Raw genomic sequence first — 115,343 nt, 5'->3', positions numbered from 1 at the left:
GCCTTGTAAGTTTTCAAAGTGCCCTCCGTTCGTCGTGTTTTATGTGCTATTTTGTAATCGATCTAGGGTAGACGCCCTAATATATCTTATAATATATTATCTTAGAAGTATGTAAAAACAAAAAAGTTGCATAAATTTTTGTGCAGTATGCGCCTATTTTGTCGAAGTGCCTCTTATAATGCATGTAAAACAAATTTTATGTATATTTTAAGGAGAGGCTTATGTTGCGAGTTATGACTCTATTTTTTTGTGTACTTACATGGATTTTTAGCGACGAACAAATAAAGCTAAACCCCAGTGAATTTTTGGATACCGTAGTTAAACTACCACACTTTTTAGAGAAAGAGCGTGCGGAAAGTCAAAAAACTTTTGCGGAGTTACGTCGTAACACAAATGTACGCCGTAATACAAACGTACGCCCTCAAAGACGTTTTCGATCACAACGCTTGGTTCGTAAGTCAATAGCGAATCGCAATGTAGAGAATCGTTCATCTGCCAGCGAGGTATTTGTTATTGGTACTCACTTAGGAAAAGAAATCACGAAATCTTTGCACAAGAGTTTAGGCGATGCATTTTCAGGTCGTCAGATAAATCAATTGCAACAGAAAATTTCTCGTGCAGTAAAAACAACGACGCGTAGTTTTGATAACAGTGCCTTTTTTATTGATGTCAAAAGCGGAGAATTAAAAGCTTTTGTTCGTGCGGACGATTTTGCTGGACGTGCAGGGAAAAGTTTTCAAAGATCTGATTTATTGGGGAAAACTGTGGCGGTGGGCAATGAAAACTTTACGGTGGTAAAAGCAAAGAATTTTTCTCCTATCATCATTGATATGGATGGGAATAATAAACCAGATGTGGCACATGGTGAATGGCGCCCACATGCTCCGAAATTTTTTGCGCAACGTACGGTGTTATTTGATATTTCTGGTGACGGAAATTTAGAACTTATGGAGTGGTTGGGAGAAAAAGATGCTTTGTTAGTTTGGCCAGAAATTGACGGCCAGGTTGTAAATGGGCATAACTTGTTTGGAACAGCAGGAGGTTTTAAAGACGGGTATGCAAAAATGTCGATACTTTTGGATGAAGACAAGAATGGCTGGTTAGATAAAAAAGAGCTACAAGGCTTGTGCTTGTGGCAAGATCGCAACGGAGATGCTTGTGCACAACCAAGTGAGATTTTGGATGTGTTGGAGTATGGACTAGAAAAAATTAAAGTGACCCATAAAAACTTTGTTTCGCATTGTTATGTGAAGGGAAAAAAAGTAAGAACATGGGACTGGTGGCCTGCCGGGTTCGAGTTAAAAAGAAAGTAGAGATGAAGTATAATGCATGTTTTGCAGCAGTGAGTGTCATGATTTTCATATGGTGTAGTAGTGGTATTGCCTTAAAAAATTCGCGTAGAAATAGTATATTTTTACGCGATGTAGACGAGAAAGCCGTTGTATATACATTTCGTTACGAAGACCGGGAGGTACGTAATGCCATTGTTGAAAACATTTGTAAAGAATTATTTACTGCACAGCCTAGTCAACAACTGTTTAATAAATTACTAAAGCAAATATATACCTCTTCTGCAAATGTATCCCCTGACGTTCTTAATCTGCAAGGACGTCTTTTTTTGTACAAAGTCATGTTAGATTGTCAGGAAAAAGTTTACAGCCGTGCGTGGATTGAACTTTGGAAAACTTGTGCCATGGAATCGTGGAGAGCCGCAGCAAAAGGTTATGGAAAAAGTTCAGCGCATTTTTGTTTGTATATCCAAGATTGGATGCCCGAAAAACACTTGTTTGTGGAAGAAAGCAAAAGGGGTTTTATTTGTGGAGATAATAAAAAAAGTATGTTGTATCTTTTGCGGAATGCCTTTGTAAAAAGCCCTTAGAAATAATAATATGGTTTTTTGTTTTTGAACTTGTAATCTAATGTAAATTACCTGACAATAGGCACTACTATTTCTTTACCGCTGTTATTTCTTCACAACTTTGTGTTCTATCTGGTTTTAAAGAGTCACGAAAGGAAAATCATGCTGACAGGTAAAATTCTCGTAGTTGAGGATGAGAAAGACATTCTGGAATTGATTACCTATAACTTGACAAAAAACGGATTTGAAGTAAATGGTGTGACTTCGGGGGAACAGGCTCTTAAAATAGCCCGAAGCAATTGGCCTGACTTGGTAGTTCTCGATTTAATGCTACCTGGGGTGGAAGGTTTAGATGTTTGTCGCCTGATGAAGGGGGATGCAAAAACGAAAAACATTCCTATTGTGATTGTAACCGCTAAAGCAGAAGAGGCCGATATCGTAACGGGGCTGGAGCTGGGGGCAGATGATTATATAACGAAACCCTTTAGCCCACGGGTTTTAGTGGCAAGAGTCAAGGCCGTTTTACGCCGCAACGAAGCACAAGACGAAGAGTCAGGTGACAAGGCCATTGCCGTGCATGGTATTACGATTCATCCTGGTCGATACGAAGTGTTGGTGAACAATTCCCCTGTAGAGCTGACCTTGACAGAGTTTCGAATTTTGCATTTTCTTGCGTGTCATCCTGGTTGGGTATATACGCGAAATCAAATACTTGATGCGGCAAAAGGAGAAGATTATATTGTAACAGATCGTTCCGTTGATGTACAAATTGCCAGTTTACGTAAGAAGCTAGGATCAGCAAGCAAATATATTGAAACTGTGCGTGGTATAGGGTATCGTTTAAAGGAATGTTAACGGTTAACAAAACAATACCAATTTTGATAAAGCATCCCTTCGATGGGTGCAATGTTGTCTCTTTATAGATTTTTATAGTTTTATTCAACGGAGTTGTAGTGAGAAAGTTAATTTGGCAACTATACCCCTCATATCTACTTATTATTTGCTTGTCAATTGTAGCGGTGATGCTATATATCTCATTCTCATTTAAAAGTTTTTACCTCAATAAATATGAAGAAGAGCTTAAAATCAAAGCTTTGCTGGTAAAGCCTCTGATCACTGCAAATTTTGACAATCGCGAAGCTATGGCAAAAATTTGTCGTAGGTGGCGAGAAGATGTCCCTCTTCGTATTACCGTAATTTCCCACGATGGTAATGTCATCGTTGATACAGATCATGACGTTTCCTTTATGGAGAATCATGAAAGTCGCACTGAAATCACCACAGCAAAAAAAAATAAACGTTATGGATCTGCCATACGCTATAGCACAACCCTCCAACAAAACATGATGTATGTTGTTGTCCCCATTATGAGAAATACGCAAATTATCGCTTTTATTCGCGTAGCTATTCCCACAACGGATATTGATAATGTGATTAGTACTCTAATTGCCAAAATCATTATAGTTCTCATCTTATGCGCAATTTGTGCCATCATCATTAGTTTGATTGTTGCAAATAAGATCAGCGGACCGATAGAGGAGTTAGAGCAAGGTGCCGAAAAATTAGCTCAAGGCGATTTGTCAACGCGATTATCCGTTTCTAAATTTAAAGAAATAAGTTCTCTTGCCGAAACAATGAATAAAATGGCGGCACAACTAGAACACAAAATTCAGCAAGTGGTGCAACAACGCAATGAACACGAAGCTGTTCTTGCCAGTATGGTTGAGGGGGTTTTTGCTGTTGATCAACACGCACGAATTCTGAATATGAACCAAACAGCTCAAACGTTTTTACAAGTGGAGTCGACAGATATAAAAGGAAAAAGTGTCGAAGAAGTGATTCGCAACGAAGAATTGAAGCAACTTGTAAAAAAAGCGATTCTCAGTAGTGACACCATAGAAGAAGATATTTTGCTGGGGGATAAAGAAAAAATTGTGCAAACACGCGGTATTATTTTACATGACCAGGGAAACAACGTGATTGGAACTTTAGTGGTGATGAATGATGTTACGCGTTTGCGAAAATTAGAAAAAATGCGTCGTGAATTTGTCGCCAATGTTTCCCACGAACTACGCACACCTATTACATCTATCAAGGGTTTTGTCGAGACGTTAATGGATAGTGATTTAGACGATAAGCCTCAAGTCCAACGTTTTCTGAAAATTATTGCGCGTCAAGCAGATCGTTTGCATTTTATCATCGAAGACATCCTCACTCTTTCACGTATTGAACAAGGGGTGGAGATCGAAGAAATTTCGTTATTTCCATCATCTATTCGCGAGGTACTGGAAAATGCAATTCAAATGTGTGAAGTACGTGCCAAAGAAAAACACATAGATATTTTTCTAAAATGTCCGCAAGAAAAAATGGAAGGGAATATCAATCCTGAACTTTTGGAACAAGCCATCATTAATTTAATTGACAATGCTGTAAAATATAGCCCTGCAGATCGGAAGATTGATGTCGAGGTTAGCAAGAGGGAGAGTAGTTTAAAAATTGATGTGAAAGACGAAGGGCGCGGGATACCTCCTGAACACATCCCCAGACTCTTCGAGCGTTTTTACCGCGTAGACAAAGCCCGTAGTCGTGAGCTGGGGGGAACGGGTTTGGGACTAGCAATCGTAAAGCACATTATCATTGCTCATAAAGGTGAAATAAAGGTACAAAGTGAAATAGACAAAGGAAGTATATTTTCGATCATACTACCTAAATAATAAACAACGCAAATCGTGCACATAATATACCAAGCGTTATACCCGCAAAAATGTCGCTGGGATAATGGACGCACAGATAGACACGAGAAAAACCAATAAGGCTCGCCCATATGAGTCCTGGGATGAGCCAAAACGGATAAAAATGAGAAAGTATTACCCACATCAAAAAAGCCGATGCTGTGTGTCCAGATGGAAAACTAAAACGATCTGGAGGCGGAAGTAAAAATTGAATTCCCTGCATCTTCTCAAATGGACGTTTACGTTTTATCAGAAGTTTTGCTATTTTGTATGTGGGTAGTTCTAGAGAAAAAGCAATCAAACCCGCCATAACAATTTCTCTCCCTACTTGTGGATCAAGTATCCACAGTAATAAACCTATAAATAGATATAATGGTCCATCACCACTTTTGCTGATATTGCAAAAAAACGAATCAAAAAAGTCTTTTCCACGCCAAGTATACACTTCACTAATTACAATTCTATCTACTTTGTTGACATTGAAAAGAAGAGTTTTCATTAAACTTCTCCTGAGTATTTTATTAAAGTTTGCTTTGCATTAAAATGTTTGTACTTTTACTATACTCTTTGTATATGTAGTATTATTTAAGTTTATATTAAAATTATGTGAAAATGGCGACGTTTAATCCTAGCCGTGACCGTGACCCTGACCGAAAAAGGTTTACAACACCTGTCATCCCGCACCCAAAAATCTATGATTTTTAGATAGATGCGGGACCCAGCAATATAAAGTAAACTTCAAAGCGTCTGGATCCCTGATCAAGTCAGGGATGACACTCCCATGGTAGTTTTGTAGTTCCAGAGAACACCCGGATAGATTTATAGTTTCATACAACACTGTAAGGTAAGTTGATTATTAAAAGTTTCGGTTTCGGTGACGATTACGGCTAGGGCTACGGTGACGATTACGATTACGGTCACGGTGACGGTCAAGGTCACGGTGACGGTCAAGGTCACGGTGACGGTCAAGGTCACGATAATTTTTATTGATGAGACCCTTTATAATTTTTATTAGAAAGAGCCAACTGTGATGATACAGCGAAAAAATATTTTCTTGATTGACGGATTAGGGGCGCTTTTAAGTGCTGCGTTACTAGGGATTGTGCTACCTCTTTTTCATGTGGGGATTCCAACAACTACATTGTATCTTTTAGCGCTAATCGCTTTTGTATTTTCCCTATATTCCTTGCGTTGTCATTTTGTTAAGTCCCAACGTAATCTTTGGCTAAAACTTATTATGACAGCGAATCTTCTTTATTGTGCTTTAACACTTTTTCTGGTGGTATATCATTGGTCTACGATGACATACATTGGCGCGATATATTTTTTGGGAGAAATTAGCATTATTGTTATTCTAGTATGGATAGAAAGTCGCGTATTGTAAGTTTCTTTTATTATGGTGGGAGTTTTTTATGTCGATACAAGATACGGTACCACAAGAGCAACAACTTCTTCATTTGCAAATACCACAACAAATTTACCCGGTCATCACTGCTTCATTTCGCTGGAGTATTACGTGTTACTTTCTCATCGCAATTGGTATTTTATGTTCCGGGTTTTGGTTGATGATTACCTTAATTGTGTCACCTCAAATGATACCCGGTGTTACGGAAGATACAGCAGTCGGAGTCATTATCCTTGGTATTGCTGCTTGTATAGGTGTGCAATTTATTCGCGAGAAGACCAAGCAAGATGTTCAGGAAGTTCTCTTTTGTGAAGATGGCATTAGGTATCGTAAAAAAGACGCCAATAAACTACTTTGTACATACGACCAAATTAGCTCTTATAGTTTTGATAGTATATTTCATAAAAGCGAAAGCTATGATGTTTTGTTGTTGGAATTGAACAACAAAGTAGGCCACGATAAATTCAAGTTTATACCTCTTGAGCGTGCACAAGTGGTGAAAGTGGATCATATTTTGTGTTCCAAAAAAGTTCCACAAGAGGATTGGGTTGCGGCGGAGGTTACCGCCCTAAAAAATATTTCGCAAAAAAAGAGGACGCAGTCAAATGGCCAGGTATTGTATGCATGGGAACAACCGCCGTTATTTGCGACGCATAAACTTTTGCTAGGAGGTAAAATTGTATTGGGCGGAATCGGAGTTACTTTTCTCGTTAGTTTTGTTGTTACCATGTGGGGAATACACTTAACTTTAGGTGTTGCCGCGGCAATATTTTCTTTGTATGTTTTCGTACATTTGACGACACTGCCTACGACAATCGAAAATGTCACCATGTATAAAAATGAGTTTAAGACACTAGCCCCATACATCGATACGGTTACTTATCGCGAAATAGACTATTATGGCTATGAGTCTTTCACCAAAGAAAATACCAATTTGAAGACACTTGTGCTTTTTCTCAAAGAGGGGGGGCATATCGTTGTTGGTATTAACGAAAGAGATGAAGAGCGCATTGACAATGTTCTACAGGAAAAAAATATTGAGAAACGTGCCATTGACTTTGATGTATCGGAGTATCTAAAAAAACGACATGATGAGTTCATTGCGGAAGTAAAAGCACAGGCTTAAGAAGATAGGACCAATTTTGCGCATAACATCTTCTAATTAACGTTTCAACGACCAAATGCGAATGGTCTTGTCTTCGCTAGCAGAAATGAGCTGACTGTAATCTTTATTGAATACAATACCTGTTACCGGAGCGGTATGTTCCTCTATAGACAAAAGACATTCATTCTCCACAGGGTATTTTTTTATATTTTCCAAGTCCCAAATTTTTATGGTATGGTCATTGCCTGCGGACACCATTCGCGAATTATCGTGCATAAATTGTATGTTGTTGATATTGCCACTATGCCCTACAAAAACAGCACTCAATGTTTGTTCTTTTCGTGTGGGATCGCAAGTGAACATGTAAATAACAGATCTACCTGGAGAAATGAAAAATAAATACCTCTTGTTGTTAAGAGATAATATTTTATGCTGTTTGATAGGATAATTAAATGTTACGGCTTGTTCTTCGGTATACATCATCAGCGGGGTTTTATGAACTTGGTCATTATGTCTATTGATAAACTCAAGTTGTAGAGAAAGATTTGTATGTGAACCCAGTATTAACGTATCTTTATCATAAAAATCTGCAAAAGATATCTCGCCAAAAGTGCTTTTCCATTCTCTTTCCAGTTGTTTTGATTGCTTATTCCACAGACATAATTTTCTGACATCGGCCGTCAAGATACCGTCTTTTCCACAAGTCATTGTTTGTACTCTTTGTATGTGTGTATAGTTTTGGTTTGGGTACTGTAAAATTTGGCCCATTTCATTGGCCTTATCTATGTTCCAGTACCTTACAACCTTATGTCCACGTGTAAGTAATTGTGTGTCATTCAAAAATACGCTATTCATTTGACGAAAGTTTATATTAAATAAGTTTTCGGGAAAAATTTTTACGGGTTTATGTGTTTGCAAATCCCATATCTGTACAAGAGAGACTGCGGTTTTCATTGTCAAAGCTAAGTAATTGGACTGCGGACTTATTGCTAAATTTGCCCATTGTTTCCCAGTGGGTAAAACGATAGGAGACTTTCTTTGTAAAGACCATAGTTGAATATGTTGGGAAAAATTTATGGTAATCAATTGATTGTTCTTGGGGATAAAGTGTGCTCTTTTAAAATGGCTATCTGGAAAAGTATGATGCAATTTACCATTGTAGTCCCATATTTTGATCGTCTTGTCTTTACTACAAGAAATAATATAGTCTTTTGTTGCCGATACCGAATATATAGAGTCTTGATGTGCTTGCCATTTTGTAATTTGTCGATAGACTATTTTTTGTCTACGATCGTTTATTTTACCAATGATCAATTGGCCATCAGTATGGCTAGTGATAATGTAGTTGTTATAAGCGGCGAAATCGGTGATGATTGTCGGCGTTTCAAGTAATTTTACGGCCATGTTTTTTGCAAGATAAAATATACCTAATCCCTCATCGCGTCTACCTGTAAGTAAAAGAACTCTCTTATTTGGCGTATAGGCAATATTGAGAACTTGCTCCATATTCATTGTGGAGCCTTCGTTTGTTCTAACGGTCAATTGTGGGTGTACCACGGTGTATTTGTGCGTCTGCCAATCGATAAAAACAAAAGTACTTTCACCTTGACGATTCACAATACAATACACGACTTGACTTCCATCATTCGAGAAATGACAGAAGGTTACCCAGGCATTTGGTTGGGGATCAATCGCAAAGCGTGTTATTTTTTCTGTAGTTAAATCTACTTTAAAAACGGCCCCGTGCTCACCAGCAACAAATAGTTGATGCTCATAAGGGTGAAAAACACTACAAGAGATACGCTCTTCTAGCGAGTATTTTTTCTGACTACCGCTTTCGATATGGACAATCTGTAAGTCCTTGCCATAGTTTGTTGCTAAAAATGTGTTGCTATTATTTACAGAGAAATTAGAAAAGTGAAAACTATACGGCACTAGATTTTTTGGTTTAGAGTAAAGATTACTTAGTAAGCGAGTTTCTAGTTTTTGAGCGGGGTTAATTTTCTTGGAAAGTAGTAAATAATTTTGCGATGTATTCAGCAAAAAGTTTTTTTGTGAATATTGGTTCAACGTCTTTCGAAAATGCACAAAGCTGTTTTGTTGAATAAATTGCTCCATTTTTTCCAAAGAGGCATGGTAGAGTTGCAATTGCATTTTGTATTTTTGTTCCTCGGTTTGCGTCTGTTGTTGTTGTAATTCTTCGTATGCTTTCGAAAGGTTGTTGTTTGCCGAAATGAAAATGGCAAGTGCTATGTGAATACTCGCTAAAAATAAAAAAATAAAACACGATAATAGCATATTGCGTGCAATCCACTTCTTTGCTATATCAAAGTAAGAAGGGGATTTGGCCATGACGGGTCGATTGTGTATGAAGTTGTTTAGGTCGGTAGCAAGATCTGCTGCTGTTTTATAACGATGTAATGGTTTCTTGGCCACACATTTTAGACAAATAGCTTGTAAATCAAGAGGGATAGAAGGGTTTAACACCTTTGGCCGGATGGGGTCGGATTTTACAATTTGGTAGACGAGGTGGACCATTTCTCCTTGAAAAATTTGTGCCTTCGTAAGGGCTTCGTACAGAGTGGCTCCCAAAGAATAAATATCGCTGTGATAGGTGACCGAATTAGATTCTATTTGTTCTGGAGAAGCGTAAGAAGGAGTACCAACAAAACCGCATGGCAAAGATTTGTCTTCATAGGTTTTTGCTAGACCAAAATCCATGAGCCGTGGTTCGCCGTGTTGATCTATCATGATATTGGCAGGTTTGATATCGCGATGTATGATTTCATTTTGGTGAATGAAATCGACGGCTTGGGTGACCTTATGGAAAAAAACAGCCCACTTATCGAAGGACATTTTTTGGGAATGTATGTACTCTTCTAATGTTTGTCCGTCGATATATTCCATGGCAAAATAGCTGACACGCGTTTCCCCAACATCATAAATTTTGATGACGTAGGGATGATTAAGTCGTGCAATAGTACGCGCTTCTTGGATCAGACGCTTGACACTATCGCGATTGGTATTCGAAAGTACTTTGATCGCAACATCGCGTTGTAGTTTTAAATCTCTCGCTTTGTAAACAATTCCCATTCCACCGTGGCCTATTTCTTTTTCCACATGGTATTGTAAAAAACGTTGATTTTCTCGTACCGTAAAGTTAGTTCGTTGTGTTTGATGTAGTGAGGCGGTAATTATTTTTACAATACTCGCTTTTTGCGCGGGAAGAATAAGTTGTTTTTCCTCGAGGAAATCCAAAAATGAGATAGATAGATTTGCGGTACAAAAATTTGCGTATGCACTACGAATTTGCGCTTCACTCATCCATTTTTGTTGGAAGATGATGCGGGAAATCAATTGTTGTTTACTGTTCATAAAGCCTCGGGGAATTTGTGGTTGTCTTTGCTTTCGTTTTGACAAAGACAACCATGCGAAAGTTTTAGTTAGAAATATCTAAACATATTAGACGTTCGTTGTCGCGAACATATAACATACCATTGGCGAGGGTTGGAATTACTAAGCAGTTGGTATTCTTACCAAAAGGCTTGTAGGTCCCTAATTCGATATATCTTTGGGGATTTAACTTTACAAGTGCCAAGTTACCAGCTTGACCAAGTACAACCGCATGTCCATCATTTGTCGCAATAAGAAGTCCCTTTTTAAAACCTCTTTGTACCCAGGTATTTCCACCGTTGTTGAAGTTGACACATGTAAAAATGTTGTTGTGGAAACCATATAAGTGGTCTTGCCACAAAATAGATGTGGTGTAGTGGTTTTTAAAACGGCGATTTTTCCATATTTGTCTTACGTTGTATTTGTTGCCATTTTTTTTGATGTGTAGTAGTGCACCGGCCCCTTGGCCATAACTCGAAGATAGGAACACGTAGTCGCCACGACAGATGGGGGTTGCGGCATTTTTGTACACCGGCCACGAAAAACTCCATAGGTATTTGCCGTTGTTTGGGTCAACAGTGTATAGTCCATTACCCGTGAAAAAAATGGCCTGATCTTCTCCACAAATTTTGGCGATAGTTGGCGTAGCGTAGGAGGCAGAATCACTTCCACTTTGCCATAGTGTGTTGCCTGTTTTTTGATCAAGTGCGACAATGGAGTTGCCATTGTTTCCACCCACGTTGTATAGAAGCATGTGCTTGTAGATGACAGGTGAACTACACATTCCCCACTTCAAATTTTTTGTTTTAAATTTACGTAAAATGTTGAAGTTCCACAACGTTTTGCCTGTTTTCGCGTCGAGACAATGAAAATCACCATATGCGCCGACTATGTAAAGGCGTCCTTCATGAATCGTTGGTGTGGTACGTGGACCAGAGCCTATTCGCGAATAGAAGTAAGGACCAATGACTTTTTTCCACACCACTTCACCATTTTTTACCGCGATACAGTACTCTTCTCTGTTTTTACCATATGCGGTGTATACCAAATCACCCACAACAGTAATACCCGAGTAACCATCACCGATTTTGACTTCCCATAACTTTTGTGGCTGTTTTACTTTCCAATTTTTGCTGATTTGGGTTTCTTTCGATATGCCATTGAGATCTTGCCCTAAGAAATATGGCCAATCATCTGCAAAGCAAACGCTTAAAAACACAAGAATAAGTAGTAGTTGCTTCATAAAAATTCCTTAAATTGTATTAGGGGATGTCATCAGTTAATCTTTAATATTAAATAAACTTTAATTGATGACACGCCCTACCACTCTATAATATTTAGTTGTGGCCATTTTTCTAGCCAACGTTGTACTTTTGCGATGTAAACATCCTCTGTTATCAGTAGTTTATTAGGTCGCACTATAAGAGAAAATAGGTCATGGAGTCCAAAGGGAGCGCATACCGAGAACTGTTGTTTCTCTTTGTGCACTCCAATCGCACTTGCCGTTGTTGGCCAAGATTTAATGGCATCTTCGACAGATGTATACGGCTGTATTGTTTTGTTAAAAATATTATGATACCAAAGGTGCACGCGTGCTTGATTTGTTACATCGATAGTGATCTCAGGTAAAGCGCTTTGAATTTTTTGCGTGTATTGCCGTTCTTTGTGCTGCGAAATGTCGCAATCGAAATACACAATGTCATAGTCCTTAACCCCATAGTCTATTTCGCAGTTACAGATATTATTCCAAATACTCTGAGTAATACAGCCTGCTCCCAAATACCAATTAGGTGGGTTTATCGATTCTAGTACTTGCAGTATATGGCAAATTTTTGGGTTATTTTGCAGTATGGTAACGAGTTTTTTTTCTAAAGTTGTCATTTTGTTTATGATGTGAAGGGACTATTTCCTTGAGAACAAATATTTAAGGTGTCATTAGTGAATGTTTTATGGCGAATGACACTCCTAACCATTTTACTGAATTTTTCGCAATAGTTGCACAAAAAATTATGTAGATGTTTTATTCGAAGTTTAATGATGACGGATCGAGGACAGCATAATTGATTTTTTGGCACTTCCACGAGTAAACAATATGAATTTTTTTGTCAGCGCTTTGGATGATGGAAGGATAGGAGTAACCGACTTTATGGGGTTCATGTTCTAGTTGTAATATGGTTTTCCAAGAAATACCTTCGTCATCACTAACGGCGATATTCAGAGGGAAACGGTGTTGTTGCGAATGATTGTACACAATGACAATTTTTCCATTGTCCAGGCATACGGCGTCTATGCCACTATTGGGATTAGGCAAAGGTGTTGGTGTGGGAGAACTCCACGACTCTCCGCGATCGTTTGAATGACTTGCGTAAATAAAACCGTGGCCACTACGAAACAACGCGAGAATTTTTCCTGAAGAGCATTGAACAATCGTTGGTTGGATTAAAAAGAGAGAAGTCTCATTGATGGGGGGTGTTTTACGCCATGAGTTTTTGGCGAAAAATTCCATATGGACTTGCCATGCGGGACTTTCAATACTAGAACCACACATGATTATGTCTTTTTCGAGCAAAAGAGGTTTGTTTTTTACAGGTCCGATATAACCAATAGGTAGATTTTGTGGGCAGGACCAATTTTGGCCTTCATCACTTGAAGTGGTCAGTGCACCGCGCCACCTTGAAGGCATAATGCCTAATTTGTAGAACAGCAAAATATTTTCGTTGTAAGAAAATAATACGGGATTCCAGCACGGAGTTTTCTGTGTTTGCTGTGCGGAAATCACTGCTGTTCTACATGACCAGTTTTGATGGCGCGCGAAATAAATAACACTTTCACGATGACCTTCGTATTTTCCTGCAAACCATGCACACGCCAACTGATTGGGTTTATATTCGACGATAGTGGGAGCATGGCAAAAGTCTGTGGTTTCGTAAATACAGGTTTTAGCGATCATTTTGCGCGTGTTGTTTTATTTTTTTCAAGATTTTTTCCGGTACTCGTGACCAATTTGGCGGTGGGCCACCGAGATCTATGCGATTTTTTCTAATGAGATCATGACATTCACGACAGTAACGAAAGTGTTCACCTATCATTCTGTCTTCCGGCGTTGGCCTATTATCTTGTGAAAAACGACTGCGCGGAGGATGCCGATCGGTACGATCGTCTTCGTTTGAGAAACGATCGCGAATGGGACGTCGTCTGTCGTTTTCGTTAGAAGAAAAACGATCGCGGATAGGGCGTCGCCTGTCATCACGGTTGTCTTCGTTTGAGAAACGATCGCGAATGGGGTGTCGTCTGTCGTTTTCGTTAGAAGAAAAACGATCGCGAATAGGGCGTCGTCGGTCATCGCGGTTGTTTTCGTTATTGGAAGAAAAACGATCACGGATAGGGCGTCGTTTGTCATCGCGGTTGTCTTCGTTATTGGAAGAAAAACGATCGTGACGCGGCGGGTGTCTATCATCGCGGTTATCTTCGTTATTGGAAGAAAAACGATCGCGACGTGGGTGTCGATCGTCGCGTTTGTCTTCTTTATTGGAAGAAAAACGATCGTGCCGTGGAGGGTGTCGATCGTCGCGTTTGTCTTTAGAAGAAAAACGATCGTGACGCGGGGGACGTAAATCATCGCGTTTGTCTTTAGAAGAGAAACGATCGTGACGCGGGTGTCGATCATCGCGGTTATCTTCATTTTTCATTTTATTGGTGTTGTCATTTTGCTGTGTGTCGTTGTTTTGTTGTTCACGGTCCGATGGATTGTTGTCGGCAACGTTTTGGGTCTCATCGTTTCGCTGTACTGTTTCGTTATTGTGATCATCTTGATGAGTGTTGTTGAGAGCGAAAAATAAACCGGCACATACTAAAATAATTGGTATGACAACTTTGCGATAATTTTGCGCTAACCACTTTTTGGGATCGAAAGGATGCTTTACCGAAATTTTTTGTCCTTTTAGATAACGCTTAATATCATTTGCCATCGCACGAGCTGTTGGATAACGCTCTTCTTGTTCTTTCACCATGGCTTTTAAACAGATCGCGGATAAGTTTTTAGGTATTTTATCTGATATTTCACGTGGATGTACCGGGTCACTGTGTGCTATTTGCCACATAATTTTACTCAAATTTCCTTCAAACGGTACTTTACCAGTGATTACCTCATACATAATAACCCCCATAGTATAAATATCACTTTGGGAAGTTACCTTTTCGCCGTTGATTTGTTCCGGAGACATGTATAGTGGGGTTCCTACAAGCATGCCTGTTTTTGTTAATTTTGTCGATTGATTGTCACCTTGGTCACGCGCAATACCAAAATCCATAACTAGGGCCTTTCCATTGCCCGTTACCATGATATTGTCAGGCTTTAAATCGCGGTGAATAATACCTTCTAAATGAGCGCTGTGTACCGCTTCGAGAACTTGCGTGAGAAGGACTAATTTACGACGAAATGGGTAATTGGATTGCTTGATAATTTTTGTAAACGTCGAACCTTTTACTAAATCCATCACAAAGTAAGGTTGCCCTTGAAATTCGCCATGCTCATGTATTTTTATGATATTAGGATGATTGAGCTTTGCCAAAAGCTTGGATTCGCGATAAAAGCGTTTGACCATTTCTTGTGAACCTTCTTTATTTTTATGAATTACTTTTATGGCGAAGCGTTTATTTTTTCCTATTTGCACGGCCTCAAAAACTTTTCCCATCGCTCCTGCACCAAGAACACCGACGATCTGGTATTTATTGGCAAACATTTTTGGTACGGAAGTTTGTTGTTGACTATTTGCTTGTACTTGTGCCGAAGTTGTTTTTGAAAAGTTTTGTGTCGGTTGTTGTTCTAACATTGTGCGTTGCTGAAGATTATCTACTCCAGTATTTGCCGCAAGGGTTTCGTTTGGGGTAGCCATTATTTGCCCCTCAAATATTGTTTGGTTAGAGTCTTGCGGATGGATCATTGTTTGATGCGAATCCTGCGGATTGATGATCGTTTGATTCGCATTTTGACTACCGGTTGGTTGATTTATAATGGTTTGCGAATCTTCGGGACTAATAATAAAGCCTTTTTGATTGATCATCGTTTGGGTTTTTTCCGTAATATCTTTGTCGTTGGGCTGATTGTTATATTGCATAGAAAACTCCTTTGTGTGTTTGTACATGGTCGATTTTACAATCAGCAAATAATGTGCCACATTTTACAAATAGATTTATGTTCATTGTACGTAAAGTGAATCCATAGGAGGCAGAACAGAGTTGCATTATATTGGGACAATGCCTGCCATTTCTTTTGATAAAAATTATCAAACTTGATAGTTGTTATCCTTGGGAACAAGATGAATAGTTGTGGATTTGATGATGATATAACTACTATATTTTATCAACTTGTGGTCGTTTTTGCTAGGTAGATTTTGCTGATCTTCCATTGGCACGAAATATGCATTACATAAAAATATATTAGTGACAAATGTACTTTTGCGGGAACGGGAACGGGGACGGGAACGGGATCGTATTTCTTTATATTCGAGGAATAAACATGTCTTATAAAATTACACTATGCATATTTGTGAGCTTGATCTTGCAATCTATTCCAGGGGAAGAACTAAAAAGTTTTGTGAATATAGAAACACGAAGAGGCTATCGCTACATTTTTTCAAACGGTATTCCTTCTCACAACTACGGCTCTTTTCCCAATAGAAATAACCCAAATAGAATATCACAACAGCGACATGTATATCGCGTTTCGGCTGTACCACAGAGAGCAGATCAAATAACACCTGTTCAACATCAAATTTTTGGTGTGGCGATCAATGGTGTTCCTTTCGATCCGGGAACGGCGGAGTTTTGGCAAAGAAACCGCCAGTCTGGTTGGCGTTACGAAGCACTTTCCGGAAAAATAAATCTTGGGTTGGATATGAATAACGCTCATGTGCAGCCAAACGGTGCGTACCACTACCATGGAATTCCGTGGCAATGGTTAACCTCGCTGACAAAAACACCGGCAATGACATTGGTGGGGTATGCGGCAGACGGCTTCCCCATTTACGCTTTATATGGTGAGCGAAATGGCAACATTGACGAAATGCGCTCTAGTTATAAAATTCGCAAAGGGATGCGTCGCGATGGACCTGGTGGATATTATGATGGTACTTTTGTTGCCGATTACGAGTATATAGCTGGCTCCGGGGATTTGGATGAATGCAACGGAAAGTTTGGCGCAACACCTGAGTACCCGAATGGTACATATCATTACTACTTGACAAAGAAATTTCCATTTATTCCACGTTATTTTCGCGGTACACCAGACTTTACCTTTAACCATCGTCAAGGTCCTGGGCAAGGACGTGAACATGGTCGTCGCCGCCAAGGTCATCGCCGCCAAGGTCATCATGGTCATTCACCGCATGGAGGAAAACATTATTTGTTGTCGCATCATTTTCGCTATTGTGAAGAGTGTCATGAAATCATCCGCGAAAACAATATTTATATAGGTAGACCACCACAATGGGAAAATGTACCACAGAATATTCTGCAACAAATGGAAAAACACGCACAGCAAAATTCTACCACCGGAAGTAATAGGTTTGTTCGAGATAAACGATTTCAACACAAAAGAGATTTTCACGGACCGTGGCGAAGTCGTCATGGACAAGGACCGGGGCATGGCGGGTTTCATGAAAAATATCGTAGTATTGCAGATCATTTTCGTTATTGTGAGGAGTGCCATGAACTCATTCGCGACAATAACATCGATTTAGGTGGGCCTCCACCAAATTGGGAAAATGTACCACAAAATGTTTTGCAACAAATCGCAGAACACGCAAAAGAATAGGGCTACTGTTCTTGTTCTGCGTGTAAAATAATTTGATTTAATAGGTTAGTGGGAACACCTGGCCAGTTTGGCGGTCTACCTAAATCAACGTTATTGTCTTTGAGCAAATCATAACATTGTTGGCAAAAGTCATAGTGCTCTTTTACAAAGATCTCTTTGTGCATACTCCCAAAACGTGGGTCTATTGGTGTTGGGGGGGGAGGCCAGTGTTCAAAACCTTCTGGGTATTTAATTTTTTTTGGACGTTTGGGATTTTCCGTATTTGGCGTATTTACGGTTATATCGTTGGTGGTTGTTTTGCCAGATGTTTGCTTTTCGTTAGAGAGTAAGAAAAAAATACCTACGCTTAAAATAGCAAAGGGTAAAATAACAGTATAGGTGTTTTGTCGCAACCAGTGATGAAAATTGGCGTAAGGAGATATCGATATTTTTTCGCCACATAAATAGCAATCGATGTCTTGCGCCATTTCTAGAGCGCTGAGGTAACGTCTACTTATATTTTTGTCCATGGCTTTTAGACAAATGCGCGCAAGATCTTTTGCTATGTTTGGTGAAATTTTACGTGGATGCTGTGGGGGAGCGTTTGCTATTTGCCACATGATCTTGCTTAGGTTGCCAGAAAACGGCGTTTGCCCGGTGATAATTTCATACATAATGGCTCCCAATGTGAAAACATCACTAGCGCAGGTTATTTTCTCGCCGTTCACTTGTTCTGGAGACATATACACCGGAGTTCCTATCAGCATACCTGTTTTTGTTAATTTTATGGTATTGTTTGTCGCTTGGTTGTGGGCAACCCCAAAGTCCATTACCAGTGCATGGTCATCTGCTGTTACCATAATATTCTCTGGTTTTAAATCGCGATGAATAATTCCGTAGTTATGAGCGTAATGCACGGCTTCAATGACTTGTTTTAGGACGATGAGCTTGCGACGTAATGTGAAGTTGCGGTTTTGTAAAATCGTCTTAAATGTCGTACCTTCTACTAGGTCCATTGTAAAATAAGGTTGATTTTGAAATATACCTTTTTCATACACACGGACAATGTTCGGATGATTGAGTTGCTCTAATAAATTTGATTCACGGTCAAAGCGTTTTAATATTTGTTGCGAAATTTCTTTGTCATCGCGAATTACTTTAATGGCAACGCGTTTATTATTTCGGGTGTCAATGGCCGCAAATACTTCTCCCATTGCCCCTGAACCTAGTGAATGTAAGATTTGGAAATTTTCGGCAAACATAAATCGTCCGTTTTATAAAACAAAATCTTTTAAACGCACAGGTAAGCGTTTGCTTCCCCAATCGCCGGGCTTGTCTTCGAAAACACCAGCGCATTTTGTGCCACACTTGTTGCAATTACCTTGTTGTAGGTTCCACTCGTGTAGCACATACCAATCGCGAACTATTAACGATTCACCACAGTTATGGCATAGGGTGCTACCGCCTTTTTTGTCATGGACGTTACCAGTATAAGCATAGCGCACACCGTTTTTTATCGCTATTTTACGAGCCATAGATAATGTTTGTGGAGGAGTACTCGGTTTGTCTAACATTTTCCAGTCTGGATGAAAAGCGGTAAAGTGCATGGGAACATCACAACCGAGATTTTCCACAACCCACGATGTCATTTCGTCAATTTCTTGGGCCGAGTCATTTTCTCCTGGAATGAGAAGAGTGGTTGTTTCAATCCATACGTTGGTATGGTGTTTTAGATACACTAGCGTATCGAGGACCGTTTGCAAATCCCCCGTACAAATTTCTTTGTAGAATCTTTGCGTAAATGCTTTTAAATCGACATTGGCGGCATCCATATGGGCAAAAAATTCGCGCCGTGGTTCTTCGCATATTTCTCCTGCGGTTACGGCTACCGTTTTGATCCCTAGCTCATGACATGCCTTGGCGACATCGACGGCATACTCTAGGAAAATGACCGGGTCATTGTAGGTGAACGCAACACTTGAACACCCCAACTCATGAGCTACCTTGGCAATAAGCTCTGGAGAAGCTTGGTCTGCTAAGGTATCTATTTCACGAGATTTGCTGATGTCCCAGTTTTGACAAAATTTACATGTTAGATTACAGCCCGCCGTTCCAAAGGATAAAATAGGGGTACCTGGGAGAAAGTGATTTAGCGGTTTTTTCTCAATAGGATCCACGCAAAATCCACTCGAACGCCCATATGTTGTCAGTACCATTTCATCGTTTTTCCGCGCGCGGACAAAACATAGTCCGCGCTGGTTTTCCTGGAGTTTACAATAGCGAGGGCATAAATCACAACGGATTTTACCATTATCTAACATCGTCCAATATTTTCCTGGTACTGTGTAGGAATCTTGTGCAATGTAGTTACTCATTTTTTACTCCTGTTACTTTTTTTTGTTTGTTTGTTTTTGCTTTGGCTTTAACTTTTCTTTGAGGGTTCCAATGACGATATCGTTGGTTAGTATTTGTGGTAATATTGTGTATTCTCCACTTTCTCCATGATATAGCAAATACAAAGGAACACTATTGCGCCCGAATTTTTTTAGGTAATCACCAATCACTTTGTTGCGTTTTGTCCAGTCAGCACTCATGGTTACCACACCATACTCTTTAAATGTTTTCGTGGCTTCTTCTGTGCGCAGGGCCACTTTTTTATTTAGCTGACAAGTAATGCACCATGCCGCGGTAAAATCGATAAATACAGGTTTGTCCTGTGCGGTGAGTTGTTCTACTTTCTGTGGGGAAAATTTTATCCATGTTTCCGGTTGGGGGTTTAGAGCGGAATGACAAAAGTAAATACCTACAGCAAAAAAAATAAAAGAATATACGAAAGCTTGCATACGTTTTTTGCTCATTCCCCAACGACCATATACCCATAGTGCCAGACTAATAAATAGCGCAGCAAATAGACCGTCAAATACTACTTGCTCGGCCTCGTACATGTCATTTGCCACAAGTTTTAGAAGAACAGAAAATTGCCATGCCGCTGTGCCAAGCATCGGGAACGCCAGTGCTTTTTTAAATGACTCCATCCACCGTCCTGGTTTTGGCAATAATTTCAACCAGCCGGGGAATAACGACAGTACCAAATAAGGAAATGCTAACCCAAGGGCCATCGATGTAAAAATAGAAAAACCAATGACGGTTGTTTGTGCAAGAGCAAAGCCAATGGCGGTCGCCATGAACGGTGCGCTACATGGGGTGGCTATAATCGTTGTCAATACCCCTGTGGCGAAAGAGGAAAACAAGCCGGAAGTTTTTTTTGTTTGGCTACCAATACTTGAGAGAGAGGTTCCTATTTCAAAAATACCGAACAGGTTGAGAGAAAAAACGATCAAACCCATAACGATAACCATCACAAAAGTGGAGGATTGTAATTGATATCCCCAAACAGCCCCTTCAATACCAAATAGACCAAAATCGCGAATGGCAAAAAGCAGCCCCACTAAGACCCAAAAAGATACTAAAACACCTGCGGTAAAAGCCAAACCACTTTTCCATATTTTACTTTTGTCTCCTCCGGCATCTTCAATAAAACTAAAGATCTTTAGGGAGATGACCGGAAGAACACATGGCATGGCATTTAAAATTATTCCTCCTAAGAATGCAAAAAGTGCATTTAGTAGCAAAAGGAAAATGTCAACAGATTCAGAACTACTGGTTTCAATGACGCCATTTTTGATTAAATCTTTGACCTTGGCGGCATCGACTTTTTGGTTGACAACACCAACATTTACCGCAATGCTTTTTTCCGGTAATTGTATATCTCCAGAAATTTCTGCAAGTTTTTTCGAAGCGGTATCAGCAAGTGTTGTCTCTAGTATATAAACACCATCTTGAAAAGATAATTTCTGCTTTGCTTCTAACTTAAAAATTTCTTGGTGAGGAAAAAAAGTTATTTTGTCATACTGTTTTTTTGCTGTGGCGTTGACGAGAAAAATTTTCAATGTGTTATCATTACGGCTGGCAAGCACTTGCCAATCTTCATCCGCTTTGGGCAGTTGCGTACGTGCTTTTTGAAAAAAAGCTTTGTGGCTTTGTGAAATTTGTGACTTTGATACGGGAAGAGATAGGCTAACTTTGGCGCTCCCAGGATAGCATCCTGCGAGTTCACCAACATCGGTGCACACTAACCAATCTACGTTCGCATTTAACTCTAAAGTTTTTGCCGAAAAGCTTTTATCGACACTAATTTTTACAAGGTGTGCCACTTCGTGTTCATAAGCAAGAGAGACGAGTCCGCTGGCGTTGATCCACATGGGGGTTGCCCAGTAAATGTCACTTGCGGTAACACCTTTAGGTAGTTTCCAATCAATGGTTGTTGGTAGTCCCGAAGAACCTGGATTTTTCCAGTACGTATGCCAATGATCATCTATTTTGAAAGTGACAGAAACCCAGAATGATTTACCCGGCTCTATCGTTTGCTGTTCCGATACAAGTTCTGCGTCAACGGGGTCAGGCATGTCCATTTGCGCATATAAAAAAGGCAAAAGCAATGCTACAATACACAACCACAGTTTTTTCATGGGAGATCCTTTCTTGTTACGAATGCGAATAGGTGTGTCACTTTGATTGATGACACCCTGATAAAAACTATCGTATTAGTCGGTAAATATTGACAGAACTTACATCGTTCGAAATTTTGCTTTACTGAGTTCTGTGGAAAAGTGGATTTTGCGAAATGTTACTGTATATCTTCTAATAAAGAAATTATACCACATAGAGGAATGTGAAGCCAATCCGGACGGTTGTTGAGTTCGTATTTTAATTCATAAAGGGCTTTGTCAAATAAAAATAATTGCAGCAGCACTTGTTGTTGCTGTTTGTTTTGCGACAAAAATTGCCCACCATTGGCAACGTTGAGATACTCATTTAAGAAAGTGATTGCCATGGTGTTTCCCCAAAAGTTTATTTTGGGAAAATTCTCATTATTCAAATCAATGGCTGCTTTAAAACCTGCATAGTTAAATGAACGTATCATACCGGCAATGTCTTTAAACGGAGATTGCTTTTGACGTCTTTCCTCTATTGTTCGCAGTGGTTCACCTTCAAAATCAAGAATGACAACATCTGAGTTTATTTTGAGTACTTGCCCTAGATGATAGTCGCCATGACAGCGGATACAGTATCCTTCTATAGGGGAAGTGATTAGGGACTCAAAATGTTTTTTCAAGAGAGGTGTTGCCTCTAGAAAACGAGCGATGTTTGCTGTAGGCTCTGTTTTTTGTAGTAAATCAGCAACTTCAGACAAAATTTCACAAAAGCCATCGTATAAATTTGTTAGATATGTACTATCAATGCGCTGTGGAGAAAAGTTTGCATTGTCCGAATTTGCCAAAGCTAAGTGAAGTTGTGCTGTGCGTTGCCCAAGTAACTTCGCAAATTGTACAGAGGCCTCCATTGTATTTGGCGTTTTTTTAAAGCCGCTAAAAATAGAGTGTCGTGTGAAATTTTCCTGTGTGGATTGTGATAAGTAATCACTGGCCAATTGAACGACGTATTCCCAGCAATCGCTGGCACCATCTACTAGCTGTTGCACGATGGCGATGTCCATGCTTTTTCCTTCTGCAGAAATATAGCGAAGGCCTGCTATGGTCTTTGGCACGTGAGGGAAACGATTTTCGCTCAAGAATACATTGATCTCTAAATCAGGATTTGCACCAAATTGTGGTTGGCGGAAGATTTTGACTAGCCACTTATCGTCATAGATGATATTGGTATTACTTTGTTCTGAATTTGGCGTATGAGCTTTTTGTACCGCTAGGTCTACACTATTGTCGATAACAAAACTTTGTAGTTCATCATTTTGTGAAGACGAAATGATTTGCCATAAATTTTTACAATACTCTTCATCTTCACAGCCATCATAAACAAACAGCATTTGGTCATTTTCACAAAAATCAAATAGTGGTTTGTTTTTGTGTGTGACGGAAACAATAAGAGTAACAACATATTTGTTGTGTGCTGAATTGCTGTGAGTGGTTACGATGAGTAGGTATTGTTCTTTGCCAATTTCAATGACATCATCAATAGAGATGTTGTGAAGAGTTTCTGCTTTTCCTCTGTACCAGCGTTGTGTGGTTATGTATGAGGAAAGTTTTTGTATAAAAGATGTGTTTTTATAGAAATGTTTCATTGTAGTATCGGGGTGACTGGATTCGAACCAGCGACCCCTTGGTCCCAAACCAAGTACTCTAGCCAAGCTGAGCTACACCCCGGCTCGTAATTATAGATAAAGTAATTTAAAAATCAATACAAAAAATAAAAAAAAAAGATCTTTTTTTATAAAGCTTTTTTGTTCAGTGATTTAACAATAATTTTTTTTTACAGAACTTTAAGAATTTTCCTGCGATTGTTGTGTCTCTACAACAAATAATTCTTTGTTGGCAGGGAAAAGTATGATAAAAGCGAATAAAGTTGCCCCACCAAATTCTAGTAGTTCTCCACGGTGTTTGGAGGAAATGGTCAACAAAATTAAAAATAATGCGATATAGCTTAAAATGTAAATAAGTTTTGGTAAAGGAATCGCAAAGGTGCGTACCAGTTTTTGTACCCATTCTTGGCGTCTATACAAAACAGGTAGTACCACTAAGTATAAGATAACAACTACAGAGAGTATTTTACCAAAAACGAGTTTGTTGATCTTTACACCAAATACTTTTAAATTGTGAAAATTTGTCTCTTGCTGTGCGTTGTGCTGTTGAAAAAATTCAGGAGTTTCGATGTCAAAAATTCTTTGTCCCCAAGAAATTTCTTCTCCCGCACCAAAGATAAAAACTAAGCTTAATAAGCATAGGCTCGTTAAAAAAGTCACTCCGCGTGTTTTGCCAATTTTGAATGCGCGAACGACACAAATGGAGCTAGCAAATAAAAGAGATACTACCGTCAATGATTCGATAAAGCCATCTTCTTCGGCATAGGTGTTCTTGTAGTAATCTTGATGAAAAATGGCGAGATAAATACCTAAGATTACCAAGGAAAATACTACAAAAATAGCAAGGTATTCAACCCACGAGTTCTTTTCGCGAAACATTGTTAGACTTTCTAATTAAAATAATATTGTTTTTTACTAAGATAAATACACAACTGAAGAATAGCAAGGGATCTATAAGGTAATCAAAGTAGTTACGTGAGTAACCGCATTGCGCTATAAAACACAAGACACATCCTAAGAGAACGTAAAATAGGGTGTGGAGGTTGGCAATAGCACAAAGTATATTTACGATACAAAAAAATACAAACCAAGAGGAAAAGAAAAATCCATAAAAATACATGTCGAATGGGAGAAGTGCAAAAGAACTTAGGTAGAGAACTATTCCTAATACCACGTTCCACCGCACAAAATACTTCATTTCCCGCGAAGAGATGAAATACTTACCTGTGAATTGACGCAGCAATAACATAAAAATCATTGCACAACTCGTAAACGAGAAAGTGGGGTGAATGGAGAGAATGTATTGTGCGGTACTAAGTTGTCCTAAAGGTATAAATGTGACGCATGAACTGCAAATACATGCGATGAACTTTCCATGTTTTACGTTTATGAGTAACTTGGCAAAGATCAACGTAATGAATAAGAAAATCGTTGTGTATTCTAGAATCCCGCTCATTGTTTTGTGACCTCTTGTAGTTTTTTGTTTAACCAAGCACTATTAAACGTGGTGTATTTAATTTTGTTAAAACATGTATATGTAAGATGATAGTTACCCTCTTGTTCGATGATCGCCGGATATTGGTAGTAATGACCCATTTTACCTATTGCTTTAAAACGTTCATCTTGCTCTTTGGGAATGGGGTTTTCTAAGTAGTGCAGAACGTTCCACTTTTTCCCTGCGTTTTGCGTATGTACGACGACAAGGTTGTCGCGCTCTTTGGGAGAATAGTTGATAATGCCAACATATTCTTGTGCGGCAATATGCAGCATGTCAAATCCTGAGTTTGGATTTGGCAAATTCCCTTCATTTACCGCAGACCAGCTTATTCCTAAGTCGCTACTTTCCATATGTAGCATTTGACCTTTATCGCGATTGCGACAATAAGCATCTATTGTTCTGTTTTGACGGTGGACAAGAGTTGGTTGTAGACATTTGTACTTATGACTAATACGACGTACCATGTATTTAAATTCGCCCTCATGTAATTTTCCCCAAAGTACAAGCCCGTATTTGTTGATAAATTCTTGATATAAAGGTAGCAAGAAGCTGCCATCTGCAAACAAAAGTGGTTTGTTTTTTACGTTATTGCTCAGACTCAAAAAAGGATTTAAGAGAAGTTCCTTGCTCTTACTCCAAGTTTTACCATTGTCATGAGAGTAACGATAGTTGGTACGTGCCATAGACCACCCACCAATGGGGACTGTGCAATAAAACAACCATAGTACATTGTTGGCGTCTTTGAAAACGACTGCATTTCCCACTTTGCGTATATAGCGTTGTAATTCTGTAGAAGACGTAGACAAATCTAAAATGCTCTGCGGAGAAGACCATACGCCATCTTCTTTAATTGCCGCGTAAATTTCTACATCTGCTGCTCCTTCTTCAGAACCAGCATACCAAACACACATTTGCCGTTTTTCGTCTAATGCGGTGATAGAAGACACGTGATTTTTCTTTTGTGAGAATTCAGGAGCAATGAGTTTTGCTGAAAATACCGGATCTTTTTTGGTGTGACTCTTTGGTTTTGTAATTTCTCGGTCTTGCCATGTGGTTGGAGATGTAAAAAATGCCATTGCATAACAGAAAATTACGCATATAATTTTATATATAAGTTCGTATTTTATTTTTGTTTTCATAATGAGTGAACATAACATAATAGATACATGGTTGCAATAAAAAAGGTTCTTACAAACTGTAAGAAATCACCAAAGTACTAAATCTGAATGTAAAGGTTTATAATGAACGCTCGTAGGCGAAGAAGGCGTGAGGCAAACATCGACCAAATCGCACAAAATGAAGAGGTCGCATATCCACAATCTGACTGTCTAGATCCTTTTGATTATGACGAAGAGAATGAGTGTGATGAGGATGACTCTGATCACTACGATGATGACTCTGATGATTACCAGGACGAATGCAATGAAGAGGACGAATGCAATAGCCTTTTTGGTGACGAAGATGATATTTTTGCAAATGTATGCAACGACAACATAGCGCTACCCCCTCAAAGCATGAATGTGGACGAAATTTCAATTCCATACGCCGAACAAAGCAATGCGGCAAGTAATTTTGCCGAAGTAAAATTTACCAATTTTATAGATGACTTTTCGCTAAATCAGGAAGAAAAAATGGACGCTAAAAGTAATATGTATATGCAGCAAGCAATTGCTGAAGTAGATAATCTGGAAAAACAATTGCGGGTGAATCGCAATAAAAAAGCGCGTAAGCAAGTTGTACCAAAGCCAGGAAATGGTGGCGGTGGCGGTGCTATAGTTGTTGAAGAGGAAAAAGATAGTGCCAGTTCTCTTGGAGTGAAAGTAACTGGTTGGATGTTTAAATCTGTCGTTGTTCCACCGAATATGTATGTTGTTCACACACGACGTGGCTACAAAAAGCCTCTAAATATTGGTTTAGGTGTCTCCTTTCGCTACGATCCGCGCCGCGATTCTTTTTTAGTGGTGCCAAGTTCGATGCAAACAATCATCATCAGTGCCAATACGATTTGCAAAGAACTGCAAGGTATTTTGATACAGGCTTACGTACAGTGGATTATCAATGATATTGAAACAGCATACCAACGTCTGGATTTTTCTGATGCTGAGGATCCGATGCGCGTTGTGACTCTACAACTACGCGAACAGGCAGAGGCCGCTATTAAAGACAAAGTCGCTACGATGTCTATTAACGAAGTACTTTCTGACAAACAACCGATCATAAAAGAGTTGACCAAACGCTTGAAAGAAGTTGCCGAAGGTTTTGGAGATGACCGTGGCTTGGGAATTAAAATCATCACCGTACAGATAAAAGAAGCCATCGTATCTTCGGCAAATTTGTGGCAGAATTTACAAAAGCCGTTCCGTTCGAGTCAGATGGCCACGGCTCGTTTAGCAGAAATTGAGCACCAGTCGACTGTAAACAAGAGAGAATTAGAGGAACAACAATCGCAACAAGACGCTCAACAAATCATCAAAGAAAAGCAGCTAGAACTAAATCACAAAATTAGGACGATTGAGCAAGAGAAAGAATTTGCGCAACGCCAGCAAAATATGGAGTTGGAAATTAACTCCTACAAATTACAAGAGGAAAAAATCAAAGCGAAACGCCAAATTCAAGAGTTAGAAATAGAAAATGAGGCGAAGTTAAAAGAACGCAAAGAACAGCTGCACAACAAACTGCAAGGTTTATCTCTTGACGCAGAACTACAACGTCAACAAAAAAGACATGATGTGAAAAATAAACAGACAGAGGCCGAAATTGGTTTTGAAGAAAAACGCCAGCAAATTGCCAACACTCTTTCACAGCAACAAATTCAATCGAAAGCAATTGCCATGATGCCAGAGTTGGCGAAATCTTTACCTCAACCTCAACACAGCGTGAGTATTACCGGTGATGGCAGCGGCTCTTCACTGGCAGGGGTTATTGCCAGTATTATTTCTGTGTTGCAAAGTTATGGTGTTCGTATTGGTTCATCGGAGTCGGAAGAGTAGCACTATTTTCCATCATCCTATGTGTCGGAAACGGAATTTGTCATATAGGATGATCGCCTAAGCATAGTATTTTAGTAACCTATTGAACCTAAGGTTTTTTTTTTATATACTTGACGCGAAGACATCTAGAAATTGTCTAGATAATGACATACCTTATCATTGCCCTAAGTTTCTTAGAGCCAATATGGGAGTATTTTTTTTCGTATGAAAATTTTAGGTATAGATGAAGCAGGTCGCGGATGTGTAATAGGTCCTATGGTGCTCGCAGCGGTAATGGTTACACAAAAAAGTTGGGACAGGCTTTTAAAATGTGGTGTAAAGGACTCTAAGAAATTATCGCAAAAAAAACGCGAAGCGTTGGTCGATGAAATTCGCGATATAGCACTAGGCACTGAAATCACAGTTGTTCCGCCATCTAAAATTGACGAATACTGTGCAAAAAAACGCCTGAATGTTTTAGAGGCAGAAGTGGCTGTTGAACTTATTAAAAAAAGACAACCCGACGTTGTGTACATAGATGCTCCCGGAAGAGGTGGACATAAGTTCAAAGAACAACTCGAAAACTTGCTCGATGAACGTCAAATATGTATCGTTGCCGAAAACCACGCAGATGATAATTACCCTGTTGTGGCTGCGGCAAGTATTCTTGCAAAAGTGACACGAGATAACGCCATTGAAGATTTGCGTAAAAAGTTTGGGGACTTTGGTTCTGGATATCCTTCCGATGCCAAAACCCAGCATTTTATTGATCGTTTATGCGAAGAGCAACAACCTCTTCCCGATTATATTCGCCACAGTTGGTCAACGGTGAAACGAAAACTAACGGGAGAACAAGATCAATTATTTATGAATGATTAGAAGAACACTCATATAAAGGTGATAGTGATGTCCATTCCTTTTGACTGTCCATTTTGTTCCTACAAAAAAAATGTTCCCGATAATTTCTACGGGAAAAAAATTAAATGCCCAAGATGTTTGGCTACCCTAACACTGGGAGTTCCCCAACCCACGAAGTTGACGGCCTTACCTTTGCCGGAAACAGATCCATCGTTGGGAGCGATTGAGCTAGAGAAACAAGAGGTAAGAGAAAAAGAATGTCCTATTTGTTTACAGCTCGTATATGAAGGTAAAGAATGCTCTGTGTACAAGAGATATACAGAACTTCTAAAAGAAAGTCAGGATAAACAAGTAAAAGATGAAGATTTGCTCAAAGATTACGAGTCGATCAAATCTGTTGCCGAAAAGAATTATAAACTGGGTTTTGCCTCTTTGATTTATGGACTTTCTTTTGTAATTTCTCCGATGATTTTATATCAAAACTATAAAATTCTTCCGCAAGTTTGCGAAAATTTAGAGCGCAGTACACGTAGAAAACTCAATGCCTCTAATTTAATGGCCGTAGTTGGTTTAGTGAGTTCACTCTTCGTGGCGATAGGCCTAACTTACTACATAAGGTAGTGAGCACTTAGAAGAGAACTTCAACGAACTTTTCTCTCGCCTAGTCATTTTCGTGTTATAGTAAAATTACATTTTAACAGAAAGGTTCGTTTTGGGGACTCCCAGTCACAACGAAGTCGACTTTTACGATATCTGCTCCAATTTTGTCCACGATATACCTCTATATGAAAAGATGTTTACTCCTGGAAAAGCTCCGCTGCTAGAGCTTGCCGCAGGCACTGGCCGTGTGACCATTGCCCTGGCTTTGAAAAACTACGAACTAATTGCCGTAGATATTAGCGAAAAAATGTTGAGAAAAGCACACCAAAAATGTGCACCACAAGTACAAGAAAAAATCACCTGGCTGCAGGATGATATGGCGAGATTTCAGTTACCATGCGAGGTGTCAGGAGTAATTATAGCTGCGAATTCCTTTTTATTACTTCCCTCCATCACCCACCAAAAGATGTGTTTACTAAATCTATCCGGGCAACTCACCCCTGGAACAAAAGTGATTATTGATGTATTTCATCCGCTTTTTAAGTTAAAAGAACCACATTTTCAGGGACAATTATCATTGTTGATGAGTATAGATAATTATGTCAAAGGTGGAACACTAAATCATTGGTGTTGCGGACGCTATGATGGTGCACAGCAAATTCTTATTGCCAACAATATTATCGAGATTTGCCGCGATGGCGAGGTAAAGCGTTATCCTTACACCGAAGTTTTGCGTTACGTGCATCGCTATGAGATGGAGTTATTGTTAGAACAAGCTGGTTTTACAGTAGAAAATATTTTCGGTTGGTATGACGAAAGACCTTTTGAACACAGCAGTCAAAAAATGATATTTGTCGCTCGCAAAAATTAAGGTATTTTTTATGAAAAAATTCGTATTGATATTACTATTTGTTTCGTGCATCGCCCAGGAAAAAGTTTTAAAAGAAATTGCGAATTCAAAAAGGCAATGGACGGGCATCGCTGTTTCGCAAGGCGGGCGTATCTTTGTCAATTACCCACGTTGGGGAGAAAAGACACCTGTTTCTGTCGGGGAATTGCAGTCAGATGGACGCGTTGTACCATTTCCCGATAAAAATTGGAATGGGTGGAACCGAGGAATGTCACCACGTGATCGTTTTGTTTGCGTGCAAAGTGTTTACGTGGACGATCAAAACTTTTTATGGATACTCGATCCGGCAAATCCACAATTTGCTGGTGTGATCAAAAACGGTCCTAAATTGTTAAAGGTGGATTTGAGCAGTAATAAGGTAATCAAAATCTATACCTTTGATGAGAAGGTGGTAAAACCAAATAGCTACTTAAATGACGTACGTGTGGATACTTTGCGACAATACGCGTACATGACAGATTCCGGCGACGGAGCAATCATTGTTCTCAATTTGAAAACAAATGCTACGCGACGTTTACTCGATAATCACCCTTCGACAAACGCCGAAGATGTTGTGTTGACCATTGAAGGAAAAAAGTGGCTTATTGACGGTAAGGCACCGCAAATACATTCTGATGGCATCGCTCTGAGTCCCAATCGCGAATATTTGTATTACCAAGCACTTAGTGGAAAGAGTCTATACCGCATTCGTACACGCGTTTTGCGTGAAGAGGACATTTCACGCGAGATGTTGTATAAGAATGTGCAAATTTTGGGAAAAACAGGGGCCGCCGATGGTTTGGCATTCGATCCGCACGGAAATTTATACATTTCTAGTTTAGAAAATAACGCCATTTTGCGTTTGAATCCCGGCTTAAAAGTGCAATACTTAGCGCAGCATGAGAGCATTTGTTGGCCAGATAGCTTTGCGGTGAGAAATGGATATTTGTACTTCACAACAGCACAGATACATTTAGGTAATAATGTGGTAAATCCCTATCGCATTTTCCGCATGCCGATTCGCCCAAAATTACGTAGTAAAAACGAAATCATTAGTTTTATCTATTATTGGTTTTCTCTACTAGACAACAATGCGGATATTAAAAAGTTTTTACCTCTGTTGTCGCAAACGAGTTTGTACATGCAATTGCCAGACGTGCAACTGTATTCGATTTTTGATTTCCAAAGGTGGCACTCTCTGGTATCGCAACAAATTAAGAAAGCCACACATAATATTGAAAGCGTAAAAGTCGAGATAGACCGCGATGGAAACTATGTGGTGAAAGTGAAGTTGGAGTGGCAGGGAAAAACAAAAGATAACGAAGAGATGAAATTTCAAGCCGAGCAAAATTTTGTCATCACCGAAACCGGAGAGGAATACCCACGTATTTTACGTTGTGTGGTCAAAGAGCGAAAATCTACCACCATGAGCAACAAGGTAAAAGAAAAAATTAGTCTACTGAAAAAACCCGTATTTGGGGGATTTGTGACCATTGCCGACGCGAAGGTTATTGAAAATATGGCGCATGGCAATCTGCTCGATTTTTTCTGGATCGAAGCCGAACACACCGAGATGAGCGCAAAAGAAGTGCAAGACTTGGTGCGCGCTGCGGAGAACGAAAATGCGGTCCCCATCGTACGCATCGCCACAAATAACGTTGCGCATATCAAAAAATACATTGGTAGTGGTGCCAAGGGCATTGTGATTCCTAGTATCAAAAATGCAAGCGACGCCAAAAGAGCCGTAGATGCGACGAAGTATCCGCCTGTGGGTAAGAGACCCGTCGGTGTCGAGCGTGGGAATCGCTACTTGGGAAATTTTCGCGAATATTTTGCCGAAGCCAATGGAGTCATGTTGACGATCTTAATGATTGAGACACCCGAAGCGATTGAAAATCTAGAGCAAATTGCCCAAGTTCCCGGAGTAGACTTGTGGCACATGGGACCTTTTGATTTATCGGTATCCATGGGAGTACCCATTGACTCACCGCAGCTAAAAGCCGCGATCCGCAAAGTGGAAATCGTTGCGCGCAAATACAACATTCCACTTGGAAGCTATGCCGCGAATTTGAAAACGGCGATACAAAAAACACAACAAGGTTATTACTTTTTTACGATTCCTGGAGATATGCAACTCTTGCAACAAGGGGTACGCGATTATTTTAAGGTAGATTAGCATGCAAGAAGGTGTGATTAAATTTGAATTGCGTTTTTTTCCTTATCCCGCAGTTCATGAAAAAAATATCGCGTGTTTAAACAGTTGGCGAAATACACTGTATGAGTACAATTTAATAGGCCAAGATCCTACACGGTACGATGGTGCGGGGTTTGGCAACGTAAGTAAACGTTGTCCACCATTTTTTCAGCCGTGTGGAAAAAGACGTTTTTTCATCACTGGAACGCAAACGGGGTTAAAGAGTCTTCTAACAACAGAAGATTACACAACAGTACTCGAATACAATATCGCACAAAATATGATTGTTGCCGAAGGTCCGGTGAAACCTTCGTCTGAATCACTGACACATGGTGCTATTTACGATGCGGATGACAATATCCGCTACGTTTTTCACACCCACAGTCCTGAAATTTGGCACAATGCCAAAAGGTTAGAAATTCCGGTGACACATCCTGATGTTGAATACGGTACCGTGGAAATGGCACAAGAAGTAAAACGACTTTTTTACCATTCCGATGTAGCACAAAAACAGATATTTTCTATGGGAGGGCATGAAGATGGCATTATTACTTTTGGAAGAAGCCCGCAGCAAGCAGGCGAGATTATGTTGCGCTACTATCATTTGAGTAGGTAGTGGCGAATGATGACGCAAAAAAAGAAAATACCTAGATGAAGACAAAATCGGAGGAACAAATGGGACGCAGTAAACACAATAGACGCCGTAGTTCAGGAAAAGCGTACAAAGATTTGCGATTATGCGGACAGGTAGCCAAAGCGCTCAATTACGCTTTGGCCGGAGAGTGCGATGACGACATTTTGCGCGATTTATATGTCGAATCGGTTATTCCGGCACCAGATAGTTCGAGAATGTTAGTGACAGTAACCCCAAATTCACTTCCCGCAACATCTGAAGAAATTTTAGAGCGCTTACATTTGCACATGAACACATTGATGTTAGAGGTGGCTTCCGCGATTCACCGTAGAAAGGCACCACAGCTAAAATTTAATGTTTTGAGCAAACAAAGCTGGGATGAAATTTCAGGCACAGGCGTTTCTGAAGACGACTTATATGAAGATGATATGTCGTTGGGCGAGTATTAGTACTTGTAAACATCAAACGATAACACAATAATTTGTAGGGGCGGACCTAGTGTCCGCCCGTTCCCCCACAGCGAATCGTTGATTATAAATCATCCCTACTTAACTATATAACAAAATGGTTTTGTAATTTTGACCGTAAGTGATAACACATCAACACATTACACGACCAAACTGTACAATTGCAACAGCAAGTTGAATCAGTTTAATTTTAATAAAACAACAGCGAATCGTTGATTATAAATCATCCCTACTCAACCAATAACCAAAATATCCACAAACACAAGAAACAAAAACAATCACCGTGACACCCAATCCAGTGAGTTGCGCATCTTCCGACGGGGAGTAATTGAGAAACATGACAAGCCCTGTACCCACGCAAGCAGCTAAGCCACTAAGTAGATCATTTTGTAGTAGTCCGGATATCGCTCCGAGAATAGCAAACCACCCACCAATAGACAGTGCGGTACTAACGGAAAAAAATATCCACGTGATGATAAATACCGGAAGAAAAGAACAGGTAGCCCTTATTGTCATTAGCCCAAAGCGGCTGTCAAGAAATGTATCCATTACTGTCTTTACACCGTAGCTAGCAAGCCTTCAAATAGTATTGCGCATTGGTCAAGTGACGCAGTGGATTCTATGTAAGAATCCGGGCGCACCAAAAATGCTTGGTTTGTATATGGTGCATCGGTTGCCCAAAAACTTTGACTTTCTTGTGGGTGAATTTGCACAATGTTCACAAAGTGCGGCACATCGAAATCTAATTTGCCATCACCGAAAACAACTAGATTAAATTTCGTATAGTCTAAAAGCGTATAAAGTCGTGTCTTCTTCGCACCATCGTACATTTCGAAATCTGGTATTCTCGTACCTTCTAGCCCGTCTTTACCGTAACGAATTCCCATACCCGTTATATTGCCCGCGTGTTTTTGCACGAGTTTTACATAGTCTTGGGCGTGTGTACCATTGTCAGAGTATTTGGTGGAACGTACGAGTTTACCCGAGGTTTCAATGACACTTTGTGCGACGGGTTTGCGCTCGTTTTCGTAGCTCTGCAAAAGACTCTTGGGCGCATTGTGTTTTATAACCATATTCAATTTCCACATGAGATTAAAAGCGTCGGCAAGGCCCGTGTTGAGCCCTTGTCCACCATTCACGGAGTGGACGTGACATGCGTCTCCCGCAAGAAAAACTCTGTCGTGCACAAAGAAATTTTCGGCGACAGACTCTTTGACGGAAAATTGAGAAAACCATACAACCTCTTTGAAACTCAGGGTGTGTGGTTGCATGGCGTTATTGATTTTTTCGATCGCTTCTTCCATGGTGAAGTCTTTGGTGTCCATGCGTATGTAAAATCGATCGATGTCGCCTTCGCGTGGAATCCACGCCACATCGGAAGTTTCCGCTTGGAAAACGATGATCTCGGGAACTTTGGGGAAATCGGTGTCAAGAACCCCATCTATAACCGCCCATATAATTTGTGGACGTATTATATGAAAGGGAATTTTGAAATGATGGCGGATAAATGATTTGGAACCATCGGCACCGATCACATAGCGCGATTGGATGGTTTCGCCATTCGAGAGCGTTGTCAGGCAGCCTTCGTCGTTGAGTTCGATTTTTTCAATGGTTGTGGTGCGCTTTACCGCGGCTTGCATTTCTGTTAGCTTTTTGTCCAAAAGCTGCTCTACGAAGGATTGTCCGATCATCAGGAAATGTTTATGCAAGCACCCTTGTAATTCTTCCCACCATGAGGATTGACGCGAGGCAAATTTTCCATCTGCCCATACTGAGCTAGTATTGCACTGCTTTCCCAAGGGATAAAGTTCGTCGAATAAATCGACGAGTTCCATGAGTTGTAGGGTGCGTGCGTTCAGAGCATCGGCTCTTCCTACCTGTAATGGTTCTTCGGATTTATCAAAAATGACGGTGCTCATACCACAACGTTGTCCTAGGTAAGCGCACATTAGTCCTACGGGGCCTGCTCCGACGATAAGTATATCTGTGTGTGTTGTCATTTGTAAGACTCTAAACCAGGGTTGTCATAAGGAGGGTCACTCAAAACCTGAACACGTCGAATGTGACGTGGAGATTTTGAAACAAATTCTTCTCTACCATGTAAAAGCGTAAAATTATCGGTGATCACAACATCTCCGGTTTGCCACTCATGGGCATAGAAATTTTGTGGATCACATAGAGTTTGTTTTAAATCGCGATGAAATTTAAGTGCTTCTTCGCTGCCAACACCTTGCACTTCAATATCCACGGGGTTAATGAGTTCGCCGTTTTCTTCAAAATGAGGCTCGTTATAACGAATGACCGAAAAATCTCGGTAAGGGTGTTTGGCGATAATCGGTGAAACGGTCTTACTATCGTAAAATTCCATTTTTCTTTTGTAATGTACCGTTATTTTGCTCCACAATTCTTTTTGTTCTTCGGATGCGTTTTTGAGTGCCAGCACGGTGTTGGTAAACGTGGTTCTACCACCTTGTCCTGCTAAGGGAGCTTTGGCGCAATGGAAAATTTGATATTCGGGGACTTGTGGTCGATACATACCGTCCCAGTGTAGAGGAACATAACTATGATCAAAAATATGATCCTTGGGATCGTCTTGCTGAATGAGTTCAAGTACTTTTCCAAAAGGCCACACACTCACTTCTCCCCAGCGTTCGCAATAGTTCGGGAAATCTTCCATATCTTGGAAAGTCTCAAAACCTCTTAGTAGAACGAGGTGCTCTTGGCGAAATAGTTCGCGTAAACTCTCGATGTTCAAATCTTGTACATTATTTTTACCATCCGGCTCGACAAGTACACCAAATGGTTTCAGCCGTGTAACCTTGTAATCCATTTTATATTCCTTCTATCGCATAAGCTTTAGTCTTTTACTAGAGTAAAATGACTTGGACGTCCGTTAGAAGAGTAAACTAACTTTGCACCTAAATCTTCTGCTTGAAAACGCTTCATTAACACAAATCCTTCGTCGGTTTCCACTGCAACGCCATGCCAGGGGGTCATCCAGCTTTCATTAGCAATAAGGCGAATGCCTAGCTTTTTTGATCCACAAACTTGTGGATGAATGGATAGACGAACGGCTTGTGGAAAGTATTCGGCAATGAGTTCGGTCCAGGCGTTGCTTCTACGAATAACTTCGTAAGACTTCGCACGAGCTTCTCTTTGCACAGCGGCGCGACTTTTTGTTTGTCCTGGATGCACAGCATCTTCAAATAAAAAGCGTGTGATTCCGCAGTACATACGATTGGCTTCGAGTTCTTCAGGTGTGGCACCTGGTTTTGCACCTTTTTTGACTTTTTCCTTGAGAGAGTCGACAGATTTTCCATAAATGTCCATTAGATGGTCACGCATCTCCACAAAGTCAATACCTCCGTAGTAGTCATCAAGGTTGAAGGTGGATATGTCGTTAAGAGACATCTCTTCAATCATGTTATCCAATTCTATTTGGTATGCGGTGACATCGCTTTCCTTCATTCCGACGACGTCGCTAAATACTCTTCCATCTGAACATATAATAATTTTGATTCCAGGTAAATAATATTCTTTAATTCTCTCGCAAAGATTTCCTAGGAAAGCCAATGAAAGTCGTTCGGCGTGGTCTGGTAATGCCCCTAATACTTTTCTGGGATTAGGAGATTTTCCGGGGAAAGCTGGTAAAACGAAAGTAACCGGCTCATTTTTTTCCACGGCTTCGATAATTTTTGGCAAATGGTACGATGAACAATGTGAACATTTTTCATCGCCACATGGTTGATGTGATTTTGGGGTACGACGAAACTTCATGACCTCGGCTAATATTCTTATGGCCATTTCTTTTACAGAATCTGTACTTGGTGAATAAAAATTGACAACCGGACTACTTTGGACTGTGATTAACTCGAAACTAGATTCTGTATTTTGCATTTTTTGTCTCCCCATGAAAATTTTAACTCTGACTTGTGCGGTTATTTTTTGTCAACTGCTTATGCTTTTAGTATAAGGCATTCTTTTGTATAAATAAAATTAACAGTTCCTATCTTTGTTATAGATTATATTTATGGATAGGGTTAGGTGTTGAGATTCTTTTGTGTGCGAATTAGGGTTAGGGATTCTTTCTCCGGATTGGTGCCCTCACCATCGCAATTGTGGGAGATTTGGATTAGGGATTTTTTCTCCGGATTGGTGCCCTCACCATCGCAATTGTGGGAGATTTGGATTAGGGATTTTTTCTCCGGATTGGTGCCCTCACCATCGCAATTGTGGGAGATTTAGGATTAGGGATTTTTTCTCCGGATTGGTGCCCTCACCATCGCAATTGTGGGAGATTTAGGATTAGGGATTTTTTCTCCGGATTGGTGCCCTCACCATCGAATTTAAGGTTTTAGCTACGCTAAAAACCTTAATTCTCATGCCTCTCCCACAGGGAGAGGCGTAACACGTCTTAATTTGCTTTTATTGTTTTCTTTGATGCATATCATAAACACAACATAAATTAAGCAGTGCATTGCATCACTACTTTTGTCCCGCAACTCAAGTGAATTTTGTTTTTTACAAAAGAGAAGCATTACGCCTCTCCCTGTGGGAGAGGCATGAGAATAGCAGGTTTTCAGCGTAGCTGATAACTGCTAATTCGATGGTGAGGGCATCAATATGAAAACGAACCTATACACGCCAAAACAAAACTTTTTATTTTCCCCTGGTAATCTTGCGTATTTTGTGATACATTTTTGTATCATTTGGTGATTGAGTGATCGTTTTTAGGATACAAACATGGCAAAAGAATTAAAGAGAAAACAGTTGTTAGATGCGGCAGCGTCTATTCTTACAAAGAATCCAGGGGCAACCATGGATAAGATCGCAACTCACGCTGGTGTGGGACGTATGACTCTATATCGCTATTTTCCCAGCAGAGAAGATCTTATTCGCGAATTGACTTTGGAATCCATTAAGGAAACCAATATCGCAATACAACCCATTTACGACGATGGGCTTTCGAGTGAGGAAGCGTTACGTAAAACTTTAGACAATATCATTCCTTTGGGAGACCGTTTTCATTTTTTGATTTATGAATCTATGCATTACAAAGATCGCGAAATTGAAAAAGCCCACGAAGAACAAATCGAAGAGTTGTATAAATTTATGGAAGTGTTGCGTAAAGATGACTTAATTTCGATGGACGCGACATGGGCGTTATATGTATTTGATGCCTTAATTTGGGCCGCGTGGTCAGCGATTGAGGAAGGAGATGTGGCACGTAAGAAAGCCAGTGGTTTAGTTTTGCAGACTTTTTTGAGTGGTTTACAGACCCCTTAGCCTTTTACGAGAGGAATAACTATGTACCATAGGATGACATGTTTTTTTATCTGTGTATTGTTGGTGGTGAGTACTTATAGTGATGAAGCAAATATTATTGGTACACGTGCCGTAGATACCTCGGGAAACGTTTATAAACTAGGTTTTGAAAAAGGACTCGGACCTGTTGCTTTTGTATTTTTGGACACAGGCTGTCCGATATCCAACCGCTATGCTCCACAATTAAATAGTATTTTTGATGATAGCCGCAGTAAAGGACTCTCCTTTTACGGAATCATCTCCGATCCATATACTTCTCTAACGGAGAGTTCGCGGTTTCGCGAAAAGTACAAACTACGTTTTCCTATCTTATTTGATTCTGTGGGGGACTTAGCGGAAAAGTTGCAGCCAAAGACAGTTCCGGAAGCATTTGTTGTAAATAAGCAAGACATTGTTGCTTACCGTGGGCGAATAGACAATCGTTTTTCCGCAGTGGGCAAACGCAGTCCTAAGGTAACCTCACATGACCTCAGTGAGGCCATTCGTTCTGTTGCCAAAACGGGAATGAGTTCTGTGAAAAATACCCAGGCCATTGGTTGTATCTTTGAAGCGTGGGAGGGAGAACTCGAAGAGGTGACATACACCAGAAATATCGAACCTATTTTACGCGCCAACTGTATTGAATGCCACCAACCTCAAGGTATTGCTCCCTTCTCTTTAACAACATATAAAGATACCAAACGACGCGCAAGAATGGTTTCTTATGTGACTAGAAATCGCATTATGCCTCCGTGGCGCGCGAAGGCGGGGCATGGAAATTTTCGTGACGAACATATTCTGGGAGATCGACAAATTGCCATGTTGAAAAAATGGGCCAAAAGTGGCCGTAAAAAAGGTGCGCCGCAAGATGCCATGCCTGAGGTGAAAACAACTGCGCAAAAGTGGCGATTAGGTAAACCGGACAAAGTGATTACTATGCCCCAAGAATTTTCTGTTCCAGCAGAGGGCGAAGATATATACCGCTACTTTGTGATTCCCAACGTTTTTCAAGAAGATCAAATCATCACTGGTCTTGACTTTCGTCCTGGTGATCCACAGGTGGTGCACCATGTCATTTACTACGCTGATTATTCAGGTAAAGCGCGAAAAGCCGACGACAATGATCCTAAACCAGGTTTTTCTGTTTTTGGTACCGGGGGATTTATGGAGGCAAATAATGAGGCATATCCATTAGGTGGCTGGGCTCCAGGAGGAGCGCCGTATACGCTTCCACCAGGTTATGGTATTTATTTGCCAAAAGGACAGGACATTGTGTTGGAAATTCACTATCATCTCACTGGTAAAGCAACAACGGACAAGAGTTCTTTGGCGGTGTACTTTGCCAAAAAACCAGTGGATAAATTTGTCGATGGCATTATGATGGGTACGCAAAATGTGGATATACCGGCAAACAAAAGTGATTATTGGCGACATGTCTCCATGGAAGTCCCGGCGGATATGCAACTTCTCGATATATCTCCACACATGCATTACATTGGAAAAGAAGCCAAAGCAGTGGTCACTTTTCCCGATGGTAAAAAGCAATCACTTCTTTACGTAGATGATTGGGATATTCGTTGGCAAAGTAATTACGTATTTCGCGAACCAGTAAAGATACCTGCTGGTAGCCGTATCGATACGTGGTTTCGTTACGACAACTCTGCGGACAATGCGGCGAATCCACACTCTCCACCAAAAAATATCAAATGGGGTTGGCAATCCAATGATGAAATGTGCGAAATGTATTTTACCATTATTGCCGCAGATAAAGACAAAGCAAAAATACAGCGCGCCGCATACGCATCGTGGTTGCGCTCCGCTGATCCCAACGCTCAAAAAAGCACGATGACAACAGAGGAAATTATCGATAAATTGACTACCGTGAGTAGTTGGAGCGCAAAAGGGGAAAAAGTATTTGAAATGGCATTGACTTCCCCACAAGCCGAAAAAATTATTACGTTGATGTCACAGCGTGCGTCTAAATCAAATAGCGCAAACATTTACAGCAACTACGGGGCGCTTTTGGCGATTATGATGTTTTACTCTACAGATGAAAGTGAACAGTATGCGCTGTGGATGGAAGCCGACAAAGCCTTTAACAAAGCGCTAAAACTAGATCCCACTCACTGGGATACGCGCTTGAGTAAAGCGGTGATATACATCTACTCTGAAGACAGCGGATTACAAAAGCAAGCGCAAAAGTTATTGTTAGATTTACAAGCGAAGAACAACAACAGTGACGCGCGTTATGCCAAGGTGTATTTGTATCTGGGAAATCTGTACGAGCTACAAGGGAAAAAAGCCGCCGCGCAAAAAACATGGAAGCAAGGACTTCAGCTATACCCCAAAGATGAAGAGCTACAAAAGAAAGCAGCCTATCGTTAGGTGTGGTATTGATATAGCCTAACGCAAAACTAAAATACACCTTTAGCAAGGTCCGCCCCTACAACGCACTTTGCTAAAGGTGTATTTTGGTTATGCGTGATAGTTGTCCAATGCTTTCTGTGCGGCGGTTTTGACGTCTGCTGTTTCGTCGTTTACTGCTTTTTCGAGATCAGCGATGGCAAAATCAATATCGGGAGACATCTCGGCCAGTTTTTGCGCTGCGGTGACGCGCACTTTACTTGTTTTATTGCGTAAAGCAGTTGATAAAAATTTGTGTAAGTCTTGTTGTGGTAAAATCTCCATCAAAGTTTTCGCCGCCATGACTTGTATCTGCGCATTTTTGTCGTAAACCATTTTTCTCAGAGCGGGAACCGCGGGAGTGGCTCTTTTTCCCATTTGACAAAGTTTCTCTTTGGCGATGTTGCGAAAATCTTCGTTGGTGTCGCGAAAAAGTTTTACGAGGAACGGAATGGCAACGGTTGATGTTTCTTCGACTAAATCAAGTACTTGTTGGATATTTTTTTTCATCATTTTATCCTTTGTCGTACTATAGTTTTGTTCCAGAGAACAAAACAAGTATTCCGAGTGGGGATCTTGTTGTAAAAAAAGTGTGATGATCTTCAATTTCACCTTTTCGTTTAGTTTTTGATTTTCTAACACAGTTGTGTCTATACCATGCCTTTGAATGATCGCGATGAAGGTTTCTTCGCTTCTCTTTTGTATCGTATCTTGCTGACTAACCAGCAAATCTTGAAATGTTGCGTTTTGCAAAACATTTCGTGAACCTATATGTTGAAGAGCCTCGACTGCGGCATGTGTCATATCATCTTTTTCCAGGTATTCGAGTAAGAAGTCTTCCAGATCTTTTGTGTAAGAAGCCAGTTTTCCTAGAGTACGTACTGCATTGGCGGCGATTTGTCGGGGAGCTTCTTCACAGCAACGAATCAGTAATTCGTAGAGATCTTTGGGGAGTTCTCCAAGGTCTCCCAAAGCTTCTACCGCTTTGGCACGAACATTTCTTTTCATTGCGGTATTCTTGACAATACATTGCAAAATGGGGATAGTTACCGCAGATTTGTTACCAATGGTTCCCAAAATAGAAATGGCTTCCTGCATATGTTCGCCTTGTTCGATAAAATGAATTAACGTAGGGATGATAGGGTATGCCTGCGATTTCATTGCCTCTAAAATGGCAAAAATTTGCGTGCTTTTGTGATTTTCTTGGATATGTTTGCTAAGAATAGGAACCGCACTCGCTCCCATTTTGATAATTGCTGTTCGTTGTTCTTCATTTTTACTGTCGGTCATTTCTTGCAAAAAATTTTCGATTTTTGCTGCGGCGTCTTCTTTCAGTGCTTCGCATTTGGTGAGTTCTTTGGAAATTTTGACTTTGGGGAGTTCATCGTAAACGCGAAATATAGATTCGCGTTTGTTGATATCTTTAGGGGGAATGTAGTGTATTTTTTGACGGGTAATAAAAAATAGCAGAACCGTTGCTAAGCCAATAGATACTACATTGAATAATCCCCAAAACAGAACGCGACGTCCTAAGCTACCCGCAAATATCATGATCAAAAAACTCGAAATAACGAGCAGTGTAATAAAGATAGAGGTGTCGTGTACACTATCCCACACCAACATCGGAACTATATTTACCAGAAATACGACAAATGCTGCTGCTCCTGTCACAAAAGTGGGATATCGCCATCCATTTTTCATATCTTTCTTCCTTCTAATCTTTGATTTTATCTAGTCGTTGTTGCGCTTTAGCAAAGTTGAGTTTTGCTGCCTTTCGATACAGCTGACGCGCTTTTTTCTTGTCACTTTTTATTCCCCAGCCATTGCGAAAAATTTCTCCGAGCAAGTAGAACGCTTCTGCTTGTTGTGAACGATAAAGTAACTTGCGCGATAGATGGTAACTCTTTTTGCTCATATACCATTTGGCAAGATATAGACGGGCACCAGGAATATTTCCTGTGCACGCGCGCAAAATGAGAAAAGTTCCCTGTACGGTGTCGTGGTAGTCTTCTCTCTCTAAATATATTTTTCCTAAGTTAAAATAAGCCAGGGTATGGTCGTTGTGCTCGATGGCTTTTTGATACCACTCAATGGCTTGCTTTATGTTACCTGCCTGTACATGATGATCTCCCATAAGGCACATGGAACTAAGATTGCCTCTTTGTGCTGCGTTGCGATGTAGTTGCAAAGCTTTTTGTGGATCTTTCTTTACCGCGATTCCTTGCAGGTACATATTTGCCAAAAAATACGTGGCCCAGTGATACTCTGGGGATGCTTTTTGAAAAAGGGCAAAGGCGCGTTTGTCGTCTTTAAAACTTGGCTCATAAAAGTAAATCGTTCCCATGGATTCTATACATGGTGCAAAATTTTGTTCCGCACCTTTTTTGTACCATGCGAGGGCTTGGGCGACTCTGTTTTCATGCGAAATTAATTTATATGAATAAAGGCGTCCTTTAATATAGCAGACATACTTATTGTTGTCGTCTGTGAGCGAAAAATATTTGTTTACTTGTTTTTTTAAAGGATCTTGCGCTTGATGTTCACGGTCATAGAGAACTTTCAATAAATGGTAACGCGGTGGTGCATCGGGTGTACATATAGAGTCTATCAACGCTTGGCCATGCTCGCGTTGGGTGTCCAAGAAGTAATGGAATGCCTTAATAAATAGAGCGTCGGGTGTGGATAAACGCTGCGAAGAAAGTTTTTGGTATTGTTTGTACAGATTATTGTAAGAACTGGAAAACAAAGTAACAACCACAGCAAGAGTAATGGCAAAAATACCCAAAAGTATTAGGTTCTTTGCCAACCATTTTTTAATTTTGCGTTGTTGTTGCCCTTTGTCCTTACTGATTTTTTCGCCGCGAAGAAACTTTTCTAAATCGTTGCACATATCTTCGGTACTTTGGTAACGCATATCTTGCTTTTTGGCCAACGCTTTGAGGCATATCGCATCGAGACTTTTGGGAACAATCTGTTTGATGTTGCTTGGTGGAACGGGATCTTTTTCTAAAATTTGTTTGGAAACTTGGGTAATGGTATGGCCAGAAAAAGGAGGTCTGTTGGTAAGTAGTGTATATAATAGCGCACCTAGTGAGTAGACATCGCTGCGTTCATCAATAGAAGCAATACGCCCCTCGACTTGTTCGGGCGGCATGTAGTAGATCGTTCCGATCATGGTACCGCTCACGGACAATTTTTGGCTGGCGTCCTGCAATTTTGCTAGACCAAAATCCATAACCTTGGGATTTTCATTGGCATCCATCATGATATTTGCAGGTTTGATATCGCGGTGAATAATTCCATGCTGGTGGGCAAAGTGGATTGCGGCACATATCTTGGTCATCAGTACCGCAATTTTACGAACAGAGATCGTCGCATCGCTTTTGATAAATTCGTCGAGGGGAACCCCTTCGATAAAGTCCATGGTAAAAAAATATTTGTCCTGGTCTTGCCCGATGTCGTATAGCGTGACAATGTTGGGATGACGGAGGCGTGCCGTTGCTTTTGCTTCGCGTAAAAAACGCATATTGTTTTCCTGGCTGCTGCGAATGAGTACTTTCATGGCAACAATACGCCCACCTAAGGTATCTTGTACCTTATAGATAATTCCCATTCCACCACGCCCAATTTCGTTGAGAATTTTATAACGTCCAATTTGGGAAGGAAGGGCGCTCTGTGCGACTTTTGATTTTATATGCGAAACCTGTTGGTGGTTTAAAAAACCATGTTCAAGCATAATGTCTGAAAGGTTTTTGCCCGTGGAGGTTTTCAGTAACTGCATGCAATAAGTGAGTGTTTTTGAGTCTACCATGTTATGACTTAATGCAATTTGTCCAAACTTGATGTTTTGCTGTGGATTGGTTTTTACCGTCATGATAAAGTCCTAAAAAGGTGTTCTAAAACATGGTAATAACAAAAAAGCCCATTATATACAAGAGTAGTACGGAAAAACTTTCAAAACCAATGTTGGCAATTCCTTTTCTTTCGCGAATGACCAATCCCGCGACGAGAATACCGGACATAATAATGGAGAGTGCGGTGAGAAAAATCACTTCGTTACTTATGGTGTGGTAAATAGATCCCGGTCGGTAGGCGATGTCGGAAGCTACGGCAAACATCACATCAAAAGCATTGCCACCTATAATATCACCTACGGCAAGCGTCAGTGCTCCGCGACGTACTGCGGCGATGGCGGTTACCAGTTCGGGAATCGAAGTAATGACTGCGGTGATAAACCCACCGATGATTGTCTCATCAATTCCAGTTCGCTTGACGAGATTTATGCCGGATTGTGCTAGAGCCCAACCAGCCAAGGCCATGATACATGAGAAAACAAAAAACATTGCGAACATTCTTGGTAAACTTTGTTGATGTCGCAAACTGGTGTCGGGAATATCGACACGGGTAAGTAACGTTTTTAGAGGTAACCACTGTGGTTTTTCATGGCTTTTTTTTACTTTGTTCATTCCAAATACATAAGTGATGAACAAAATAGGGGTGAAAACATGTACGCCAAAAATAGTAATTTCCGGAAAACTATTGGCGAGCAAAATTCCGCCGAGAAGGATGATGAGAAGTTGCCCATTTAAAATGTTGGGAATAGATGCGGCTTGGTGCTCTAGATTTGCTTCGCGATTGCAAAAATCAGCGATGGCTAAGAACGAAGTTTGGGCGGCAATGCCACCAAGAGCATTGCTCATCGCCATGTTGGGATATCCACTCGAAGCGGCAACAATAGAGGTGGTGATTCCCGGAAGCGAGGTACTAGCGCCTAAAAGAATTGCCCCGGTTACGGCTTCACCAAGACCAGTACGATCCGCAATATGATCTGCAAGGCCTGCCAAATGTATGCCCGCCCAAGTAATGATGATGCCTGACACTGCGAAGTATAAAATACACATCCACAATGGAATATCCATACCAAACCACCTTTGCCAAATGAGTCAGATTGCCATGAAATGAAAATACTTGTGACTTGTTCTCGTTGATTGTTGCTAGCATGCGATGCCCTCCCGCCGGGCAAGCCCATTGACTTAAGCGTAAACACTTATAATAAAAGACTTACTTACTTGTGTCATCCCTGACTTGATCAGGGATCCACGAATATAAGTCGACTTTATATTGCTGGATCCCGTATCTTTCCAAAAACCTCCGGTTTTTGGGTACGGGATGACAAGTGTTGTAAACCTTTTAAGATTTTACACTTATCTCTTAAGTCAATGGGCTTGCTCCCTGTGGGGGCACCGCATACTAGCAACTATCTATACTTACAAATCAATTTTACAACCTAGTGAGACGAATCGTCACTTTTTGTTACGGTACGTACTTTTAAATTTTCGACAAAGAAACAATATATTGCCGGAACGATAAATAAAGCCAGTACCGTGGAAAAAATTAGTCCGCTACTTATGGTAACTGCCATTGGGGCAAATAGCGGGTCACCACTGGCGATGAGAGGAATCAATCCACCGACGGTTGTCAATGTGGTTAGCATAATGGGAACTATGCGTTGTTTGGTTCCCATAACTACACAGTGACGAAATGCCTCCTTGGTTAGGCCGAGATAATTATTGTTTTCTGTTGCCAGATTCTCTTTATTCGCCCAGGACTCATGAATGCGGTGCTCGATAAATTCGATGAGAACAATGGCGACATTAATGACAATTCCCGCCAGAGATAATAAACCCAGCATTGTCATGAAACCAAGCGGATTCGCGGTTAAATACAGACCAAAAAAACTACCTGAAAAAGCGAGAGGTATTGTCGCTAGTACAATCCACGTTTTGGTAAAAGAATTGTATTGTACCACCAAACACAAAATAATAAGTACCAGCGAGATGGTAAATGCACGCGACATGTTTCCACCACTTTCTTGGCTTTCTTTGTGCTCACCTGCAATTTCAATTTTGTATTCTTTGGGCAGTTCCTGTTGCATTTTTTTTATTTGCGGCATAATGTGGCGTACAATACGGTCTGGTAGGGTATCGGTCGTCACTTGACAACGTACACCAATTTCGCGTGTTTGGTTTCTTCGAACGATTTTAGCTAATTGCCATCGCGGTTGTACGACCGCTAGCTCATCAAGCGGGACCTTGCCAAAACGCCCTTCAACGTAAATTTGATCTAGAAGAGCTAAGTTCGCTCTTTGTGAGGCTGGGAGTCGTAAATATACAGAAACTTTATGGTCACGTTCGCGGTATGTCGTTAGATAATAGCCACTAAAAAACGCGTTCAATGTTTGTGCAATCGAAGCGTTGTTGACACCGGCAAGGTTTGCTTTGTCTTCATCTACTTCGACCCCTAGTTGGTAGGACATATTTTCCCAGGAATTATGAACGAGTTTTGTTCCGGGAGTTTGGCGTAAGATGTGCTCAATTTGCTTGGCATAAGCGCGTAAACCACTCACATTTTCCCCACGAACTCTTATTTCCACAGGATAAGGAACAGGTGGACCTTTGAGGAGCTTGACTATTTTTGTCCGCGCTCCGGTAACAGGACGAATTTTTGATTGGGGGATGCCTCTATAAACAGCGCTTTCAATATCTTGGATATAGGAATCTACGACGTATGGTGAAGTGGTGTTGATAATGAGTGTTGCACTGTTTGCTTTGGGATGTTCGGGACTAATACTCAGGAAAAAACGCGGCCCACCTTTCCCGACAAACGAAACCATGTTGTGTAAACGTCCTTTGGACTGTACTTGAACGATTTTTTCTAAGTTTTTCATCGTTTGATTGGTTTCCGCGATGGGACTTCCATTGGGAAGTTCTACGACAATGGTAAATTGGTTACGTTGGGCATTGGGAAAGAACTGATTGGGAATTTTTCCTGTGGCCAAAAGTCCAAAGCTGAAAATCATAAAAGCTAAGGCTGCCAATAGAGTGAGGGCTTTATAACGAATTGCGGCACTACAAAGTATCTCAAATAGCGGGCGTGGTTGACTGTTGCGTTTTTTTACTTTTTGTAAAACAAAGGTCACACAGTTCCATACATAACCGATGGGGGAAGTGCTTTTTCCTTCTTTCATAAAGCAATACGCCATAATTGAGGTAAAGGTAACCGCTAGAAAATAGCTAAATAGAAGTGATATACATACGACAATAGGGATAGAGCGCACATATTCTCCCGATCCTCCAGGAAGCGTTAACATGGGGGCAAACGCGCATACTGTGGTCATGGTGGCGATAAAGATCGGAAAGGCGATTTGGTTGACGCCACTGATGACAGCGGTGCGTTTATCATAGCCTTCGCGAATAAAATGGTGCACATTGTCGCATACTTCGATCGCATTGTCGACTAACATACCCAGGGCGATAATGAGAGCAGCAATGGACATGGTGTTCAGGTCGACATCAAAAAGATACATCAGCCCTATGGAACTTATCATGACGACAGGAATGGCGGTGGCCATGACGATGGCCACACGTAACCCTATTAGTATGAGTGCTACAGCGATGACCAGTACAATAGACTGCATTAGGCTAACTACGAAACTGTCGATGGACTGTTTTACTTGTGTCGGGACATCCGATAAAATAGCGACTTCGATATTTTTGGGCAAGGAAGTGCTTTTTACCTCTTCGATGGTTCGCTTTACTTCTTCTCCCAACTCGACAATGTTTTTTCCATCTTTCATAATAAGAGACAGTACAATACACGGTGCGGAGCGATGTGGATCGACATAGCGAACCTTTACTTGATATGGCTCCAGGTAACGCCGGGAAACTTTGAGATTTAAATCTTTGAGTAAAACCGAGTTCCCCGTTTCGTCGTTGCCTATGATGACTTGTTCAAACTCTTTGACATCACTAATCTCCCCAGACGGTTTAATGCTAAAACGACTGTAGTTCGTGTCTATGTTTCCTCCTGAGGAGACGATATTGTGATTTTGTAATACGTCGCGTAGCTCTCCGAGGGTAAGTTTGAGTTGGCTCCAGCGGCCCATATCTGTTTCAATGTAGATGGCTTCTTCTTCTACGCCATGCTTATTTACTTTACCAATGGATGGTAATTGACGCAGGCGATCTTTTAATCGGTCACTGATTTTTTCTAGATCTCTAGGAGAGTATACTCTCTTTTGTGTCGTAGATGGATTTTCATATATACCCAGTAACATTGCAGATGTGTCGCCAAAGTCACGATTGAGATATGGGGTGTTGGCCCCAGGTGGTAGACGTTCTTCGATGTCATTGAGTTTTTTTTGTACTTTGTCCCACACATCGTTAATTTCGCGAACAGGTAGACCTACTTCGTATAGATCGATTTTGACGATAGATAATCCTACGTACGAAGTGCTTTCAATCTCTTCGATTTCGTCGACCGATTGAATTTCTTCTTCGATGACGTCGGTAATGAGATTTTCCACATCTTCTGCGGTTGCTCCAGGCCAAGAGGTCGAGATGAGGGAGGTGCGTATTGTGAATGTAGGATCTTCGCGCCGCGAGATGTTTTGGAAAACATATAGACCCCACATTAAGAAAACAACAACAAAAGCAATGACGATGGTTCTTTTTTCTAATGCGAATTTTGTTAGACTCATTTTTTACTCACCTACTTTCACTTTTTCACCAGGTAGTAAATAATGTGCACCTTGAACCACAACTTGATCTCCCTCACTCAGTTCATCACTCTCTACACGACGCGTATCGGCAAAAGACTGGAATAAGCGCACCTGAACTTTGCGAACAAATGTTCCGTCTTTTTTTGTCTCGACTTTAAATACGTAGTGTTTGGCATCTTCCTGTAAAATAGCCTTCATCGGAACGTATACTCCAAAAGGAGATGAGTTTAAATTTAGATCTATTTCGACGAGTTCACCAGGACGAAATAACCAATTTTCACGAACGAGGACTACTTTGTCACCACTTTTGACTCCTTTGGGAACATTCAATGCGAGAAACGCGCGGTCTTTTATTGCCTTCTGTAATACTTGGTTTCCGTTCACTACGATGCTGCGGAAAGTAAAAAGGCCTAAGAAATCGAGCATGTCATCACTTACTGTCACATACATTTTGGTGACCGTAGTCACTCCGTCGAACTTTGTACCGATATAGTGGTTTGTGCGCCATACATAATGGCCTTTTGCATCTTTATTCAAGCAGTCAACGTTGACATATTTCTTGTTGTTTTGATAATAATGGCGCGAAACAATGGGCATTAAATCGGTAATACGCGGTAGCTTTTTGCGTTCCGGGTATTTTTCCATGCGGCGATCGATTTTGAAATTGCGCACTAATATTTGCAAATTAAATGTTCGTGTATTGCGATCCGCCACCGTGTCTTTGGCGTAAATCCATCCCGTGGCTGGTTGTTTCCAGTTGGGGTGGTAAATCGTGGCAAAGTCTCCCACATTTAGTTGACGATCTGTTTTGGGGGAAACGGCAACGGAAATTTGTATGGGGTCCATAAGAACGAGTGTTAATACCGCTTTTCCCGGTTGTACATATCCACCACGAATCACATGAACTTGCGATACACGACCATCAAATGGCGCGCGAACAACGCAATTTTCCACATCTAGTTTTGCACTTTTTAGTGACTCATTTAATTTTTTCATTTGTGCGCGGACGTTGAGTAAAGAAACTTCTTTTACTTTTTTCTGTGCTTGTATCTGCTGCATTTTCGCTTTGGCGCTGTCAAGAGAAGAGCGCGCTTGGTCGAGTTCTGACTGACTGGTGGAGTCTGTCACCATAAGCCGTGAAAGTCTTTTGTAATTGCGTTCCGCTAATTGCAAAGAAGACTTTGCTTCGGCAATTTGTGCCGGAATGACATGGTTAATTTCTGTTTCTGTGGTTTTGTACTCCGCTTGCAAAGCTTTAATGTCGGCCTTGGCGCTTTCGACACGTAATCGGTATATTTTTTGGTCGATTTTGGCGAGAATAGTTCCTTGCTTTACGATCTTACCTTGGATATTTTTTAAGGGACCTTCGACATCGGCACCACTGTCGATCACATAGTCGATTTTTCCACCGACCTCAAAGCTAATTTCCTCTTGCTTCCATGTGTCAACTGTACCTGTTAGCCGTAGGTCGAAAGAGGGATTTTTTGAGTTAAGGGTAATAACTTTTACTGGGGTAGTGGGAAATTCATTGATTTTAGATTCTACCTTGGCTTCTTCGCAGCCGCAGTAGAAAACTAAACATAAACTCAAGTACACAACATGTCGTAGCAAAATGTTTCCCTTTCATTATCGGTTAAGAGTTTGTTATTACGTATAGTGTTGCTGGTTTTATATAATAAAACTACTGTTTGCTAATTGCGGAACGTCCGCCACGCAAGATATATTTTTGTATTTTACCTGTTGCTGTTTTCGGCAGATCTTCGACAAAAGATACCCACTCGGGCGCCTTGAAATGTGCGAGATGACTACGGGCAAATTCTTTGACTTTTTCTTCGGTGGTTGTTTCACCGTCACGTAATACCACAAAAGCATGTGGACGCTCTCCCCATTTTTTGTGAGGCATTCCCACAATCGCAACTTCGAGAATGGCTGGGTGACGAAGTAGAACACCCTCCACTTCCACCGAGGAAATGTTTTCACCACCGCTAATAATGACATCTTTAAAACGATCGCGAATTTCTACATAGCCATCACTGTGTACCACTGCCGCATCTCCGCTGTGAAACCAGCCACCGCGAAAAGCTTTTTCTGTGGCTTCGGGATCATTAAAATAGCCTTTCATGACCACATTGCCGCGTACGACGATTTCTCCGAGACTTTCACCATCATGGGGCACTTCGTTGCCATCGTCATCAACAACCAACAGTTCACCCGAAGTCATTAATTCGACCCCTTGACGTGCTTTGATTATCGCACGTTGTTGTTGTGACAGTTGTTCATGCTCTGGCAATTCTTCGCAAATAGTAATAAATGGTGACGTTTCTGTCAATCCATAAAGTTGTGTCAATTTCCATCCCAGCTCTTTTTCAATGCGTTCGATTGTTGCTGCTGCTGGAGGGGCTCCTGCTGTAAAAAGATGTACTCCACTTTTAACATCACGGCGAAATTCTTGTGGGGCATTGGCAATACTAATAAGTACTGTGGGAGCAGCACAAAACATGCTGACATTTTCTTGGGCAATCAGTTGGAATATCATTTGCGGTTCGACACGTCGTAAACATATATGTGTTCCTCCGCACGCAGTAACAATCCATACAAATGTCCAACCATTGGCGTGGAACATCGGCAAGGTCCACAGATAACGATCTTTCGGTGTCATGTTATGATGGCACAGAGTTCCAACGATATTTAGGTAAGCGTTGCGATGTGTGATCATGACACCTTTGGGCTGTGCGGTAGTTCCACTGGTATAGTTGATGGAAATGAGATCATCTTCGTCGATAGTGACGTGCTCAAATTGATGATCGGCAGCGGCGAGAATTTCTTCATAATCACTCCAACCGTCTTTACTACCTTCTAAGGCAATAAAATGTTCGACTCCCGTTAGTTGCTCGCGAACACTATCGACGGCATCGAGGTAATCGCTGTGTACACAGACGATCCGCGACCCACTGTGGCTTATAATGTAGGCAAAGTCTTGTGCCGTTAAACGATAATTGACAGGTACGACAACCGCTCCAATTTGCGGAACGGCGTAGAACGACTCTAATTGTTTGTGTGTGTTGGGAGCAATGTATGCAACACGGTCGCCGTGTTTGATGCCGAATTTTTGTAAAGCGGATGACCAACGATCACAGCGTTCAAAGAACTGTCCATAGGTCAGACGTAATTCGCCATCAATAACGGCCTCTCTATCTGAATACAAACGCCGTGCACGTCTAGCGAACTCCATAGGGGTGAGCGGAAATTTCATAAACAACTCCTTTCAAAACGGTTTTGTTTATTCTAGCAGTTTCATTGATTTTTTCATAAGATGTTTTACGTCTGTACGGATTATTTTTTGGACAGCTATCGACACAACAAAATCATACTTGCCTTTTTAGAAAGAAAAACAATGGATGTTATGCGAACGCTATTTATGACAATCATTATGATTTCAATTACTTCAGCTGTTTTTGCGAATGACAGCGCGGCTCTACGAAAGCTTTTTGCTGAGGAACGCCAAGGTCTTTACAAAGAGAACCCTGCAACTAATCCAAATCGCAAAGGCCCTGTACGTCAAATGGGGAAAGTGAGACCTGCTGACTACGAACGGCGCGCGAAACACGCTGCAAAGTTTATCGAAAAACTACGAACGATCAACCGTTCTGAGTTGAGTGCAGAGGATAAAATAAATTATGATCTTTTCCTGCATATCAAAAAAGATCAGCAACTAGATTACAAATTACAAACCTACCGCATACCTTTTTATAGCGATAGCGGTTTTCATTCTTATCTTCCACGGATGTGGCGTAATACGCGCTTTGCCTCAAGAATCGACTACGAAGCCTATCTAGATCGTATTGCAGATATTGAAAGATATTTCAACGACCACATTGCCAATATGCGCATGGGAATTAAAGATGGCTTCACTATGCCACGCGTTGTCCTCGATGGACTTCTTCCTACTTTTTCAAGTCCCATAAAAAATGATCCTACCAAAAGTGAATTTTACGGACCGTTTCACAAAATGGTAGAGGACATGAGTGAAAAAGACAAAAATGAGTTACGTGCAATGGCCAAAGATGTGATTGTCAAAAAAGTAATGGCAGCGTATAAAAAGCTAGCAGCTTTTATGAAAGACGAATACTATCCTGCGGCACGAACCGATCTTGGCGCTTACAAGTTACCCAATGGCAAAGAGTACTATCAATCGATGGTCAATTACTACACCACATTAGATATTTCTCCGGAAGAAATACACGAAACCGGTAAGCGCGAAGTCGCGAGAATTCGCGCGGAAATGGAAGAGATTATTCGTAACGTAAAATTCAAAGGCTCCTTTACCGACTTCCTAGAATTTTTACGCACCGATCCACAATTTTATGCCAAAAGCGAAAAAGAACTATTGATGCATGCATGTTATATTGCCAAAAAAGCCGATGGTAGGTTACCGCGTTTATTCAAACACATGCCCCGTCAGCCTTATGGGGTTGAAGCCGTTCCCGCATCGATCGCTCCCAATTACACCACCGGACGCTATGTGGGGGCTCCATTAAACGCTCCACGCGGAGGTTACTATTGGGTAAATACTCATGCTCTTGACAAAAGACCCTTGTACAATTTGCCTGCGCTGACATTACATGAAGCAGTGCCAGGTCACCATTTTCAAATAGCGTTATCCAAAGAAATGAAAAACGTACCCGAATTTCGCAAAGGTTATTATCCTCACGCATACGGCGAAGGATGGGGGCTGTATTCCGAAAAATTAGGTATAGAGTTAGATATTTATGAAACGCCTTATGAACACTTTGGACGCCTCAGTTACGAAATGTGGCGTGCGTGTCGTTTGGTGATTGATACTGGAATTCATGCGAAAGGCTGGTCACGAGAAAAAGCCATTGCCATGCTAGAAGAAAATTCCGCACTGTCAACACACAACATCCGCACCGAAGTAGATCGCTACATCAGCTGGCCTGGACAAGCATTGTCGTACAAAATGGGCGAGTTGAAAATTCTAGAGCTACGCAAAAGAGCGACCGAGAAGCTAGGGAAAAAGTTCGACCTACGCGAATTTCACGCGAAGATTTTGATGGCCGGAGGTTTGCCTTTGACGTTGCTGGAACGTCAAGTGGATGAATGGATTGCCAGTTATCAATAGTCGTGGATTGTAGGTGGTACAATTATGTAATAGTTGTTTCTGGTATGCGATGCCCCCACATCAGTGCTGTGCACTGATTGCTCCCTCAGGGGGAGCCTAATACATCTAACGCTTGCAGGGAAAGACATCACTGGTGTGCAGGGCTATTTGGTGTGTGGTTAACATTCATTTTATTCGCTTGTTTATGTTCCAAAAAAAATAGCACACAGTCCTAAACTTTGTTATAGTATACTTTTGCCGATAATTCAACGGTGCCATGCTATTTCTCTGGCAAAAATCTCTAAAGTTTCTGTACGAGCAGCCTGATTTTCATCATGAATGGAATTCCACAAATCTCTTTTCTATGCATAGGCTCTTATTATGAATCTCGATAAGACAAATCCAGATAAATCTACTGGAAAAAATATTCCGCAAATGATTTTTGGCCGTTACACGGTTTTAAGTACTCTTGGTGAAGGAGGTATGGGCAAAGTATATCGTGTTCTCGATACCAAGTTAAAAAGAGTTGTTGCTCTAAAAACACTGCTACATGGTGTACATGCCAATGAAAAAGCCAAGGAACGTTTTTTTGTGGAAGCGCAGGCCATTGCCAAAATTAATCATCCCAACATTATACAGCTTTATGATATGGGAACGGAAAGAGAAGTTCATTACTACACAATGGATTATATTTCCGGATCTTCTTTGAAGGAATTAATGGACAGCAAAAGTTTGGGAGTGCGCAAGGGCATTAAAATAATGGAGACGGTTGCCCAGGCAATGAACCACTGTCATGAATTGGGGATTATCCATCGCGATTTAAAACCAGCGAATATTATGCTTGACGAAGATGGCAAAGTTTATGTTATGGATTTTGGCTTGGCGAAAACACAACACAGCAAAAAAATTACGCGTACCGGGGCGGTGTTGGGAACACCTCTTTATATGTCGCCGGAACAAGCGGAAGGTCTGCATCGTAAAGTGGACGCCACAACCGATACCTATGCCTTGGGGGCGATTCTTTATGAAATTCTTACCGGGCGTCCTCCTTTCCAAGCACAAAGTCACACCGCTATGTTTCGTAAAATACTCAATGAAAAACCGGTTTTGCCTAGCAAGGTCAATATAAAAGCGCCTAAAGAACTGGATAAAGTTTGTATGAAAGCATTGGCGAAAAAAAAAGAAGATCGCTACGCTTCTTGTAAAACTTTTGCTCGGGATCTCAATACTTATTTGCAGGGAAAAAAGATTACGACTTCTGCGCCGTCACGTACCCCTTTGATTATGGCTGCTGTAAGCACTATTGTTATATGTGTCGCGCTATTTTTTATGCTATTTTCTTCTTCGTCATCCCCTCATTCCCACCAGCAGAAAAAATCAGCAGCACAAGAAAACTATACAGGGCAATTTGTCGATGGGAAACGACATGGCCAAGGAATTCTTATTTATCGCAATGGTGATAAATACAGTGGCAACTTTGCGAATGGTTTGCCTGACGGTCAAGGGGTGTTTATTTACAAAAATGGTGAGCAATACATTGGCCAATGGAAAAACGGCAAGCGTCATGGCGAAGGCGTTATTTATCGTAAAAATAGAAGTGTAAAGAAAAAAGGTATTTGGAAAGAAGGCGCTTATCAAGAGCCGCATCTTATTCAAGAACCACATCTCCTCCCTCAACAGCAGCATCTTGCTCCTGCGTTGCAAAAAGGCTTACTCGCTTATTATGACTTTGACGGAGCTTTTCCGCAAACCGGTGTACTCAAAGATCGTTCTCAAAGCCATTTTGATTTAAAAATGCGTAATGGTAAAGTGTCACAAAAAGAAGGGGTTTATGGAAAAGCAGCGTACTTTTATCAAGGTTTTTTTGGGGCACAACCCGATGTTACGGAAAGCATCATGGTCATTACTATTTCTCTGTGGTTTAAGACCAATAATCCCACGGCGAATTATAAAATTGCTGGCAGTGCGTGGTGGAAAGAAAGAGGTAAAGCGTCTGGGTGGCTCATTTCGACACATAACATAGAGTTGTGGGCGTATGATACAAAGCCTTTGTTGGTGGACAGTTCTCAGACAAAAAGAAGGGCCTTAGCCGCTGATAGATGGAATCACTTGGTGATTGTTCACGATCTAAAGCATGTGTATGAATACAACAACGGCAAACTTTGGTACAAAGCTCAGTCTCGTGGGCAAAGAATTGGAACAGGAATTGCTTTAAGTATTGGTAGTTGGCATGGAAATTATCCATACCGCGGATTTGTAGATGAGTTTCGTATATATTCACGTGCGCTATCCGCGGAAGAAGTAAAGCAACTACATGACCATGGAAGAGCAACTATTGACGGGAAATAAATAACGTGATGAATGACAAAATTATTCCTTATCTCGTAAAAATGAACTATGTCACTAACGAGCAGGTTCAGAAATGTTTGGCGATTCGTGATTACTATTTGCAAAAGGGCCAAAATGTCTCGTTGTGCCAGATATTGGTCCAGCAAAAGTTTATTGCTGTGGAGCAGTTACAGAAACTTATGCATGAACAATCTACCAGACAAACTGCCGAATTTACTGCGCACAAACAACCCCCGCAATTTGGCCGCTATGTACTCAAAGATACGCTTGGTCAAGGAGGAATGGGAACGGTGTATCGCGTTTTTGATCCTCAACTACGTAGAGATGTGGCACTCAAGGTAATGAATCAGGCATATGCTTCAGAAAAGCAAAAACAAAAGTTTGAGCGCGAAGCGGTAATGATGGCGAGCTTGGACCATTCGAATATTGTACGCTTGTTTGATTATGGGCAGCACAATGGCAAACCATTTATTACGATGGAAATTATCGCAGGTCAGCCACTTGGTTCCTACATGAGGGATTTGGAGCTTCCTAAGTTAGTGAATATTCTGATTGATGTATGTGAGGCGGTGCATTTTGCGCATACTCATGGTGTGGTACATCGCGATTTAAAGCCCGACAATGTTATGGTAACGGAAAAGTTGCAGCCGAAGGTGATGGATTTTGGTTTGGCGAAGCAAATCGGTGGAGAAAAACTTTCGCGTACTGGTGAAGGAGCGGGTACACCTTTATATATGTCGCCAGAACAGATGAGTGGTAACAGCGTGGATGTGCGTAGCGATGTGTACAGTTTGGGAATCATTTTATACGAGATGATGGTGGGAAAACCTCCTTTTCTCGGAGAAAAAAATCGCATTGAGTTTGAGGTACTTGTCGATGATCCTGTCCCACCTTGTGATCATAACAAAAATTTAGCAAAAGATCTCGAAGCCATTTGCCTCAAAGCCATCGAAAAAAAAGCGGAACAACGCTACAAAACTGCGAATAATCTTGCCGAAGATTTGCGTAATTATCTGGAGGGCAATCAAATATCGGCGACGCCTTTTACATGGAAAAGGCGAACGTTTCGATGGGCGGTACGTCATACGAAACTTCTTGTGACTGTTGTGATCATGTTGGGACTTTTGGGAATTGCTGTGTGGCAGTTTCAAGAGGCATCCAAAGAAAAAAGTAAAGCCGACGAGGCGTACAAAGAGAAAAGTAAAGCCCTTGAACAAAGGATTCACTCTAGTATTAACTCTTACGAAAAAGACTTAACTTCACAGTTGATTTTGGCGCGTTTGTACACAGAGTCGCTAAAGTATGCAGCTATGCAAGACGTTCTCAATGAAATCGGTTCACAGCAAAAGGATAAAGACCAACAAATCAACGCACTCATTGATGACCTAGAAAACGAAGATCAGACTTCGGCCGCGGAAATGCGTAAAGAATTTAGTTCGCGCAAAAAGTCTTTGCGAAAAGCGATTGCTACGCACAAAAAATATTTACCTTTGACCAATTTTTATCGTCAACTGCATTTACAATACAAGTCCAATGCAAACTATGTTCTGCGCCAGCCGTCTTGGGAATGGAGACTGACGACGAACGACGATAAAAAAATATACCTATGGAAAAATAATAGTGGAAATTGGAGTCGTGTCGGAGAGCTGCCTTTTTTGAAGACATGCGAGTATGCGATTAGTGTTAGTGGTCGGTATATTGCCATATTTGACACATCTAAGGAAAACCGAACCAATAAACTCAGTGTATGGAAAAATGTCAACGGAAATATCACGGAGCAGAAAAAACTGAATAAACTTTGTGAAGAAATTCAAGGGAAGGATACCGATGTAATTACTTTTAGTGGTGATGAACGATGGTTGTGCGTGGCAATTGAAAAAAAGGCGATAGGAGATAATGATAGCTTTCTTATCGATTTGATCAACTACAAAAAATATCGGATTGGTATCGATTTTAGTTCTGTTTGTTTTAGCCCGGATAGCAAATGGTTTGCTTACGCAAGTCTCTACAATGGAAAAGTTCTGAATCTTGAAGGGGGCGTACCACAAGAAAAGCACACGTTAGCAGGAAGTAGCGCGATTCATTTTGGTTTAAACAAAATCTTTGCCGGCTATTTTGATATTAATGTGTATAACATTAATGGCAACAAAATCGAAAAGGAAACGGTTTTGTATGATGTTCATCAAGCAAAAATTAAGCACATTGATGCACAAAAAATGTTTTTGAGCTCGTATTCAGAGGACGGAGTATTGCAGATAAGAGCCATTGGTAACTATAGAAAAGTACAAGAAGTGGACTTTCACAAGAATACTAGGTCTATCATGCCGGTGTTTAAGAACGATATGGATTTAGGTGTGTGGGAAAAAAGCGATTTTTACACGTATAACAAAAAAGATTCGATAACAAAAATTTCGTTTCCCCTAGATCCAAAAGTTATTAAAGTCCCTTTGTTTAGAAAACTTGCGGAATACGCCGATAAAAATAAAGAGCTCAAGGCCAAAAAAGACCAAACTGGACGGCATTATTTTTCAAAATTTTCGCATAATGAACGTTATATCATCCATTATCTCTTCCCATTTTTGTATGTGTACGATACGAAGACAAATATTAAAAAAAATATGCCTCTCTTTCATTACAAAAAAATGTCTATGTACAATGTACACAAAATCGAAATATTTAAGCATTACATTATTGCGCTCGTCGAAACTACTTCTTTCTCGGCGCTGAACAAAAGAAACGCTGCTATTGTTATCTGGGATTTGAACACCGAAAAAATCATATTTGATAAAGTTTATTCTGACTTTAAGAAACTCCAAGCAAAAGTAAAGCATATGTTTGCGTTTCACCATCGCAAGATATTTATCAAAAGAGGTTATGAAGTTACCATAGAAAAGATACACTTTTCGGAAAATCAAATAACGATTGAGCAGGAAGATACCTTTTCTTTAAAGAGTTATATAGGAAGTTTTAAAAGTGCTTTTTACAAAGATAAAGTGGCTTTTGTTAGTGCTGGAGACTCTAGCATTAAACCTCTAGAGGTTGTCTCTAAGAGCAATGGAAAGTACTTCTCTCAGCAAATAAAAGTTCAACTTGGTCGGACAACAGTTATGAAATTTATCAAGCACAATTTAATTGCAATTGGTTCTATTACCGGTAAAATTGCGTTGGTGTGGTTAGATACAGGAAGAATCGAGTATTACGATTTTTATCGCGAAGTGAAAAATTTTTTCTATGACCCAACGGAGGACTTATTGCTTGTTTTCACAGCTTCTGGACTGAACGTTCAACCACTCCACTTTGACAAAGAAAATGAACTTCAGTCTAAATTTTATCCTATCACACTATTTAGTAATTACAAAATTATCGGCTTGGCAATCACCAAAGATTTCAACGCAATAGCTTTGTCACTCGCCGGCGGTAACACACTGTTAATAAGTACCAACGAAAACTAACTACCAGGAGACTTTTTTGCACAAACTCATCGAAGACAATTATTCGATCGGAAAAGTGACGAAAATAGAGAAGCATTGTGGTGGATGTATTAACGATAACTATGTCGTTACCACGGCGGATAAACGTTATTTTTGGCGCGCATACAATACAAAGCGTAGTCAAGAAGACATTGCTTTTGAACACAGTTTATTGTGCTATTTACAAGAAATACAATTCTCTCATAGTTCGCCTTTGGTATATACGAAAGCACAACAAACATACATTTATGATAACGATCGTTACTATGCGTTATTTGGTTTTTTGAACGATCGTGTTGTATACAACTGGGATGAAGACTGTTCTTTGGCACATTTAGAAAGTGCTGCACTTCTACAAGCGCGTTATCACCAAGCTGTTCACGAGTGGAATCCTGTGCACCCACGTAAGATTTCATGGGAGGCTTTTTTCGATAAACTGCGGCAAAAAATAGTGGAAAAACGTTCCTACAACACATTACTGACTCCTCATCGTAAACATCTAATAGCACAAACAAATCACACGAGTTGTTTTTTGAAATCTATCGCGAAACTTTCTTTGCCAAAAATCGTTATTCATGGTGATTACCATCCTGAAAATGTGATGTTCAACGGCGAAAAAGCCACCGCCGTTTTGGATTTCGATTGGTGCATTTTTTTCTACCGCATTTTTGATGTCGCGTTAGCGATGTTCTACTTTTGCTGTTCGTGGTCAGATCATACTTTATGCAGTAAAAAATGCGAAGCGTATCTAAAAAACTACGAAAATATACTCACTCTTTCTCCCGAAGAACATCAAGTACTAGACGACTTTTTCATTGTCGCGCGTTTGTATCTACTCAAGTGGTTGCTAGACGATTACGATCGTTTGTCAACACAACAACAAATCAAGTACCTTGAGCACTTCTGCCACTTTCACTAATCTAGTTAATCCTGTAAATCCTGTCAGAAAAAACCTGTTAATTCAAAAAATCTAGTTAATCAAGGAACGATAATGACAATAAAAATATTCTCACCACAAAACCATCAAATTTTTCAAAGAAACGATTTTAATAAAAGTAATGTTATTTTTAGTGGTTTTGTTTCTAATGAAATTAATGAAATTATTATCGAGGTGTCTGACAAAGAAAATGAACAATGCCTTACCTCTGTCACTATTGATATTATGCAGGATAAGAGTTTTTTTTCGTCTGTGGAGATACCGAGTGGTGGATGGTACTGCGCAAATGTTTGTATGGTAAAAGACGGTCAAAAAATACTTGTCGATTCGCGAGTTTTTGCTGTAGGTGAAGTGTTTCTTGCGGCGGGACAATCAAATTCAACGAATTATGGTGAAGAGCGTAGTCAACAAACTTCAGGTATGGTGGCATGTTTTGCTCATAATCATTGGGAGCTAGCACGAGACCCTTTACCAGGTGCCCATGATGTTTCTGAGGGGGGAAGCCCATGGCTATTTTTTGGTGACTATCTATATGAAAAACTAGGTGTACCTATCGGTATTGCTATTACAGGACACGGTGGAACCCAAGTAAAAGAATGGTTACCCGATGATGAGTTTTGTGGACAATGCGAGGAAAAACGTGGTTTATTTAACTGGATGATGTTGCGTTTACAACAACTCGGGGTGAGAGGTTGTCGCGCGGTCCTTTGGCATCAAGGTGAAAGCGATGCGGGAAATGGTACCGCAAAAGAACTGTACTATGAGCGTTTACGCAATATAATCACTACATGTCGCGAACAATGTGGATGGTATATTCCGTGGTTTGTTGCGTTGGTATCTTATCGTAGCCCGGATAGTTGTTTGCATATAAGTGTTCGAGAAGCGCAAAAAAAAATCTGCGATGACGCAATCGCTTTTTTGGGACCGGATACGGATAGTCTCGTTGATGAAAACCGCGATTTACAAGGGGCAGGGGTTCATTTTAGCTTGAAAGGGTTGGAGAACCACGGTCAAATGTGGGGAACAAAAATAGAAAAATGGCTTAAAAATCACAAAATATAAATATTTTGTTCTTGGAATAAAAAAATAATCATCTTATAATTAAAAACTTTCCGAAACCACTAATAAAGTACTTCAGCAGAAGTGATAAACTTTTTGATGTAATTTTGACGAGTTTATTTGTTGCCTTTCATTACCATTTTAAGGAACGTGCATGGACTACAATGAAGTCATGAAGACGCTGGAAAGTATGGGAACTGCTCAGGGAGTGAAGATCTACAAACAACATGGAGCAAAAAATAAACTCATATATGGCGTCAGCTTTGCTAATCTAAACAAGTTGAAGAAAAAAATCAAAACACATCACGCTCTTGCCCTCAAATTATGGGAATCATCTAACTTAGATGCCCAAATTCTTGCAACAATGATTGCAGACCCCCAACAATTTTCAATCCAAGATGCACAAACATGGATCAAAAGTGTCCAATTCCAAACCTCTGGTAGTTATCTCGCTGGCTTAATTTCTAAAACTTCTTTTTTTAAGAAACTAATGGAACGGTGGATGACAAGCAAAAAAAAATACTATAGACAATGTGGCTATAATATTTTGACTGATGCTTTAAAAAATGGAAGAGATATTAGTGATAAAGAGTGTAAAAAGTATTTAGAGACCATCGAAAACGAAATACACCAATCGGAAAACCGTGCAAGATATGCAATGAACAATTCCGTTATTGCAATCGGCGTATATAAGTTAGAGAAAGAAGCGCTTCTTTGCGCAAAACGTATTGGCAAAGTGAATGTTGATCATGGCAAAACAAGCTGTAAAACTCCCAATGCCATAGACTACATAAAGAAATCATTGGAAAAACTAAAGGAAAAATCTACAATGGCCAAAGCTAAAACAACTAAAAAAGCAGCAGCTAAAAAAACTGCTAAAAAAACAACCGCAAAAGCAACAACTAAAAAAACTGCAGCAAAGAAATCAACAGCTAAAAAAACTACAAAAAAAGCCGATGAGAAAGTTGACGAAAAAGAAACCAAGAAAAAGTCAACAGCTAAAAAATCTACGGCGAAGAAGTCAACAGCGAAAAAGTCTACCGCTAAGAAAGCTGACGAGAAAAAAGCAACAGCAAAGAAGTCTACCGCTAAAAAAGCAACAGCGAAGAAGTCTACCGCTAAGAAAGCTGACGACAAAAAAGCAGCAGCGAAGAAGTCTACCGCTAAAAAAGCAACCGCAAAAAAGTCTACCGCTAAAAAAGCAACGACTAAAAAAGCTGATGACAAAAAAGCAACCGCAAAAAAGTCTACCGCTAAAAAGGCAACAGCGAAAAAGTCTACCGCTAAGAAAGCTGATGACAAAAAAGCAACAGCGAAGAAGTCTACCGCTAAAAAAGCAACAGCGAAGAAGTCTACAGCTAAGAAAGCTGATGACAAAAAAGCAACAGCAAAAAAGTCTACCGCTAAAAAAGCAACAGCAAAGAAGTCTACAGCTAAAAAAGCGGATGCAAAAAAAACAACAGCAAAAAAGTCTACCGCTAAAAAAGCAACAGCGAAGAAGTCTACAGCTAAAAAAGCTGACGACAAAAAAGCAACAGCGAAGAAGTCTACCGCTAAAAAAGCAACAGCGAAGAAGTCTACCGCTAAAAAAGCAACAGCGAAAAAGTCTACTGCTAAAAAAGCGGATGACAAAAAAGCAACCGCAAAAAAGTCTACTGCTAAAAAAGCAACAGCGAAGAAGTCTACCGCTAAAAAAGCAACAGCGAAGAAGTCTACCGCTAAGAAAGCTGACGATAAAAAAGCAACAGCAAAGAAGTCTACTGCTAAAAAATCAACAGCAAAGAAGTCTACTGCTAAAAAAGCGGATGACAAAAAAGCAACAGCAAAAAAGTCTACCGCTAAAAAAGCAACAGCGAAAAAGTCTACCGCTAAAAAAGCAACAGCGAAAAAGTCTACCGCTAAAAAATCAACAGCGAAAAAGTCTAAAAAGTAGTTTTCATGTAGACATAAAAAAAACCGGCAAATATCGCCGGTTTTTTTATGCTTACTTTTTTGCTGAGATCTAGAAGCCCATGCCTGGCATGCCACCCATGCCACCCATGCCGCCCATACCTCCCATGCCGCCCATACCTCCCATGCCACCACCTGGCATTGCAGGTTTTTCTTCTTTGATTTCGCTAATCAAAGCATCGGTGGTTAGTAGTAAGGATGAAATACTTGAAGCATGTTGCAAGGCACATCTTGTTACTTTTGTTGGGTCGATAATACCTGTTTTTACTAGGTCACAATATTCATTGACATTTGCGTTGTAACCGTAGTTTTTGTCATCAGATGCCAGAATGTTTTGAATAACTACAGAACCGTCTAATCCTGCATTTTCTACAATTTGGCGTAGTGGAGCACTAAGAGCTCTTTGTACAATGTCGACACCAGTTTTTTCGTCACCTTGACTGTTTTCTTTTACTTCATCAAGAACTTTGCGACATCTTAATAAGGTTGCGCCTCCGCCAGGTAGTATTCCTTCTTCTACTGCAGCGCGAGTAGCATGAAGAGCATCTTCTACTCTTGCTTTCTTTTCTTTCATCGCAACTTCCACGGCAGCACCGACATATATTTCTGCGACACCACCAGAAAGTTTTGCTAAACGTTCTTGTAGTTTTTCAATATCGTAATCGGAAGTTGAGTTTTCAATTTCGCGGCGTATTTGCTTGATGCGGCCTTGAATGTCTTCGGAACTTCCAGATCCTTCGATGATTGTAGTGTTATCTTTGTTTACAATTACTTTTTTGGCCGATCCTAAATCGTCGATGGAAATATTTTCCAATTCGATCCCAAGATCTTCAAAAATTGCCTTGCCACCTGTTAGGATTGCGATGTCTTCGAGCATTGCTTTGCGACGATCACCAAAACCAGGAGCTTTAACCGCACAGCAATTGATAATTCCACGTAGTTTGTTGACCACGAGTGTCGCTAGTGCTTCGCCATCGATATCTTCGGCGATGATCAACAACGGTTTTCCTGCTTGTGCTACTTTTTCTAGTATAGGTACTAAATCTTTGACGGCAGAAATCTTTTTTTCATGTACTAAAATGAGTGGATTTTCGACAACAGCTTCCATGGAATCGGCGTCTGTTACGAAATGAGGAGAAATGTATCCTTTGTCAAATTGCATTCCCTCTACAAGGTTAACTGTTGTTTCTAGACTTTTTCCTTCTTCAACAGTAATAACACCATCTTTGCCTACTTTTTCCATGGCATCAGCGATTATGTCACCGATTTGCTGGTCGTTGTTTGATGCAATTGTTCCAACCTGTGCAATTTCGGTTTTATCTTTTATAGGGGTACTGCTTTCTCCGAGGTGGTTTACACAAGCATCTACTGCTTTTTCTATACCTCTTTTTAGTGCCATTGGATTTGCTCCGGCAACTACGTTTTTTAAACCTTCTTCGAAAATTGCTTCTGCCAATACAGTTGCGGTAGTGGTTCCATCTCCGGCGATGTCAGAAGTTTTGGAAGCAACTTCTTTTACCATTTGTGCACCCATATTTTGGTATGAATCTTCCAACTCTACCTCTTTAGCTACGGTAACACCATCTTTTGTTACTGTAGGAGCACCAAAGCTTTTTTCGATTACAACGTTGCGTCCTCTAGGTCCCAAAGTTACTTTGACTGCGCGAGCTAGAGTTCTTACACCTTTGCGTATCGATTCTCTTGCTTCTGCATCAAATGCAATTTTTTTCTTACCCATGGATTATCTCCTTGTTACTTCACAATTACTAGAATTTCATCTTCTGATAAAATAAGATATTCTTCGCCATCAATTTTTACTTCTGTACCTGCATAAGATGAAAAAATAACGCGATCCCCTTTTTGTACGGTGAAAGGTGCTCTTTTTCCATCGTCTAGAAGACGTCCACTACCCAACTCGATAACTTCACCTTCTTTTGGTTTTTCTTTAGCTGTTTCAGGAAGAACGATTCCTCCCTTGGTTTTTTCTTCAGCTGCCAAACGTTTTAATAAAATCTTATCTCCGATAGGTGTAATACTAGCCATCTACACTCTCTCCTTGATATCGAATATGTGAAAAATAACTTACCGTAAAATTACGTGTAATTATTCTGTCATATTACTTGGGTCTACATTTACTAAAAAGTTCACATGAGAACTTTTTGAACATTTCATAAATTCAATTGTTACTTCTGTCTTTCGATACCACAAGTTATGTTGTACTTGGTACGCCGTAATATTTTGTTGCACATAACTTTTCTATTTGCACGGCAACTTCGGTATGGTACAATTCAGAAGACAAAACTTACTGTGTATAATTTTAGACTACAGTACAAAGCAAAAAAAGTGCCTATCAAAATAGAAATATAAATATATTTTTAAAGTCTAGAAAAAAAAAGACTTAGAATGAAAAGCCGTTTAGACAAAATAGAATTCTTTATGTGCCAGGATGACATTTTGTTTTGACAATTGAGCCAATGTGACAAGTTGCATGGATGTAAATGAGAGAAATATATGATATTTTGGAAAAAGCAAAATAAAAAAAGCGCTTCTGAAGAAATAAATCAAAAACTATCGGAATTACCACAACAAGAAACACCGCAAAATTTTATCTATCTACTAGAAAATTATCCTCTTCAACAAACCACTTTGAGTTTAGAAAAAATTCTCAGTGATTGGTCTATTGATAATATTCTTGGTTTGGGCAAACAGCTCGCTACTCTCGAAGATAACAAATTATTTTTTAAGTTTATTGAGCAATTCTTTGTATGTAAAGAAGAACCCGAAACCGTTATTTTTTCCCTACAAATACTGGCGAACGTCAAGAGTAAAAAAATTACAGATTGCCTATTTGATAAGTATTTAGAGATATTTCCTGCACATAAAGTCGATGCGATTTTTAGTATTGCAGTGCGTAAAGAACATCCCGATGCGGAAACGATTGCCTTGATGTCGGGAACTTGTGCCATTCCATTTTTGTGGTTGTGGCAGAAAACATTAAAAAATCGTCAGAGTAAAATTCGTTTGGAAACGACAAAGATATTAGGGTTGTTTCCCTGGCAGCAGACGAAGATTGCTGGTTTATTAGTTTCACTTCTCGAAGACAAGAAGTCTGAGATATGCAAAGCTGCGGCATTTTCATTGGCAAGGTTAGGAAAATACGCCGTACCGTCTCTTATAAAAACATTGGTTAAAAAAGATTCACGTACGCGTACGTTGGCGATCTGGAGTTTAGGAAAAATAGGAGAAGATGCGGCAAACGCAATTCCTTATCTAGTTTCCTCTCTATCTGATGAAGACACAAAGGTGGTACGTAATGCCAAGTGGGCTTTGGAAAACATTGGTGAAAGTGCGCGAGACAGTATATTAGAGTCGCTGGCGGCTGTTGAGAATGCAAAACAGAGAATTGCTTTATTGTCCTTAGTGGCGAATTTTCCGCCATCAGAAGATATAGTCGAAATATTACTCAATCTTATCGATAAGCCAAATGACGATTCGCGAGAAGCCGTTATTCGTTGTTTAGGAAAGATGAAAGATAAAGCAAAACCCGCGATCAAAAAACTCAAAAAACTTTCTAAGTCCAAAATACCTGCAGTGAAATTAGCGGCCATTTTTGCCCTATCGCAGATTGAAGATAAACATCAAGATTTACACCCGATGTTGTTTCAATTGTGCTCCGATGAATCTCCTGATATCCGTCAGGAAGCAATACAATTGACGGTGAACATCGCAAAGAAATCAAGTAAAACTCAGCGAATTTTGATGCAATCTTTAGATGACAAGGACAACAAGGTAAAAAAATCTGCCATTGAATCTTTGCCAGGATTACCTGAAGTAGACAAAAAAATGTTGTCGAAATTACGTTCCTACCTTTTAGAAGATGATCGCGATTTGCGACTGGCGATTATGAAAACGATGCTTGACCTGGATGTGAAAGATTACGAATCCATAGGGCCTCTAATCAATATATTACAATCAGGCGACGACAGTGAATGCAACGAATACGCTCTTCTGAATTTACAAGCGATTGGGGAACGTAGTGTTATACCGCTTATGAAGGTTTTGGGGAAAAACACCAAATTGCGTAAACAAATTAGCAATACTATTGCCGAAATTTCAGAACCGGCTGTTCCGAAACTGCTTGGACTTCTCAAAGGAAAAAATGCCAATATTCGCAAGTCAGCAATTAAAATATTGGAAAGAATAGGTCAACCTGCTATTCCAGGTTTGGTAAATGCGCTAAAAGAGGATAATTTTTGGATTAAAAAAGCGGCAACAATAGCTCTGATTAATATTAAAGAAAACGTTTCCGAACAATTAGTTGAGTTGTTAAAAAGTGATAATAAAGAGTGGCGACAAGCAGGTTTAGCTGTTTTAAAAGAAATACATATCGATACTCTTGAACGATAAAGTATCATAGGCGCAACACGTTGCGCCTTTTGGGTTTTATTTATTTAGAACATCATCTCTTACTGTTTCAGCAACGGCAGCGACTTCTTTTATCAGGTCTCCACCTACACCCATTTCTTGCAAAGTAGTTGCTAGATTTTCAACGACTGCATCAAAGTGGGAGTCGTTTAAGCCCTGTTCTTTTACTAATTTTTCGTGGGCTTTACGCATACTGCGACCATTATAGTTATTAATACCGCCAAATGCATAAGTGAGAAACGCTTTTTGATGATTTCTTTGTTTTTTCATGTCAGTATCTTTGAAAAAATAATTGATGCGTTCATCTTGTAAAACGCGATCATAAAATTTATCAACAGCGGCTTCAACAGCATCTTTTCCACCTAGCTTCTCAAATAAGCTCTTTTCGCTCATTGTGTACTCCTCTTTTAAATATGTATGTGAAATATATGTTTAAGGGCAAAAAATTTTTATATGTAATTTTGGTATTGTTAGAACTGTCATCATGTTAATTATTGCCTTCTGTTTCGAGCCCGATCTCGCTCGCAAGCGGGTTTAATCTAATCAAAAACTTTTGGGCAATATTTTTGGTAACATCCATTATTCTGTTGTGAATGATGACATGTATTTGGTTTTTTATACAAAACCAAGGATTTTAAACATGTATTTATTATATATGTTTAAATGCGCAGTATCAATAAAATTTTGTAAGAACTTTTTCATCAAAACGACAAACGAGTTATAGTATGCAGTTAACATCATTTACCGATTACTCTTTACGGGTACTTATATTTCTCGCTATACGCAAAAAAAGCTCTATCGCGGTTATTGCGGAAAGTTATGGCGTTTCGAAAAATCATATTGTGAAAGTTGTGCATAACCTCGGAAAATTGGGTTATATAAAAACGAACCAGGGGCGTGGCGGAGGAATTTCTTTGGCGATGAGTCCCGAAAATATCAATTTAAAAAAATTAGTGGTACAGACGGAAAATTTTTATATAGTAGAATGCTTTCATCCTCAAGGTAAATGCAAGATTGCCAGCGTTTGTAAATTAAAAGGTATTCTTTACGAAGCGCAAACTAATTTTTTAAATACACTAGAGAACTATTCTCTACAAGATGTTTTGCACAATGAGAATGAAATTAAACAATTGTTGGACGAGTAAGGTTTACAGGAGTAGTAAAAGTGAGTTCTATTTCAAGCATATTTGACAATTTGCAAAAGAATCGTTGGCGCATCTCACAGACAAACGCCCAAGAGCGAATTGAAAAACTCAAAAATTTGCGCAAACATATTTTACAAAAGCGCTACGATATTTACAAAGCCCTGCATGACGATTTTCAAAAAAATGAGGTAGAAATAGAGCTTACAGAGATTCAGCCAACAGTGGCAGAAATCAATTTTTGTATGAAAAGATTAAAAAAATGGATGAAGCCACAAAGAATAAAAACACCCATGATGCTCATGGGAACAAAAAGTCGCTTACGATACGAAGCTCGGGGAGTTGTTCTTATTATTTCCCCATGGAATTACCCATTTCATTTAGCAGTAGTTCCTTTAATATCTGCTATCGCCGCAGGAAACTGCGTTATTGTGAAACCCTCCGAAGTCACACCTCATACCAGTCATTTACTTTGCGAACTTATCTCACAGGTCTTTGACAAAAATGAAGTTTGCGTAGTCGAAGGTGATGTGAGTATTTGTCAAGAGTTACTCAAATTTCCGTTTGACCATATCTTTTTTACAGGTAGTGGCCGTGTCGGTAAACACATCATGCGTGCTGCCGCGGAAAACTTATCTTCTATAACTCTAGAACTTGGTGGAAAGAGTCCAGCAATTGTTGACAAAACAGCAAGTATAAAGAGTGCGGCACAACGTATTATGTGGGGAAAATTTTTAAATGCCGGGCAAACATGTGTTGCTCCAGACTATGTATTGGTGCACAAGGAAGTTCATGAGATGTTTATCGCTGCTGTTAAAAACGTTTGGAAAAAATTTTATGGCGAAAGTTCGCGGCCCGAAGTAGGACAAATTGTGAGTGAAAAACACTGGGAACGTTTGGCGACAATGTTGGATGAAGTAATTGCTGATGGGGGAAAAGTTGTTTTAGGAGGGCAACGAGAGTGCAATCACAACTATCTTGCTCCGACAATTGTTCGTGATGTTTCGTTAACAGCTTCGATCATGAAGCAAGAAATCTTTGGACCAATTTTACCGATAGTTACTTATGAGAGTCTCGATGAAGTAACATCTTTTATCTGTAATAACGACAAACCTTTAGCTGTTTATATTTTTTCGCATTCCCGGGGGAATATCCAACGTATTTTGACGAATACGACGTCCGGAGGTACATGCGTAAACAATGTGGCAATTCACCTTGGCAATCCTCATTTACCTTTTGGGGGCGTCAACGCAAGCGGGATAGGAAATTATCACGGCTTTCATGGATTCAAGACCTTTTCTCACGCGCGTTCGATCCTTTACCAAGGGCCATTTAGTGGACTGTCATTTATTTATCCTCCTTATCGAGAGTGGACAAAAAAACTGGCACGGTGTGTGACAAATATTTTTTCTTGAGGTACAAATGAAGATTATCAAAAATATACTACTGGCTATGGGGATCGGTGTTATCTTTTGGCTGGTGTACGAGATTGGGCCGCAAAAAATTTGGCAAGAAATTGCTAGTTTAGGAGTTTGGGGACCTCTGTTTTTACTTCCATATTTTGGAGTTTATTTACTCGATACCCTTGGCTGGAAATACTCCTTTGGCCGCGACATCTCTTTACCTTTTTCCACACTATTTTATGCGCGGGTTGCAGGAGAATCCATTAACCACGTGACTCCCACGGCTTACTTGGGGGGCGAGCCGGTTAAAGCCTACATTTTGTATAAGAAAAATGAGGTACCTTTGGCCAATGGTTTTGCGTCGGTAATGATCGGTAAATTTTTGATGATTGCTTCGGAAGTTCTTTTCATTCTTATTGGAATTGAAATTGCCGTTCACGTTTTGGGAAATCGCAATGACCCTGTTATCATCGGTATTCAGTTGTCGATTGCGACATTGGCATTGTTTTTATTGATATTTCTCGGTTTGCAAATATACGGATTTGGCAATTTTTTTAGTAAGTGGGCTGCAAAAATGAAAGTGCTAGCGACGTCTCTTACCAAATATAAAGACGCTCTTGCTAAATTTGATTCGGTGTTACTCGATTACTATCGCAACGAAAAAGGGAGACTCACCGCGGCCTTTGTCTACTACTTTTTGAGTTGGTGTTGTGGAATATTTGAAATATATATCTTTTTTATGTTAACTGGGCAGAGCGCAAGTTGGGGAGCGATCTTTGCGATGGAAGCCATTGCAATGGCCATTAAAGGCGCAGGCTTTTTTATACCTGGTTCTGTTGGCGTCCAAGAAGCAGGGCAGGTCATGTTGTTTAAAATGTTTGGCTTTGACTCTAGTGTTGGATTGGCCTTCTCAATATTGAGACGTTCAAGAGAAATACTGTGGATTGTGATTGGGCTTGTACTACTTGGAAGAAACTGGGAAAAGAAATACTGTTAATCGTACTAGGAAATAAGATGCTAAAGATACTTACCTTGGCGAAGAGTTTAAAAAGATCTACACAACAGCAAATGTCTGCAAGAAAAAAATATCAGGAACGCCGTTTTCTGAAACTTCTCTGTGAAGCGCGCAAAATACCTTTTTGGGAAAAACGTCTACGCGATTGCCATTGTGTAGACGATTTGCATAAGGTACCTCCTTTGACCAAAAAAGAGTTGATGGCGAATTTTGACGAAATTCTTGCTTATTGCGATGTGAGTAAAGAAGGAATTATGGACTTTTTTACCAAGGCAAAAAGTGCTGAACTCACTGAATCAAATCATTTTGCGTTTCGCACGAGTGGTACGAGTGGCTTGATTACTTGCTTGGTGATTGACGAACAGGATGCGGAGAGGATGGTGGCCTCTTCTATTGCCTTTGGTACTGTACCGAGTTCAGTAAAAACAATGCTACGGGCATTTTCGGGTAAAAAAATGCGTATTGCTTCTATCATTCTAGAGAGTGGTCACTTTCCGGGAACATTCTATTCTCACCTCATGCGTCGTTTTGTAAGAGTTATGAATTTAGTGGCCCACTCAGAGATCGTTGATATTGGACAGCCCATAGACGAGATAATCAACAAATTAAACACACTACGTCCTGAGGTGTGGGTGAGTTACCCTTCGATGTTACGTGTATTAGCACGCCAAGCCTACCTGGGAAATTTGCGGGTAAACCCGAAACACATTATTTGTACTAGTGAGCCGTTTGATGTACACACCCAATCTATTGCAAGACAACAATTTGCCAATGTGGCGCTTCACAATGTGTATGGTGCGGGAGAGTGCCCATTTATCGCCAGCTCTTGTCGGAAAGAACAGCTTCACTTGCGTCCCGAAGTATCTATTCTTGAAAATGTTGACGAGAATAATGTTCGTGTGCCTGATGGAGCGGGTGGACACCATGTATTGGTGACAAATTTAAATAACTACGCCTTTCCTATTATTCGCTTTTGTCTCGACGATCGCATTACGATTAGTAAAAAGAAATGTGGTTGTGGAGATCAGGCACCTATTATTGAAAATATTGATGGTAGAACAGATGATATATTCTGGCTACGTCCCGAGTCACAACAAATTCCCATACACCCTTGTGCTTTTGAGCCACCGCTCATCAATGATCACCGTGTGGAGGAATACCAAATCATCCACGATGACGACAATCATATCTTAATTAGAATCGCCACCAAAGAGGAAATTGTTACGGATATAAAGACTGCTTTGCATCAGCATTTAACAAAGCTAGATTTGCATGAAACTTTGCAGGTTGATTTTGAGTTTTGTGATGAAATTCCTAGGCAGGTTTCTGGAAAATTTCGCCGTTTTGTTAGTAAGGTACCGCAAGATAAGGTTTAATATGGCAAATTTTGTGGGTCTGCGAATAATCTGTGGTTTGTGATTTAGTCATGAGCCACGAGCCCACGAGCCCACGAGCCCACGAGCCCACGAGCCCACGAACCCACGAACCCACGAGCCCACGAACCCACGAGCCCACGAACCCACGAGCCCACGAGCCCACGAACCCACGAGCCCACGAGCCACGAGCCACGAGTCACGAGCCACGAGTCACGAGTCACGATGTTCTAACTTCTCCAGAAATACGCAATACACAATATACCCAATGCGTAAGCTCCCACGATCACATACCACTGTAAATAAACAACTTCGTTGTGTTTGTCAATTTTTAGTGGGGTATCGTAACGAATATTTGCTTTTAGGGTTATGGGGGTTTTTGTGGGAAAATAAACTTTAGGGGGTTGCGGGGAAGCCCATTTTAATAGATTTTTGATAAAAATAGGAAAAGAGGGCAGAAAGGCTATATTGGAGTTTTTTAAAGAAAATCCAACATAGACAAAAGGAATATTTTGATGTGAACTTTGCCATATGGCATTGCCATTCGGATGAATAACTAGGTTGTTTTTACTGTGAGTGTATAGGTCGATAAATTTTGTCGTTAGTAGAGAAAAATCGACATTTTGCATAAGCTTATGATGAAATACATTGCGAAAGTTATTCTTTTTTTCCACACGCAAAGCGGGGTAGGGTAAAAAATTTCCCTTCGTGTTCCACAAAACTACTTTCGCAAAGTTTGTCTTTATGGAAAAGTCCCATTTGGGTAAATGGACAAAGGCCAAATCGAAGAATTTATTGGGAACTGTTTGTACTTCAAAAGAGCTGTTTTTGTGATCTATCAAATTTTGATAGACGCCGAGCGCGGCCATAAATTCCGGGATATTTTTGTCTGACAACACTAGTACACGACATTTTTGTTGTTTTTCAATGATTTGTGTCACCCTATTATCTTGTTGTAAATCTTCCTCTATATCCAAGCGAAATTCCCATTTTCCGGGAAGGAGGGACAGCTTTTCTACGATGTTTTTTTGGGGACGGAGCTGTATCTTTTTTTCGTAGAATTTTTGTTGTGGCGTAGGATCTAGTTTTCTCCACAGCAAACGCGTAGAAGTGGGTGTTGTGTAGTCGTGATATATTTGCAAATAAAGTTGACTAGATTCCACTTTTGTTACGTATATACCCGCATTTGGGCAATAGTCACCAATTGTTTTGACGCGTAGTTTGTCACCCATTTTTTGTTTGAGCTTTGGCAATATGCTGGACCATTCTTTGTCGACTCCATCGGTAAAGATAACGATATGGTCATCTTGTTGGTAGAAGTTTTCGACAAAAGAGACGGTGTTTTTTACATACGATGGACCTACCTCTAGTCGATCAATATCTTTTATTTGTACTACTTTAGGTATTTTGTGTGTGGTAAAAATCGTATGGTTTTTGAGAGACATTTTTCGTAATAAAGTTTGAACTTGTTGTAAGCGACTTTGCGAATTTTTTACCGTTTTCATTGAGGGAGATATATCGGTGATCACTAGATAGTGAGAGTTTTTGCGTAATTCGCCTCTATATGGCTCTGTTAGAGATAAATTGGTGAGAAGAAACAATAGAAAAAGTGGCAGGAGATACAAGATATCACGTACGTCAACTTTCCACTTATTGTGTTTCAGGGTTTCGTTTTCCCTAAGCCAAAAATGTAAATGAGGAACAGAAAAGTTTTGGTATTTTTTTTTACGTAAACGCATAATGAGAGGAAAAAATAGTGCAGATAAAAGCCATAAATAATGCGCGTGGAGAAAACTCATCGAATAAACCCTGCCGTTTGTAAAATATTGAGAACAAATGTCAAATTGTGTTTTTCTGTGAGTAGATAGTTAATTTTGTGCTGCCAACAATGATTTTTGACTTGAGAAAGATGATCGTGGAAATTTTTGTGATATATTTTCATTCTTTCTTTATCAATGAATAAAGAATGCTGTTTGTTGCTTTCTGCATCTTCAAAACACATATTACCGCTGAGTTGCGGATGAAGCTCCTCTTCACTGACCACTTGCACCGCAGTGCAGGTACCGCGAAACATTCGCATGGAGGTAAAATACTCTTGGGTATAGAAATCACTGATGACGACCGTATTTATGTTGGTAGAGTTGAGCAGCCTAAATTGCTGAAAACATTCTTTCAAACTGGCCACATCTTGATGAGAAGAAATTTGTTGTAAAAAAGAAAAGAAGGGAAATATATTGCGATTGTTGGAAAAAGAGCGCAGTGATTGTTGTGTGTGTGGAAAACACAAAAAACTGACTTTGTCGAGTAGCGTAGCACCTATATAAACTAAAGCAGCACTAAGAGCTTTGGCATATTGCAGTTTATGAAATACATCCATAGATTTAGATATATCCAGGATAACAACTAGGTGTTGTGGAGGATCAATTTCATATTCTTTAATCACTATTTCCTGTAAGCGATTGTATATGTTCCAATCAACGCGTCTTAAATCATCCCCAGGATTGTACTGACGATATTCCTCAAACTCAAAGGTTTCTTTACCTTGCCAATTGATGGGAAGTCTTTGTTGCTGTTTTTTGCGTTTTTTCGCTTTGAGACAAAGAATATTAAGCTGCTTGGCAAATTCGGCAGAATCTAACTGATAAAGTTTAGAGTTAGCCATCGCGACACCACAAAAAGAACGCACATAATAACAACGATCGCAATGATCACATGTGTACGGTTCATTGATTCGAGTTTTTGATTGATACTTGGACGGGTGTATTTTTGAGATTTACGACGTCGTGTTCTCTTTTTCACGGACGAGGAAGCCTCGCGAATACCTTTTTGGAGATCTGACTCTTGCGTTTTAGGCGTTTTTGTTGGACTTGGGGATAATTCATTTTTTACGCTGGCAAGATCTCGTGTTACATCTGGGTCGTCTTCTTCGGAGAAAATGAATATAGTGTTGCCTACCTTAATACGGTCGCCCGCAAAAAGTTGTTGTATGTTTTCTATTTTTTCTCCGTTTACAATGGTTCCATTACGGCTTTTTAAATCGCGAATATAATAGAGTCCATCTTTGATAAAAACAAGGCTGTTTTGGCGGGAGGATTTCGTATCATCAATGGCTATGGTATTGTTTGCAAGACGTCCAATGGTCGTTTTCTGTTGGACTTTATAACTTGTATTTTGATTGTTTCCTGAAATGATATCTAATTTTGCCATTATTTTCACCCGTAGAGAGTTGTCTATGTTCGCATTGTTTCTTTGCGAACATAGAGTTTAGGATGTAGAAGTTCCGTTTTGGAAGGATTAGTTACTTACCTCTTTTGCTGACACACCAAGGATGACATCTACACCGGTAAGTGAGTCCACAATTGCCATATCTTCTTCAGAGATAACGCCAAGTATTGTACAACGTTGTAATCCGCGAAAATACGGATATTTCTTAGTGATAGAAATACGACTGCAAACTTCACCAAATTTGTTACCCACTTGTTCTAGTATTACTAAGCCGCGTTGTACATAAACGTCTTGAAATTCCGCTTGTACTTTTCCTATTTCGCTGCGGCCGTTTCCTAATGAACAACCACCTGAAATTTTTTCAGGGGAAATACCATAGAACGATAGACCGTTGTAGTAACCACTGTTGACGAGTGACATAAAGTTTTCGATAGCTTTAGAGTTTTTGTCAAACAGTTGTATGGTAAATTTCCCTTTACTGGTGGTAACTTGAACGCTTGTTTTGCTATTTGCTTCAAAATCGTCTAGGTTTTCAATGTTGTCATAGGTTTGCTTGTCTAACCAAGTTTGATCTTTATTGGCGGCAAGCATGTCTTTTTCAGCTTCTGCGCTCAAAAAATGATTTGGATAGCGATTGATTACTTTTTCGTACCATTTGGCCGCTTCTGCAACATTGCGTTCTTGGAAGTAAATATTTCCTAGCCAGTAATACAAAAACGGTGCTGCCGAAGTGTTTTTCGATTTTTTTATCTCATCTTGTAGAGCTACTTTATAGTGCTTCAGCAGTACAGTTCTACGTAAATCTTCTGGCAATTTGCGTACATGTAAGTCGTCTATGCTTGTCGCTTCATTGCGGAAAAACTGTGGTATAGACTCTAAACTACCCAGCTTTTGTTGAACGAGTTTATGTGCATCGATGTTTAAATCTTCTACCTTTAAGCTCGTGTCAGAGACTTGGGCATTGCTCATCGCAGAAGATACAGCTCCTACTAATGCCCAAGCTCGTTGTGACTTACGCTTTAAATTATTTGTGTACCAAAAAGAGATGAGTACGACAGCAAGGATTACTCCGCCTAGTACCATGTATGTAGAACGATTTTCGTTGATTTTCTCTGCCCAGCTTTGTGTCTTTTCTGGGGTTTCTGTAACATCTTTTGTCGCCATAGGTTTTTTATTCCGATCTATTAATATAGTTCTTAAAGCATTTGTTCGTAGTCGGAGAACGTGAATGTGGTCGTAAGCTTTTTTTGTTCACGTTCACGTTCACGTTCACGTTATGTTTCTTTTGTCGCGATGTGAATGTCCACTTGAGAATGAATTACTTTAGTAGAGCTTGACTCCCTGTCTCACTTCAAGTTCTTTGAGCAGTTGTAGAAGCTGTTCAGAGTTTAGCATACCTTGCTCTAGCATAATAATTCCCAGTAGCTTGTGTTCTTCGCCGTCTTCGTCCATCTTTTTTTGGATGGCAAGGGCCTTTTCGACATCTTCACCACTTGCAAAATTTTTCTCGCGTACGATGTCACCAAATAAAACACGTTTTTGCTGTTCCTCTAAAACAAGAGTACGTATTTTTTTGGCAACACTCAAAACACTTTCCAATTGGGAAAGCGGTAGTATACTAGCACTATCACTAGGGGAACTAGAAGGGTCGGGGTGAACTTCTAGAAACAAACCGTGACAACCGGCAGCTACAGCAGCTCGTACAAGAGGTAGTATCATATGCCTTTGGCCACTCGTTTGTCCTTTACCGCCTCCGGGAAGTTGTACACTGTGTGTTCCGTCGAAGACCACAGGACAGCCAAAATCGCTCATGACGGGAAAGGTTCTCATATCTACGACTAGATTATTGTAACCGAAGCACGCCCCTCTTTCGGTTACCATGACTTTTTTACTTATAGCCGTTATTTTCTCTACAGCATGTTTCATGTCCCAAGGGGACATAAACTGTCCTTTTTTGATATTCACCGCACAACCGGAGTTTGCAGCGCTTTCGAGAAGAGAAGTTTGTCTACATAAAAAGGCGGGTATTTGTAATACATCCAGAACTTCGCTCGCTTTTTGAACTTCCGCAACTTCGTGAATATCAGATAAAACAGGAACATCGAATTCTTTTTTTACGCGAAAAAGTCTTTTCAAGCCCTTTTCAATCCCTACTCCACGATAAGAACTTGCAGAAGTGCGATTCGCCTTTGTGTATGACGCTTTAAAAATAAAAGGGATATCCAATCGTTCGCTAATTTTTTTTACATGCTCGACTATTTTCAACTCAGTTTCGCGGTTTTCTTCTAAAACACAAGGTCCTGCAATGAGGAATAGTTTGTCTTTGGAAAGGTTTACTTTGTCAATTTCAAAAAAATTTGGCATTGTGAGTCTCTTTTTCGATTATTTCATTCTACGATTTATTTATTTTTATATGGCCGGACATTTTATACTTAAAAAATTGTTGTAGTATTGCTTGAGCAGTATCTTTTGATACTCTTTTCGCCACAGTTACTGCGGGATGCTTACGAGTAATTGCCGCGACTTTGTCAACATTCATTTGTAGTAGTTTCGATATGGTTTTATTTGCCAGCGCAACATTACCTTTTGGGTTAATATTTATAATAACGTCATATGCTCCGGGTTGGATTACCAAAGAAGAAGGTTGCGGTTGACGCTGTTTTTTCTTTTCACCGCTTAAGAAGAGTTGTGTAAAACTTTCTTCGCTTTCAATAGGCTCTTCAGCAATAGGATCGGCTATTTTTTCTAATTCAGCCGAGATCGATTCCATTTCGTCGTCCAATGACGCTGTTTCTGCAAAATTACCAAAATTAGAGTGGTCCAAGCGTTCGATGTTGTCTTCTGATATTTTTTCGAATTCAGCCGAAATTCCTTCAATTTCTTCGAGTTCCGCAGACAAACTGCCAATATCTTCCATATCTTCCATGCATATTCGTTCAAATTCTGCAGAAACACCTTCGATTTCTTCAAATTCCGCAGAGATTCCTTCAATATCTTCTATGCGCGAAGCGTGATGTGGTGATAGTTTTTCGTTATTCGTTAACTCTTCTAGTTCTTCCGCTAAATCACCTATTTTTTCTAATTCTTCTGAGAAACTTCCCATTTCTTCTAACTCTTGTGAGACACTACCTATTTCTTCTATTTCTTCTATGTCTGAGTCATCGTCCATTTGAACAATGCTTTCAAGCTCGGCCGACAAACCTTCGATTTCTTCAAATTCTGCAGAAATAGCTCCCTGGGATAAAGGTGGTTGCGCTGGTTTATTGTGCGATAGAAACGAACTACTATTTAGCAAAATAAAAGTGTCGCCACAAGAAGGACAACTTGCAATAGGAGGTGTATGAGTTAATTTCCAGTTTGTCGTACTCAGTCGTGAGCATTTTTCCGGGGTTATTGTTATGTCAATTCCCATTTTGGTTAAAAATATAACCGCATTTTGCATACGACTTACATCTCTTACCGACAGACCCTCAAATAGAACGATAGGGGCCTGATTAACAATCTTTAAAACCTCTTCGAGTTTTACTTGAAAAGTACTGGAAATAATATATGCTACGTCTTGGGGTTTGTCTTGTAAATTTTTTCCCACAGATGCGAAAACTATTTTGTAACTAGTGAGATCACTCATAAGGATCACTTCCTAAAATTCGGGATACGCCCTATCATTGACACAATTTGTTAAAAATATCATATCATTTATTAATTGTCAAGCCCGACTCCCACGGATTTGGCGGTTTTCTAGAATGGGAGCGAACTTTAACTATTTTGCTCCAGGTAGTGCTGGTGGTTGCTCCCAGCTTTCTGCCAGAGTTTCTAATTTTGATTTTATTTTATCTTTGTTGACCCAGCCTAAACCTGCATTTTTCAACTGCACAAGTAGTTCATCAAAGTCTGGTTGTTGCCAAACAGGAGTTCCCTTTTTTACCATGAACAAAGGGTTTTTCGGGTCTTCGGATTTCATCGGTGTATGTAAAGCCAAAAAGGACTGTATCCACATGCGAACATTGTCATCCCATTTGCTTTTGGTTTTTGCCACGAGTTCCCAATCGAGATTCCATACAATGACTGATTTTCCCCAGCCTCCTGCCAGCGCAAATTGCGCATTGGTCGATAATGACACACATCGGAGTTTGCTCATATGTCCTTCCAAAACGCATAGACATTTTCCCGTGAGTAAATCCCACATGCGCAAAGTTTTGTCCCAGCTTACGGAAACGAGTATTTGTCCATCTCGAGACATGGCGATGTCTTCTATACGGTCTTTGTGCCCTTTAAAAGTATTTAAACACTTACCTGTGGAGATGTCCCATAGTTTTATGGTATTGTCGTAGCTGGCAGAAACGGCCATGCGTCCGTCAATGGTAACAGCAACACTTCGTACACTGTCTTCATGTCCGCTCAGAATTTGAATACACTTTGCGGAAGCAATGTCCCACACTCTTACCGTTTTGTCGTAGCCACCAGAAACGGCTAAGCGGCCATCGTCGGTAATGGCAACACACTCTACCCAATGTTCGTGGCCTATTAAATCGAACAAATATTTACCTTCTTTAACGTTCCATACGGAAAGTTTTTTGTAGCTCGCTGTTATCGCCAAGTAACCATTTGTCATTACCGCTAAACTGCGTATAGCATATTTATGTTGCTCTAGCGAATGCAAGCAAGTTCCTGTGGATAAATCCCAAATACATAATTGTTTGTCATCCCCACAGGAAATCAACATATTTTTGCTTTCGATAAAAACTATTTTTTTTACCTTAGTGGAATGTCCTTCTAATTCCTGAATGCATTCGTTGTTTTTTAAATCCCAAACCAAAATTTTATTGTAGTCTGTGGAGAAACATTTTTTGCCGTCGCTGCTAATGGCAAGTGATTCGATACAAAAACGGTGTTGTTTTAAGTTGTTTTCTTGCCATGCGCCCTTTAATGTACTACGCATGGTATAGTACGAAATTTTTCTCCATAACTCTAAGCATTCTGGGTAGCGCTCGTAGCCGCGTTTTTGCCGTGCAGTACTCAGTAGATTTACTGCGGCTTCCCACTTTTCATTTTCAATGGCCTTTTTCGCCTCGACTAAAAGAATTGCTACAAGATTTTGATTGGCACGATTGTCAGCACTTTCTCGTGGACGAACAACTGTAAAAGGCGCTTCTTGAACTTCTTTTGCTAATTTCCACACCTGTAACGATTGATCAGCACTTGCAGATATCATAATTTGTGCAGAATCAGACATCGTAATGCTGTATACTTTGTCTTTATGCCCTTCTATCGTTCTCAAACAACGGCCATTGTATACATCCCAAACTTTTATAGTTCCGTCCCAACTTGAGGTAAGGATTTTTTTTGCATTTTTTGTTAGGTACACACTACTTACTTTATCGGTGTGACCTTTCATGGTTCGTAGACATTCGCCTGTCCAAATGTCCCATATTTTAATAGAGTGGTCCCAGCCAACAGAGACAGCCATATCTCCATCACTGGTAATCGCCACATCCCATACTTCTCCTTCATGGCCTTTTAGAACTCTGAGGCATTCGCCACTATTGATATCCCAGACGCGTAAGGTACCATCACTACTCCCGGATACAGCAATTTCTACTTCGGAAGAGAAATCAACACTATTTACATTGCCGGTGTGACCCTTCAGTATTCTTTTGCAAAGACCCGTTGAGGTTTCCCAGACGCGTAGCGTCTGATCCCAACTAGCGGAAAGCACGATTTTGCCATTGTCAGAAACAGCAACATCATTGACGTAATGGTCGTGCCCGCGAATTACATTACTGCATTCGCGCTTGGTGATATCCCAAATACGTATAGATTTATCCCAACTAGCGGAGGCGAGCGTTTTACCATCAGGAGTTAATGCGACTCCATTGACAAAGCCTGTATGTCCACTCAAAACTGTTTGGCATTCCCCCAAGCGAAGATCCCAAATACGTACTGTATTGTCCGAACCAGATGAGATCGCCACCGAAGAGTCCTCTGATATGCAGACACTACCAACGCTGTCTTCGTGACCAAGCAACGTTTTTTGTAGTTCATAGCTATCTTTTAATAGGTCTGTTGCTTGCGAAATGGCGTTTTTGGCCACCATATTATTTTCGGCATTTTCCTCTGCTAGACGCAGAGAGTTGTAAGCCATATTCTTATCTCCACGTTCAATATGTGCCCAAGCGAGAAGGTAGTATGTGTTCCATTTGTTTTTTTCTACAGGTAAAACGACGTTGAGGCGTTGTACCAATTCTTGGTCGGTGATTTCACCACTGCGCCACTGGAGAAGTCCGTAGTTGTATACAGCATTTAAGTGGTAGTTATCTACTTCAATCGCTTTTTTTAGTAGTTCGGTTGCTGTGTCAAAGCGTTCAATGTCCATGAAAAAAACGGCACGGTTGTTCAAGGCATCCGCTAAATTGGCCGCAGCGTCAACCAACTGTCTGGCATAATCTACTTCAAGACATGTAAAGTAAATTTTTTGTAATTCACCTGTTATTTCATCAAAACTTGGTGGTGTTTGCGAAAAACATTTTTGTAATAGATTTTTTACTTCATTTGGCATCACGGGAATATGATTGGGAATGTCTTGTTCTTCGTATTTCTGTAAGGCTTCTTCTGCATTTATCCCATCATTCCAGTAACTAACACCGGCAAACATATGCAGTAAACATAGTCCCCATGCCCAAATGTCGCCGCTTTGATCATTTTGTGATGATTTGTATACTTGGACAGGGTGACCAACAAGATGATGAACACCAAAGTCGCTTATTTTGACTGTGCCATCACCAGTGATGATAATGTTGTTGGGACGTATGTCACCATGTACAACATTTTCTTTGTGCGCATATGAAAGTGCCCATGAAGTTTGTATGGCTACATCTAAAACTTTCTTTAGGCTACTGTAACTGTCGTTTTTATAAAGGGAATCAGAACCTGAGTGTCCTTCTCTTAGCAAAAATGATAGATCGTTACCATCGACATATTCTATAAAAATACGTGGTACACCTTTTATATCACGCATGTAGTAGTAATCTACGATATTTGGGTGACCATTTATCGTTCCCCACGGGTCTAAAGCATCGTCGGAATGGTCGAGTTGACTAGACGCTATATCGATATTTTTTACTGCGACATTTATACCCAATTGTTTGTGATAGATTTTATAGACTTTTCCCTTTTCTCCGGTTCCAATTTCTTCCGTAACACTGTACAGTCCTAGTATAACGTCTCCTATATTCCAATCTTGGTCTTTCTCCAGGACTTCTTCGGTTTCTGTTTCTGCATCTATAATGGCCATGGAAGCTGTTTTTTCTAAATCTTCGTCCATATACGATTCATTTCCGTAGGGAAATACTGGGGCTTTGGGAGTCGGAATGGAGATTTCACTTGGAGTGAGTACGTTGCTTTCTGGCATCATAATTTCGCTAGGAACTAGAACCTCATCGCTGTCGACTTTCAAAAAATCACTATCTTGAGAATTTAAGGCGGCGTCAGAGTCGGTTTCAATCGCAGCCATATTGTGGCTACTCTCTTGTTTTGGCTGACTAGCTTCCTGCGGTGGTTGTGCAACCATTTCTTTCGAGACTATCGCTTCTTCGCCTATGATACTGTCGTCAATAATGATTTCTTCTGCGGTATTGCGTAGATCTAAATGATCATAATCTTCTATATCATCGTAATCGTCGAGATCTTCGTCATAATCTTCATCGTAATCATCCATGTCGTAACTGCTGTTAGTTGTCGGTGTGTCTTCGCCTATAATACTATCATCAATAATGATTTCTTCTGCTGTATCTCGAAGGTCCACTCCGAGTAAATTTACTTCGGATTCTTCTTCTTGGCCATCGTCCATCATATTGATTTGCCGCGCAATCTCATTTTGCATTTCTTGGTTTAAGGGGTCTAAAGTTTCGGCGGTCGCAAATTCCAGTTGTTTGTCGGACATTTCTTTCGGTGGCATCTTTTCTGTCTTTACCGGACGTTCCATTTGATTGATCTGTGCGGCAATTTCTTGCTGGATGGCTTCATTGTTTGGATCTAGAGTTTCAGCGGTCGCAAATTCCAGTTGTTTGTCGGACATTTCTTTCGGTGGCATCTTTGCCGTCTTTACCGGACGCTCCTGCATTTGATTGATCTGTGCGGCAATTTCTTGCTGGAGGGCTTCATTATTTGGGTTTAGAGTTTCGGCAGAGGCAAATTCTGCCTCTTGACGCGATATTTTCTTTTCTGGCATTCTTACGGTGCTTTGGCGTGTCGTTTTTGGCTTTGGCTGTTGTACTTTTGCTGCGCGTTTAGGTTGTTGCTTTTTGGATGACTTGACGCGAGCCTTTCTCACCGGAACAGGTTTTTCATTATTACTTATCTTTTTGGCGATGGTGTTCGGTAAAATAGGAAAGGTTTGTCCTGCAGGATCAAAACCACCTACTGTAGGAGAAGAGTCAATAACGTCATATTTTTCGCTAGTTTTTTGTATTGGGACAACATCAAACTTGGTATCGCATACTTTGCATTGAATTTTTTTACCAAATAATTTTTTGTTTACAATACGATAGCGTTTTTTGCATCCTGGACAGACGGTTTTGATTTGTTCTTGGTTATCAAAATCTACTACCTTAAAGTCATGGTGACATCTGCGACATGTAAATTCTTTTCCAAGCATTTCTTGCGAGACTTTGTAGAGTTTACTGCACTGAGGGCAGATCGTCGATACCCAATTCTCGCCTCTTTTGCGTGGAGCAATAAACACATAGTCGCACGATTGGCAGCGAATTTCTTTTCCACCCATACGGTCAATGACGCTATATTTTTTTTGGCATGCAGGGCACGTTACTTTTATCACCGTTTACCTTCTCCTGATTTTGTGCAAAACTACTAACACTTAATTTTAGTCTTGTGCAATTAACATATTTTCAAATTCGACAGCTTCAGCACTTACCACTTTTATTTTTACACCGTTTCGTGCAATTTTGTTTTTATGCGTGAAAGAAGTGGTTTTGTTGTTGACGCGCCAGTGAATCAAACCATTGTCTATGTACATCGAAAAGACAAACCACTTGTTGATGGGGACAGGAAAATTTAGAGTACGTCCGGTTCCGTCTTCGCGGTTTACGATACACTTGGTTTTACTACGGGCATCAATTTCCAATTCGTAGGCCCCGAAAGAAATAGTTACTTTGCTTTGTATATCTTTAAACATCATAAGGCCTGAAATGAACTTCACATTTTTTTTGGGAATGAGAATATTTCCCTTCGTCTTTAGAAAGCCATTTACCATTTTTGTTTTTGTGGATTTCCACTTTTGCGTTTGCGATTGTGCGTCAAAGTTAAAAAATGTCGTGTCGCCAAGAGAGTGGATGTTTTTTTGGATGCGAACGAAACTTTTCTCCAAATCTTTGTTGTGCTTTTGTCGTAGTATTTTTGATATAACATATTCATTTCGTATTTGTAGGAGGCGTTTCATGGCTTGTGGAGAATTATCTTGTTGCAATTTTTTTATACCATCTGAAGCTTTGCTACTTAATTTGATATCTTGCTCTTCTTGGTAGAATTCTGCTTCCACGTTTACACCACGAACACTAGCTTCTAGTAAACTATAAAACAAGAAATTATCACCAACTTCCTTGGCTAAGAAACTTAAACTAAGTAGGTCTTGTGTCGAAACATTTGGTGTAAGCGAGACTTTTTTGATGAGTTTGGGTAGTAAAAAGCTCGGGGCGCTATTCCAATTCACCTTTTTGTTTCTACTCAATACGATAGAATCTTTGGTGAGGGTTTGCAAAGTGTATGATTGCCCTCGATAAAAAACTCGTATAGTGGTAGGAGGAGTTTTAAATTTTGCAATTAAGATGCTTTTTGCTTTCGCTAAATGACTAAGTATCTTTTTTATCTTTTTGAGAATGCTAACTTCTACCAGAGATGCCTTGCGTTGGGTTTGCTCACATATGTTAATCGCTTGGAAAAATTGGAAATTTTTTCTCGCAACAATGATGTTGTTGTTAATGCGACTTACTTGAGTTTCTAGAACACTATCTGATTTTTGTTTCAGAAACTCTTTGTATTTTAGATGTTTTTCTTCTAGCTGTTGTATGTCTGCTGTTAAAGAATCTATGATTTTTTGTATATCTGGTGTTGGATTGGTGACACCTTCTTGAAAGGTATCACGCGTTTTTGTGAGCATTCCTGCCACGGAAGCATACTCTTTGTCAATCGCAGAAGGGTTATAGTCCATTGAAACGGAGTTTTTATATTTGCGTAGTAGTGTATCGCGTGCATTGTGTGTTTCACTGTAGACATTTTGTGCGGCATTGATCATCTCTTCTTTTAAGTTTTGCAATTTTTGGTCGATGTCTTTTGCAACATCTTTCTCGGCATTTTTGACCAAAGTCGCTGGAATACGGTTTATTTGCTCTATGCTCTTAGCAAATTTATTTTGTTTTTGCAAAACATTGACTTCGTCGCGAAGATTATCGACTTCTTTATACAAGTACTGTTTCCAGTTGTATTTGAGTTCATTTAAGTGAGAGTAAACGTTATCAACGTAAAAACTTTGATCTTTATTTTTTTTCACAAAATCTTCAAGTTGCTTTTTCATTTTTGGCCATTCCACGGGCACTTTACTCAACTTGTCGTATTCTGCTTTCAATGCTTTGTAATCTTTGGCTACAATTTGTGTGCGTTGGTTTTTTTGTACGTAATCATTGACAAAATAGGCAATTACGGCGAGCACTGCGAGAATGATAAATGTATTCCGCATTCCTGTTGGACGTTTTTGGCGGCGACTGGCAAGTCTTTTCTTACGTAAGCGGCCTTCCAAATCTTTGCCTTCAATGAGTTTTTGCTTTTCGCGATCTACAGCTTCTATCGCTTCTTTTTTGGTGCGACTGATCATTTCAGTCGGTTGCTCAAAAATTTCTTCTTCTATTTCGGTTAAGGCAACATTTTTGTGTACACGCTCTGGATTTTGCAAGTGCCACAATAACTCTTTGTAGCTTTGATAGCGATTCGTTGGCAGTGGAGCTAACAATTTTGATAAAATAGCGATAATATCATCGCTGACTTCCGCATTGAGATTTTTTAGCTCTGCTAAGTCAACATTGTTACCTTGTTTAATAATTTCGTAGGGAGATACACCATAGAAAAGCGGCTGTTGCGCGAGCAAATTGTAAAATACTAAACCTAGGGCATACATGTCGGTGCGAAAATCAAACTTCTTTTGTGGCCCTACATGTTCTGGAGCGACAAAAAAAGCCACCTCTTGGTACTGATCTACAAAGTATAACGAGTTTTCCACCACTTTACGGTGTATACCTGTATTTAGTAAAACAGGTTTGTTATTTTTCTTGGAAATGATGATATTCGAAGGGCACACGTTGTAGTGCGTTAAGCCCTGTTCATTTGCATAACGGAGAATTTTAACAAGCCGTGCGATAATTTTTATCGATTCATCTACGGAGATGTTTTTACCCTTACTTAAAATCTTGTGTAAACTATCTCCCCCGATGTATTCCCACACGATGTATGCAGTATCTTTGTAGAATTCTAGTCCTTTACATATCGGTGCATTGGGGATTTCTGACTCTGTGTAAACCTTCAATGCTTCGGAAATACTTGACATATAATCTTTGTCGTTGAGGAGATTTTTATCTAAAACGAGAAGGGCATAACTTTCACCGTCCTTAGAGGCTTTATAGGTTCTTCCGTAGTAGTTTACACCAAGAGAGCGCTTGATTTCATATCCCGGTATATCAATGACGGCACCTACTTCGGCAACATCTTCTATCGCGTCGTTATCTTGAACAGGAAAAACTTCTTGCACTTCGGCTGTGTCAAAATTAGAGCTTTTCTTTTTCGACAAAATGGTTCCACACATTCCGCAACGCAAACTTCTTTTTCCAGATTTGATTAAACCTTCGTTAAAAGAATGATTACAGTTTGAGCACTGTATTAAGGCACCTTTTACAAGAATTTTTACAACTTTGTCAATTTCGTTTATGATATCATCCCGTTGCGATCTAGATAAGTAACCGTTATCAACGAGAACATCAACTAGCATACAAGAGTTTGGCTGTTGTTCACAAACATCAATACATTCATTTAGCTCTTCTTGTGTGACTAGTTCTTTTTTTAAAACGGTCTTGGCAACGAGTTCATCTTCACTTTTGAGCATTTGATTCTCCTGTTCTGAAGCCGGACATTCTTTGATGATAAAATTAGTAAAACATCCTTAGAGTCTATGTCAGTTCTTGTCTTTAAAAACATAATTATTGTTAGGGGACCATTTTATAAACTTATACACCGGAATAATTGCTATCAACAATTGCTTCAGTTTTTCTATAAGTAATTGTTCTTCGATACAGCTATCTTCTCGCGATATACGATAATCAAGATGAAGCCAGTGCTCACCTGGGGAGTAATATTTCAAAAACATATTCAATTCATCAGACGTAATTTTTTCACAGTGGTATATTTTTTTGTAGTCATGTATTTTAAGCGAAAAGTTTTGTAAGTCATGCAACAAGTCGCGTAGTTCCTGACGAGACTGAGATTTTTTGCACTTGTTTTTTATATTTTTTCCATCCCACCATGCTTTTTGGTGTGTTTTTAAAGAAACGTTAAGACCATCATAGTCCACACCTACAAGTAGTACTGTATGATTGTATCCAGACTTGAGCTCATCGAAAAAATCCTGTCCAAATATCTTTTTTAAGGGTTGTAAGTCTTTTTTGGAAGGTACGAAATACACCCATTGCGATACGACTTTATACTGGTTGTACAGAAAAGGATGATGAAGGCTGGTTTTTATATCAAAACAGCAATCCAAATTTTCCAGAAACGGTTTTATTGTTTTTCCAAGAGCTTGTAACTTGCGCCGTATTTCTAAACGTTTTTTGTTGTATAGCGCATTTTTGCTTTTGCTAGGATGAAAACAGTTGAAATCTTTTTCGCTTAAATACTCCATAACCATCTTTCGTGAAATATCAGGTGAAAATAAAGAGTGAATTAAATTATATATTCTCTCAAGTAAAAATCAAAGAAAACCTCTGTGAAATTAGAGATCTTCGAGAAATAAAAAGGAATTCTCTATTATATAGACTATCTCAAAATATTACTTACTTTTTTTAAGTAGATGTTATTTACATGGTGTTTTATAATTTCTCTCTGTGACCTCTATGGTTTGAATACCAACTACCCAAGCAGTAGAATGGTAAATTGGTCACAGATAATAAATTTCAAACACCTTCTAGATTTTTGTGTCTAAATATGCTAATTTATTTTCATGCAAAACCCTGTGTGTAACATTTTAGGAAGTGGAAGTACTCCCTTTAAGTAATAAAATCCTTCTATACCTCGTTGTGTAGGACGATTACTTTTGTTTCCAGAAAGGAGATACGAGGAAATGAGTTGTGTAGTAGTACTCTGTTTGTATGACACATTCTATTTTTATTTTTCCTCGTGACAACTCGATGAATAACGCGTGTAATATTCTAGATACAATAGGTAATACTCCTCTAGTCAAATTAGAAAAAATATGTCCACAGCCACATATTAACATGTATGCCAAGTTAGAATACTTCAATCCAGGACTTAGTATCAAAGATCGCATTGTAAAGCACATTATTGAAGAAGCCGAAAAAAGTGGCGAACTAAAACCAGGGGGGACGATTATCGAAAATACCTCTGGTAACACCGGAGCTGCGGTGGCAATGATTGCGGCAATTAAGGGATATAAAGCCATACTCACCATGCCCGACAAAGTAAGCATGGAAAAGCAGAATACATTGCGAGCTTTGGGCGCCGAGGTTGTGGTATGTCCCACAGAAGCATTGCCTGGAAAACCCGACCATTATGTTCAAAAAGCACGTGACTTGGCCGCAAGTACACCTAACAGTTTTATGATCAATCAGTACGATAACTTAAAAAATCGCGAAGCACACTATTTGACTACTGGGCCAGAGATATGGGAGCAAACTTCGGGTAACATTGATTACTTTGTTGCAGGTGGAAGTACAGGGGGTACTGTATCGGGTACAGGGAAATATTTAAAAGAAAAAAACAAGGATCTAAAAATAGTTGTTCCTGACCCTTTTGGTTCTATATTTTATAAATACTTTCATACCAAAGAAATTGATGAAAACGAAATTGGTTCGTATTTTGTCGAAGGGGTTGGGGAAGATCACCTAACAAAATGCATGGATTTTGATGTAGTAGACGAAATGATGCAGTATAACGACAAACAGGCATTTGCCGCTTGTCGAGATCTCGCCGAAAAAGAAGGGATTCTTGTTGGGGGAAGTTCGGGAGGAAACATGTGGGCATGCTTGGAACTTGCAAAGCGCATTTCTACTCCATGCACCATTGTAACAGTTTTTCCCGACAGTGGTGTTAAGTATTTGTCAAAGGTATTTGATGGGGAATGGTTGAAGTCTAAGGATTTATTGTAAGGGTATTTTTTAGATGTCAGACAAGTTTGGATTTGCGACAAAGGCTCTGCATATTGGTCAACCGGTCGAAAAAGAGTTTAATAGTGTTGTACCACCTATTTATATGACAACAACATACAAGCAAGATACACCTGGAGAGCCAAAGGTATACGATTACACAAGAAGTGGAAATCCCAATTTTGGTTTTCTAGAAGAAACTCTTGCGAGTTTGGAGAATGCAAAGTTTGCGACAATTTTTAGTTCAGGACTCGGAGGGGTTACTAGTATTCTAAGTAGGCTACAGCCCGGCGAACGAGTGATTTCTATTGACGATGTATACGGTGGAACTTTTCGTTTGATGAAAAACACCTTTCTCGGGCAGCATATCGACGCTGTTTTTGGAGATATCAACGACGAAGGTTGGGTAAAAAGCGAATTGGCAAAAGGGGCAAGACTTATATGGATTGAAAGTCCTACCAATCCACTGTTGACATTAGCAGACATTGAGAAACTCGCGGCACTTGCTCATGAACATAATGCGGAACTTGTCGTTGACAATACATTTGCCTCATCATACTTCCAAAGTCCTTTGTCACTAGGTGCTGATTTAGTACTACATTCTTGTACCAAATATATTGGTGGACATAGTGATATTGTGGGAGGGTGTGTGGCAACAAATAGCAAGGAATGGAAAGATCATCTTGACTATGCGAGAAAAGCAATTGGATTTAATCCCTCACCTTTTGACGCGTGGCTATTAAGTCGTAGTATCAAAACGTTAGCTGTGCGCATGGAAAGACACCAGGAAAATGCCTGGGAACTCGCCAAAAGATTAAGTAAACATCCGAAAGTAAAGACAACTATATATCCCGGTTTAGAATCTCATCCTCAGCATAGCTTGGCTCAGAAACAAATGAGTGGGTATTCTGGTATTGTGTCCGTTATTTTTAATACCGATTTGCAAGAGACGAAAAAGTTGATTGCGTCGTTTAAATTGATAAAACTGGCAGAAAGTCTGGGAGCGGTAGAATCTCTGGTTTGCCATCCTGCTTCTATGACACATGCGTCTATTCCTAGAGATCTTAGAGTTGCCAGAGGACTTGATGATGGTTTAATTCGAATATCAGTTGGATTGGAAGATATCGAAGATTTATGGGCGGATATTACCTCGGTTTTAGATGAAAAGGGATCTTAATATGCCTTCTCCTCTTATCCTAGTTGTGGATAAGGACAAGACTCTTCATAACTCGTTAAAAACACAACTTGCAGAGAAAAAATACGAAGTCATTTGTACCGATGACTATAACAAGGCAACATATCTTGTGGAAAAAGAGAAACCACGAGGTATTGTTGCTGATGTTGATAAAGATGATTTATCATGGGTAGAATGTGTAAAATCAAAATACACAAAACCTTTTATTGCCATGTCAAAAAACAACGAAGCAAGTTTTCTAGTGGAACTTATCAAGAGAAATGTATTTGCATTTGTGCACAAACCTATTTTTGAAGATACTTTGTCTGACTGTTTGAAATGTTGTATTGAGTTTGATGATTTTGAGTGGAATATTCTCTCTGGCTTTGAGAGATGGTTAGAAATTGAAATTCCTTCTAACTCTAATTATATCAATGCGTACTGTAGCTTTATCATACACATGATGCCGGAATTCAAATACAAAAAAATGATGGAATATGCGATTAAAGAGCTTATTCAAAACGCGATCGAACACGGCAATAAGTATCGTGAAGGCTCGGTGGTAAATATTTGTTTTCTGAAAACACCAACTCTTTTAATGTTCATGATTAAGGACCAAGGGACAGGCTTTGATATGGAGCTTTTGCCTCACGCAGTCATTGGGCCACAGAAAAAAAATCCCATGGATGTTTTACAATATCGAAAATCCATGGGAATGCGTCCCGGCGGTCTTGGAATACATAGCGTAAGTCGCATAGCAGATGAGCTTATATATAACGAAAAAGGCAACTCGGTTACCATGATTAAAAACATTGCAAATTTATAATTGTAGATTGTAAATTTTGCGCAATAAATTTAATTGGTTAAAGGATCAAATACAAGGTTAAAGCTAATTTCGTCGACAAAATTGTTTTGCGTCTCGGCATGTAAATCTAGCATCAAGAAATTTGTGCTGTTTCCATGGTTGTGTTTGTTAGATTCACTTGCATCAGGCTGATCTATATCATCAGCGACCATTGGTGTGGGTACAATATCATTTGCCAACTTAAAGAAACCAGGATAAACACCCTGATCAGCGTTTTTACGTCCAGCATAACTACAAGCGTTGTCGGCATCGCCGACCACGAGAGCGTCCAGTAAATCCCCGCTGTTTACGTCGGGAGTTGAAGGGCATAAAAAAAGACTGGACTCTACAATAAGCCCTTCTTTGTACAAAGAGACTACAAATTCACTGCCATCTGCTTGTGGATAGAGGACCTGATTTCCCAAGTCTGTTTGGAACATCTTATATAATCTTCCCATCTGTAATAGGTTGTTTATACAACTTGCGCGCATAGCCCTTTCTTTTACAACCGCTAAGTTTGGAATAAGTATCGCCGATAAAACTCCAATGATAGCAATTACTACTAGTAATTCAATTAATGTAAAACCTCTTTTCATAGCATTCCCTTTTTGCTCTAACTCTACTTTTGTGCCATAATTCTGTCGATGTGTCTTTTTTAGGCATGGACTATACTCAATTATAACATTATAATGACTTTTTACATAAAAATTTATAGTTAAAATGCTAAAAAGGATTTTTTATGTTTTCAAAAGAAAAATTTTTACTTTTTTGTCTCGTTGTGTTTTGCTGTGTCACAACAGCTCAAATCTCGCGTCGAACCGCAATTGTGGAAGTCGTGGAAGAGGTAAGTCCATGTATTGTCAATATTAGTACCGAGAGAGTTGTACGCCGTTCTTCGCCTTTTGATGATGTTTTTGAAGAATTTTTTGGACGTTATCAGCCGCGGGTGCAAAAAACAAATAGCCTTGGTTCAGGTGTTATTGTTGACAAAAGCGGTTTTATTGTGACAAACGCGCATGTTATTCAACGGGCTTCACAGATAAGTGTCGCCCTTGGTAATAAGCAAACTTACATCGCAAATTTAGTTGCCGCAGATGAAAAAAACGATTTAGCACTGTTGAAGATAGATGCACCAGCTTTGAAAGCTATTTCATGGGCTGATTCCCAGGATGTCATGATTGGGGAAACAGCGATCGCACTAGGCAACCCTTTTGGTTTAGAAAGTAGTGTAACCACAGGAGTTATTAGCGCAAAGAACAGACCTTTGGCCATTCAAGGCAAAGTAAATTTTAGTGATTTTGTGCAAACAGACGCAGCGATTAACCCGGGAAATTCTGGCGGAGCGCTACTCAATGTACATGCACAATTGGTTGGCATTAACACCGCAATCTACGCCCAAGGTCAAGGTTTAGGTTTTGCGATCCCCGCTGATCGTGTTCGCAAAGTTATCGGTAAATTACTCAACTATGAAAAATTAAAAGAACAAACTCTAGGTTTGAAGTTGGCACAAAATACGCGCGGAAAGTGGTCGGTGTATGTAAAGTCTGTTGTTCGCAATTCTCCCGCTTTTGAAGCTGGGCTAAGTGCCGGAAGTGTTATTACAAGGATTGACAATCAAATTGTACGTTCGATGTTTGACTTCAACAAGATTGTTTATATGAAAAATATCGGGGAAAGAATACGAATCCGCTTTGAAAAAAATGGCGAAGTACAGAGCGTATATCTCAAAATTTCACGACGCAAGCAAGTAGTCTCTAACACTGTCGTTTGGAAAAGATTGGGTGTCGACGTGAAAAAAATACGTGGTGGCGTAATGGTTACCAAAGTACGTCGCGGCGGAGCAGCAAGTCGCATTAATGTTTTTCCAGGAGACATAATTTTAAGTCTTGGTCAGTTTCGCATTCGCAGCGCGAAAGACATGACGAATTTTTTGAAATACGTTGATTATGGAGATGTCGTTTCAATTATTTTAGTTCGCGATAACAACCACTTGGGTGGAAAATTGGTAGTGGAATAAAACACATGGATATTTTTAATGTTATTATCGGTACCGCAGGACACATTGATCATGGTAAGTCGAGTATTGTTCGAAAATTAACCGGAATAAATCCCGACCGTTTGAAAGAAGAAAAAGAACGGGGTTTAACTATTGATTTGGGCTTTGCTCCTTTGGCATTGCCCAATGGAAAAAAAGTGGGAATTATCGATGTACCTGGTCACGAGAAGTTTATCAAAAATATGGTGGCCGGTGCTACGGGAATTGACTACGTAGTGTTAGTGATTGCCGCTGATGATGGGGTGATGCCTCAGACACAAGAACATTTAGAGATCATGGAACTACTGGGAATCAAAAAAGGTCTAGTGGCTATTTCTAAGGTGGATTTAGTCGACGAAGAATTGCTGATGCTTGTCGAAGAAGACATTCGCGAATTTTTACAGGATTCTTTTTTACAAGAGGCGCCTATTTGTAAAATCTCTGCAACTTCCGGCAGTGGTTGGGACGAATTTTGCGAAATTTTATTTCGCGAAGTGCAGAATCTAACTCCTCGATCTTTAGAGGGAATATTTCGTATGCCAATACAACGCGTCTTTACAAGCCACGGCCATGGTACGGTTGCCACAGGTATACCCATGGCAGGGAGTGTTGCCATAGGCGATGAGGTCGAAATACTTCCCCAAGGAATTTTAACCAAAGTAAAGAAAATACACGCGTACGGTCAAGATATAAAAACTGCAAACGCGGGGCATAGTACGGCGTTAAATTTAAAAGATGTGAATTACCAACAAATAAAGCGCGGCAATGTCGTTTCGGTACCAGGGTATCTAAAATCTGTACCATTTATTGAAGGAAAATTTTGGTATTCAAAAAATCATAAGCGTCATTTACAACACATGACTCCTATTCGTTTTCATTGTGGAACGGCAGAAATTATGGGACATGTTTCGGTACTGGGACAAGCATCTCTCGCTCCAGGAGAACAAGGCTTTATTCAGGTGCGCCTGGAAGAAAATGTGGTTGTTGCTCCAGGAGATCCATTTATACTGCGTTTATCCTCTCCTATGATTACTATTGGAGGCGGAGTGGTGATTGATGCGGGTCACAAAAAACTCAAACCATTTCGTGCACAAATTAGCGCTTTACAAAACAAGAGTTCTTCTATACAAAGCGATATCGCTCTTGTGGAAATGCGTTTTAAAGAAGGACGAATTTGTCGCGCGGATGAGATACGTAAAAAGTGCCTTTTGGAAGAAGTTTCTTTTCAGAAAATTATAGAAGAGCTTCGTGACAAAGAAGTCATTGTCGCAGTAAGTGCCAACCCGCAACGCTATATCCATGGCGAAATTTTAGCGGAGAGGTGCACAGAGATACTCGATGTTATTCGCCAATATTTGAAAAAGAATAAGTTTAAGTTATATATGTCGATACTTGATCTTCGCAACCTCAGCAAAACAGATTCTGTTGAACTCGATTTTTGCCTGCAAAAAATGCCAGAGGTAAAGGTGGAAAAAAATAAAATTAGTCTTAAGAGCCACCAAGTAAAGCTCAAACCTGCGGAAGAAGAGTATGTCAACAATGTGGAAGATAAGTTCGCAAGTGCCTTGTTTTCTCCGCCCTCCAAAAAAGACGTGTTGGAAAGCAGTCAGCTAAAAAATAGAGAGGCTCTTGTGGAATTTTTAGTAGAAAAAAACGTGTTGGTACCCATTACCCACGAAATATATTTTCACATTTCTGCAATTGAAAAGGCCGAAAACTTTATTCGCGAAACCATTGCGCAAAATGGCGAGTTAATATCCGCAGATTTCCGCGACCAAATAAAAACTTCGCGTAAATTTGCCATTCCACTTTTGGACTATTTTGACAAAGTAGGATTGACGGTGCGTAAAGATAATAGTCGGGTACTCAAAAAATGAGAGTTCTTGTGATCGGAGGAAATGGCTTCATTGGTCGCGTATTAATAACAATGTTATTGGCAAAGCAGTGCAATGTTGTCAATGTATATCGTCGTATGCAAGATCCTCTACATGAAGGTGTTGAGAATATCTGCTTGAATCGCAAAGACATTCCCGCCTTTCGTCGACGTTTACAAGGAAAAAGTTTTGATGCTGTTGTTGATTTAGCGGCTTTTACGCGAAAAGATGTCGAGGTGGTCAATGAGTCTTTGCGTGCAGATGTCTACGTTTTGATTTCTTCTTCTGCGGTATATGGGGAGATCAGTAGTTGTCATATAGATGAAAGTACTGCTGTTTCTACTTGTCAACACCATAAATATGGGCACAATAAAATCCAAGCCGAAGATGCTGTGCGCAAAAGAACGCATGTTATTATACGGCCAGCGGTTGTGTATGGAGAAGACGATTCTCATGAGGAACGTGGGCGGTATTTTTTTGAAGAGATCCACAAAGATAAAATTGCCTTTCCCGGCAAAATTTTTGTACGCAATAGCTATATTTATGTAGAAGATTTGGCATGTCTTATTGTGGCATCTTTGTTGTCTTCGAAGAAAAATGTAACGGTCAATGCCGCGGGGATTCATTTTGATTGGGACACTTACCTAAAAACAATGGCACAGGTTTGCGATGTACCACTACCAGAGATCGAAAACCTTAACCTGTCGCTCTCTGAGTTTCGCGACTATGCGAAAAACAACAAAATTCGCTTTCCGCACAATGCCTTCCATGATTTTGTCGTAAATTGCGATTTGGCACAGAAATTATATGATTGGCAACCTAAAATCTCATTAGAGGAAGGTTTAAGTCGTACGAAGAAGTGGGCGTTGGGAAGGTGAATCTATTTTTGGTTGGTGCCATTACCATTGCCGTATTGCTTTTTTACGGTCGTAAGCAACAATCTAATTTCGATGATTGGCGTTATTTATGAAAAAAAATAAAATAGTTACTTTTTATAGAGGAGAACAAGTTTATTCCATTCAAAGTTTTGATGAAAGTAGATCTCCTCTTAAGCCCAAGTTGTTACTGGAGTACCTTGCCGAACAAGATTTAGATCAATTTTTTGAGATAAAGTCAGATTTTGCACCTTTTACCAAAGATCAATTTTTCGTCGCACATAAACCAGAGTACGTGGAAGGGTTTTTTGCTGGTAAAGAACCTTACTGTAGTGGTCATGATACTCTTGGTATTAAATGGTCTCGCCAATATGCTGAAACTGTTCGCTACACGAACGCAAGCTTTTACCATGCTATTCGTTATGCCATAGAGCATCCTAATGAGATAAGTTTTAGCCCGACTAGCGGTTTTCATCATGCTATACCACAACATGGAGCTTTATTTTGCGCTTTTTCTGGTCAGGTCATCGCTTCTATACGGCTTTATCGAGAATTAGGTGTATGTGGTGCTTATATTGATCTAGATGGACATTACGGGAATAGTATCGAGGATAGTAGGGAATTTGTTCCGGATTTGAATGAAGCGGTACCAAAAGGTTGGAATGTCAACATTGAAACGGAGCATGAGGAATATCTAAAAAATTTGAAAATAATTTTACAGCTTCTAAAAGATGAATTCGTCAATAAGAAATTGCACTATGTTGTATTTTGTCACGGTGCAGATAGTCATGAGTTAGATGACATTGGACGTCAATTAACCACAGAGGAATGGATTGAATGCTCAAAGATATTCTATGAGTGGGTCAATGAAGTTGAACTAGAGACAGGACGGCCTCTACCTGTTTCCTTGAGTTTATTTGGTGGGTACCGTCGGGATGACTTTCGTTCCGTTTTGTCTTTGCATACGATCGATTTAGTCAAGTGTCTAAATATTTTGTGTGGCCATAATATCGAATATCAACCACAAGTACAACCTCGCGGATAATGGGATGGATTGTCCGTTGTTTTCGGCAATCCCCCCTACGTTATTTACATTTTCTTTCACTGAATGATGTTTCTCTGTAACATCAAATATTAGCCTATCTGTAAAATAAACAAATGATTGTTGTGATATCCATATAGACGATTGGCAACGATTTTCGGTTCCTTTAGTCGTATGGGAAAGGCAGTTTTTTGATCAGAGATTTTCAGTGTAGTGTAGTCGCCGGAATTGTCAATACTGTGCTTTGACTCTACGTGAGTTTCGCTGTAAGGATTTCCTTCAAAATCCCAATGGTTGTTGTTTCCTTGTATCTTACAACTTACGTAAGAGTCGTGAATGGTTACGGTTTCTACTTTGTCTTCTAAGGAAATTTCGCATTGTAATTCTTGGGTTGTGACATTCCAAAAACGCAAAAAATTGTCGCTGCCACTGCTAACAATCCGCGTGTCATCTTTGCTAAATCCAAGAGTACTGACAAAACCGCGGTGAGCCTCTATACGCATTTCTGTGTTATCTTTCCATAACCAAATACTACCATTCATGTGCCCAGCGGCGATTATGGTGGCGTCGCGATTTGCGGCGACATGCATGATACGACTGCTTTTGCTATCCAGATTTTGCACACACTGTCCAGTTGCGGTGTCCCAAATTTCAATTGTCGTTCCTTCGCTTCCTCCCGCAGAGACTAATTTTGTGGTATCTGGAGTGATGGCAATACTGTCGAGATGCCCTTTTTGTCGTGGGATGGACTGTAGTAACACTCCTTGTTCATTCCAAATATTCACTTTGTGATCTTTACCTACGGTGACGATGTGTTTGCCGTCGGAACTTAGCAAATAGCTTTCTATGTCATTTGTGTGTCCTTGCAAAGTGTACAACGGATTTTCGATATTGTCCAGGCTCCATACACGAATAGAGGAATCCCATGAACAAGTGTAGATAGTTTGTCCATCTCGGCATATGGCACTCACCCAATTTTCATGGGCATCAAGCTGCTTTTGTGTATTACTATCTAGCTGTGAAATAGCAATTGTTTTATCAAAAGAGCTGGAAATGAGCGTATTATCTTCCACGTGTAAGTCACTGATAATGTCACGATGCCTTTCTAAAATAAAAGCAGGCGAAGGATTAATTTTCCCTGATTTTTCCACAAGCCATTTGTATATTTTTTTGTCTTGCGAGGCGGTGAATATAGCATTGTCATGTATATGTAAACAGGAAATTTCTGCGTTTTGCGTTACCGAATCTACACATTGTAATTTGTCGATATTCCACATTTCGATAGATTTTTCTCCGGTAACGATGACATGAGTGTTATCATATACGGCAATGCCACTCAATTCATTTTCGCTCATCATGTGTGAAATTAAAGTACCGTTTTCTAAATCCCACACGCGTAAAGTTTGATCCATTGCCGCGGAAAAAATATATCTTTGGCTGTGAGCCACGCCCATCACCGCTCCTTGGTGTCCACAAAGAGTATGAATACACTCTCCACTTTCTACAGCAAATACCTTTACTGTTTCGTCGAATGAACCACTGATGATTTTGAGACTATCTTCGCTAAAGACTAAATGGGAAATATCGCGTGCGTGTGCCTCTATTCCTTGTAGGAGTTTTCCTGTTGCGAGTTCCCAAATACAAATTTTTCCTTTTTGATCACCTGAGGCTAGGTACATGGTATTGGGGGATAAGGCCATCGTTCTAATAGGGTCTTGATGTCCACGTAGAATTCTTCGTAAGGGAGAATCGAGGCGATGAGGGAGAGGTCTTAAACTACGCAACCATAGACTATTTCGTACTTTACTCTGCCGCCAAAATTCGACCAGTTGGTGCATGTTGTTATTAACGACGTTTGTTTGCTGTGGGTAGTATTGCTGTGCGAGTGGACTGTCATGCCAAAAAATTTGATTCCATAAGCAGGTAAATAACTCTTGTGGATGTTTGATTAAAAATGAGAGATCTACTTCCAATGCATTTCGAATAAGTCGCAACGTATTCCTCGATACATGTGCTTCACCAACATGAATTTTCAAATCTTCAGGTATAGGCATAATCGTTGTTTCTGCGGCAAATTTTAAATCGTTGAGAAGATCCACAACCATACCACGCTGGCATTTGGCACACAAGAAGTCGATATCTGTTAGGATTTGTAGAGATTCACTATAGCGTTCTCCCCACTGTAACTGGAAGGGGAGTTCCATTAACGAACGATCGTAATCAAAACCTTTGTCCCAAAAAAACTGTGCTAAGGTACTATGGTAGTCACGCATGCGACCACGTCCCAACATCATTTTTACGGAACGTTCGAACTCTTGGTGGAAAAATTGGTATATATCCTTACGTGGTGAGAAAAAACTGGCAAAGCTTTCGCTAGCTTCTATACAAAATGCTTGGTATTCGTCGGAGGCATATTTTGTTGATAAACATTCGCGTAGTTCCATTTCGGTCATTCCCAAAGAGCTAGCAGCAATTAGGCCCAGATAATCGCATACCATATCTTGGTTATATTTTGTTTGCAAGCGTTGCATTACTTGTTGAAACAACGCGTCGATGTTCTTGGCCAATTGACCCACAGCAATACCTCCTAAACTAATTTCTTCCAAAGCAACCTTTAGATATAATGGATTTCCTTGCGAATATTGTAACAACAAATCTTCTTGCTCAGAAGAAATACGTACTTTACTACGTTGATGGTCAATGATTGTGCGCATATCTTGTTCTTCCAACGCAGGTACCACTATGGGATGAACTTGGCAAGAATAGTTTTCTCCGAGACGTGCTGTCCAAATCACGCGCACATTTTTGGATATGTTTGTTGGCCACCACTGAAAAAAGTCGCGACGATTGGCAAATTCATCGACACCATCAATCACAACAACTAGTGGCTCCTCTATATTTTGCAGTGTGTTTTGTATTTGTTTGCTGAGTTGTTGGGGGAGTTGTTGCAGTTTTTCGATAAAACCTAGTTGTAAAAGCTGCGCTCCAAGACTACGATGCAAGTGATACAAACTCTGATTTTCGAAAGTACCGACATAGTGAGCAATTTTTTTTTGAGAAATTTCACAGAGAAATTGTGAAACAATTGCTGATTTTCCGCATCCAGCAACGCCTTCAATGACTATGGTGTTTTTTTGGCCATTTTTTGTTTGTAAGAAGTTATGGAGTTTACTCAACAACTCTTTGCGTCCAGTGAAACCACGAGATTTTTCTTCGATCATTTCGCGAACAATTTCCATGTAGTTATCACGTGTTGTTTGTTTTTGTATTGGGTATGTATCATCAAGCATTTGTGAGAATGTATTGTAAACGCAGGACGAAATATCTTGTTGCTGGACATGAATAATTTTTTCGTCCTTGAGGAGTTCTTTCAACTGGACAATTTGTGGTGAAGGTGTTTCTTCATGTTGTAAAAAACAAAAAAATCGTTTTTTCTTGTCGGTGCATTCTAATGCTTTGCGTATTTCCATTTCGGTAATGGAAATACTTTGGATATTTTCGTCACCAAAGTAGTCATATGGAGGTTGCCAGCCGTAACGGTTACCAATAATTCCCACAAAGTATTCACACTTTTCGACTTTATCTAAGCACCAACGAACTAAGTTGGGATCGTTTTGATCTTGCCAGCGCAAATCGTAAGGAGTAATGTGTAGGTTTCGCGAAAATACTTTTTGCTGCAAATTGCGAAATGCTACCGACAATTCGTCGCGTTCTTTCTCTAAATCTCGAAAAGTAGAGCTAACAAATATTTTTATTGTTTTCCAGATATACATTGTGTAATCTCCTAATGTTTATATTGACATGCGCAGGTTGTTATCGATCCGTTCGCGATCGTTTTTTTGTATGTAAATATATTCTATACGTAAACTGACAAAACTATTTGGAGAATTCATGAGAAATAAACGTTCGTTTATCGCCCATCGTCGTCATGTATTTTATAACCCTATTAGCGAAAGTAAAATACATAAAATTATTCGTGAACTACAACTACCGGAAAATGCTGTTGTCGTAGACATAGGGTGCGGAAATGGCGAGATACTTGTTCGCATTGCCAAAGAGTACGCCATCCATGCACGCGGTGTCGACATTTGCGAAGCGACGATACAGCAAGCGGTGAGACGCGGCCAAGGTATGCAAGATATACATTTTGAGCATATGGATGCCCAAAAATTTATCCAAAAGATTGCGCCTAATTCTGTTGATCTTGTGATATGCACAGGTTCCTCTCATGCTTTAGGGGGTTATGAGAAATCTTTGCAGGTGTTGATTCCTTTGCTAAAGAAAAATGGACAAATGTTGTTTGCCGAAGGGTATTGGAAACAAAAGCCACATAGCGAGTATTTGCAGTATCTTCATGCCAGTGAAAACGATTATTATTCCCACTGGCAAAACGTTGATGTTGCTATAAAGCACAATCTAGTACCGCTTTATTCGCATACAGCAAGTGAGGAAGATTTTGACAACTACGAGTGGCTGTATTCACGTTCGATTGAAGATTATGTGATAGAGAACCCCGAAGACGAAGACAACGAAGATATGTTAAAGCACATTAGGTTATGGCGTAAGAATTATCTACGATATGGACGCGACACCTTGGGGTTTGCTCTTTATCTTTTTCGCGTTATTTCACTATAAACTTTCGGTACGCCCACCATCTACGGCAAGAGAAATTCCATTTATGTAACTTGCCGCAGGAGAAGCAAGAAATGCAATGGCGTTTGCGACTTCCGTTGCAGTGGCAAATCTACCGAGAGGTACTTGTTTTTTCATGGTAGCGGTGACTTCGTCAGTGCTGCTATTGTTTTTAGTGGCTTTGTTTGCAATAATGGATTGTAAGCGTTCTGTTGCGGTATAACCAGGGAGTACATTGTTTACGGTAATATTCAGTGGACCTAGTTCTGCAGCTAGTGTTTTCGCCCAACTCGCCATCGCTCCACGCGTGGTGTTGGAGACACCCAACCCGCGGATCGGCTGTTTGACAGATGTGGATATGATGTTGATAACACGTCCATAGTTTTCGGCAGCCATTCTTTTGTGTAAAGACTGTACCAGAAGATGTGATGCTTTCAAGTGTGGTGTGAAGGCGTTGTCAAAATCGTCTAGGTGTGCATCAATTAAACTACCTGGCTTGGGTCCACCACAATTATTGACTAAAATATGTATCGGTTTGTCTTTTAGGAATTTATTTACGCATTCGAGCGTTTGTTGCGGTTGAGAAAGATCTACAACGAGATAGTGGTGTTGTTGTGCGTCTTTTTGTGGTAAATCGCGTATAATTTCTTGTAGTTTTTCTTCATTACGCGCTAGTAACAATGTACTGGCACCTAGATTTGCGAATTGAATCGCTGTGGCGCGTCCAATTCCTTGGCTGGCGCCACAAATAATGGCTTGTTTGTTGGTTAGAGAGATATTCACGTATTGCTCCTGTTGTTTAGTTACGGTGACGGCTACGATTACGGTGACGGCTACGATTACGGTGACGGCTACGATTACGGTCAGGGTCACGGTCACGGTGACGATTACGGCTACGATTATGTGATGGCTATGGTTATGATAATTACAAATTGGAGATGAAAATGAAACAACAAAAAATAAATAATACACCTTATGAAGCTTCACGCATTGTATATGGATGTATGGGAATTGGCGGTGGCTGGGATCATGATGCTCTTAGTAGTGCGGCACAAGAAAATGCGATACATGCATTGGAGGCGGCATTGGCTAGTGGGATTAATGTTTTCGACCATGCCGATATATACTGTTTTGGAAAATCAGAGCAGGCTTTTGCAAAGCTGATTCAAGACAAGCCGGATTTACGTGAAAAAATTATTATTCAAAGCAAATGTGGAATTCGCATCGCGAATGAGCATCATGTGGGGCATTATGATTTTAGTCGTGAGCACATTGTTTCTTCTGTTGAGGAAAGCCTCAAACGGTTACAGGTAGATCACCTGGACATTTTACTTTTGCATCGTCCGGATATTCTTGTCGAAGGTGAAGAGGTTGCTGCGGCATTCGCGGAGTTGCGTTCTAGTGGCAAGGTACGTTTTTTTGGGGTGAGTAACCATACCCCCATGCAAATAGAGTATTTACGCAAGCACCTTGACATGCCTATTGTTGTCAATCAAATACAACTCAACGTTTTGCACAGTGATGTATTTAATTCGGGCATTGCTGGTAATTGTTCTGTGGAGTCTACAGGGTGCACAGGTCTCGTGGAGTACTGTCGTTTTCACGAAATTACTTTGCAAGCATGGGGGCCGTTGGCAGCAGGTCGTATATTTGAACATAATACCAATGAACCACTTGTGGACGCAGTGCAAAAGGTATTGTACAAACTTGCCGAAAAATATAACACCAACCCTGCTGCGATTGCAATCGCATGGATTTTGAAACATCCGGCACAAATTCAAGCGGTTATAGGTAGTTGTAATCCAGAGCGCATTCACAATGCATGCGATGCGGCGCATTTTGAGTTAACGCGCTGCGAATGGTATGAGTTGTTTATCGCGGGTAGAGGCGAGGCATTGCCATAACTACGAAAAGTACCAAATAACCCCAGTGACAATGACTAATAATATGGCTGTAGATAATACTAACCATTTGAAAGCTTTGTTTCTTTTTTGAGCTTCCATACGGCGACGTCTTACTCTTGTTTGGCCAAGGGACGTTTGGGGTTTTTTCTGTGATGCTTGTGGCAAAGTACGGCCGTGGCGATCACCGATTTGTTTTAGCTCATCTCGTGCTTGTGCTGATAGAGTTTGGTATACCTCTTGGGGTGTAATTTGATGATAAATATGACCTTTGGTGATGGTTTCTAATTTGGCGACAAAGGTCATTGCATCTGCAATGCGGTCATCACTACCTTTCTGCAATGCATGCGTGAGAAGCCGTGAAAAATCATCGTAAAATGGTTTATTTTCATTGTAGAGTTGTGGCGGAAGAACATGGACTAAGCTGGGTAAATCTTGGGTAACAATTTTTGTAAGAGTACTCGGAATATCATGTTCTAAAAATGGCGAATGTGGTTGCCAGGTGAAAAGTTGGTATAAAATAACGCCTAAGGAAAAAACATCGCTATTGGCTGTCACTTTTCCACTAAACTGATCGGGACTGGCGTATTCAATAGTTCCAATAAAAGAGCCGTGTTCACTCAACCGCGTCACATCAATATTCATGTGTTTGCCTATCCCTAAGTCGAGAATTTTAATTCCGCGGTTATTGACAATAATATTACTGGGTTTCAAGTCGCGATGCAAAATACCTGCGAGATTGATCACTTCCACTCCGTAAGCAATATGTAGGGCTAAATTTACTAGTCTTTTTAAATCGGGGCGTGGATAGTTTCGAAAAACATGCTCGAGAGTAAAACCTTGTACATACTCTAAAACCATAAATGTGTGTGATTGGTGTTCAAAAAAATCATACGCACGAATAATATTGGGGTGATTGATCGACGATAAAAATTGGTATTCGCGTTCAAACCTTTTTATGGCGGTATGAACGTCAAACATCTCTGGCGGTGGGCTTATTTGTTTTATCGCAACAGGTCGATTATGTTGTGTGTCCATAGCTAAATAGACTTTAGCCATAGCACCCTCACCTATTCTTTTTTCTATTTTATATCTGTCTTTGAGTATCATTGGTGTTTCTCTAAAAACTGGTCCTACTTTAATCTGGTTATGTGAATAATAATTTGCTCAATAGATACGATAGGTTCTATCCGAGATGTTTTCATGTTGAGTTCTGTTTCGAGAAGCAACTTCCAAATGGCAATGAGCTGTTGTTTGGTGAAGTTTTTCGTAAAAGCCGCTACCTGACGCTTTGCATACTCACCAATACTAGAAGAATCTCCACTAATGCCTATTTGCCAAATTTGCTTAAATCTGTAATGGAGCAATCGCAGCACCTGTAGACCGATGTGCATCGGATCGTGGATACTTCCGCCATCTTGAGATTGTAAACCATTGGCGAAAATCTGTCGCATTAAATTGAGAGATGTATCGAGTTTTTTACTACAAATGGCATCTAAAAAATCAAAGATATTGATTTTTTTGCTCTTACCAACGAGTTTTTCGATGTCGGCAGAAGTTATATTTTGGGTATCTTGTAGAAAGAGAGCCATTTTCTGTAGCTGCGAATCAAGGCTTTTAAGATCGTTCCCCACATATTCGGTTAAAAAAAAGGCAGCCTCAGGCGTCATCGTTTTTTTGTATTTTCTTACCCGTGCACAAACCCACTTGGCTAAATCACTTTCCCAAGGTGGCAGGCGCAACCATGGTTTGGGACGATCGTATAGGGGACTGCACTCGACACATACCGCTATATTTTTTACAAACTTGGCAAATTTAGAACGATTGTCCAATTTATTCAACTCCACGACCAGTACTGAGCTAGGATTTGGGGATTTATAGTAACCCTTTAATGGTTCGAGTAACTGCGTAATCATAATATCTGCATTTTTTAAGATAATGAGATTGGTATCGTTAAACAGTACATCAGAACTCAAGTTCGCAATCAGTTCTTGGACGTTAAATTGGTTATCTACATCGTACTCAGTATAAAAGGCATCCGATAATTTTTCTTTGATTGTCGCGATGCCTTCTTCTTTTAAAAAATTTTCTTTGCCGTAAAAAATATAGAAGTTCGCTATTTTTTTTTTGATTTCTCTTTCGAATTGCATGTAGTTCACAACATTACTCCAGCAGTTTTGAATGAAGAAATGATTTTAGTTTTTCAATCGCCGTTTTCATATTGTGGGCCTGTAAGGAACCGCATTCATTGATATTGTAATCATATGCTTTTAACTCAACATTCGCAGCATAATTTTTTTGTAATGGAGAATCTAGCCATAAAGTTTCAGGGCAATAACGAAAGTGTAGTACTTCATCTTTACGTTTCTTACGTCTTCCCGTATGTGATGTCGTAATGAGAAAAATACCTGAGTTTGGCAGGCAAGATGGATCATTGATTTCCAAATACTCCATGCCTGGAGACAAATGTGTTTGCAGATATAAATCTGGGAGCTTCAATTTTGCGCGTGTGGAGAAACTTTTCTTCAGGGGTTCATTCAAATACAGTGTGTCGCCTTCGCGCGAAAAAGTACATTGGGCACGTGCGAAAAAACCGTGTAACTCGATGGTTCCCTTCGTTGGTAGTTCCTGAGCATTGACAACTTTTATTTCTTTACTTCCTTTTTCTGCGTATTCTGCGAGTTTTATGTTTTGCGATATTTCAGGCAACTGTACCAAGCTACCACGTACATGGTAGTAACGGCAAGGCTGTGTTAATAGAACCCTTGAGCGCGACTTGTAGTATTTGACAATTTGGTCTTGGATCATTAATCGTGCTGAGTTTGGCAACAGATGTGCGTTTTCCACCAATATTTTTTTGCTGTGTGATGTTACGGGTTCTGCGGTCGCAAATTGTGGATAGTGGCAGAATTCGATGGCTGTACCTTTTTTATGCGGGTGTTGTAAACCAGCAGATAGATTTAAACGATTCGGGTAACGTCGGAAGAAAAATACTTCTTTAAATTGGCTACCGGGTTCGAGAATAATTTTTCCTTGTTGTGGAAAATTGGGCACAAAAGAAAAATCTACATCCAAAAACGAATGATGGTACGGAATTTTGTTTGTAGTTGTTGCCTCCACTCCAATAATGCTCACCGCTGTACCCACTGCAAAACACTTGTTCATTTTTTTCGTTAAAATGAGTGTATTACTTCCTTTTTCGCGACGGAAAGGCCATTTTTCTTTGATACCAAATTTTCCTGCAAAATTAATTTCGACAGATCCGGACAATGAAAAAGAGGAGGCGTCTTCAAGAGTAATAAAGTAGCTACCTTGGGTGGCCTCGTATTTTAAAGCGCTTTCGAAAATATTTTCTGCAACGGTTGTATGCGGTTCATGAGTATGGCTGAGAGGCTTTAGTAAGTGTAAGTACTCTTGGCATAACTCAAAGTGAAAGGTTTCACGGTTGTTTTCTCCCGGACTAATAATGGCTTGTCCTTTGGTTACATTCTCAATGGAACCATGAGCCAGTATCGTCTTCGCTCCTGCCGAAAAATCACGAAGTAAACGCAGCTTGTGACCGTTTATTTGTACCATTGCACCTTTTGTGTGTCGAAACTGTAAGGGTTTTTCAAGTTTTAGCTCTATCACGGGCCTTTGATAAGGAACGCGCTCTTCGTTTTTGGTATTGGCTCCCACAATTAAGACACCGCGTATGCGAAACAATTTACTATCGGGTACGGGAATTAAGTAGTTACCTTTTTTCAATTTTTGCTGGGTGACAGCTTGCGGCTGCACAAGGCGAATTTCCATACCATTGGCAATTTCTGTTTCTAGCGGATCATCCAAAATCAATACGCGCCCATCCTTGTTTAAGTTGTATTGTACATACTTATGGGTCGCGGCGATGAGTATGAAACCATTTTCAGGAAAATTTAGGTTTTCTGGTAACGGAATTTCTTGTGTGCCAGCAATGATATTTTTTTCCACTTTGAAAGTGGGGAGTACCTGACGTACCATCACTGGTGCATCTGTTTGTGGTACGTGACGATAACGCAGAGCTGTTGTTAAGTACAACTCATTCTTGTTCTTCACACGCACATAGCGAAATTCGCTTATGTCTCCATTGTTACCTATTTTTCCAATTCCACGTAGTGGTATGTTGTCGAGATCTCCCGAAAAAATGGATAGAGTATCGCAACCTTCCTTACACAGCGCGGAAAGTTTCGATATAATCGGTTGCTCAGGAATCCAACGTACGGAAGCGCCTCTTTCGTGAGCGTATTGAGTGGACGTTTGCGTATTTTTTTCTTTGTCTATGTAAAGACGAAATTCTTGGCGCGAAAATGCTGCATATTCTTCATGCTGGTTTCCAGGAGCGATAAGAATTTTTCCCGAATGCGGCAAAGGTTCCTCGGCTTCTTCGACCTCTATGTACACGCTCTCTTCTGCACAATCTTTCTTTATATATGTTTTGTTGGGATAAATAGCATCGATGAGTTTTGGAATTTCCAGCCATTTATCTCCCCCCGAATTACTGAGTAGTTGGTAAGCGATCCGTTCCACATCAATATCGATTTTTATACCAAAACGCTGCAAAGCAAAATCTTCTACATAATTTTTAATGGAGTTTGTATCTATAGGATAAAACGCCCAGCGTTCTTCCATCCATAAAGCATACAGAATAAGTAAAACTTGTTTATAGATATCTTCTTCTGCATGTTGGATCAAATGACTGATCACGCCAGAGTTGTTGTTGAGACTATTATGATAGAAGTTATCAAGTAGCTTAGAGTGATACTTCGCACTTTTGCTTAAGAATACAAATAATTCTCGTGCGACAAAACACCCTGAGATAAATATGACAATAAGGCATGTCCAAATATAAAAGAACATAAGTCCCAAACTAACGGCAACAGCGCAACTTAGAAGCGACACCCAAATTTTACTAAATAAGCCCATTTCCACAGAGATACCAGGAAAGAGTACCGGTAAACTGTCTTCATTGATATTTTTAAATAGTTTTAGGGTTATAGGTTGCGGTAAGATAAAACTACGTGGCGTTTCAAATTTTTTTTGCTTTCTACTTTTTCGCAGACGAAACGCAAAAGAACTTGTAAAGCTTTCGTGATAGGGACGAAATAATACCGCGAGTTTCTTATAGGAAGATTTTTTTTGATGGTATTTACGCAACCATAGAGTGTACCATTTTCTATAGCTTTGGTATTCGGTAGATTCATCGCGAAAATACACCACCAAGTCGCGATATTGATTACGTGGGATACTGATTTTTACCCCTCGTAATCTGTATTGTTCTAAAATATCTAGTATGTCTTGATCGTTTATTTTTTGGTAGTTTTGTTGTTGAAGAAAAACATGAAATTTTTCTGCTAGATCTTTTGCATAATATTGTTCTTCTGTATCGTTGAGATAAACAGGCGACTCGGTATCTGGATTGAAAGGTCGATAGTGTGTTTTCAGTTTTTCCAAACTAATCGAAAATTTATCTTTGCAAAAAGTGTTTAACAATTTTGCAAAGTATCGAAAATTTTCCTGTTGATTTGCCGGAAGAGAGCTAGCTAAACTTTCGATGAGCTCTTCTTTATCAATAGGAATTTTATCTTCTATTATTTCGCTCATTAGAGTTCCATATAGTTATAGTTAACGAAATTGCTTTGCTACTTTTGATTTAAAAAATCCATTATTTCCTTTGCGGCTCTTTTGCTTGCTCCAGGAGTTCCCATTTTTGCACGCATCGCCTCAATATCTTTTATACATTGTTGACGAATTTCTCCTTCTTGCCATAAGTTGCGAGCATCTTCTAGTATTCTTTCGTCTTTTTCTTCTTTAAATACATGTTCTGGGACTATTTCACGATCACTAATGATATTCGGGAGTCCGATAAAATCACAGGTAATAAACGGCAAATGTTTAAACACAAAATGGTGCAGTTTGGGCAATTTGTAAAAAATAACAAGGGGCCCTTTTAGGAGAGCCGTTTCTAGTGTTGCTGTTCCCGAGGTGACCAGTGCTAGGTGGGCATTTACCAGAACATTATGGGTATTCCTAAGTACGATACGTAGTGGAAGGCTTTTGTATTCTGAGGCTATTTCGTTGACTAGGTCAATGTACTTCTCTGAGCCCAAAGCAATAATTACATGATCTACGCCCTCTAAATTTTCTGCCACCCACAGCATTGTATTGAGGTTTTTACGAATTTCGCGTTCGCGACTTCCGGGTAACACCGCGAGAATCTTCTCTTGTTTTTCAATGTTTTCTTTTTGCCGAAATTCCTTATCTTCTTTAAATTTTGCCAGTTTATCAAGTATCGGGTGACCAACATAGCTCACTGGTACGTTGGCTTTTTCATAAAAAGGCACTTCAAAAGGAAAAATAACCAGCATTTTACTCATAAATTTTTTGATTTTTTTTATGCGCCATGGGGCCCATGCCCATATTTGTGGGGTAATGAAGTAAATACATGGTATTTTTCTGCGATAGGCATGTGTAGATAGGTACATATTGAAGCCGGGATAGTCAATCAATACAATCAAATCAGGGCGTTTTTTATCAAACCAATTTAGAGAAATTTCCAGAAAACGCATTACTTTTGGTATACCGAGAATCACGGGAATAAAGCCCATTACCGAAAATTCTTTTACTAGATTATACAAAAAGTGAACGTTCTTTTCCTTCATACACTCTCCACCTAAACAAGAAACTTCTATTTGAGGATCTATTTCTCTTAGGTAAGAGATGAGCTGTGCACCGTAAATATCCCCAGACGCCTCACCAGCGACGATAAAAATATGCTTACTCATGTAGAATTTCCAAAAAAGTGTGAAAGGTCAAGGTTGTGATCAGAGATATGAACTAGTAGGTTGTTGTGGTGTTGACTTAAGTCCATACAACTTAAGTCAACAATCAAAAATTTTCTAACTTTGCAATAGTTTTCGTACCAATAGAATCGATAGCATGAAAGCGAGAACTATGCCGAGAAAACTTTCTAACATTACAGCAAGCCACATCCACAAACTATTTGCCAAGGCCATATTCATTGCAGTACCTGGCAGAATCGCTTTTAGACTTACTTCCGCCCCCGCTAGTAGCGCTTTGTTTTCTACGAAAAAACTGTAACTGTTTAAGCCTAGTTTTTCGCTAATAAGTAAATCGGATGCCTGAAGATGAGCTGGAAAAACAAAAGCATAGACACCAGCGAAAGTCGCCCAAAGTAAAAATCCAAGTATAACGATATTTTGTGGACGTGTTCCGTAGCGACTACCTATGTCTAAAAATAACCAATTAAAAAATCTTTCACCGACACTCATTGGATTGAACCAATTGACTTTTTTAGAGCGTCTTTCCGCACGTTTGGCATGATAGTGTGCCCAGTCTCTATCTTGAAGTCGGCGTTGTTTCTCCATGATGCGTTTTAAGGTTAAATACTCTTGACGTATCATCGCATAGTTTTTTTCTGTGTCGCAAAGTAGTTTCTTTTCCACTTGTTCGCGGTGGATGATGACGTAATCACCGATCATTCCGCGGAAAGATATTCGCCCTTTAAACGTACATTCTGTGAAGTCGACTTTTTTGTAGAAAATAGCTCGGGAAAAGTTGGTGGTATTTTCAAAATTACTTTCGAGAAACGAAGCATCTTCGGAGAAAATAGCTTCGTGAAAATGAGTAATGCCTTTGAAATATGTTTGAATAAAATCCACTTGATTGAAAGAGGCTTTTGAAAAGTCGGTCATGGCCGAAAAAGTTACATTTTCAAAACACTGATTCGTTGTTGCCATTGCTTTATGAAAAAAGGTGTCTTCAAAAAACTCTGTACGACGGACTTCAAATTCTCCGTTGATGCGCACTTCGGAAAAATCAGCACGGCCATTAAATACACATCCCTCTAGACAAAAACCTTTGGCAATGTTCATTTTTTTAAAGCTACCAAGTTTGTCAAACGTAGAATTAATGATTTCTACGTTTCCTTTGCATTGGGTATTGCAAAAGTATACTTTTTGAAAATAACTACTCGAAACATACAATCGGTCTTCAATGGAACTATTCTGGAATTCGGCGCTATTTTCAAAGCGGCAACCTGTCATGGTAAACTCGCCACGAAAATTAGATTCACGACAGTTGAGACCAAATATGTTGCTGTTGGCAATAAATACTTCTTTTTCGAAGGCACATTTTTGAATTTGTGCACTATTGGTCCAGGTCGAATCGAGAATTGTGACTTCTTTTGAGGCCACAACACCGTCCCAGACAATTTCGCCTTCTACCTCTACTCTTTTTAATTTTATGGAATCGCGGAATAAACTTCCTATATTACTTGAGAGACTAAAGTGGCGCAAAATTTTTGTGTCTTCGATGATAAATGGTCCGTTAAAATCTGAGCCATCGCAAAGAATAGATCCGATCTGACACTTTGAGATGCGAATGGGGTCTACAAAATTGTAATTGCGCAAGTCAAGAACATCTAGTTTGGCGTTTTGTAGCACCTCTCCGTTTTTGATTTTTTCCAGAGCTTGGTCGGAAGATTTATTTTCCAGTTCTTTGGTGATAGGAGAGCTTCTCAAACTTATTGTTTCTGAGTATAGATTTTCGTCAACCCGGGTTCCTTCTTGATCGGAGGTTGATTCAAAAAACAATGTCTCAGGGGTGCGCTGCTCTCTAAGAGATGTATCCAATTCTGAAAGTAGCTGATTGGTTACCTTTAGCCTGTTAATGGAATCCATTTCTTTTTCGTCATTAGAAAAGGCTTCTGTTTTAGCGCTAGCCATTCCTTCGTCGGCAGAGTCTTCAAAGAAGTTATTTTCCGAGATTTGTTGTACTTGCTTTTTAATGAGGTGCTGGTTGTGTTCGGCAATGGTCTCTGTCTCGCTTGCTTTTCGACGTTCTTCCTCTTCAGAAAATTCAAGATCTACTTGGGTTTCATTAAACTTGTCCTGTGCTTTTTTGTCGTCAGCTTTGCTTAAACTTTCTTCTTTTTTGCCTTCTTCGGTGGTTTCTTGGCTATCAGAATCTGCTTTTTGGGTAGAGCTAGCTAGTTCCTCTTTCTTGGCAAATTTTTTCGGAATTTTCAAACCCTTCTTTTCGTCGCTATCTGCACTCTCTTCTTTTCTTTCTTCTTTATTTTCTGATTGATCACCGCTTTTTTTGCGATTGAAATTGAATTTCAATTTGGTTTTCGGCATGCTTTTCGTCGTTGAATCAAGTTTTGCACGTACTTCAATCATCACCTGAGAGTAAACACATTCCCACGCCTC

Annotated in this window: 78 protein-coding genes and 1 tRNA gene (2 of these 79 only partly in view); 35 read left to right on the top strand and 44 right to left on the bottom strand. The window is 40.0% G+C overall.

The annotated features are described in order from the left end of the window. Positions 1-17, bottom strand: the 5' portion of a protein-coding gene (locus UABAM_RS10435) for a serine/threonine protein kinase (RefSeq protein ID WP_151967944.1). It extends 1,018 nt beyond the left edge of the window; 17 of the gene's 1,035 nt are visible here — the first part of the coding sequence; the start codon lies at positions 15-17; its stop codon lies beyond the left edge, outside the window. A gap of 204 nt (positions 18-221) precedes the next feature. On the opposite strand from UABAM_RS10435, the gene UABAM_RS10430 reads away from it, so the two are divergent. From UABAM_RS10430 to pnpS, 4 genes are all read left to right on the top strand, one after another. Beyond that, entirely contained in the window at positions 222-1,313 is a 1,092-nt protein-coding gene (locus UABAM_RS10430) for a hypothetical protein (RefSeq protein ID WP_151967943.1), read from the top strand. A 2-nt stretch (positions 1,314-1,315) separates the two neighbouring features. Beyond that, complete coding sequence (locus UABAM_RS10425) at positions 1,316-1,879, top strand: hypothetical protein (protein ID WP_151967942.1); 564 nt, start codon at positions 1,316-1,318, stop codon at positions 1,877-1,879. Between the two features lie 141 nt (positions 1,880-2,020). Continuing rightward, positions 2,021-2,713: a response regulator gene (locus UABAM_RS10420; protein ID WP_151967941.1), complete on the top strand. Its 693-nt coding sequence runs from the start codon at positions 2,021-2,023 to the stop codon at positions 2,711-2,713. Positions 2,714-2,811: 98 nt separating this feature from the next. Next, the gene (gene pnpS, locus UABAM_RS10415; RefSeq protein ID WP_151967940.1) at positions 2,812-4,572 is read left to right on the top strand and encodes a two-component system histidine kinase PnpS; all 1,761 of its coding nucleotides are present in this window, start codon (positions 2,812-2,814) and stop codon (positions 4,570-4,572) included. On the opposite strand, the gene UABAM_RS10410 is transcribed toward pnpS, so the two are convergent. After that, positions 4,565-5,089 carry a phosphatase PAP2 family protein gene (locus UABAM_RS10410; RefSeq protein ID WP_151967939.1) on the bottom strand — a complete coding sequence of 175 codons (525 nt, stop codon included), beginning with the start codon at positions 5,087-5,089 and terminating at the stop codon, positions 4,565-4,567. The two genes, pnpS and UABAM_RS10410, sit on opposite strands and share 8 nt — an antisense overlap. Before the next feature lie 913 nt (positions 5,090-6,002). On the opposite strand from UABAM_RS10410, the gene UABAM_RS10405 reads away from it, so the two are divergent. Beyond that, positions 6,003-7,121: a hypothetical protein gene (locus UABAM_RS10405; RefSeq protein WP_151967938.1), complete on the top strand. Its 1,119-nt coding sequence runs from the start codon at positions 6,003-6,005 to the stop codon at positions 7,119-7,121. 36 nt (positions 7,122-7,157) lie between these two features. On the opposite strand, the gene UABAM_RS10400 is transcribed toward UABAM_RS10405, so the two are convergent. The 5 genes from UABAM_RS10400 to UABAM_RS10380 form a co-directional block, all read right to left on the bottom strand. Then, the gene (locus UABAM_RS10400) at positions 7,158-10,475 is read right to left on the bottom strand and encodes a WD40 repeat domain-containing serine/threonine protein kinase (RefSeq protein ID WP_151967937.1); all 3,318 of its coding nucleotides are present in this window, start codon (positions 10,473-10,475) and stop codon (positions 7,158-7,160) included. A 64-nt stretch (positions 10,476-10,539) separates the two neighbouring features. Continuing rightward, complete coding sequence (locus tag UABAM_RS10395) at positions 10,540-11,736, bottom strand: PQQ-like beta-propeller repeat protein (protein ID WP_151967936.1); 1,197 nt, start codon at positions 11,734-11,736, stop codon at positions 10,540-10,542. 77 nt (positions 11,737-11,813) lie between these two features. Then, positions 11,814-12,374, bottom strand: coding sequence for a nucleotidyltransferase family protein (locus UABAM_RS10390; RefSeq protein ID WP_151967935.1), 561 nt, complete (start codon positions 12,372-12,374; stop codon positions 11,814-11,816). 139 nt (positions 12,375-12,513) lie between these two features. Continuing rightward, a complete protein-coding gene (locus UABAM_RS10385) occupies positions 12,514-13,443 on the bottom strand; it encodes a sialidase family protein (protein ID WP_151967934.1) in 930 nt (309 codons plus the stop codon). Further along, entirely contained in the window at positions 13,433-15,610 is a 2,178-nt protein-coding gene (locus UABAM_RS10380; RefSeq protein WP_173013237.1) for a serine/threonine protein kinase, read from the bottom strand. The genes UABAM_RS10385 and UABAM_RS10380 overlap by 11 nt, the downstream gene beginning before the upstream one ends. 401 nt (positions 15,611-16,011) lie before the next feature. On the opposite strand from UABAM_RS10380, the gene UABAM_RS10375 reads away from it, so the two are divergent. Next, the gene (locus tag UABAM_RS10375; protein WP_151967932.1) at positions 16,012-17,307 is read left to right on the top strand and encodes a YHYH protein; all 1,296 of its coding nucleotides are present in this window, start codon (positions 16,012-16,014) and stop codon (positions 17,305-17,307) included. 2 nt (positions 17,308-17,309) lie between these two features. On the opposite strand, the gene UABAM_RS10370 is transcribed toward UABAM_RS10375, so the two are convergent. From UABAM_RS10370 to UABAM_RS10340, 7 genes are all read right to left on the bottom strand, one after another. After that, the gene (locus tag UABAM_RS10370) at positions 17,310-18,548 is read right to left on the bottom strand and encodes a serine/threonine-protein kinase (protein WP_151967931.1); all 1,239 of its coding nucleotides are present in this window, start codon (positions 18,546-18,548) and stop codon (positions 17,310-17,312) included. 12 nt (positions 18,549-18,560) lie between these two features. Then, the gene (amrS, locus tag UABAM_RS10365) at positions 18,561-19,661 is read right to left on the bottom strand and encodes an AmmeMemoRadiSam system radical SAM enzyme (RefSeq protein WP_151967930.1); all 1,101 of its coding nucleotides are present in this window, start codon (positions 19,659-19,661) and stop codon (positions 18,561-18,563) included. Between the two features lie 12 nt (positions 19,662-19,673). Continuing rightward, positions 19,674-21,815: a protein-disulfide reductase DsbD family protein gene (locus UABAM_RS10360; RefSeq protein WP_151967929.1), complete on the bottom strand. Its 2,142-nt coding sequence runs from the start codon at positions 21,813-21,815 to the stop codon at positions 19,674-19,676. Positions 21,816-21,973: 158 nt separating this feature from the next. Further along, positions 21,974-23,425, bottom strand: a complete 1,452-nt coding sequence (locus tag UABAM_RS10355) for a hypothetical protein (RefSeq protein WP_151967928.1) — start codon at positions 23,423-23,425, stop codon at positions 21,974-21,976. 7 nt (positions 23,426-23,432) lie between these two features. Next, positions 23,433-23,507 (bottom strand) — tRNA-Pro (locus tag UABAM_RS10350). A 116-nt stretch (positions 23,508-23,623) separates the two neighbouring features. Beyond that, positions 23,624-24,322 (bottom strand): hypothetical protein, encoded by a 699-nt coding sequence (locus UABAM_RS10345; protein WP_151967927.1) that lies wholly within the window; start codon positions 24,320-24,322, stop codon positions 23,624-23,626. A gap of 573 nt (positions 24,323-24,895) precedes the next feature. Then, positions 24,896-26,080, bottom strand: coding sequence for an exo-alpha-sialidase (locus tag UABAM_RS10340; protein WP_173013236.1), 1,185 nt, complete (start codon positions 26,078-26,080; stop codon positions 24,896-24,898). 102 nt (positions 26,081-26,182) lie between these two features. On the opposite strand from UABAM_RS10340, the gene UABAM_RS10335 reads away from it, so the two are divergent. The 7 genes from UABAM_RS10335 (at position 26,183) to UABAM_RS10305 (ending at position 33,534) form a co-directional block, all read left to right on the top strand. Next, positions 26,183-27,931: an SPFH domain-containing protein gene (locus UABAM_RS10335; RefSeq protein WP_151967925.1), complete on the top strand. Its 1,749-nt coding sequence runs from the start codon at positions 26,183-26,185 to the stop codon at positions 27,929-27,931. A gap of 204 nt (positions 27,932-28,135) precedes the next feature. Further along, positions 28,136-28,789 carry a ribonuclease HII gene (gene rnhB / locus UABAM_RS10330; RefSeq protein WP_151967924.1) on the top strand — a complete coding sequence of 218 codons (654 nt, stop codon included), beginning with the start codon at positions 28,136-28,138 and terminating at the stop codon, positions 28,787-28,789. Between the two features lie 27 nt (positions 28,790-28,816). After that, complete coding sequence (locus UABAM_RS10325) at positions 28,817-29,389, top strand: hypothetical protein (protein ID WP_151967923.1); 573 nt, start codon at positions 28,817-28,819, stop codon at positions 29,387-29,389. A gap of 91 nt (positions 29,390-29,480) precedes the next feature. Continuing rightward, positions 29,481-30,239 carry a class I SAM-dependent DNA methyltransferase gene (locus UABAM_RS10320; RefSeq protein ID WP_151967922.1) on the top strand — a complete coding sequence of 253 codons (759 nt, stop codon included), beginning with the start codon at positions 29,481-29,483 and terminating at the stop codon, positions 30,237-30,239. 10 nt (positions 30,240-30,249) lie between these two features. Further along, positions 30,250-32,433: an L-dopachrome tautomerase-related protein gene (locus tag UABAM_RS10315; RefSeq protein ID WP_151967921.1), complete on the top strand. Its 2,184-nt coding sequence runs from the start codon at positions 30,250-30,252 to the stop codon at positions 32,431-32,433. Between the two features lies 1 nt (position 32,434). Continuing rightward, positions 32,435-33,067 (top strand): class II aldolase/adducin family protein, encoded by a 633-nt coding sequence (locus tag UABAM_RS10310; RefSeq protein WP_151967920.1) that lies wholly within the window; start codon positions 32,435-32,437, stop codon positions 33,065-33,067. Positions 33,068-33,102: 35 nt separating this feature from the next. Beyond that, positions 33,103-33,534 (top strand): hypothetical protein, encoded by a 432-nt coding sequence (locus tag UABAM_RS10305; RefSeq protein ID WP_151967919.1) that lies wholly within the window; start codon positions 33,103-33,105, stop codon positions 33,532-33,534. A 234-nt stretch (positions 33,535-33,768) separates the two neighbouring features. Here UABAM_RS10305 and UABAM_RS10300 read toward each other — a convergent pair whose 3' ends face one another. From UABAM_RS10300 to UABAM_RS10285, 4 genes are read right to left on the bottom strand one after another with little or no spacing between them, the layout of a single operon-like run. Further along, a complete protein-coding gene (locus UABAM_RS10300) occupies positions 33,769-34,101 on the bottom strand; it encodes a hypothetical protein (RefSeq protein ID WP_151967918.1) in 333 nt (110 codons plus the stop codon). 8 nt (positions 34,102-34,109) lie between these two features. Beyond that, positions 34,110-35,552: an FAD-binding protein gene (locus tag UABAM_RS10295; RefSeq protein ID WP_151967917.1), complete on the bottom strand. Its 1,443-nt coding sequence runs from the start codon at positions 35,550-35,552 to the stop codon at positions 34,110-34,112. Then, on the bottom strand, positions 35,549-36,382 hold the full coding sequence (locus UABAM_RS10290; RefSeq protein WP_151967916.1) for a TauD/TfdA dioxygenase family protein: 834 nt from the start codon (positions 36,380-36,382) through the stop codon (positions 35,549-35,551). The genes UABAM_RS10295 and UABAM_RS10290 overlap by 4 nt, the downstream gene beginning before the upstream one ends. A gap of 26 nt (positions 36,383-36,408) precedes the next feature. After that, positions 36,409-37,449 (bottom strand): L-tyrosine/L-tryptophan isonitrile synthase family protein, encoded by a 1,041-nt coding sequence (locus UABAM_RS10285; protein WP_151967915.1) that lies wholly within the window; start codon positions 37,447-37,449, stop codon positions 36,409-36,411. Positions 37,450-38,295: 846 nt separating this feature from the next. Here UABAM_RS10285 and UABAM_RS10280 point away from each other — a divergent pair. Together UABAM_RS10280 and UABAM_RS10275 are read left to right on the top strand one after the other, a co-directional pair. Next, a complete protein-coding gene (locus UABAM_RS10280; protein WP_151967914.1) occupies positions 38,296-38,838 on the top strand; it encodes a TetR/AcrR family transcriptional regulator in 543 nt (180 codons plus the stop codon). Positions 38,839-38,859: 21 nt separating this feature from the next. Then, positions 38,860-41,241, top strand: a complete 2,382-nt coding sequence (locus tag UABAM_RS10275; RefSeq protein ID WP_151967913.1) for a redoxin domain-containing protein — start codon at positions 38,860-38,862, stop codon at positions 41,239-41,241. A 90-nt stretch (positions 41,242-41,331) separates the two neighbouring features. Here UABAM_RS10275 and UABAM_RS10270 read toward each other — a convergent pair whose 3' ends face one another. The 6 genes from UABAM_RS10270 to UABAM_RS10245 all read right to left on the bottom strand — a co-directional run bounded on the left by UABAM_RS10270 (position 41,332) and on the right by UABAM_RS10245 (position 53,072). Beyond that, the gene (locus UABAM_RS10270; RefSeq protein ID WP_151967912.1) at positions 41,332-42,960 is read right to left on the bottom strand and encodes a hypothetical protein; all 1,629 of its coding nucleotides are present in this window, start codon (positions 42,958-42,960) and stop codon (positions 41,332-41,334) included. Positions 42,961-42,973: 13 nt separating this feature from the next. Continuing rightward, complete coding sequence (locus tag UABAM_RS10265) at positions 42,974-45,133, bottom strand: serine/threonine-protein kinase (RefSeq protein WP_151967911.1); 2,160 nt, start codon at positions 45,131-45,133, stop codon at positions 42,974-42,976. Between the two features lie 22 nt (positions 45,134-45,155). After that, positions 45,156-46,178 (bottom strand): sodium:calcium antiporter, encoded by a 1,023-nt coding sequence (locus UABAM_RS10260; protein ID WP_151967910.1) that lies wholly within the window; start codon positions 46,176-46,178, stop codon positions 45,156-45,158. Between the two features lie 368 nt (positions 46,179-46,546). Beyond that, positions 46,547-49,798 (bottom strand): efflux RND transporter permease subunit, encoded by a 3,252-nt coding sequence (locus UABAM_RS10255; RefSeq protein WP_151967909.1) that lies wholly within the window; start codon positions 49,796-49,798, stop codon positions 46,547-46,549. Between the two features lie 3 nt (positions 49,799-49,801). Beyond that, positions 49,802-51,430: an efflux RND transporter periplasmic adaptor subunit gene (locus tag UABAM_RS10250; protein ID WP_151967908.1), complete on the bottom strand. Its 1,629-nt coding sequence runs from the start codon at positions 51,428-51,430 to the stop codon at positions 49,802-49,804. 70 nt (positions 51,431-51,500) lie between these two features. Further along, entirely contained in the window at positions 51,501-53,072 is a 1,572-nt protein-coding gene (locus tag UABAM_RS10245; protein WP_151967907.1) for a long-chain-fatty-acid--CoA ligase, read from the bottom strand. 141 nt (positions 53,073-53,213) lie between these two features. Between UABAM_RS10245 and UABAM_RS10240 the strand changes: the two genes are divergently transcribed. The 6 genes from UABAM_RS10240 to UABAM_RS33740 all read left to right on the top strand — a co-directional run bounded on the left by UABAM_RS10240 (position 53,214) and on the right by UABAM_RS33740 (position 64,686). After that, positions 53,214-54,959, top strand: a complete 1,746-nt coding sequence (locus tag UABAM_RS10240; RefSeq protein WP_229759383.1) for a DUF885 domain-containing protein — start codon at positions 53,214-53,216, stop codon at positions 54,957-54,959. 360 nt (positions 54,960-55,319) lie between these two features. Continuing rightward, entirely contained in the window at positions 55,320-57,287 is a 1,968-nt protein-coding gene (locus tag UABAM_RS10235) for a protein kinase domain-containing protein (protein WP_151967906.1), read from the top strand. 8 nt (positions 57,288-57,295) lie between these two features. Next, positions 57,296-60,739 (top strand): serine/threonine protein kinase, encoded by a 3,444-nt coding sequence (locus tag UABAM_RS10230; protein ID WP_229759420.1) that lies wholly within the window; start codon positions 57,296-57,298, stop codon positions 60,737-60,739. Between the two features lie 16 nt (positions 60,740-60,755). After that, on the top strand, positions 60,756-61,676 hold the full coding sequence (locus tag UABAM_RS10225) for a phosphotransferase enzyme family protein (protein WP_151967904.1): 921 nt from the start codon (positions 60,756-60,758) through the stop codon (positions 61,674-61,676). Positions 61,677-61,748: 72 nt separating this feature from the next. Further along, a complete protein-coding gene (locus tag UABAM_RS10220; protein WP_151967903.1) occupies positions 61,749-62,756 on the top strand; it encodes a sialate O-acetylesterase in 1,008 nt (335 codons plus the stop codon). A gap of 151 nt (positions 62,757-62,907) precedes the next feature. After that, a complete protein-coding gene (locus tag UABAM_RS33740) occupies positions 62,908-64,686 on the top strand; it encodes a histone H1-like repetitive region-containing protein (RefSeq protein WP_229759382.1) in 1,779 nt (592 codons plus the stop codon). A 69-nt stretch (positions 64,687-64,755) separates the two neighbouring features. Here the strand turns inward: UABAM_RS33740 and groL are convergent, their stop codons facing one another. Together groL and groES are read right to left on the bottom strand one after the other, a co-directional pair. After that, positions 64,756-66,441: a chaperonin GroEL gene (gene groL, locus UABAM_RS10210; RefSeq protein WP_151967902.1), complete on the bottom strand. Its 1,686-nt coding sequence runs from the start codon at positions 66,439-66,441 to the stop codon at positions 64,756-64,758. 14 nt (positions 66,442-66,455) lie between these two features. Beyond that, on the bottom strand, positions 66,456-66,746 hold the full coding sequence (groES, locus tag UABAM_RS10205) for a co-chaperone GroES (RefSeq protein WP_151967901.1): 291 nt from the start codon (positions 66,744-66,746) through the stop codon (positions 66,456-66,458). A 468-nt stretch (positions 66,747-67,214) separates the two neighbouring features. On the opposite strand from groES, the gene UABAM_RS10200 reads away from it, so the two are divergent. After that, positions 67,215-69,110, top strand: coding sequence for a HEAT repeat domain-containing protein (locus UABAM_RS10200; protein ID WP_151967900.1), 1,896 nt, complete (start codon positions 67,215-67,217; stop codon positions 69,108-69,110). 36 nt (positions 69,111-69,146) lie between these two features. On the opposite strand, the gene UABAM_RS10195 is transcribed toward UABAM_RS10200, so the two are convergent. Beyond that, complete coding sequence (locus tag UABAM_RS10195) at positions 69,147-69,521, bottom strand: group I truncated hemoglobin (RefSeq protein ID WP_151967899.1); 375 nt, start codon at positions 69,519-69,521, stop codon at positions 69,147-69,149. A gap of 332 nt (positions 69,522-69,853) precedes the next feature. Here UABAM_RS10195 and UABAM_RS10190 point away from each other — a divergent pair, with 332 nt between their 5' ends. Genes UABAM_RS10190 through UABAM_RS10175 form a run of 4 tightly spaced genes read left to right on the top strand, consistent with a single transcriptional unit; the run spans position 69,854 to position 74,064 of the window. Then, complete coding sequence (locus UABAM_RS10190; protein WP_151967898.1) at positions 69,854-70,273, top strand: Rrf2 family transcriptional regulator; 420 nt, start codon at positions 69,854-69,856, stop codon at positions 70,271-70,273. A 20-nt stretch (positions 70,274-70,293) separates the two neighbouring features. Further along, positions 70,294-71,685 carry an aldehyde dehydrogenase family protein gene (locus UABAM_RS10185; protein WP_229759381.1) on the top strand — a complete coding sequence of 464 codons (1,392 nt, stop codon included), beginning with the start codon at positions 70,294-70,296 and terminating at the stop codon, positions 71,683-71,685. Positions 71,686-71,692: 7 nt separating this feature from the next. Next, complete coding sequence (locus UABAM_RS10180) at positions 71,693-72,670, top strand: flippase-like domain-containing protein (RefSeq protein WP_151967896.1); 978 nt, start codon at positions 71,693-71,695, stop codon at positions 72,668-72,670. A 17-nt stretch (positions 72,671-72,687) separates the two neighbouring features. Next, entirely contained in the window at positions 72,688-74,064 is a 1,377-nt protein-coding gene (locus UABAM_RS10175) for a phenylacetate--CoA ligase family protein (RefSeq protein ID WP_151967895.1), read from the top strand. Between the two features lie 227 nt (positions 74,065-74,291). Here the strand turns inward: UABAM_RS10175 and UABAM_RS33930 are convergent, their stop codons facing one another. From UABAM_RS33930 to UABAM_RS10130, 9 genes are all read right to left on the bottom strand, one after another. Then, positions 74,292-75,860 (bottom strand): BatA domain-containing protein, encoded by a 1,569-nt coding sequence (locus tag UABAM_RS33930; protein WP_261343980.1) that lies wholly within the window; start codon positions 75,858-75,860, stop codon positions 74,292-74,294. After that, a complete protein-coding gene (locus UABAM_RS10165) occupies positions 75,857-76,723 on the bottom strand; it encodes a DUF58 domain-containing protein (protein WP_151967894.1) in 867 nt (288 codons plus the stop codon). The genes UABAM_RS33930 and UABAM_RS10165 overlap by 4 nt, the downstream gene beginning before the upstream one ends. Further along, positions 76,696-77,268: an FHA domain-containing protein gene (locus UABAM_RS10160; RefSeq protein WP_151967893.1), complete on the bottom strand. Its 573-nt coding sequence runs from the start codon at positions 77,266-77,268 to the stop codon at positions 76,696-76,698. Before UABAM_RS10160 ends, UABAM_RS10165 begins: the two co-directional genes overlap by 28 nt. 87 nt (positions 77,269-77,355) lie before the next feature. Then, the gene (locus UABAM_RS10155) at positions 77,356-78,450 is read right to left on the bottom strand and encodes a peptidylprolyl isomerase (protein WP_151967892.1); all 1,095 of its coding nucleotides are present in this window, start codon (positions 78,448-78,450) and stop codon (positions 77,356-77,358) included. Between the two features lie 159 nt (positions 78,451-78,609). Continuing rightward, positions 78,610-79,650 (bottom strand): 3-deoxy-8-phosphooctulonate synthase, encoded by a 1,041-nt coding sequence (gene kdsA / locus UABAM_RS10150; RefSeq protein WP_151967891.1) that lies wholly within the window; start codon positions 79,648-79,650, stop codon positions 78,610-78,612. Positions 79,651-79,678: 28 nt separating this feature from the next. Next, complete coding sequence (locus tag UABAM_RS10145) at positions 79,679-80,914, bottom strand: hypothetical protein (protein WP_151967890.1); 1,236 nt, start codon at positions 80,912-80,914, stop codon at positions 79,679-79,681. Between the two features lie 132 nt (positions 80,915-81,046). Beyond that, entirely contained in the window at positions 81,047-86,119 is a 5,073-nt protein-coding gene (locus tag UABAM_RS10140; RefSeq protein ID WP_151967889.1) for a protein kinase domain-containing protein, read from the bottom strand. 45 nt (positions 86,120-86,164) lie between these two features. Then, the gene (locus tag UABAM_RS10135) at positions 86,165-89,446 is read right to left on the bottom strand and encodes a protein kinase domain-containing protein (protein WP_151967888.1); all 3,282 of its coding nucleotides are present in this window, start codon (positions 89,444-89,446) and stop codon (positions 86,165-86,167) included. Positions 89,447-89,515: 69 nt separating this feature from the next. Further along, a complete protein-coding gene (locus tag UABAM_RS10130; RefSeq protein ID WP_151967887.1) occupies positions 89,516-90,238 on the bottom strand; it encodes a hypothetical protein in 723 nt (240 codons plus the stop codon). A 505-nt stretch (positions 90,239-90,743) separates the two neighbouring features. On the opposite strand from UABAM_RS10130, the gene UABAM_RS10125 reads away from it, so the two are divergent. The 3 genes from UABAM_RS10125 to UABAM_RS10115 are packed head-to-tail and all read left to right on the top strand — an operon-like array spanning position 90,744 to position 93,718. After that, positions 90,744-91,721, top strand: coding sequence for a PLP-dependent cysteine synthase family protein (locus UABAM_RS10125; protein ID WP_151967886.1), 978 nt, complete (start codon positions 90,744-90,746; stop codon positions 91,719-91,721). Positions 91,722-91,734: 13 nt separating this feature from the next. Continuing rightward, a complete protein-coding gene (locus UABAM_RS10120) occupies positions 91,735-92,895 on the top strand; it encodes a trans-sulfuration enzyme family protein (RefSeq protein ID WP_151967885.1) in 1,161 nt (386 codons plus the stop codon). A 1-nt stretch (position 92,896) separates the two neighbouring features. Further along, a complete protein-coding gene (locus UABAM_RS10115; RefSeq protein WP_173013235.1) occupies positions 92,897-93,718 on the top strand; it encodes an ATP-binding response regulator in 822 nt (273 codons plus the stop codon). A 29-nt stretch (positions 93,719-93,747) separates the two neighbouring features. On the opposite strand, the gene UABAM_RS10110 is transcribed toward UABAM_RS10115, so the two are convergent. Then, positions 93,748-94,332, bottom strand: a complete 585-nt coding sequence (locus UABAM_RS10110) for a type II secretion system protein (protein ID WP_151967883.1) — start codon at positions 94,330-94,332, stop codon at positions 93,748-93,750. A 143-nt stretch (positions 94,333-94,475) separates the two neighbouring features. Between UABAM_RS10110 and UABAM_RS10105 the strand changes: the two genes are divergently transcribed. From UABAM_RS10105 to UABAM_RS10090, 4 genes are all read left to right on the top strand, one after another. Beyond that, complete coding sequence (locus tag UABAM_RS10105) at positions 94,476-95,753, top strand: trypsin-like peptidase domain-containing protein (protein ID WP_151967882.1); 1,278 nt, start codon at positions 94,476-94,478, stop codon at positions 95,751-95,753. 5 nt (positions 95,754-95,758) lie between these two features. Beyond that, positions 95,759-97,648: a selenocysteine-specific translation elongation factor gene (selB, locus tag UABAM_RS10100; RefSeq protein WP_151967881.1), complete on the top strand. Its 1,890-nt coding sequence runs from the start codon at positions 95,759-95,761 to the stop codon at positions 97,646-97,648. After that, positions 97,645-98,523 carry an NAD-dependent epimerase/dehydratase family protein gene (locus UABAM_RS10095; RefSeq protein WP_151967880.1) on the top strand — a complete coding sequence of 293 codons (879 nt, stop codon included), beginning with the start codon at positions 97,645-97,647 and terminating at the stop codon, positions 98,521-98,523. Before selB ends, UABAM_RS10095 begins: the two co-directional genes overlap by 4 nt. Before the next feature lie 88 nt (positions 98,524-98,611). Continuing rightward, a complete protein-coding gene (locus tag UABAM_RS10090; protein WP_151967879.1) occupies positions 98,612-99,565 on the top strand; it encodes an arginase family protein in 954 nt (317 codons plus the stop codon). Positions 99,566-99,654: 89 nt separating this feature from the next. Here UABAM_RS10090 and UABAM_RS10085 read toward each other — a convergent pair whose 3' ends face one another. Further along, positions 99,655-103,335: a DUF4062 domain-containing protein gene (locus UABAM_RS10085; RefSeq protein ID WP_151967878.1), complete on the bottom strand. Its 3,681-nt coding sequence runs from the start codon at positions 103,333-103,335 to the stop codon at positions 99,655-99,657. A 118-nt stretch (positions 103,336-103,453) separates the two neighbouring features. On the opposite strand from UABAM_RS10085, the gene UABAM_RS10080 reads away from it, so the two are divergent. Next, positions 103,454-104,197 carry a class I SAM-dependent methyltransferase gene (locus UABAM_RS10080; RefSeq protein ID WP_151967877.1) on the top strand — a complete coding sequence of 248 codons (744 nt, stop codon included), beginning with the start codon at positions 103,454-103,456 and terminating at the stop codon, positions 104,195-104,197. On the opposite strand, the gene UABAM_RS10075 is transcribed toward UABAM_RS10080, so the two are convergent. Further along, positions 104,192-104,977, bottom strand: coding sequence for an SDR family oxidoreductase (locus UABAM_RS10075; protein ID WP_151967876.1), 786 nt, complete (start codon positions 104,975-104,977; stop codon positions 104,192-104,194). The genes UABAM_RS10080 and UABAM_RS10075 overlap by 6 nt on opposite strands. Before the next feature lie 161 nt (positions 104,978-105,138). Between UABAM_RS10075 and UABAM_RS10070 the strand changes: the two genes are divergently transcribed. Further along, the gene (locus UABAM_RS10070; protein ID WP_152021987.1) at positions 105,139-106,098 is read left to right on the top strand and encodes an aldo/keto reductase; all 960 of its coding nucleotides are present in this window, start codon (positions 105,139-105,141) and stop codon (positions 106,096-106,098) included. Here the strand turns inward: UABAM_RS10070 and UABAM_RS10065 are convergent, their stop codons facing one another. From UABAM_RS10065 to UABAM_RS10045, 5 genes are all read right to left on the bottom strand, one after another. After that, positions 106,099-107,205, bottom strand: coding sequence for a serine/threonine protein kinase (locus UABAM_RS10065; protein WP_151967875.1), 1,107 nt, complete (start codon positions 107,203-107,205; stop codon positions 106,099-106,101). It abuts the gene before it with no gap. 23 nt (positions 107,206-107,228) lie between these two features. Continuing rightward, a complete protein-coding gene (holA, locus tag UABAM_RS10060) occupies positions 107,229-108,245 on the bottom strand; it encodes a DNA polymerase III subunit delta (RefSeq protein ID WP_229759419.1) in 1,017 nt (338 codons plus the stop codon). A 13-nt stretch (positions 108,246-108,258) separates the two neighbouring features. After that, positions 108,259-111,714 (bottom strand): DUF3754 domain-containing protein, encoded by a 3,456-nt coding sequence (locus tag UABAM_RS10055; RefSeq protein WP_151967873.1) that lies wholly within the window; start codon positions 111,712-111,714, stop codon positions 108,259-108,261. A gap of 38 nt (positions 111,715-111,752) precedes the next feature. Then, positions 111,753-112,895 (bottom strand): lipid-A-disaccharide synthase, encoded by a 1,143-nt coding sequence (gene lpxB / locus UABAM_RS10050; protein WP_151967872.1) that lies wholly within the window; start codon positions 112,893-112,895, stop codon positions 111,753-111,755. A gap of 114 nt (positions 112,896-113,009) precedes the next feature. Beyond that, on the bottom strand, positions 113,010-115,343 hold the 3' portion of the coding sequence (locus UABAM_RS10045; protein ID WP_151967871.1) for a pentapeptide repeat-containing protein. Its footprint extends 528 nt past the window's final position; only the last 2,334 of its 2,862 coding nucleotides appear in the window; its start codon lies beyond the right edge, outside the window; it ends in the stop codon at positions 113,010-113,012.

This window comes from Candidatus Uabimicrobium amorphum, assembly GCF_009002475.1.
In the GTDB taxonomy this organism is placed as follows: Bacteria; Planctomycetota; Uabimicrobiia; order Uabimicrobiales; family Uabimicrobiaceae; genus Uabimicrobium; species Uabimicrobium amorphum.
The sequence above is the reverse complement of the archived record's forward strand: the minus strand, read 5'-3'. Positions and strand labels throughout refer to the sequence as shown.

What these genes read in the sequence shown, in the direction of transcription:
- UABAM_RS10235 (WP_151967906.1), top strand. Translation starts at nt 55,320, where the DNA reads ATGAATCTCGATAAGACAAATCCAGATAAATCTACTGGAAAAAATATT.
- UABAM_RS10275 (WP_151967913.1), top strand. Translation starts at nt 38,860, where the DNA reads ATGTACCATAGGATGACATGTTTTTTTATCTGTGTATTGTTGGTGGTG.
- groES (WP_151967901.1), bottom strand. Translation starts at nt 66,746, where the DNA reads ATGGCTAGTATTACACCTATCGGAGATAAGATTTTATTAAAACGTTTG.
- UABAM_RS10055 (WP_151967873.1), bottom strand. Translation starts at nt 111,714, where the DNA reads ATGAGCGAAATAATAGAAGATAAAATTCCTATTGATAAAGAAGAGCTC.
- UABAM_RS10280 (WP_151967914.1), top strand. Translation starts at nt 38,296, where the DNA reads ATGGCAAAAGAATTAAAGAGAAAACAGTTGTTAGATGCGGCAGCGTCT.
- UABAM_RS10145 (WP_151967890.1), bottom strand. Translation starts at nt 80,914, where the DNA reads ATGAGTGATCTCACTAGTTACAAAATAGTTTTCGCATCTGTGGGAAAA.
- UABAM_RS10255 (WP_151967909.1), bottom strand. Translation starts at nt 49,798, where the DNA reads ATGAGTCTAACAAAATTCGCATTAGAAAAAAGAACCATCGTCATTGCT.
- UABAM_RS10400 (WP_151967937.1), bottom strand. Translation starts at nt 10,475, where the DNA reads ATGAACAGTAAACAACAATTGATTTCCCGCATCATCTTCCAACAAAAA.
- UABAM_RS10340 (WP_173013236.1), bottom strand. Translation starts at nt 26,080, where the DNA reads ATGAAAACAAAAATAAAATACGAACTTATATATAAAATTATATGCGTA.
- UABAM_RS10425 (WP_151967942.1), top strand. Translation starts at nt 1,316, where the DNA reads ATGAAGTATAATGCATGTTTTGCAGCAGTGAGTGTCATGATTTTCATA.
- groL (WP_151967902.1), bottom strand. Translation starts at nt 66,441, where the DNA reads ATGGGTAAGAAAAAAATTGCATTTGATGCAGAAGCAAGAGAATCGATA.
- UABAM_RS10335 (WP_151967925.1), top strand. Translation starts at nt 26,183, where the DNA reads ATGAACGCTCGTAGGCGAAGAAGGCGTGAGGCAAACATCGACCAAATC.
- UABAM_RS10200 (WP_151967900.1), top strand. Translation starts at nt 67,215, where the DNA reads ATGATATTTTGGAAAAAGCAAAATAAAAAAAGCGCTTCTGAAGAAATA.
- UABAM_RS10220 (WP_151967903.1), top strand. Translation starts at nt 61,749, where the DNA reads ATGACAATAAAAATATTCTCACCACAAAACCATCAAATTTTTCAAAGA.
- UABAM_RS10285 (WP_151967915.1), bottom strand. Translation starts at nt 37,449, where the DNA reads ATGCAAAATACAGAATCTAGTTTCGAGTTAATCACAGTCCAAAGTAGT.
- UABAM_RS10260 (WP_151967910.1), bottom strand. Translation starts at nt 46,178, where the DNA reads ATGGATATTCCATTGTGGATGTGTATTTTATACTTCGCAGTGTCAGGC.
- UABAM_RS10195 (WP_151967899.1), bottom strand. Translation starts at nt 69,521, where the DNA reads ATGAGCGAAAAGAGCTTATTTGAGAAGCTAGGTGGAAAAGATGCTGTT.
- UABAM_RS10310 (WP_151967920.1), top strand. Translation starts at nt 32,435, where the DNA reads ATGCAAGAAGGTGTGATTAAATTTGAATTGCGTTTTTTTCCTTATCCC.
- kdsA (WP_151967891.1), bottom strand. Translation starts at nt 79,650, where the DNA reads ATGCCAAATTTTTTTGAAATTGACAAAGTAAACCTTTCCAAAGACAAA.
- lpxB (WP_151967872.1), bottom strand. Translation starts at nt 112,895, where the DNA reads ATGAGTAAGCATATTTTTATCGTCGCTGGTGAGGCGTCTGGGGATATT.
- amrS (WP_151967930.1), bottom strand. Translation starts at nt 19,661, where the DNA reads ATGAGTAACTACATTGCACAAGATTCCTACACAGTACCAGGAAAATAT.
- holA (WP_229759419.1), bottom strand. Translation starts at nt 108,245, where the DNA reads ATGCAATTCGAAAGAGAAATCAAAAAAAAAATAGCGAACTTCTATATT.
- UABAM_RS10125 (WP_151967886.1), top strand. Translation starts at nt 90,744, where the DNA reads ATGAATAACGCGTGTAATATTCTAGATACAATAGGTAATACTCCTCTA.
- UABAM_RS10270 (WP_151967912.1), bottom strand. Translation starts at nt 42,960, where the DNA reads ATGAAAAATGGATGGCGATATCCCACTTTTGTGACAGGAGCAGCAGCA.
- UABAM_RS33740 (WP_229759382.1), top strand. Translation starts at nt 62,908, where the DNA reads ATGGACTACAATGAAGTCATGAAGACGCTGGAAAGTATGGGAACTGCT.
- UABAM_RS10345 (WP_151967927.1), bottom strand. Translation starts at nt 24,322, where the DNA reads ATGTTTCGCGAAAAGAACTCGTGGGTTGAATACCTTGCTATTTTTGTA.
- UABAM_RS10110 (WP_151967883.1), bottom strand. Translation starts at nt 94,332, where the DNA reads ATGAAAAGAGGTTTTACATTAATTGAATTACTAGTAGTAATTGCTATC.
- selB (WP_151967881.1), top strand. Translation starts at nt 95,759, where the DNA reads ATGGATATTTTTAATGTTATTATCGGTACCGCAGGACACATTGATCAT.
- UABAM_RS10070 (WP_152021987.1), top strand. Translation starts at nt 105,139, where the DNA reads ATGAAACAACAAAAAATAAATAATACACCTTATGAAGCTTCACGCATT.
- UABAM_RS10390 (WP_151967935.1), bottom strand. Translation starts at nt 12,374, where the DNA reads ATGACAACTTTAGAAAAAAAACTCGTTACCATACTGCAAAATAACCCA.
- UABAM_RS10245 (WP_151967907.1), bottom strand. Translation starts at nt 53,072, where the DNA reads ATGAAATTTCCGCTCACCCCTATGGAGTTCGCTAGACGTGCACGGCGT.
- UABAM_RS10095 (WP_151967880.1), top strand. Translation starts at nt 97,645, where the DNA reads ATGAGAGTTCTTGTGATCGGAGGAAATGGCTTCATTGGTCGCGTATTA.
- UABAM_RS10315 (WP_151967921.1), top strand. Translation starts at nt 30,250, where the DNA reads ATGAAAAAATTCGTATTGATATTACTATTTGTTTCGTGCATCGCCCAG.
- UABAM_RS10190 (WP_151967898.1), top strand. Translation starts at nt 69,854, where the DNA reads ATGCAGTTAACATCATTTACCGATTACTCTTTACGGGTACTTATATTT.
- UABAM_RS10410 (WP_151967939.1), bottom strand. Translation starts at nt 5,089, where the DNA reads ATGAAAACTCTTCTTTTCAATGTCAACAAAGTAGATAGAATTGTAATT.
- UABAM_RS10230 (WP_229759420.1), top strand. Translation starts at nt 57,296, where the DNA reads ATGAATGACAAAATTATTCCTTATCTCGTAAAAATGAACTATGTCACT.
- UABAM_RS10175 (WP_151967895.1), top strand. Translation starts at nt 72,688, where the DNA reads ATGCTAAAGATACTTACCTTGGCGAAGAGTTTAAAAAGATCTACACAA.
- UABAM_RS10305 (WP_151967919.1), top strand. Translation starts at nt 33,103, where the DNA reads ATGAAGACAAAATCGGAGGAACAAATGGGACGCAGTAAACACAATAGA.
- UABAM_RS10080 (WP_151967877.1), top strand. Translation starts at nt 103,454, where the DNA reads ATGAGAAATAAACGTTCGTTTATCGCCCATCGTCGTCATGTATTTTAT.
- UABAM_RS10360 (WP_151967929.1), bottom strand. Translation starts at nt 21,815, where the DNA reads ATGAAAAAACTGTGGTTGTGTATTGTAGCATTGCTTTTGCCTTTTTTA.
- UABAM_RS10430 (WP_151967943.1), top strand. Translation starts at nt 222, where the DNA reads ATGTTGCGAGTTATGACTCTATTTTTTTGTGTACTTACATGGATTTTT.
- UABAM_RS10165 (WP_151967894.1), bottom strand. Translation starts at nt 76,723, where the DNA reads ATGGCTAACTCTAAACTTTATCAGTTAGATTCTGCCGAATTTGCCAAG.
- UABAM_RS10325 (WP_151967923.1), top strand. Translation starts at nt 28,817, where the DNA reads ATGTCCATTCCTTTTGACTGTCCATTTTGTTCCTACAAAAAAAATGTT.
- UABAM_RS10115 (WP_173013235.1), top strand. Translation starts at nt 92,897, where the DNA reads ATGCCTTCTCCTCTTATCCTAGTTGTGGATAAGGACAAGACTCTTCAT.
- UABAM_RS10155 (WP_151967892.1), bottom strand. Translation starts at nt 78,450, where the DNA reads ATGGCGACAAAAGATGTTACAGAAACCCCAGAAAAGACACAAAGCTGG.
- UABAM_RS10355 (WP_151967928.1), bottom strand. Translation starts at nt 23,425, where the DNA reads ATGAAACATTTCTATAAAAACACATCTTTTATACAAAAACTTTCCTCA.
- UABAM_RS10265 (WP_151967911.1), bottom strand. Translation starts at nt 45,133, where the DNA reads ATGACGGTAAAAACCAATCCACAGCAAAACATCAAGTTTGGACAAATT.
- UABAM_RS10105 (WP_151967882.1), top strand. Translation starts at nt 94,476, where the DNA reads ATGTTTTCAAAAGAAAAATTTTTACTTTTTTGTCTCGTTGTGTTTTGC.
- UABAM_RS10405 (WP_151967938.1), top strand. Translation starts at nt 6,003, where the DNA reads ATGTCGATACAAGATACGGTACCACAAGAGCAACAACTTCTTCATTTG.
- UABAM_RS10385 (WP_151967934.1), bottom strand. Translation starts at nt 13,443, where the DNA reads ATGATCGCTAAAACCTGTATTTACGAAACCACAGACTTTTGCCATGCT.
- UABAM_RS10090 (WP_151967879.1), top strand. Translation starts at nt 98,612, where the DNA reads ATGAAAAAAAATAAAATAGTTACTTTTTATAGAGGAGAACAAGTTTAT.
- UABAM_RS10290 (WP_151967916.1), bottom strand. Translation starts at nt 36,382, where the DNA reads ATGGATTACAAGGTTACACGGCTGAAACCATTTGGTGTACTTGTCGAG.
- UABAM_RS10240 (WP_229759383.1), top strand. Translation starts at nt 53,214, where the DNA reads ATGGATGTTATGCGAACGCTATTTATGACAATCATTATGATTTCAATT.
- UABAM_RS10370 (WP_151967931.1), bottom strand. Translation starts at nt 18,548, where the DNA reads ATGTTTGCCGAAAATTTCCAAATCTTACATTCACTAGGTTCAGGGGCA.
- UABAM_RS33930 (WP_261343980.1), bottom strand. Translation starts at nt 75,860, where the DNA reads ATGAGTTTTCTCCACGCGCATTATTTATGGCTTTTATCTGCACTATTT.
- UABAM_RS10065 (WP_151967875.1), bottom strand. Translation starts at nt 107,205, where the DNA reads ATGATACTCAAAGACAGATATAAAATAGAAAAAAGAATAGGTGAGGGT.
- UABAM_RS10130 (WP_151967887.1), bottom strand. Translation starts at nt 90,238, where the DNA reads ATGGAGTATTTAAGCGAAAAAGATTTCAACTGTTTTCATCCTAGCAAA.
- UABAM_RS10085 (WP_151967878.1), bottom strand. Translation starts at nt 103,335, where the DNA reads ATGTATATCTGGAAAACAATAAAAATATTTGTTAGCTCTACTTTTCGA.
- UABAM_RS10135 (WP_151967888.1), bottom strand. Translation starts at nt 89,446, where the DNA reads ATGCTCAAAAGTGAAGATGAACTCGTTGCCAAGACCGTTTTAAAAAAA.
- UABAM_RS10120 (WP_151967885.1), top strand. Translation starts at nt 91,735, where the DNA reads ATGTCAGACAAGTTTGGATTTGCGACAAAGGCTCTGCATATTGGTCAA.
- UABAM_RS10375 (WP_151967932.1), top strand. Translation starts at nt 16,012, where the DNA reads ATGTCTTATAAAATTACACTATGCATATTTGTGAGCTTGATCTTGCAA.
- UABAM_RS10395 (WP_151967936.1), bottom strand. Translation starts at nt 11,736, where the DNA reads ATGAAGCAACTACTACTTATTCTTGTGTTTTTAAGCGTTTGCTTTGCA.
- UABAM_RS10160 (WP_151967893.1), bottom strand. Translation starts at nt 77,268, where the DNA reads ATGGCAAAATTAGATATCATTTCAGGAAACAATCAAAATACAAGTTAT.
- UABAM_RS10180 (WP_151967896.1), top strand. Translation starts at nt 71,693, where the DNA reads ATGAAGATTATCAAAAATATACTACTGGCTATGGGGATCGGTGTTATC.
- rnhB (WP_151967924.1), top strand. Translation starts at nt 28,136, where the DNA reads ATGAAAATTTTAGGTATAGATGAAGCAGGTCGCGGATGTGTAATAGGT.
- UABAM_RS10420 (WP_151967941.1), top strand. Translation starts at nt 2,021, where the DNA reads ATGCTGACAGGTAAAATTCTCGTAGTTGAGGATGAGAAAGACATTCTG.
- UABAM_RS10380 (WP_173013237.1), bottom strand. Translation starts at nt 15,610, where the DNA reads ATGCAATATAACAATCAGCCCAACGACAAAGATATTACGGAAAAAACC.
- UABAM_RS10295 (WP_151967917.1), bottom strand. Translation starts at nt 35,552, where the DNA reads ATGACAACACACACAGATATACTTATCGTCGGAGCAGGCCCCGTAGGA.
- UABAM_RS10300 (WP_151967918.1), bottom strand. Translation starts at nt 34,101, where the DNA reads ATGGATACATTTCTTGACAGCCGCTTTGGGCTAATGACAATAAGGGCT.